The organism is Spartobacteria bacterium UBA695 (genome assembly GCA_002298145.1).
Taxonomy (GTDB): domain Bacteria; phylum Verrucomicrobiota; class Verrucomicrobiia; order Chthoniobacterales; family Chthoniobacteraceae; genus UBA695.
The window spans coordinates 168,107-278,532 of sequence record DBMP01000029.1 but is presented as its reverse complement, the minus strand read 5'-3'; the positions used below and the strand labels follow the sequence as shown (position 1 = coordinate 278,532).

Below are 110,426 nucleotides of genomic sequence, written 5' to 3'. Positions count from 1 at the left end.
GCCCGGAAACGGCAATAGAGTTTAGGCTATTGCCAGCCGTTTTACACGGGGTTATCAAGTCCCGGCTGGCTCTCGCCAACTGGTGGGAAAAATGCGCTTCCTGGAATTTTAAAGTAAAGGCGATTTCACCCGAGCCCGATCGGTTTCACCTCGTTACGAACGAGGCTCAATGCCCATTTCCTGTCTTTTTCCTGAGTTCCTCAAGTTCCTGATGAATTCTTTTGTATCAGGCCTCCGGGAATGGTTGAGGAGAGCCAAAAATGCCGGGGTGTTTTTACCGGAGCCAGTCGCGGGCCGGGCGGCGAAATGGTTTCTGAAAACAGAAACCGATTTATGGCCAAGATTGTCAAAGTCATTGAATTGCTCGCCCAGTCCGACAAGAGCTGGGAGGACGCGGCCCAAGCGGCCGTTGCCGAGGCGGCAAAAACACTCCGTCATATCAAGTCCGTCTACGTCAAGGAATTTGAAGCGGCGGTGGAGGATGGGAAAATCACGCAATACCGCGTGAACGTGAAAATCTCCTTCGATTTCGAGGGAGCGCCGTAGAAGCGATTGGGGAAAAAAGGGGTGCCGGGGCGCAAAGGAAGGGGCCTTTGCGCCCCGGCGTAATATCTGGCGCTCCTACTTCAGGAGCATCTTGGCCACCTGCTCCACGTCTTTGTCGCCGCGCCCGGAGACGTTGACGATGATGATCTCGTCCTTGCTCATGGTCGGGGCCACCTTGATGGCATGGGCCACGGCGTGCGAGGATTCCAGCGCCGGGATGATGCCCTCGGTTTCCGAAAGCGTCGTGAAGGCATTGAGCGCCTCGTCGTCGGTGGCGTAGGAGTATTCCGCGCGGCCGATGTCGCGCAGGTAGGCGTGTTCAGGCCCCACGGCGGCGTAGTCGAGCCCGGCGGAGACGGAGTGGGTGAGCTGGATTTGCCCGTCGGCGTCGGCCAGAATGTAGGTCTTGGTGCCCTGGAGCACTCCGAGGACGCCTCCCTGGAAGCGCGCGGCGTGCTGGCCTGCCGCGATGCCCCGGCCCCCGGCTTCAACGCCGATCATGCGTACGGTCTCGTCTTCGAGGAACGGGTGGAACAGCCCGATGGCGTTGCTGCCGCCGCCGACGCAGGCGATAAGGAGATTGGGCAGGCGCCCTTCTTTTTCGAGAATCTGGCGGCGGGCCTCCACGCCGATGACGCGCTGGAAATCGCGCACCATCATCGGGTAGGGGTGCGAGCCGTAGGCGGTGCCGAGGATGTAGTGGGTGGAGCGGACGTTGGTGACCCAGTCGCGCATGGCCTCGTTGATGGCCTCCTTGAGCGTGGCCTGGCCGACGTCGACGGGCACTACCTTCGCGCCCAGAAAGCGCATCCGGGCGACGTTGAGCGCCTGGCGCTCCATGTCCACGGAGCCCATGTAGACGACGCACTCGAATCCGAACCGGGCGGCGACGGTGGCCGTGGCCACGCCGTGCTGGCCCGCGCCGGTCTCGGCGATGACGCGGTGTTTGCCGAGCCGTTTGGTCAGGAGCGCCTGGCCTAGCGCGTTGTTGATCTTGTGCGCGCCGGTGTGGTTGAGGTCCTCGCGTTTGAGGTAAATCTTTGCGCCGCCAAGCTTTTGCGTGAGGCGCTCGGCAAAGTAGAGCGGCGAGGGGCGGCCCACGTAATTGGCCATCAGGTCGTCAAATTCGCGGAGAAACTCCGGGTCTTTGCGCGCCTTCTCATATTCAGCCGTCAGGTCGTTGAGGGCCGTCATGAGCGTTTCGGGGACAAACTTGCCGCCGAACGGGCCAAAGTGGCCGTGAGCATCGGGAAGCGTTTCGGGTTTCATGAGAATACAAAGAGGTTAACTGCAAAAAGGCGCAAAAGGCACCAAATAAAAACCGAAAGGGATTACAGACCCTTTTGGATGATCGGGAAAACGTCGGTGTTTTCCATGAAGCCGCCGATGCTCTCAGAGCCGGGACCGGTGCCGAGGAGGATCATGTCGCGCGCGGTGCTTACGGCTTTCGGGGTGTAGAAGGCTGCCGGTTCCTTGCTGGGGCCCTGCGTCACGGGGCTTGGGGCGGGAAGGGGAGTGGCCGCGGCGGTGGCTGCTGCGGCGTCCGCCGGGGTGGCGGTCGGGGCCGGGGTGGTGGCGGCGGCGGCATCGGTGCCGGAGGCTATCGCTGAGCCGGTGGTGGCAGCGGTTGCGCCTGCGGTGCGGGGGCCGTTGGGGCCGGTGCTCCAGGTGAGCGAGGGGTAGCCCGCCGCGTTGCTGCCCAGGAGGGCGACACCCCGGTCGGCCTTGAGCGGGTAGCCGTTGAGGCTCAGGCCCCCGACGTCGTTCTTGCCCACGCAGAGGATGAGCGCCTTTTCCCCCGCGTACTGGCGGGCGGTGGCCACGGCGCGGTCGAAGTCGGCCGTTTCGGTCAGCACGCGCTCGCCGTTGTTCTGCTCTGCCGCGCGGCCCACGAGCGCCGCGTCAACAACCAGCACGTACCCCTTCGGGTGCATTTGCAGAAATTCGATCGAACGCCGCACCATGTCGGAGAGCGAGGGCTGCTGGCTGCCGCTTTCCACCTGCGAGGAAAAGGCCAGCTCGGAGTTGGCGAAGATGCCCGTCAACGGTGCGGTGAGGAAGAGCGGGGTATTCTCCAGCTCGGCCTTGCTGCGCACGAGCTTGTGGTCCTTGGCCCGCAGTTCCAGCCAGAGGTCCTTGCCGTCCTTGCGCACGCCACCTTTGCTCTCGGGTGTGAAGTCGTTCATGCCGCCGCCGAGGGCGACGTCGAGGATGTTCGTCTGGACAAACTGCTGGGCGATGGAGGCCGTGTCGCGGCGGTCCGTTACGTGGGCGTAGAAGGCGGCGGGCGTCGGGTCGGTGAGGTTGCCCGTTGTCACGATGCCCGTGGCGCGGCCTACGTCGTGGGCCAGGGAGAGGATGGAGGGGAGCGGCTTGCCGCCCGCGTCGGTTGAGATGGCGCGCTGGTTGCCCTTGACGCCCGTGGCGAGCGAGGATGCGGCGGCGGCGGAGTCGGGGACGGCGTAGTCGTTCGCGCTGTTTCTCACGAGTGCGAGCCGGGGAAAGGATTCCAGCGCCAGGCGACCGTTGGCCCCGCTCTGATAGAGCCGCGTGGGCGTCAGCGTGTTGGTCGTCAGGCCGTCGGTGATGAATAGGATGATCCCGAAGGGCTTCTGCACCACCCAGGCGTGGAAGTAGAGAAAGCCAAACCCGATGAAGATCATCAGGCAGAAAAGCGCGAGGAGTCGGTTCCTAAGTTTCATTGGTCTGGTTTCCTAGAAAAGCAGGAATCGCAGCATTGAGAAGCGAGAATTGCGGATTTTTCGCGTGGTTGAAAGGTCAGAAGTGGGGTATGAGGGGAGGGTGCCCCTGAAAAGGACATCGGGGAATTGCTGGCACGAATATAGCTACAACTGTTAAACAGCAATGCGACACCTGATGAAACAACTGTTAACGCCATTACTACTAGTTCTCACCGCAGCCTTCGCGGTTGCCCGCCCCGACCTCTCCAATGGCCGGTCCGGAGCGACCCCGTACGACCCTTACAATGCTCCCGTGGATGCGGTGATGGGGCACTTGAACGGTTCCGCCCCCAGCTTCGAGGCGGTTCGCGCCCTGGTCCGGCAAGGCTACAACTTCCGTTATTCCTTCGATGCCCCCTACGTGGCGCAGATGCCCGCCGTGACGGCCGCCAAGCGCTCGGGTGATTGCAAGGCGAAGTCGCTCTGGCTGGCCAGCAAGATGAACGATGCCGCCAACCTCCGCTACGTCATCGGCAAGGCCCGGAGCACGTCCCGCATCAGCCACGCGTGGCTCATGTGGAAGCACGAGGGCCGCTGGTGGATCCTCGACCCGACTAACGTTCCCGAGCCGATCGCGGCGGATAGCGTGGGCGCGGGCGATTACGTCATCAATTACTCTTACGACCGCACCGGCTCCTATTGCCACACCCCGGCGGGCGGCAGCCGCCGCGTGGCCGGGCGCTAGTAGCAGCCAGCCATAAAATCCTTTGCGGTCCCCCGCCGCAAACCGTTCCCCCGAAAAGGACGGGACCGCTTTCCCCCGAGCGGTCCCGTCCTAAGTTTTTTTAGGGTGCTGATATCAAAAAAAATCCGGCATTCTAGGCCCCCTTGGATTTGACGCGGCCCCCGGCCCGGTGAAGCTTCTATTAATGGAGTCGTCGAAATCCCCAGATCATGAAATCCGCGAACTGGATGCGCTGAGGGAAAGCGAGCGGCGGTTTCGTGCCATCTACGAGCAAGCGCCCATCGGGATGACGCTCGTGGACATCCGCACGGGGCGCTTTATCGAGTTTAACGCCAAGTTTTGCGAAATCGCGGGCCGCCCCGACGAGGAGTTGCGGCAGATGGACTTTGTGACGCTGACCCATCCCGACGACCGCCCGGAAAATCTGCGGCTGATCGCGCAATTGCGGGCCGAGACTCTCGACACATTCACTTTTGAGAAACGCTACATCCGCCCCGATGGCTCCCTTGTTTGGATCTCGGCTACGGCGGTGCCGATGTGGCGCAAGGGGGCGGAGCCGGATTGTTACATGACGCTCATCGAGGATATCTCTGAGCGGAAAGCAACGGAGGCCGAGCGCCAGCGCCAGATTACCTTTGATCGGCTCATTACTGCCATTCTGGGGCGGTTTGCCTCGTGTACCGGGGCGGAGATCGACCACGAAATCCGCGAAAGCCTCCGGACCGTGGGGCAGTTCATCGGGGCCGAGGAGGCGTTTGTATCCCAGATCTCGGCGGATATGTCGACCTGGAGCGTGGTCTACTCGTGGTCGGCGGTGGGGGATGACCTCAAGGAAAAATACAAGGCGGTCCTGGTCGGCGAATTCCCCTGGGCAGAGCAGCAGCTTTTCACTGGCAAAAACGTGCAGATCATGGACGTCGACGACTGGCCCGGCGCCGGGAGCTACGACGCGGAGAAACACCAAATGCATGGGGTTCGCTCGGTTCTGGTCATGCCGCTGCGGGGCCGGGGGGGGCGGGTGCGCGGCGGGGTGGGGCTGCGTACGCTGACCCGGTCGGTTCATTGGTCCGAGGAAGATGTCCGGCGGCTGCGGATTTTCGCCGACTCCGTGGCCAATGTCCTTGAACGCAAGCAGATCGAGAACGCTCTTTACGATTCGCGCGGGACCCTTCAGCAGATCCTCGACACCGTTCCCCATCGCATTTTTTGGAAAGATCGCGCCTCCAACTACCTGGGGTGCAACATGGCTTTGGCTCGCGATCTGGATCTGAGCTCCCCGGAGGAGATTGTGGGGAAGAACGACTTTGAGCTTTTCACAAAGGAGGCCGCCGAGCGCTACCGGAGGGATGACTTGCAGATCATCGAGTCCGGCGAGGCGAAAATGGGCTATGAGGAGGCCGAAAATCTCCCCGATGGGACGGTGATTTGGATGCGGGTGAGCAAAATACCGCTGCGGGATTCGCAAAACCGGGTCTCCGGCCTCCTGGGCGTGGCCGAGGACATGCGGATGATGCGTCAGGCGCGCATAGCGCTGGAGGCGGCCAAGGAGGCGGCCGAGGCGGCCAACCAGGCCAAGGACCAATTTATTGCCGTGCTCAGCCACGAGCTGCGCACCCCGCTCACCCCCGTACTGGCCATGGTGACGGCCATGGAGGACTCGGGGCGGCTCCCGGAGGCCTGGCAGGCCGACATCGAGGCCATCCACCGCAATGTGGAGCTGGAGGCCCGGCTCATCGACGACCTGCTGGACGTCACGCGCATTTCCCAGGGCAAGCTGATCCTGCGGCCGGAGCCCCTGGACGTGCACGCCTCGCTGCAAGCCGCGCTGGAGATCTGCCGCTCTGACCTGGCGGCCAAGGGCCAGGAGCTAGTGCTCGGCCTGGAGGCGCGCCGCCACTGGGTGCGGGCCGACCCGGCGCGGCTCGGCCAGGTGTTCTGGAACTTGGTCAAAAACGCCGTCAAATTTACGCCGGAAGGGGGCCGCGTTGAGGTGCGTACGGTCGACGAACCGGGGGGCCGGGTGCGGATCACCGTGGCCGACAACGGCATTGGCATCGAACCCGACGTGCTTCCGCGTGTCTTCAACGCCTTTGAACAAGGGGAGGCTTCGCGCAAGCGTCGTTTTGGCGGCCTCGGCCTCGGGCTGAGCATTGCCAAAGCGCTCGTCGAGATGCACCACGGGACCCTCTCCGCCGCGAGCGAGGGCCGGGAGCATGGCGCCGTTTTTACCGTCGACCTGGGGACCGTCGAGCCGGGGCCCAAGCCCGCCGTGGAGAGCCCGGGAGCGGAGCCAGCGCCGGGACCCTCGCGGCGGATCCTGCTCGTGGAGGACCACGAGGATACGGCCCGCATCATGGCCCGGCTGCTGCGCCAGTGGGGCTATACGGTGGCGACCGCAGGGACCGTGGCGGACGCGCTGAAGCGGGCGGAGCAGGTGCAGTTTGATCTTCTTGTTAGCGACCTCGGCCTGCCCGACGGCAGCGGCCTGGAGATCGCCCGGCGGCTGCGCGGGCGTGTGCGGGCCGTCGCGCTCAGCGGCTACGGTACCGACGAGGACGTCCGGGCCAGCCTGGAGGCCGGGTTCTCCGAGCACCTGACCAAGCCCGTGAGCATCCAGACGCTCCGCGCGGCGGTCAATAAGCTGCTGGCTTAAGGGCACCTCTGGAAACCGGCGGCACGTCATCAAAAATCCTTCACGGCTGCCATACCCCGGTTTCCCGAGGGGGCCTTGATAACGTCTCGACTCCCGGCGGTCGTTTTGGGAAGATCGCCGCTCCCGAACCCTATGGAAATCACCCTTCACAATCGGCAGCGCAAGCTCCGCTTTAGCCTCGCCTGGCTGCGGCGGCTGGCCCCCGTGGCCGTCGAACGCTGCCTGCGCCACCCGGCCTGGCCCGGAGCGCCGCTGCAATCGCTGCCCGAGGTGGAGGTCACCTTCGTCTCCGACGCGACCATTGCCCGAGTCCATCGCGATTTCATGAACGTCCCCGGAGCCACCGACGTCATCACCTTCGATCATGGAGAGATTGTCATCAGCACCGAGACGGCCCGGGAGAACGGGGCCCTCTACGGGCGCACCCTCGACCAGGAGCTGGCGCTCTACGTCGTCCACGGCCTGCTGCACCTCAATGGCTACGCGGATAAGGAACCGGCGGATTTCGCCCGGATGCAGGCGTTGCAGGAACGCATTTTGGCCGAGTGCCTGGAGGCCGTGAAATGAAGGAGCAGACCGAGACCCTCAGCAAGACGGCCCTCGACGTTCCTTGGAACGTTGTCGTCCACAACGACCCGGTGAACCTGATGAGCTACGTCACCCTGGTCCTCCAGCGCGTCTTCGGGTATTCGAAGTCGAAGGCCGAGGGGTACATGCTGGAGGTCCACCACAAGGGGAAATCCATCGTCTGGACAGGGGGGCGCGAGCGGGCCGAGCTTTACGTGCAGCAGCTCCACTCCCATCTGCTCCTGGCGACCCTGGAGCGGGCGGGGGAATAACCACAAAGGAGACGCAAAACAGTGACGATTGTACGAGACGAAAACGGCGGGTTCATTTTTGAGGACGTAGAGCCCCAGTTAGTCCAGCTTTTCCTGGCAATTCCCCGGTCCACCCGGCCCGAGGATAACCCCCAGGTGCTCGACCGGCTCTACCCCCGGCCCACGGGTGCCTCGGACCCCGAGCTGCACGAGGAATGGGAGCAATTTGTCGTGCCCGAGCTGCGAGAGACCTTTGAGGAAGCCACGACGGTCGTCGAGCGGGACTTAAAGCCGCTCCAAGGCGGCGCGAGCGGCTGGGTGATCCCGCGCGAGCACATGGACGCCTGGCTCAATGCGCTCAACCAGGCCCGCCTGGCGCTGGCCGCCAAGTACGCCGTCACCGAGGAGGATATGGACGTCAGCGCGCCCTATCCCGTCGAAGACGAGCGCGGGCTGGCCGTGGCGCAGATCCACGTCTACGGGCTCTTGCAGGAGTGCCTCATCCGCTACATCGAGGAGTAGGCAAGGAGAATCAATTTCCCCTCGCACGCAAAGAGGCCGGTCTGTAGACTACGCAATAGCATGGCTTCTTTCGCGTACTTATTCGAGCGGTTCCCTTCGCTCACGCAAACGTTCTGCTATCGCGAGGTGGGCGAGATGGCCCGCCAGGGAGCCGCGCCGCCTGTTTTCTCTATCCGGCGGCCCGCCGATCCGCCCCGAGAATGCCCCGCGGCCATCGCCGAAGCCGTGACCTACCTGCCCGAGGCCGACGCGCTCGCCTCGGAAATGAAAACGATCCGCATGGTGGGCCGCTACCCGTGGCGGGTCCTGCAAACCATCCACCGCTGGGGCAAGCGCCCGGGCAAGGGTCGCCTGACCGCCGCCGCATGGCTCGGGCCGAAGCTCAAGGCCCGGGGCGTTACGCACGTCCACACGCACTTTGCCGGGATGGGCGCGCGCACGGCCTACTGGCTCAAGCAGTTTTACGGCATCACCTACAGCTTCACCGGTCATGCCAACGATCTTTTTTGCGAAGCCGATCAGCCCGTTGGCCTGGGCGACCTGGTGCGCGAGGCCTCGGCCGTCGTAACAGTGGCCGATTACAGCCTCGGCTGGCTGCAGCGGGAATTCCCCGCGCACGCCGCCAAAATGCACCGCGTTTACAACGGCATCGAAACGGCTGAGTTCGCCCCCCCCCGGCCCGATCCCGCCGCCCCGCCGCTCATCGTCTCCGTGGGCCGCTGTATTGAGAAAAAGGGCTACGCTGATTTGATCGACGCCTGTGCCCTGCTGCGTGAGGGCGGGGCCCGGTTTGAGTGCGTCATCGTCGGGGGCGGACCGCTGGAGGAAGCGCTGCGGGGGCGGATCGCCGAGCGCGGGCTGGAAGCGACCGTGCGCCTCACCGGCGCGCTGCCGCAGAGCGAAGTGCGCTGCTGGCTCTCGCGGGCAAGCCTCTTTGCGCTGGCCTGCGCCACGGAAGCCGACGGCGGCAAGGACAACCTGCCCACGGTGATCGCCGAGGCCATGGCCTGCGGCCTGCCCGTCGTCTCCACCCGGCTCGCCGGAGTGCCCGAGATGGTCGCCGAGGGGGCCACGGGGCTGCTGGTGGAGGAAAAGCGCCCCGAGGAGCTCGCCGGAGCCTTGCGGAAGCTCCTGGGCGACCCGGAACAGCGCCTGCGGCTGGGGCGGCGCGGCAAGGAGATCGCCGACGAGCGCTTTGCCTTGAGCGTCACGGCGCGCCAGCTCAGGGAATTGCTGGAAGCGCTCCCGTAGGGGCGTGGAGAGCGCGCCGCCCGTTCGCTCGCCCTCGGAACCGGCCCCCTCTTCGATATAGAATAGAGATGGAACCGCGAAAATTTGTCGCCCCGGAGTTCATCCTGGGGCGGGGGGCGCTCGACCTGGCGGGTCAATACGCAGCCAACCTTGGCGGCTATAAGGTCTTCGTCGTCTCCGATCCCGGCGTGGTGGCAGCCGGGTGGGTGGACCGCGTAGAGAAGTCGCTGCGGCGAGCCGGGCTGGAGCCGGTCGTGTTTACCGAAATCACCCCCAACCCCAAGGACAGCGAGGTCATGGCGGGGGCGGCGCTTTACGAGCGGGAAGCGTGCGACATGATCGTCGCCGTCGGCGGAGGCAGCCCGATGGATTGCGCCAAGGGCGTCGGCGTCGTCGTTTCCAATCACATTCCCATCCTGGCCGCCGGGGGCGTGGACCGCATCGAGCTGCCCTGCCCGCCGCTCATCTGCATCCCCACCACCGCCGGGAGCTCGGCGGATATTTCCCAGTTCGCCATCATTACCGACCACGAGCGCAAAATCAAAGTGGCCATTGTCAGCAAAATCGTCGTGCCCGACGTGGCCCTCATTGATCCGCTCGCCACGGTATCCCTGTCGCGTCCGCTGACGGCCGACAGCGGCATGGACGCGCTGGTTCACGCCGTGGAGGCCTACGTTTCCACGGCCAAATCGCCCATTACCGACCTCCACGCGCTGGAGGCCATCCGGCTCATCTCGCGGAACCTCAAAGGGGCCATTGAGGAACCGGGCAACCTGCGCTTTCGCGATGCCATGATGCTGGCGAGCCTGCTGGCGGGCCTGGCGTTTTCCAACGCAAGCCTCGGCCTGGCGCACGCCATGGCCCACAGCCTGGGCGGAACGCTCGACCTGCCTCACGGCGAATGCACGTCGCTTCTGCTGGAGCACGTGGTCCGGTTCAACTTCGATGCGGTGCCGGGGCGCTATCTCAAAATTGCCCGCACGTTCGGGCTCGAACTCGCCGGCCTGCCCCACGAGGAGCAAAAAGCGCGGGTCGTGGAGATGTTCCGCGAGTTCCGCGCCGGGGCGGGGCTCATCAATGGCATCAAAGAAAATGCTCTCGGGCCTGCCGAATTCCGCACCATGGCTCGCGCAGCCCTGAAAGATGCGTGTATTGTAACCAATCCGGTGCAGCCGACGGAAGAAGAGATCGTAGCCATCTATGAGCGAGCTTTCCGATGACCAGGCGCGGGAAATGAAAGCGCTTCGCGACCAAATCATCGGTTTGGGGGCGAAATCCGTTCGCAAGACCTATTACCCGCAGCTTCGTCAGCAGATCGAGGAACTCAAATCCGCCAAGGCCGAGCTGGAGGAGAAATCGGCCTCCTTGCAGCGCACCCTCTCGGACCTGAAGGATGCCCGGCGGCGGGCCGAAGAGAGCGAGCGGCAGTTCCGGACCTTTTTTGAGGAAATCACCGACGGCATCTTCGTGGGATTCCTGGCCACCTACCGCTTCCGTATGGTCAACCCCGCCTACTGCCGCATGTTGGGCTACCTGGAGCCCGAGCTGATGCGGCTCTCCGCCCACGAGATCCACCCCCGCGAAGAGCTTCCGCGCGTGGCAGAGCTGATCGACAAGCTCAAGCGCGGCGAGCACGTCGTGGTGCGGGATCTGCGCCACATCCGCAAGGACGGCTCGGAGTTTTTCGCCGACCTCCGCGCGACGACGCTCCAGATGCGCGACACGCGCTACTTTATCGCCGCGTGCACCGACATGACGGAGCGCAAGATGGCCGAGTGGGAGCTTCAGCGGCTCAACCGGCTCTACGCGTTTCTGGGCGAGGTAAACCAGGCCGTGGTTCACATCACCTCCAGCCAGGAATTGTTGGAGGTGGTATGCAAGGCGGCCACGCAGTTCGGCTCTTTTGAGCTGGTCTGGATCGGGAAAGTCGACCCCGCGACCCAGCGCATAGCCCCCCTGGCCACAGCTGGAAAGCGGGTGGATATCCTGAAGCGGGCACCGGTGTATACCAACGGCTACTCCGGCACCCGGAGCCTTCCGGGCAGTTGCGTCATAGAAGGGGTTACCAAGGTCTGCAATGATTACGAGGCCCTCCACGGCGACTATCCCCACGTGAACGTATTACTGGAGGCGGGGATCCGGGCCATTGCCGCCATTCCCATCCGCAACCAGGGGGTGGTCTACGGCGTGCTGGTGCTTTGCTCCTCGGAAGCCAACGTCTTTATGGACAAGGAGGTGACGCTCCTGGAGGAAGTGGCTGCCGATATTTCCTTTGCGCTCGACCACCTCGACCAGGAAGAGCGCCGTAGACAGGACGAAGCCGCGCTGAAAAAGGCCAAGGAAGACGCCGAGGCGGCCAACCAAGCCAAGGATCAATTCATCGCCGTTCTGAGCCACGAGCTGCGCACGCCGCTCACGCCGGTATTGACGGCGGCTTCGCTGCTGCAATCCATGGAGAACATTCCCGAGGAAATCCGCCCGGAGCTGGATATCATCCGCCGCAACGCCGAGCTGGAGGCGCGCCTCATCGACGATCTCCTGGATGTAACGCGTATCAGCCGCGGCCTCGTGCAGCTCCATCCGGAGGAGGTGGACGTCCACGCGGCGCTGCTCAAGACGCTGGAGATTTGCCGGGCCGAGATCGAGCAGAAGGCCATGGAGATTGTGCTCAAGCTGGAAGCCGGGGAGCATTATGTATCGGCGGATTCGGCGCGGCTCCAGCAGGTGTTCTGGAATTTGTTGAAAAACGCGCTCAAGTTCACGCCCCCGGAAGGGCGGATCTCCATTTGCACGGAGAACGTGGAAGATCGCATCCGGGTTGAAGTAGCCGATACCGGCATCGGCATTCCCGAGGAGGCGCTTTCGCGCATTTTCAACGCCTTTGAGCAAGCCGAGAAGACGTTGACGCGGCGTTTCGGCGGCCTCGGGCTGGGGCTGAGTATTGCCAAGGCGGTCGTCGAGCTGCACCAAGGCAGCATTTACGCCCGGAGCGAGGGGCTGGGGAAAGGGGCCCTCTTTACGGTGGAGCTGCGCACCATTGTGCCCGAGCCGGGCCGTGCCGTGGAGCGGGTGGCGCCGCCGGTCTTGAGGGAAAAACAGTGGCGGATTCTGCTGGTGGAGGACAATCTCGATACGCTGCGGATTTTATCCCGCCTGCTGGAGCGCTGGGGCTACGAAGTGTGGGGGGCGGACACGGTGGCCGGGGCGCTGGAGACTGCGAGCCGCGAGCCGTTTGATCTTTTGATTAGCGACATCGGCCTGCCCGACGGCAGCGGCCTGGAGGTGATGCGGGAGGTTCTGCGCAGCCGCCCCTACGTCCGGGGGGTGGCCATCAGCGGCTTTGGGACGGATGAGGATATCCGGCAAAGCCGCGAGGCGGGGTTCACCGAGCACTTGACGAAGCCCGTGGCCATCGAGGGGCTGCGCGCGGCCATTGACCGGCTGGTGGCCTTGAGTGATCAGCCCCGGGGGTGAAATTTCCGGTGGATGCTCCGGAGCTTCTGCTGGTCGACATGGGTGTAGATCTGCGTGGTGGAGATGTCGGAGTGGCCCAGCATTTCCTGGATCATGCGGAGATCCGCGCCGTTGCTCAGCAGATGCGTGGCAAAGGAGTGCCGCAGCAGGTGGGGGTAGATGTCTTTGTCGCCCAGGCCCGCCACATCGGCCCGGGCTTTGATGATTTGCCAGCAGCGCACCCGGGTCAGCTTGCCGCCGCGCGCGGAGAGGAAGAGTTCGCTGCCAGTCCGCCGCTTGACGAGCTTGGGCCGCTCCCGCTCCAGGTAGGCGGTGAGTGCATCGCATGCCTTTTGGCCCATCGGCACGAGGCGCGTTTTATTCCCTTTGCCGGTGACGCGGATGACCCGCTCCTCCATGACGAGGTTCTCCAGGCGCAGGTTGACGAGTTCCGAGACGCGCAGGCCGCTGGCGTAGAGCAGCTCCAGCATGGCGCGGTCGCGCAGGCCGTGGAGGGCGGTGAGGTCGATGCTTTCCAGCAGGCGCTCGACTTCCGATTCGTTGAGCGTCTCGGGCAGATGCTGCTCGATGCGGGGGAGGGGGAGGAACTCGGCGGCGTCGCGCGGGATGAGTTTGCGGATGTGCAGGAAGCGAAAGAAGACGCGGAAGACGACCACGACGAGCTTGACCGACGCGGCGGCCAGGCCCCGCTGTTTGCAGGCCCCGAGATACTCGGTAAGATGCTGTGGGGTGACGCTTGCCGGGGCGGTAACCTGCTTTTCCCCGGCCAGCCACTTGGCGAAGCTCTCCAGCGTGGTGCGCGCGATGTACTGATAGCTCTCCGACTGCCCCCGCTCGGTGGCCATGTAGAGGATGAACTCGTCGATCGCTTCGTCCATGGGGAGGAAAGGCTCGTCCCCCTTTGTACCGCGCGCGGAGCCGGGGGACGAGCAAAGAGGTGGGCGCTTTATAGCGTCCGGATGCGCCGGGCGACTTCCTCCACGTTCTCGCGGCTGTTAAAGGCCGAGATGCGGAAGTAGCCTTCGCCCTTTGCGCCGAAACCGCTGCCGGGGGTGATGACGACGTTGGCTCGGGTGAGCATTTCGTCGAAAAGTTCCCAACTGGTGAGGCCGCGCGGGGTGCCGACCCAGATGTACGGGGCGTTGACGCCGCCGAAGACTGGCAGACCGGCTTCCCGGGCCGCCGTGCGCAGGATGGCGGCGTTGCCCATGTAGTGGTCGATAAGGGCGCGCACTTGGGCCTTCCCCTCGGGTGAGTAGACGGCCTCGGCACCGCGCTGGACGATGTAGCTGACGCCGTTGAACTTGGTGCTCATGCGGCGGTTCCAGAGCGGGTGGAGCGGTTTGCATTCGCCGCTGGCGGTGGAGGCGAGCAGCGTCTTGGGGACGACGGTGAAGCCGCACCGGGTGCCGGTGAAGCCGCCGTTTTTGGAGAAGCTCCGGAACTCGATGGCGCAGTCGCGCGCGCCGGGGATCTCGTAAATGGAATGCGGCACGCCGGGCTCGGAGATGTAGGCCTCATAGGCGGCGTCAAAGAGGAGCAGCGACTTGTTTTTCAGCGCGTAGGCGACCCACGCTTCGAGCTGGGCCCGCGTGGCGGTGGCGCCGGTCGGGTTGTTCGGGAAGCAGAGGTAGACCACGTCGAGCGCTTCGGCGGGGACGTCCGGCACGAAGCCGTTGCCCGCGTCGCAGGGGAGGTAGTGGATGCCCTCGTAGGTGCCGTTTGCGTCGGCCTCGCCGGTGTGCCCGGCCATGACGTTGGTATCGACGTAGACGGGGTAGACGGGGTCGGTGATGCCGAGGCGGTTGCCCGCTCCGAGGATGTCCAGGATGTTGCCGCAGTCGCACTTGGAGCCGTCGGAGACGAAGATTTCGTCGTCGGCGACGTCGATGCCCCGGTCGCGGTAGTCATTCTGCGCGATGGCGTGGCGCAGGAATTCGTAGCCCTGCTCGGGGCCGTAGCCGCGGAAGGTCTCGCGGGCTGCCATTTCGTCCACCGCGTGGTGCATTGCGGCGATCACGGCGGGGGGCAGCGGCTCGGTGACGTCACCGATGCCGCAGCGGATCACGCGCCGGGCGGCCTCGGGGTTGGCTTCACAAAAGACTTTCACGCGCCGTCCAATCTCGGGAAAGAGATAGCCGGCCTTCAGTTTGAGGTAATTATCGTTGAGCTGAACCATCGCGATGCAATCGAGTAGCGGTTTTTTTTCTTTAGCGCAAGCCGGGAAGGGCCTTAGGCGCGCGGATCGGGCACCTGGACGGTGGCCATTCCGGCCGAGGAGGCGGATTGGATGCCGACGTCGGAATCCTCGAAAGCCAGGCAGCGCGTGGGTTCCACCCCGAGCTTGCAGGCGGCGGCGAGGAAGGGATCGGGAGCCGGTTTGCCGTTGACGTAGTCCTCTACGCCGACGATGGCGTCGAACCAGTCGAAGATGCCCAGCGCGGTGAGCGTGCCCCGGATGATGGCATGGTGGCCGCCGGAGGCGACGGCGATCGGTTTGCCCTCGTCGTGGAGTTTTTTAGCGAAATCGACCACGGGCTGGATCGGCGTGGCCTTGCCGAGCAGGCTGATGTAGGTGGCTTCCTTTTGCTCGACGATCTGGTCGGGGTCCAGGCTGAGGCCGTTGCGCTCGTTGAGGAGCCGGACGATCTCCACCGAGGGGACGCCGCCGAGTTCGTAGAAGTAGGGCTCGGGGAAGAGATCGACGCCGTGGGGCTTGAGCGTGGTAAGCCAGGCTTCGTAGTGGAGCGGCATGGTGTCGGCGAGGGTGCCGTCGCAGTCGAAGACGTAGCCTTCGAAGTTTCCTTCGGGAATTTGTAAGTTCATCAATTCGTAAGTGGGATGGCCCGGCAGGTTTTTTCCCAGCCGGGGGTGTTCCAGGTGTTGGGGAATCCGACACACTGGGCCGGTTTTGCGGCTTGAAGGCGGCAGGTGTTCCCTTCCAGGAAAAAACACTCGCCGCTGGGTTTGTCGATGAGCGCGAGGCCGCCGCGTTGGGGGGTGAGCCGTGTAAAGCGTTGGATGAAATCATCTTCCGCCAGCTCCAAATGCGCCGCGATGCGGGGAATCTCCGTTTCCGTTATCCGCACAAAGCCGGGGATGCGGCAGCAGGCTCCGCATTGTTGGCACTGGTATTGGATTCGCGCGCTCATCGTTTACAGAGAAGAGAGTCGCCCGAACCGGCCGCCCGCGCAAAGAAAAAACATTTATTAGGATGCGCTTTCGGCGGTAAGTCGCCAAGCGGCAGGAACTTCCGAGACCGCACAAAGAACGCTTGGCGATATCAAGGGTGCGGGGCCTGACCGGAAAGGGGAGAGCAGGGAGGCCGGTCGGGCTCCGCGCTATTTTTCTCTGAGGGGTGGGGGGATTTTCACAAAAGGAGACGGAGAGCGCGAAGGAGAGGGAAGCTGGGTTAGGAGGCTGCCCCGAGGACCTTCGGCGGGAAGAGGCAGAGCAGTTTCCCGCTTTCCAGATCGACCAGGGCCACGCCAGCTTTGGCTAGCTTTACCCTCGCGCCGGTGAGCGATTCGATCAAATGGCTGAAATCCGGTTCGTGCCCCACGAGCATGACGGTCTTCCCGGGGTGGCGCTCCAGCAGGTGTGCCAGTTTCTTGGGGGTGAAGCCGGGAGCGAGGTCTGGGTCGGTGGTTCGGTGCACGGCGAGCTCGTCTGCGACGATCCCGGCCGTCTGGAAGGCGCGCAGGAGGGGGCTGGTGAGGATCAGGTCCGGGATGACCCGTATCCGGCGCAGCCCGTCGGCCACGAGCCGGGTCTGCCGGGCTCCCTCCGCATTCAAGGGGCGGTCGTCGTCCGCGCCCGGCCAGTCCGGCCAATCGGCCGCGCCGTGCCTGAGAAAATAAATCCGCATGGAACTTGGATTCTAGATTACCCGGGAGCGTTCTCCCAGCTTGGCTGACATGAGCGCGTGGTAGCCTTCGGCGATTTCCTCGATCATCTTTGCGTTAAAGGCATCGAGGTCCGCCGGGTAGCGGCTGGTCACCAGGCCGCGGTCGACGACGACCGGCTCGTCCACCCATTCGCCGCCCGCGTTGCGAATATCGGTCTGGATGGCGGGCCAGGAGGTGAGCCGCCGCCCGTGGGCGATGCCCGCCTCGATCAAGAGCCAGGGGCCGTGGCAGATGGCCGCGATCGGCTTGCCCTGCTCGGCGAATCCGCGCACGAAATCGACGGCTCGGCGGGTCGCGCGCAGCGTATCCGGGTTGATCAGCCCGCCCGGAAGGACCAGCGCGTCGAAGTCCCCCACCTTGGCGTGGTCGAGGGTTTCGTTGACCTCGAATTCCTCCCCCTTTTCCGCATGGCGCATGCTCTGGATGACACCCGCGCGGAGCGACACGACCACGGGGATCGCCCCCGCGTCCTCCAGTGCTTCGAGCGGTTTCTCGATCTCAGACTGCTCCACGCCGTCCGTGGCCAGGATGGCCACCCGTTTGTTAAGAAGCTTTTCGTTCATTGCCGATGTTTCGGCCTGATGCCGGGCGATGGCTGTTCGCGCCTATCCCAGCCACTCCGGATGGGCCACGGTGGAGTCGAAATGGGGGGTGGTTTTGTACAGCTCAAAGCGGCCTTCCCCCGCGTACGGCCTCGTCCTTTCCAGGAGCGCGGCTCTTTCCCCCGCGCTGAGCGGCGCGAAGGTCCTGGCCGCCTCCAGCGCCTGATTGAGGATGGGGAGCTTGTCGCAGCCGGTGACGAGCGTGCTTACGGGCAGGCTCATCGTGTAACGCAGGCACTCCGGAGCTGTCACGGCTTGGCTCTCCAGAATAAACGGATCGCCCATGGCCTTCATCCCGAGCACGCCCACGCCGTCGTTGACCAGCTCCGGCAGCACGAGCTTCTCGAAGCTGTGAAAATGGGCGTCCATGACGTTGAGGGGTAGCTGAGCGGCATCGAAGCGGAAGCCGTTTTCCGCCGCCACTTTGAGCATTTGTAGGAGCACCTCGGGGCTCTTGTGGCCGGTGAAGCCGATGAAGCGCAGTTTCCCGGCCTGCTGGGCTTCCATCACCGCCTCCAGCGCTCCGCCGGGGGCGAAGATCCGCTCCGGGTCGTCCGGGTGGATCACTTCATGGAACTGGAGCAAGTCCACGCAATCGGTCTGGAGCCGCCGCAGCGATTCGTCGATCTGCGCCGCCGCGCTCGCCTTGGTGCGGCCGTCGATTTTGGTCATCAGGAAGGCCTTCGCGCGGTAGCCGTCGCGGAGCGCCTTGCCCATGCGGAGCTCGGATGTGCCGTTGTTGTAGTCCCAGGCGTTGTCGAGAAAGTTCAAGCCCGCGTCGAGCCCCTGGCGGATGATGCGGATGCTTTCCTCCTCGGTCGTCGCCTGCATGCCGAGGTGAAAGCCGCCGAGGCCGATGAGGGAGACTTGCTCGCCGGTGCGCCCGAGGGGGCGGTAGGGGATGCCGTTGCGGGTTTCGGCTGCGGGGGACGGGGAAAAATGGGGGCTCATGATGACGGGAGTTAATACCAAAGGGCCCCCAAGGATAAAAGCAAAGCGTTGCGCGGCCGGGTACAAGGCCCGACCGCGTCGAATCCACTGCGGAAAGCAGGGGGGAAAAAGCTACTCGGCCCGGTTCGGACCGGCGCGCAAGATGCGCTCGGCGATGCCGGTCAGCTTTTGGTCGGTTTTGGCCTCTTCGTCGAGCGTTTGCTCAAGGAGTTCGGCGGCGGAGGGGTTGTTGAGATGCAGCGCCAGGGCCCGCAGCGTTCCGTAGCCAGCGATCTCGTAGTGCTCCACCTTTTGCGCAATGGCGATGAGGCCCACGTCACGCGAGTCCGGGTCGCCCTCGGCGCCGATGTAGTCCTTGCCTTCGCTCACCAGGCCCTCCATGGCTTCGCAGCTCTCGCCGCCGGGATCAATGCCGAGGGCTTCGAAAATTCGCTCCAGGCGGGCCACGTGCTCCTTGGTCTGGTCCAGATGCGCCTCGAAGCCAGCCTTGAGTTCCAGGGAAGAAGCGGCGTCGGCCAGCTTTGGCAGCGCGTCCACGAGCTGGTTCTCGGCGCTGTAGATATCGCGCAACTCCTGGATGAACACATCGGAGAGCGAGTTGATTTTCAGTGACAGTAGTTTCATAGACGTTCTCTGGTTAACGCTTGCGATGAGGGATTCGGCCCTCGTATCCGGGCTGGACGGCCCCTTATTTTGCTCTATCATGGACGGGACAGGGGAGCCCCATGGGCTGAGAGTGTACGCAGGGCGCCGACCCCAAATAGGCGCCCCGCGGCAGACCCTTTGAACCTGATGCGGATCATGCCGCCGAAGGGAGCAAAGTTAAGCACGCTCAGCCATGTCGCCTCGCCGACGTGGTTTTTTTTGTTATGACCGAATCCCAATCCTCGCCCCACAGCAGCGACCCCATGGCACAGAGCCGTCGCGTTTACGTTGCGGGCACCCTTTTCCCCGAAGTGCGCGTCCCGATGCGCGAAATCACCCTCCACCCCACCCAAAAGCTCGACGGCTCGCAGGAGGCCAACGCCTCCGTGCGCGTTTACGACTGCTCCGGCCCCTGGGGGGACCCCGATTTTTGCGGCAACGTGGAGGCGGGCCTGCCCCGGCTGCGCGAGGCGTGGATTCGCGCCCGTGGCGATGTGGAGGAGTACGAAGGCCGCGCCGTCGCCCCGAGCGATAACGGCTACCTTTCCGATAAACATGCCGAATACGCCAGCCAGGCCGAGAAGAACCGGCTCACCGAATTCCCCGGCCAGCGCCGCAAGCCGCTGCGGGGTAAGGCCGGGCACCCGGTCACGCAAATGTGGTATGCCCAGCAGGGGATCATCACCCCGGAGATGGAATACATCGCCATTCGCGAGAACCAAGGTTTGGAAGCGTTGCGGGATAAAATTTCTGAGAAAATCCCGCGCAACAACCCCTTTTACCAGCACGCCGGAACCGACGGCCGCACCGACGCCCCGAAAGTCTTCGCCGGGTTCCCGCAGGCGATCCCCCGGGTCATCACGCCTGAGTTCGTTCGCGACGAAGTGGCCCGGGGCCGCGCCATCATCCCGGCGAACATCAACCACCCGGAGGTCGAGCCGATGATCATCGGGCGCAACTTCCTGGTGAAAATCAACGCCAACATCGGCAACTCCGCCGTCGCCTCCAGCATCGAGGAGGAAGTCGAAAAAATGCGCTGGGCCACCAAGTGGGGCGCGGATACCGTCATGGACCTCTCCACCGGCAAAAACATCCACGCCACGCGCGAGTGGATCTTGCGCAACTCGGCCGTGCCCATCGGCACCGTGCCGATCTACCAGGCGCTGGAAAAAGTCAACGGCCGCGCCGAGGACCTCACCTGGGAGATCTTCCGCGACACCTTGATCGAGCAATGCGAGCAGGGCGTCGATTACTTCACCATCCACGCAGGCGTATTGCTGCAATTTATCCCGCTTACCGCGCGGCGTACCACCGGCATCGTCAGTCGGGGCGGCAGCATCCTGGCCAAGTGGTGCCTGGCCCATCACCAGGAGAACTTCCTCTACACCCACTGGGATGACATTTGCGATATCCTGGCCGCCTACGACGTCGCCTTCTCCATCGGCGACGGCCTGCGCCCCGGCTCCGTGGCCGACGCCAACGACGCCGCGCAGTTCGGCGAACTGCAAACGCAGGGCGAACTGACCGAACGCGCCTGGAAAAAAGGCGTGCAGGTCATCAACGAAGGCCCGGGCCACGTTCCCATGCACATGATCCACGAGAACATGATGGCCCAGCTCGAATGGTGCCACGAAGCCCCCTTCTACACCCTCGGGCCGCTGGTCACGGACATTGCGCCCGGCTACGACCACATCACCAGCGCCATCGGGGCCGCGATGATCGGCTGGTACGGCACGGCGATGCTCTGTTACGTCACGCCCAAGGAGCACCTCGGCCTGCCGAACAAAAAGGACGTCAAAGACGGCGTCATCACCTACAAAATTGCCGCCCACGCCGCCGACTTGGCCAAGGGCCACCCCGGCGCGCAGTACCGCGACAACGCCCTTTCCAAAGCCCGGTTCGAATTCCGCTGGGAGGACCAATTCGCCCTCGGGCTCGACCCGGAAACCGCCGTTGCCTTCCACGACGAAACCCTGCCGCAGGACGGCGCGAAAACCGCCCACTTCTGCTCCATGTGCGGCCCGCATTTCTGTTCCATGAAGATCACCGACGACGTGCGCCAGTACGCGGCGAAGCAGGGGCTCGACCCGGATAGCGCACTCAACGTGGGCATGGAGGAAAAGTCGCGCGAATTTCTGGCCCAGGGGGCGGAAGTTTACCGGCGGGAATAGCTGGAAAAACGCTGCGGCGGTTGTTTTAATCCGCCGCTATGCGTTGCTGGAAGCTCCTCGGAACCCTCGTCTGCGCCTGGCCCTTGGCCGGAGCGTTTGGCGAACCGTTGGTGCCGCCCGCGTCCACGCCCCTGAGCACCGGTTCGTGTGTCCCGATTTCCATTCCCGGGGATGACGCCGCACCCCGGCCCGCCGCGCCGCGCTCCATGGAAGTCGAAAAGGTTCTCACGCGCGCAGACAACGGCGATGCCCAGGCGCAATTTATGGCGGGGCTGTATTACTGGGAGGGCAAGCAGGTCCCGCAAAATTCAAGCTTGGCCGTCCGCTACATGGAGCGGGCCATCGCCGGGGGAAACGCGGATGCCAAGGGGGCACTGGGAACATGGCTTGTGGAGGGGAAGCTCATTCCGCGCGACCTTGAAAAAGGTGAACCCTTGCTGCGCGAGGCAGCGGAGGCCGGGATGCCGATCGCCCAGAACAGCCTGGGCTGCTTTTTGCTTATCCGTAATCCCCGGGAGGCGGTCGAATGGTTTCGCAAAGCGGCGGAAAAAGGGGTGCCTGATGCTGAGTTGAATCTCGCTGTTGTTTATCGCTTCGGGAATGGGGTGGAAAAAGACGAGCTTGAGGAAGTGAAGTGGCTGGAGCGGGCGGCGAAGCACGGCAAAGTTCAGGCCATGCAGACGCTGGCCGATTACTACACCGCTGGCCATGGCGCGGTCCCCAAAAACATGGAGCTGGCCGTGGCCTGGACGCGCAAGGCTACAGCGGGAGGGGCCTTGCCCGCTCAGACCAACCTGGGGGTCCGCTACTGGATGGGCGAGGGCGTGCTGACGGACAAGGAGTTGGCGGTGAAGTATTTTCGCGAATCAGCGGAGAAGGGAGATGCCATCGCCCAGGATTACCTGGCCCGGGCCTACCAGGAGGGCTTGGGTGTGGACAAAGACCTGGCCCAGGCGGCCCTCTGGTATGCCAAGGCCGCCGAGCGAGGTCATACCCATGCGCAGGTGATCCTGGGGATCATGTATCTCAATGGCGTGGGGGTGAAAAAGGACGTGGCCGCGAGCATTGAATGGCTCCGCAAGGCGGCGGATCTGGGCAACCACCGGGCCGAAGCCTGCCTGGGGGAGATTTTCTGGCTCGGCAAAGAGGTGCCACGCGATCCCATCCGGGCGGTTGGGTACATCCGCAAGGCGGCGGAGGCCGGGGAAGCGGTGTCGCAGTATTTTTTAGCGGCCGCGTACTTTGAAGGGGCTGGTGTGGAGAAGGACGAAACGGCGGCCTTCAACTGGTGTGCCAAATCCGCCGAGAATGGATGTTTGCGGGCCCAGTCGCAGCACGCGATGAATTTGCTCAAATATTTCACGGACCCTCAAAAAATAGCGGAGGCGGTGGAGTGGATGCTCAAGGCTGCCGAACGGGGCGAACCGTTGGCGCAGGCCCAGTGGGGAATTTGGCGGATGCGGGGCGATCACGGGGTCGAGATCAACAAGAAAGAGGCGGCGGATTGGATGCGTTTCTCCGCGCTTCAAGGGTGTTCGCGGGGCGAAAATGCCTATGGCTACGCGCTGGATACCGGAGAGGGCGTTGAGCGCGACTTGGTGGAAGCCTGCAAATGGTACACGTTGGCGATCAAGCAAGACGCGGACCCCGAATCAAAGCAGCGGGCGGAGGTCAACCTGCGCGGGCTGCTCCCCCGGTTGACGCCGGAGCAGATCGAGGACGGTCGGCGGCGAGCCGAGACGTTTAGGCCCATTGAAGAAAAGAAAGGAGTGGACGACCCCTTCGCGGTGGGTGTGAGTTAGTGAGGCAGGGAGCATATGGGCTGCCCCCCTCCGGCGGGAAAAGCTGGAAAGAATTCGTCGTCGTTGCTTTAATCCGCCGCCATGCGTTGCTGGAAGCTATTGGTAGTTCTCATTTGCGCCTGGCCCTGGGCCGGAGCGTTTGGCGAGCCGTTGGTGCCGTCCGCGTCCCCGTCATCATCCCCGTCCTCAGGAGCCGGTCCCAGTAGCCCCGTTTCACCCCTTCCCGTTGCCGGGGATTCGCGTTCTGACGGGCTGGAGCGAGTGCTTGCCCGGGCGGCCAAGGGCGATGCCGAGGCGCAACTCCAGGCGGCCCAGTATTATTACGATGGCAAACAGACGAACCCGGAGCTGGCCGTTCGCTACCTGAAGCAGGCGGCCGAAGCGGGCAATGGCGAGGCCATTGGGGTGCTGGGATGTTGGACCATCGAAGGCAAAGTGGTGCCCCGCGATGTGGAGAACGGGGAGCGGCTCTTGCGACGCGCCGCGGCGATGGGCGGGGCGAGAGCCCAGAATAACCTGGGGAGGACCCTGGCCGAGCGCGGCGTTGAAAAGGAGGCGCTGGAGTGGTTCCGCAAAGCGGCCGGACAAGATTTTGCCTTAGCGGAGATGAACATGGCGCGCGCTTATGAAACAGGCTTCGGCGTGGAAAAGGACGAGACCGAGAGGATCAAGTGGCTGGAGCGGGCGGGCAACCATGGCGTTCCCTTGGCAATGCAATGGGTTGCCGAATATTACACCGCCCCAGTCGGAGGGGTGCCTCGGGACACAGTCAAGGCGGTGGAATGGACGCGCAAGGCGGCTGCCGCCGGGGTGGCCTGTGCGCAGACGAATCTCGGGATGCGTTGCTTTCGCGGCGATGGCCTCTTGAGGGATACCCGGGAAGCCCTTCGCTGGTTCCGGGTGGCCGCCGAGCATGGGGATGCCTTTGGACAGCATTGTTTGGCGGGCGCTTACTTTGAAGGCATGGAAGTGGAAAAAGATCTCTCCCTGGCCGCCTATTGGTTCCGCAAGGCGGCCGATTCCGGCTATGCCGAGGCGCAGTTTTCGTTCGGGGTCCTCTGTTTTTTTGGAATGGGAGTGCCCAAGGACGTCAACAAGGGGTTGGAGTGGATCGCCAAGGCGGCGGATGGCGGCAGTCACCGGGCGGAGCTATGCCTGGGGGAGACCTATTGGAAGGGGATCGAGGTCCCGCGCGACATGCCCCGGGGCATGGTCTACCTCCGCAAGGCAGCGGAAGCCGGGGATGCCCTGGCGCAGTATTTCCTCTCGACCGCTTATAACCGGGGGGATGTCGTGGAAAAAAATCCCGACCTTGCCATGGAATGGTGCCGGAGGTCGGCTCAGCGAGGGTTCCCAGCCGCGCAGCGGCAATATGCGCTCTTCCTGAACGAAGCCTCCTTTGATACCAAAGGGAAGGCCGAGGCGGCAGAGTGGATGCGCAAAGCGGCTGAAAACGGGGACCCCGTGGCGCAGTTCCAGTATGGAATTTGGTGTGTGCAGGGAGATTGCGGGCTGGAGGCCGATCCGACCGAAGGGGTGCGCTGGCTGCGCTTTTCCGCCCTCCAGGGGTTTGCCAACGCCGAGGCATTTTATGGCCACTCGTTGGACTCCGCCACGGGCTGCGAGCGCGATTACGTCGAGGCTTACAAGTGGTACACGCTGGCCATCCAGCATGCCGACGACCCCGGGTTGAAGCGAGCCACGGGGGTCAACCTCCAAACCCTGCTGCTGCGGCTCACCCCGGAACAAATCGAGGAGGGGAAAAAGCGGGTGGAGAAGTTCGTTCCCGTTCGAGATAAGCGGAATAACGATGACCCGTTTGCGATTGGCCTGGGCTAAGGCTTGCGGTTGTGCGGATTCTGGCTTCCCGCCACCGTGGCCCGCGCCGTAGAATCGCCCCGTGCTCTCCGCCCTCAAACTTCGCGATTTTCGCTGCTTCCAGGCGCTCGAAACCGAGTTCGCCCCGGGAGTCAACGTCATCGTGGGCCCTAATGCCCAGGGAAAAACCTCGCTGCTTGAAGCCGCGTGCGTGCTCCTGCGGCTCCAGTCGCCCCGGACCAGCACCCTGGGGCCGCTGGTGCGGATCGGGTCCGTCGGGCTGGTGCTGGACGGGTTCTATGCGGGCAATCACCTGCAATTTTACTACTCCTCGCGCCGTAAAAAGCTGGCGCTCGACTCCGTGGAGCAGCGTTCCGCCGCCGATTACCTGAAAATCGGCCGCGTGGTCTGGTTTTCCAATGCCGACATGGCGCTCGTCCAGGGCGGAGCGGAGGAGCGGCGGCGCTACCTCGATTTCGTGGCCGTTCAGCTCGACGCCTCCTACCGCCGCCACCTGCGCGATTACGAAACGGCCCTGCGCTCCCGCAACCGGCTCCTTAAGCAACCGGGGGCGGCCTGGCGGCAGATCGCGGCCTTCGACGCTCCGCTCATTACCGCCGGAACGGCCCTTACCGAGGCGCGCGCCCGGCTGGTGGAAGAACTTTCGCCCCACGCCGCCGCCGCCCAGTTGGCCATCGGCGGCGCGGCGGGTGAGGCGCTGGCGCTGCGCTACGTGCCCGGGGTGGGGGACAACTTTGCCGTCAACCTGGAAGCCAGCCGCGACGAGGATTGGCGGCTGCGGCAGACCCGGGTGGGCCCGCACCGCGACGAACTGGCGCTCGAACTGGGCGGCCTCCCCTCCGCGCTCGCCAGCGAGGGCCAGCAGCGCACGCTCGCCCTGGCGCTGCGGCTCGCTCAGGCCCGGCTCATCGAAGCCCGCCACGAAGCTCTCCCCCTGCTCCTCCTGGATGATATTTTCGGCGAACTCGACCTGAACCGCCGCAACGCGCTCCTGGCCCACCTCCCCTCCGGCGCACAGCAAATCATCACCACCACGCACTTCGACTGGGCCGATACCGCCGCCGCCCGCGTCTTCAAGTTGGAGAACCGCCTCTTAACGACCGCTTGACCGCGCCGCCCTAAGACGCTACTTCTCCCGTTCCCATGGCTCAGCCCGGTTCCGCCAGTCTCATCACCGCCCAAGACCTTTGCGTTCAGTATAACGACCAGGTCGTCCTCGATCATGCCTCGCTCTCGATCCACGAAGGCGACCGCCTCGGCTTGGTAGGCCGCAACGGTTCGGGCAAATCGACCTTCCTGCGCATCCTCGCCGAGACCCTGGAGCCCGATAGCGGCAATGTGGCCCGCCGCCGCGGCATGGTCGTCGGCTATCTGCCGCAGGAGTTCGCCCTCGACCCGGAGAAAACCGTGGAGGAGAACATCCGCGACGGGGCGCGCCATGTGCTCGATCTCATTGCGGAATTTGAGGCGCTCCCGGGCGATTCCGGGCGGCATCACGAGCTGGAGGAGCGCATCAACGTGCTCGACGGCTGGACGCTCGACAACCGCGTCGCCACGGCCATTTCCAAGCTGAGCTGCCCGCCCGCCGATGCCCGAATTCCCAATCTCTCTGGCGGCGAAAAACGGCGTGTGGCCCTCTGCCGAGCCGTCGTCTCGCGGCCCGATCTGCTGATCCTGGACGAGCCGACCAACCATCTCGATGCCGAGTCGATCGAATGGCTCGCCGAGTTCCTCAAAGGCTACCGCGGGGCGTTCCTTGTCGTCACGCACGACCGGTATTTCCTCGACAGCGTTTGCAACCAGATCGTGGAACTGCGCGGGGGTGTTTTTGAGTCCTACGAGGGGAACTACACCGATTACCTCGTCACCCGGGCCGAGCGGATGGCGGCTGCTGAGCTGGTCGAGCACAAGCGCCAGATGTTCCTTGCGCGCGAGCTGGAGTGGGTGCGCCGCACGCCGGAGGCCCGCCGCACCAAGTCGAGAGCCCGCATCGACGCCTATTTCGACGCCGCCGCGCAGGAAGCTCCTGAGCTGGATCGCGACGTGGACTTGGTCATCCCGCCCGCGCCGCAGCTGGGCAACCGTGTCGTCGAGCTGACCCAGGTGGGGATGTCCATGGGCGGGCGGCGGCTATTTTCCGGGATCGACTTTCAGTTCCAGGGCGGGCAGCGCATCGGGATTACCGGACGCAACGGCCTGGGTAAGACGACGCTCTTAAAAATCATCCTGGGCCAGCTCGCGCCGGAGACGGGCGAGGTGCGCGTGGGGCAGCTCACACGGTTTAATTACGTCGACCAGGCCCGGCTGCTCCTCAACGACGACGACACCGTGCTCCAAGCCGTCAGCGACGAGAGCGAGTACGTGACCTATGGCGAAGTGCGCGTGCCCGTGCGCGGTTTTTTGAAGCGCTTCCTCTTCACCGATGACCGGATCATGACCAAGGTGCGCTTCCTGAGCGGCGGGGAGCGGAGCCGGCTCTTGCTCGCGCGCATCCTCAAGAACGGTGGCAATTTCCTGATCCTTGACGAGCCGACGAACGACCTCGACCTGGCCACGCTACGCATCCTGGAGGAGGCGCTTATCGCATTCGAGGGAGTGGTGCTCGTGGTCAGCCACGACCGCTATTTTTTAAACCGCGTTTGCACCGGCATCCTGGCCTTCGAGGGCGAGGGGCAGGTGAATTACAGTGTTGGCAACTACGATTACTACTGGGAAAAACGCCAGCGGATGCTGCGACAGGTCGGGCCCGATCCCGGCCCGGCGGAAGCCAAGGCGAGGCCGCGCCGCGCGGGAGCCGACAAGCCCCGCAAGCTCACCTACAAGGAGGGCAAGGAGCTGGAAGGGATGGAGGAGACCATCCTGGGTGTGGAAGGACGTATTGAGGAGATCGAGGGGATGTTTGCCGACTCGGAGTTTCACCAGAAATTTGGCTCCCAGGCGGTGGAGCTCAACGAGGAGCTGGAAGCGGCCCGCAAACGGCTGGAAGCGCTCTACGCCCGTTGGGAGGAGTTGGAGGCGATCCGCATCGCGGCGGAAGGGTAGCGCGGAGCGGGGGCTTCTCACGCAAAGCCGCCCACGGGGCAAAGGCAGGGGGAGAAAGCGTTGACCCCTTTGTCGTATAATATATTCTTTAAATAATATGTTAAAGGACTTGGCTTGTGTTTTGCTCCTGTTTTGTGGTTTGGGAGGCAATCACAGTAATGCTTCGGCAGGAGCGCCGCCCCCTTCTACGATCTCCAAGGTGACGTCTGTACTAGAGAAGAACACCTTCAAAAACCTTTGTTTCGATTTCTCCACCGTTGAAACCAGAAAAACAGCGGGGCAAGATCATTTTGCGGTAACCGCATGGGAAAGCGGAAGGATGTGTGTGAATGGAGAGCCTAACTCACTAATTAAAGTAACCTATGCTCCCTCCACGACAGCTTGGATAGACGGCAAAGCTCCCTATTATCAGGAAAACAAAACCGTTGCCTATAACGGTAAATACTGGATATCTGCAATCACTGATTGTGGCGCTATCAATGAAATGATTAGGTATCCAACGGCCATTATTACCGAAAAATGCCCTAACGACTGGGAACCTACGGGATGGGAGACTGGGGAGATTTTTTTCTTAACCCACGCTCCAGTTTATTACCATCTTACTGTTGCACAGGCAGTGAAGCAGTATTCAAAGCACCTCTTACTATTTCCTGCGCCGTATCTTCGGATTGAAGAGGAGAACGATGTGCTCAAAATTTCGATGGCTCCGTCTGCGTCCTCCGATTGGGAGACACAAGTTTGGTTGGAGATGCAAAAAGGGGGAGCTTTAAAGAAGATCATTACCAAAGGCCAAATACTTTCTGAAGAAATCACGGTTGATAGTTTCCAAGAGGCCGGTGGAATCTGGTTCCCCGCTAAAGGGACGCGGGTTGCCACCATTGAAGGGGGTAAAAAGGTGATAAAGCTGGAGTTTAGTGCAAACAACTTTTCGTTGATCGACATGCCGGGGGATCTGTACGGCGTAAAGCTTGATCCCGGGTGCCGCGTGGAGGATCGGCGAAGCCATACCTCGTATGTCGTGGGCCGGGAAATCAAGTAGCTTCTCACGCAAAGCCGCCCAAGGTACCTCTCGTTCTGAATCAGCGGATGGCGAACGAGGAGCCGTAGCGCAGACCATCTTTTTTTCTCCCTTTCAGGGTGATCAAATCATCCCATTGAGGAAAAAAGATTGACCCCGTTTTGCCCCTCTGAGACCTTCAAATCCTAAATTTTAACTGCGAAAGCAGGGTGTTTGGCATCACGAACGTAGGAAATTCGACCCCCCAAACACATCGTGGCAACACCGAAAAATCGGTGCGGCCCGGTCGTGTTGTTTGGGGGGCTTCCTACGGCCCGTGATGCACGCGGCTCGGGCCGCACCTTGTTTCGGCCCAAGCCATGACATCAAGGATGAAAGACAGCGATTCTCTCCCGACCAACGGGAAGCCCTTTGCCGTGCATCATAACGATTACGGTATCTTTTCGGAGCTCTGTATCACCAATATTGGCGGTGAGGCGGTGATTGCGGGGATTACTGTAAACGGTAGGTTCGCGCCCTCGGTGGAGGTCGGCGGCACGGTCCGTTTCTGCCCGCTGGAGCTTCCCCGCAAGCTTCCGGGCGGTGCGTCGATCGCGGTGCTTCTCCAGGGGCCCTCCCAATGGGTGCGGCCCGTGGAATGCTTTGTCGGTTATCCCGAGGAGGTCGTGCTTTGCCTGGAAGAAGGCGGCGCGATTCGGTTTGGCTCCTGGGATATTGTCCGCCGGAAGGTGAATTAATGCTTCGTTGCCGCGGCGAGCGGGCGGACGAACTCGGCGACGCGCTCGGCGAGGTCCGGTTGGCCGCCAAACTCGGCGATGTGCTTTACGATCGCGCTACCCACGACGACGCCATCGGCTTTCCCGGCGACTTCGCGGGCCTGGTCCGGGGTCGAGATGCCGAAGCCGACGACCACGGGCAGTTGGGTTGCGGCGCGGATGGAGGCGACGCCTGCCTCCAGGGTGCTGGCGATGGTGCTCCGCTCGCCGGTGACGCCTTCACGCGAGACGTAGTAGACGAAACCTTCCGCACGCCGGGCTAGCTCGATGACGCGCTCTGGCGGCGTGGTCGGGGCGATGAGGCGGATGCGCCGGACGTTGCTTGCTACGTTGAATTCGCCGAAGTCTTCGTCTGGCGGCAGATCCAGGAGCAGCACGCCGTCGACGCCCGCGTCTTCGGCAGCGGCGAGGAATTCGCGGAACCCGAAGCGGTAAACCGGGTTCATGTAGGTGTAGAGGACGATGGGGAGCTGGGACTGGGTGCGGATGGTGCGAACGGTGTCGAGCACGCCTTGCAGCGTGGTGCCGCTGGCCAGGCCGCGCTGGGCGGCGAGCTGGTTGACGATGCCGTCGGCGACGGGGTCGGAAAACGGGACGCCCAGCTCCAGGATGTCCACGCCCGCTTTTTCCAGGGCTAGGGCGAGGGTGGCCGTGGCGGCGAGGGTGGGATCGCCCGCGCCGATGTAGGCGATAAACGCGCTCTGGTGGCTGGTGCGAAGGCGTTCGAAGGTCTGGTCAATCCGGTTCTGCATGGTTCGCCCATTGTGCACAAGAATGCCCCGGGGTGTCCATGCGAGTTTTTCCCACGTGCGTGAGCGAACGGATCAGGCTCTTGGATAAAACAAATCAGGAACTCCGGAAGTCAGGAAAATACAGAGATCCTTTTCCTGAGTTCCTGATTAAGCCCGAAGTAACTGTAAAAATGAGATAGAGGGCCCGGCCCTATACTTCGAGGATCTGAAAGCTGGCTTTCTGGCCGTGCCGGGCGGCGGTGGTGGAAAGCAGGTTGCGGATGGCCTCGATGGTGCGGCCTTGTTTGCCGACCATTTTGCCGATTTCCTGCCGGGGCAGGCGGAGCCGGAAGACGGTCTTGTTGCCGGAGCGGTGCTCGGTGAGCTCCAGCCCCTCGGGTGTCCCCACTAGGTTGATAATGAGGTAGCGCAGGAATTCTTCCATTTTTTTTGGTGAGCCCTAGGATAAGCCCAAAACGGGGCTTCTGGCAAAACGAAACAAGACCGAAAGGGGAATGGACCCCTTCGGTCTTAAAGGTTCGCTTGGGTGCTTGGCCTTTTTCGGCGCCTTAGGCGGCGACGACGGCTTTGCGGGCGTTCTTGATCAGCGAGCGGACGGTCTCGGTGGGCTGAGCGCCGACGCCAACCCAGTAATCAACGCGGGAAAGGTCGATCTTGACGTTGTTGGCGGCTTTCTTCGGATCGTAGTTGCCGATGTGCTCGATGAACTTGCCGTCGCGCGGGCCACGGGAATCGGCCACGACGATGCGGTAATACGGGCTGTTGAGTGCGCCTTCGCGCCGGAGTCGGATGGATACTGCCATAAATGTTTAGGGTTGGTTCGCTGTTGTTGGTGTTTGTTCGGGCCGGGGCCTTTGAGAGCCCCTAACGCATCCCGGGGATGCGCGGCCCGCCGGAGCGAGCCATCATTTTTTTGAACTTCCCCATGTTTTTCATCATTTTTCGCATCTGATTAAAACGCAGGATAAGGTCGTTTACTTCCGTAACTGAGGTGCCACTGCCGCGGGCGATGCGCTGACGCCGCCGGGCATTGAGGATGTCCGGTTTGTCGCGCTCTTGTTTGGTCATCGATAGGACGATGGCTTCCACCCGCCGCATTTGCTTCTCATCTACGGAAAAGCCTTTCATGTTACTCATGCCGGGCAACATGCCAAGCAGATTCTCTAGGGGCCCGAGTTTGCGGATCATTTTGAACTGATCCAGGAAGTCGTTGAGGTCGAAGGAGGCGGTGCGGAGTTTTTCCTCCATGCGGCGCGCGTCCTCTTCGTTAATGGCTTGGGCGGCTTTTTCGACCAGGCCGACGATGTCGCCCATGCCGAGGATGCGCCCGGCGAGGCGGTCGGGGACGAAGGGCTCGAATTGGTCGATTTTTTCCCCCACGCCCGCGAATTTGATGGGCCGCTGGGTGACTTGCCTCATGGAGAGGGCTGCGCCGCCTCGGGCGTCGCCGTCGAGCTTGGTGAGGATGAGGCCGGACAGCCCAAGGGCTTCGTGAAAGTGGGTGGCGACGCTGACGGCTTGCTGGCCGGTGGCGGCGTCGGCGACGAGGAGGATCTCCTGGGGGGCGAGGTAGTCCCGCAGGCGCTTGAGCTCCTGGACGAGGGGTTCGTCGATTTCCTGGCGGCCTGCGGTGTCAAAAAGGTGGATGTTGGCGGCGGGGTACTGGGCGGCCCATTCCAGACCGGCCTTGGCGGCGCGTAGGACGTCGGTCTCGCCCGGCTCTGGGCGGAAGACGGGGACGTCGATCTGGTCGCCGAGGGTGGCCAGCTGTTCGATGGCGGCGGGGCGGTAGAGGTCGAGCGCGTAAAGGAGCGGGGTGCGGCCCTGGCCTTTGAGCCAGCGGGCGAGCTTGGCTGCGGAGGTGGTTTTGCCTGCGCCGTTGAGGCCAACTAGGAGGATGCGGCCGGGGGCTGCGGTGTTGAGCGGGGCGGCGTCGCCTCCGAGGAGGGTGGTCAGCTCGTCGTGGAAGATTTTGACGATCTGCTGGCCGGGCGTGACGCTGCGCAGGACTTCCTCGCCGAGCGCCTTTTCTTTGACGCGGGCGATGAAGTCCTTGGCCACTTGGTAGTGGACGTCGGCTTCCAGGAGGGCCATGCGCACGGTGCGCATTGCATCGGTCACGTTCGATTCGGAAATCGCTCCGTGGCCCCGCAAGTCTTTGAAGACGTCCTGGAGTTTGTCGGCTAGCTGGCTGAACATTGTGCTAAAGGGTCCTTAGGATGCAGGAAAACCGCCTCCTGCGTCGAGGGAGAAGTTTAGCACAAATTCCAGGGACTGTTCAACTCGGCTTGAGATTTCCGGGGCGCTCAAAAACAATAAGATTGGGTGGGAAATTCCAGTTTGTCTACGCCGGGGAAAATCAGAGAAAGCGCCATGAACAAGGGGTTTTGGTTCCAGCAGCACCAGTAAGGGAATGCCGCGTATCCATTGATGACCACGGAGAGGACGGCAAGGGTCCAGAAAATCGTTTTTTGCCAGATTGCAGTCGAGTTTTCTAGCACATGGGCCAGGGGCACGAGGAGTAAGGGGATGACGGGAAGCAGGAGACGGGTGCCATAGCAATAGCCGCCGTTCCAGCCGAACCAGAGGGTCATTAATAGGAAATAAACGCTGAAGCCTGAGAAAATCACGGTGGAGTCCTCCTGGTGGTTACGCCAGAAAGCAGGCCATGCGGCGAAGGCTACCAAGGCAACCGGAATCACTGGAAGGATGCCGTGGTTGGGGGAAAGCAACAGGGCGGCAAATCCATTAAAAATGTTGCCTGATATCCACGCCTGGGCAGTGTGAAATGGGTGCCCGAACATGAACTGGTTGAGCCACAAGACGGTCAGGCAGCTTGCGCCGATGGGTACGGACAATTTTACCAATCCGGGAAAATTCCGATTTTTCAACTGGAGGGCTAAAAGCGGCAGCGCCAAGAGTAAAAAGGGCGGTTTCGTCAGAATGCCGATGCCGAGGAAAAGCCCGGCCAGCAGCAAATGTTTGTGCCGGAGCACAAGCGAATAGGCACCCATAACGCAGAGAATGAGCAGCGGTTCCGAGAAAAGGCTTCGGCCATAGACCCATGCCGGTGTGCCCAGGAAGACAATAGCCGTGACGATATAGGCAGATTCGGGGGTTTTTACATACCGGCGAATGAGTTGCCAAAAGAAAAAGGAGGCCCAAATAATTTCTCCGCTTGAGCAGAGGATTGCGACCGATTCGATGAGGTCCGGTCGGTTTAGCCAAGCTAAGACGGGTTTTGCTACAAAGAGTATAGGCAGAATGGCCAGAACCGATCCGGATGGATGAATTGAGTAATCAGGTTGGCTAGGGGCCGGTTCCACTCCAGGAACTAAAGGGATCGGCATGATTCGATGGTCTTGTGTTATCCCCCAGCGTGGTTTTTCTCCCTGCCCGTAGTAGGCCCACCAGCCGCTGCGTTTTGATCCTTCGAACCAACAGGAATGGTGGCCAATGGGTCTGCCCGCAAAATTTTTGCCCGCCTGGTTGCCTCCTGCCAGCGCCTCGTCGTAGCTCTTGCGCATGTTGAGGCTGCCGTCTTCAAGGAGGCTGCTGATGAGCAGCATGTAATAGGGCTCATCTCCTCCCGTTAATCTGGGAGCACCAAACATGACATTACCGTAACGGTCGCATCTCGACCAGATATTCGGCAGCAGGAGTACGCTTCCGAGGAGGAGAAAGAAAAGCCAGGGTGGTAGTTTCATTGAGGAAAGGAGCCGGAAATTCCATGAAAGAATGGCAATTTCCCCAATCCCGGCAATGAAAAAAAACAAACGGCGTCAAAAATACGACACAGTGAATAATATTAGATAAATGCGCTCCTAGATATCCAGGAACTTCTTTACCTCGGCTTCGCTGGATTCGAAGGGGTCGGGGAGCGGGAGTGGCGGCTCGCCATTGATGCTCATGGAGTCCCAGTTGATGAGGTAGTTGACTTTCGGGTGCTCCAGAAACCAGCCGACCGCCAGGCCCCGGCCATGGGCTCGGGTGTTGCGCGGCGGGATGTTGAGGGTCGCGGGCCGGAGCGCCTGGCGGTTCCACTCGGCGATGCGCGGTTCGGCTTTCAGGCCAAAGAAGAGGCCGCGCTCGGGGTCGATGTTGTGGTATTCGAGGTCCAGGCTTTGCAGCCAGGGGTCGTCCCAGGCGAGGTGTTCGCTGGTCCGGAATAGATCGAGGAGCCAGCGCTTGGAGATCCAGTCGACGCCGCCAACGAGCCGTTCCTGGTCGTTTTCCAGGCATTCGAGGACAAATTGCCAGCTCTCCAGGAGCCAGTCGGTCTCTTCGTCGCGCCCGGTGAAGTAGCGCTGGGCGTGGGCCAGGAATTCGGCCTGGATGTCGAGGGCGTCGCGTGTGCGGCCGTCGGCTAGCTTGACCGCCCCCCGGCCGGTGCCGATGTGCGAGATTTCCCGCGTGGCGACCACGGCGTCGTGCAGGACGACGTGCCGGGGCAGGCACTCCTGCTCCATGAGGGTCAGGATGAGCGAGGTGAGGCCGACTTTCAGGCCGGTGGCAAAGGGGCTCATGTTTGAGTCGCCTACGAGCAGGTGGAGGCGGCGGAAGCGGTGGTGGTCGGCCAGGGGCTCGTCCCGCGCGTTGATGATGGCGCGGTTAAACTGCACCCACTGGTAGATGTCGTTGACGATGTGGTCGGCCCGCTGGGAGAGCTGGAAATCGACGGGGCCGCCTGGCTTGGGCTCGTATTCGAAGGAAAGCGGGTTGGTCTGCCCGACGCGGCCCGCGCCGGTGTAGATCTGCCGGGTGGCCAGGAATGAGAGGAGGGTGCCCAGGGCGGCGGGGGTGAACTGCATTTCGCGCCGCACGAGGTAGTTCTCGTGGCAGCCGAAGGTGGCGCCGGTCTGGTGATCGACGTTGTTTTTGATCATGGAGACGCGACTTTCGGCGCGCAGGCCGCTGACGGCCCCCTGGACGAGGGTGTCTCCGGCGACGTCGTAGGCGCAGAGGTCTTTGAGGTCGAGGCATTCGGGCGAGGCGTACTCTAGGTGGCCCATGTCGACGTAGAGGCGGCCTCCGTTGCGCAAGAAGCCGCCGTTGCCGGGCGGTTCCTCGTAGTCGCGGTAGTGGAGGTCGACGGCCCCGATGTGCTCCTTTTTAAAGAGATGGTTTTTCAGCCTTACGGGCCACGAGTCGGAGGCGTTTTGGGGCGTTTCGTCGGCGACGAGGCAGCCGTACTCGGTTTCGATGCCTGTGATGCGGTTCACGCCAGGAGTTTCGGGACAGGGGCGGTTTCCGGTGGTGGCGGCAAGATCGGCCGCGAAGCTTGGTTTGATCGGGGTTCCCAAAAAAATCGGGATATTAAAAATAATCGGTTTTCCTGTTGCTTTCGGTCGCTGCTTATAGGATGAGTATTTCCATCGGCATGCGGGTTGGAATCCTGATTTGAAGCGGGTCGGGCGCTAAAAACGCCTTAAAAACGTTCAAAAAAGGGATTCCTCTACGCAAGAGTGCGGATTTTCATTAGTTTAAAAAACCGCTAATATCTCACCAGCTTTTGAAATCAGGGGTAGGCGCGTCGGCAGAAGGGGTTAATCTGCTGGCGCGCCTCTTGATTTTCACGGATCGGAGGCCAAGCGGTCTCCGATGGTTTTTTGGGGATCGGCTTTTCTCCACGCGGCGGGCATGCGTCCACGCTGGGGATGGAATCAGAGATTCCCAGATACTTGCGTTACGAACCTGGAGATTCGTAACGAGGGGAGGAGCTAAATTTTTGACGGGGAGAATAGCTGCCGAGTGCTACCGGCCAGCCTTTCGAGGCTTCCTGCTTCCAGTTGAAGTGTGGCCTGCAATTTCCAGTCTGCGTGGGTGCCAAACTTTTGTAAGGTAACCCTGAGGCAGACATGTCCGGTTGCATCGGAAGCGGCTGTCAATTTCAGTTCCTCTTCGAGAGCAATCCAACTTTTTTCGCCCGGCCAGCCTCTCCATTCTTCTCCCATCTGTTCGAAGAGCAAGGATGGAGGACCACTGATAAATGAGGACGCGGTGATCTGTCCCTCGAAATCCGGACCTTTGAGTAAAACCGAAAAAAATTCTCCGTTTACTCTGGAAAAGGTGAGCGATGTACCATCGATTGCAGACATGATGGTGAAGGACTCCGCCATGAGTAAATGAATTCTGTGGCTACGCGGCGCGGAAGGCTTCCAGGAAGGCGACTTCGACGGCGAGTTGTTCCTGGACGTTGCGGCCGAAGTTTTCGCGCAGGCCTTCCAGGGCGGCGATGCGCCGGAGCACGTCGGGGGTGCTGAATTTCGCTGCGAGCGTTTCGGTTTGCGCCGCGTGGGTGGGGAAGTCGAGGGCGTTGCCTTCGGTGGCGTGGTGCTGCTGGCGTAGGATGTCGCCCCACCACTGGAGCAGGGTTTCGATGAAAAGGGTGCGGGCTTGCAGGTAGCGGGATTCGGCCAGCGCTTTGTAGTATTCCTCGCGTTCGCCGAGCCATTTCCCGTCGGTGGTCTGTTTGTAAAGGCCTTCTTCGTGCTTGAGCTCGGCGGCGCCTTCGTCGGCGATGGCGCTTTTGGCCTGGGCTAGGAGCAGGGTGAATTCGCGCACGAGGGCGAAGATGCTGGCGATTTCGCTTTCGCCTGGCTTGCCGCCACGGGTGAGGAAGCGGTTGACGGCATCCAGGAGGCGGCGCTGGGTCTCGGGGAGGTCTTTGCGGGCCGGGGCGGTCAGCGAGACGAGGATGCAGCGCGAGAGGATGGTTTCCAGCAGCATCTCGGGGTGCGCGCTGACCAGGATGAGGAGCGAGTTGGCGGGGGGTTCCTCCAGGGTTTTGAGGAATGAGTTGGAGGCCGCGGCGTTCATCCGGTCGGCGTCGAAGATGATGGCGACTTTGCGCCCGCTCTGGGAGGCGCGCATTTGCAGCTCTTTTTCCAGGTCCCGCGTTTGCTCGACGCGGATGAGGCGCGATTTGGACTCGGGCTCGATCGCGTGGACGTCGGCGTGCTTGAGGGGATCGCTGTTCGCGCCGGTGACGAGGCCCGCCAAGCGCAGGGCCAGGGCCCGTTTGCCGCTGCCGGGGTCTCCGGTGATCAGGTACGCGTGGGCGAGCCTGCCCGTTTCATGGGCCCGGCGGAGGAAGTCAAATGCGGCATCGGGTGCGAAAGCCATCGGGGGTTCTGCTCTACTGCTTCCCGCTGGCCACGCGCTCGGTGGTGCGCCGCGCGTTCATGACGAAGGTGTTGTTGTCGCCGAAGCGGGCCCAGGGGCCGTTGGGGACTTCCGAGAAGTCGACGAACTTCCAGTCGCACACGTCGGTGATGCCGTTGATGCCGAGGTAATCGCGCACGGCGGGCGAGATGTCGAGGCCCGCGCCATTGTTGATGTTCGGCTTGGGCAGTTCTTTGCCGAAGACGTACTGCCAATGGTCGGTGCGGAAGGGGCCGCAATCTTCCCACTGGGCGTAGGCGACGCGGTTGCCGTGGCGGATGGCCAGCCAGCGGCCTTTGCAGACGGACTGGCCGGGCCGCTGAAACTCCTGGCGGAACCAGGGGATGACGAATGAGGCTTCCGGTTTGGTGGTGCCGCGGGTGACGTCGTTATAGGGCAGCGCGCAGTAGAAGGGGTTCTGGCCGGGGATGAAGCCGACGGGCAGGAAGCCGTCGCGGCGCTCGGGGGTGTCGACGCCGCCGTATTTGCCCATCCAGTTGGGGTCCCAGGAGCTGGAGCGGTTGGGCGTGGGGTTGCGGGCGGTGGTGCCTTCGCCGATCCAGAAAACGGTGGTGACGATGTTGAGCTTCCAGGGGTAGCGGCTGCCGAGGCCGAAGAACGAGCCGACGCGGCTGATGGTGCTGGTTCCCATGGGCTGGACCTGGGCCTGCTGCGAGGAGGTGGAGGTCTGGACCTGGACGGTCGGCTCCATCTTTAGGAGGGCGTTTTCCCGGAGTTTCTGGGCGTACTTATTAAAGTCGCCGTTGGCGGATTGAGAATGCCCCAGCGGCGCGGTGAGCGCCACAAGGCAAAACCCAAACAGGATATGGAGACGGCGGGCGCTCATGGGGTGAATTCGTGATGTTTTAGTCAAAAGAGAGTTCTGGGTAAAGTCCTTTCCCGATTTCGGTCTTCCAATGGGGTGAACCTTATCGAGCAGCCTCCGTGCCAGGGTGGCGAAACTTGCCGAGCTTCCTTCGGAGCATTTCCATGACGTCGGCGATTTCTTCCACCTTCAGGAGGGCAACCCCGGCGCCGAACACGGCAGCGCCGACGGCGATCGTCAGCCCCACCCCGATGAGCTTGGGGAGAAAGGCCATGGCCCCGAGGTTGGGGAAAACCCAGTGCTGGGCAGCCATGCAGACGAGTGCGAGGGGGGCGCTGGCTGCCGCGAGCTTGGCGAAGCTGCGCAGGAGGGCCTTGGTCTCCAGGCCCTCGATGTGGCGGGCCATGAGGACGTAGAGGATGGCAAAGTTGAGGATGGCGACGAGGCTCGTGGAGAGGGCCAGGCCCCGGTGACCGAGGTGGAGGCTGAAGGTGAAGAACTGGTTGAAGACGTAATTGGTCAAAATCGAGAAAAAGCTGACCAGCATGGGCATATTCTTTTTATCCAGGGCGTAGAAGCAGGGGGCGATGACCTTGATACCCGAGTAGGCGACAAGGCCCAGGGCGTAGTAGCGCAGCGCCTCGGCGGTTTGGAGGGTGTCGCTGTAATGGAAGCGGCCTCTCTCAAATATCAGAGAGATGATCGGCTCGGCGAAGAAAACGAGGCCGATGGCACAGGGGATTGTCAGGAAAAAGGCCAGCCGCAGGCCGTGCCCGAGGGTGGAGCGGACGCCGCCCAGGTCGCGGGTGGCGGCGAAGCGGGAGATGACGGGCAGGGTGACGGTGCCGACGGCCACGCCGAAGATCCCCAGAGGGAGCTGCATGAGGCGAAAGGAGGCGTTGAGCCAGCTCACGGGGCCGTCGCCCGCAATGTAGGAGGCGAACTTGGTGTTGACCATTACGTTGACCTGGACCGCGCTGGCGGCGATGACGGCGGGGCCCATCAGCGTTAGAATTTGCCGCACCCCGTCGTCGCGCCAGGAGAAGTCGGGCCGGAAGCGGAAGCCGACGTGGCGTAGGGAGGGGAACTGGACGATGAGCTGCAAGAGGCCGCCGATCAAGGTGCCGATGGCGAGGCCGACCAGGGCCCGGGGGCCGAAGTGGGGGTCGAGCCACCAGCCGATGGTCACGCCGCCGATGATCGAGCCGAGGTTAAAGAAGCTCGATGCCATGGCGGGCATCCCGAAGATGTTTTTGGCGTTGAGCATCCCCATGACCAGCGCCGCCAGGGAGACGAGCAGGATGAAGGGGAACATGATCTGCGTGAGCTGGAGGATGGCTGCCGTCTTTTCCGGCTTGTAGCCTCCGGCGATGAGGTTGACGAGTTGCGGCGCAAAGAGAATGCCCAGAAGCGTCACCAAGCTCATGAAGATGGCCGTGAGGGTGGCGATTTTGTTGGCCAGCGCCCAGGCGGAGTGGTCGCCCTCGGTGGCGATTTTTTTTGAGAATACGGTGATGAAGGCGGTGGAAAGGGCCCCTTCGGCGAAGAGATCGCGCAGGAGATTGGGAATACGGAACGACGTGACGAAGACGTCCATCAGGTACCCGGCGCCGAAGAGTTTGGCGAAAACCAGCTCGCGCACGAGCCCGAGGACGCGGCTGCACGCCACGGCGAGCCCGACGACGCCCGCGGCCTTGCGGCTGAGCTGGTTTTGGGATTTAGAGGAGGCGGTCGGGGAATCGGGTGTCATCGGCGGAAGGGGAAGAGTTCACGCAAAGCGGCGGGGTGGCAAATTTTTTGCCGCGAAAAGGCGCGAAAGATGGGAGAGCTGCAATGGAGTTGCGGGCGCCCAAATAGAGTTTGGGCCCGAGGCGAGAGGAATGGAGCTTTTTGAGGAAATTCGGGCGGCATTTCCTTTTAGCTGTTGTTGTGCGCGGCTTTGCGCAGGCGGTCCATGATGGCCGCGCCGAGGCCGGTTTCGGGCAGCGGCTCGGCTAGGATCAGGTCCAGGCCCGCTTCGTCCAGGCGGCGCATGGCGGCGAAAAGGTGTGAGGCGGCTTCGCGCAGGTCGCCCCGCTCGGGGGCCAGCAGCTCGACTTTCTCAAATCCGGGAAGCGCCGCCTTCCACGCCATGAGGCCGCAGCGTTTGCCCGCGACGGGCTCGGGGTGTTCGCTGAGGCGCAGGGGGGTGCGCGGGGCGTAGTGGCTTTTCAATTGCCCCGGGGCGACGGGCTTGGAGACGGCTCCGGCGGCGGTGACTTCGGCAAAAGCGGCGAGTTCCTCCCGGGTGACGGGGCCGTTGCGCAGGATCTCGATTTTCCCCCCGGCCACGGCGATGATGGTGGATTCCACGCCGTGGGTGGTGGGGCCGCCGTCAACGACGAGCGGGATGCGGCCCGAAAGCTCGCTTACCACATGGGCGGCGGCGGTGGGGCTGATGCGGCCAAAGCGGTTGGCGCTTGGGGCGGCAAGCGGCCTGCCAAAGGCGCGCGTGATGGCCTGGAAGACCGGGTGGGAGGGCATCCGCAGGGCCACGGTGGGCAGGCCGCTGGCGGCGATGTCGGGGACGATTTCGCGCCGGGGCAGCACGATCGTCAGCGGGCCGGGCCAGAAGCGGGCGGTCAGGGCGTCGATGAGCGGGCAGTCGGAGGCGGGCGGGGCGGTGAGGCGATCCCGCCAGGCGAGGTCCGGCAGGTGCAGGATCATCGGGTCGAAAAAGGGGCGTTCCTTGGCTTCGTAGATTTTGAGGACTGCCTCGGGGCAGAGGCCGTCGGCGGCGAGCCCGTAGACGGTTTCCGTGGGCAGGCCGACCGGGTCCCCCGCGGCGAGGCAGCGCGAGGCCTCGGCCACGGCGTGTGCGAGCTGCTCGGGGGTGTCGGTTGGAAGTAGGAGCGTATTCAAAGGAACGGTGACCCTACTCTCTGTGGGGCTCTTTTTGAAGCGGAATTGACGAGGGGGGGGCGAGGACCTACGCTTCGCCCCCTTCTGAATGAGTGATTTACCCAATAACCCTGCTCTGCCTCCCGCGCCCGCCGTCAATATTGTCCTGATCGGTTTCATGGGCAGCGGTAAGTCGTCGATTGGCCGGATCCTGGCTACGAAGCTCGGTTTCCAACTGCTGGATACCGATGCGCTGGTGGTGGAGGCGGCGGGGATGCAGATCACGGAGATTTTCGCGCAAAAGGGGGAGGGGGCGTTCCGGGATTACGAGTCGCGCACGCTGGAGTTCCTCCGCGATCGGCGGGCCAGCCGTGCGGTGATCGCGACGGGCGGGGGGATTGTGACGCAGCCCCGGAATGTGCCGCTGCTGCACGAACTCGGGTTTGTGGTGCTCCTTTCGGCCTCCGAAGAGGTGATTTACGAGCGGGTTTCGCGCAATCGGGCGCGGCCGCTCCTGCATACGGAGAATCCGCGCGAGACGGTGACGCAGCTCCTGGCCTCGCGTGCGCCGCTCTACGACGCGACGGCTGATTTCACGGTGGATACCACCTACAAGACCCATACGCAGGCCGCCGATGCGATTATCGCCGAGGCTTGCAAGCGGTATGGGTGCTCTTAGGGCCGTTGCCGTTTGATTTGACGGATGATCTTCTCGCTCTCGTTACGAATCTCCAGATTCGTAACGTCGGTGTCTGGGAATCTCTGATTCCATAACCGTACTGAACGAATCAGAGATTCGCGGATAGAAGACGTTCCCAATCTGGAGATTGTGAACGAGGGGGGCCTGATGCCTGGAGCCTGTTAGCCCGTTAGTCGATGCCGTATTTCTTGTGGAATAAGGTCTTTACGAAGTGCGTGAGCACGGAGTAGGCGATCAGGAACCCGGCGATCCACGCCCAGTAGATGCCCGGCAGCGGGACGAGCCCTAGGTATTCGCCCAGCCTCAGGTACGGCAGCGAGCCGCCCGCGACCATGACGGCCAGGGTGGTCAGCAGCAGGGCCGGGCTGGCGATGCTCTGGAAGAACGGGATCTTGTTCGTCCGGATGATGTGCACGATCAAGGTCTGCGTGAGGATCGACTCCACGAACCAGCCGGTGTGGAAGAGTTTCTCGTAGTAGTCCTTCATTTCCTGCGAGGTGCCCGGGTCGCTAAAGAGCCAGCAGTTGAAGAAGTAGAGCATTAGGAAAAAGGTCGCGTAGTCAAAGATGGAGCTCATCGGCCCGATCCAGATCATGAAACGGCGGATGTTTTCGATGTTCCACTGGCGCGGCGTTTTTAGGTACTCGGGGTCCACCGAGTCCGCCGGGATGCCAACCTGCGAGGCGTCGTAGAGGAGGTTGTTGACGAGCACCTGGATGGGCGCCATTGGCAGGAAGGGCAGGAAGATCGCGCCGCCCAGGACGCTGAACATGTTGCCAAAGTTCGAGCTGGCCCCCATGCGGATGTACTTGATGATGTTCCCGAAGACTTTGCGGCCTTCGAGGATGCCGTCTTCGAGGACGAGGAGGCTTTTTTCCAGCAGGATGATGTCGGCCGATTCCTTGGCGACGTCCACCGCCGTATCCACCGAGATGCCGACGTCGGCGGCGCGCATGGAGGGGGCGTCGTTGATGCCGTCGCCCATGTAGCCGATGACGTGGCCGCGCTTTTGCAGCGCCACGATGATGGATTCTTTCTGCGAAGGGGAGAGGCGGGCGAAGACGGTCGTTTTTTCAGCCAGTTCGCCGAGCGCTTCCTCGTCGAGGCCGATGAGGAGGTCGCCGGTGACGATTTCCCCGGCGGCGAGGTCCACGTCTTTGCAGATCTTGCGGGTGACGAGTGCGTTGTCGCCGGTGAGGATCTTGGTGGAGACGCCGACTTCCTTAAGCTGGGCGATGGCCGTGGCCGCGGAGCCCTTGGGCGGGTCGAGGAAGGCGATGTAGCCTAGGAGGATGAGGTCGCTTTCGTCGGTGACGGAGAAGGTGGTTTTGGTTTGCGGAAATTCCCGGTAGGCGATGCCCAGGACGCGGTAGCCGTCGCGGCTAAGGTCTTCGTATTCCTCCAGCAGATCGTTCTTGATGAGGTCGATCATGAGGTGGACTTCGTCGTCCACCTGGTAGTGCGTACAGCTCTTGTAGATGTCCTCGACGGCCCCTTTGCAAATCAAGACGTGGTCGCCCTCGTAGTCCACCACCACGCTCATGCGCTTGCGCTGGAAGTCGAAGGGGATTTCGTCCACCTTGCGGCAGTTGCGCTCGACGTCGAGTTCCGTGTGGGAGAGTACCGAACGGTCCAGCAGGTTGCGCAGGCCGGTCTGGTAGTAGCTGTTCATGTACGCGTAGCGCAGGACGTCCTCGCTGTCGCGGTTGGTCACGTCGACGGCTTTCTCCAGGATGACGCGGTCTTGCGTGAGCGTGCCGGTCTTGTCGGTGCAGAGAATGTCGATGGCCCCGAAGTTCTGGATGGCGTTGAGGCGCTTGACGATCACCTTCTTGCGCGACATCGCCATGGCTCCCTTGGAAAGGTTCACCGTGACGATCATGGGGAGCATTTCCGGCGTGAGGCCGACGGCCACTGAGAGGCCAAAGAGCAGGGCTTCCGTCCAGTTGTGCTTGGTGATGCCGATGATCAGGAAGACCACGCTGACCATGACGACCATGAACTGGATCATCAGCCAGGTGAACCCGGCGATGCCCCGGTCGAAGCTGGTCTGAACACGGTCCCCGCCGAGTTTCTCGGCGATCGCGCCGAAGTGCGTTTTGCTGCCGGTGTTGACGACGACGCCGCGCGCCGAGCCGCTCAATACGTTGCTGCCCTGGAAGCAGGCGTTCTGGAGTTCGATGAGGCCGCGCCCGGTGACTTCCGCGGCTTCGGCGGATTTTTCCACGGGCATGGATTCGCCAGTCAGCGAGGACTGGCTCACGAAGAAGTCTTTCGCGGTGAGAAGCCGCAAATCCGCCGGGATGATGGCCCCGGCATTGAGGATGACAATGTCGCCCGGGACAATATCGGCGATGGCGATGTCGGTTTCCACGCCTTCGCGCACCACAGTGCAGTCGGCCTGGACCATGGCTTGCAGCTCTTCGACCGCCTTGCTGGAGCGCTTTTCCTGGACGTAGGCCAGAACGACGGAGAGGAAGATCATCCCGCCAACGATGGAGGCCGATACGGGGTCATACGTCCACGGCAGAAGGCAGACGATGCAGATCACCAGCAACTGGATGACGAGCGGGTTTTTACACCGCTGGAAGAGTTCGCCGATGACGCCTTTCTCGATCTTGTGGCTCAGCAGGTTCGGGCCATAATGGTCGCGCGCTTCCTCCACCGCTTCGGGCGAAAGGCCGTGTTCCGTGACTCCCAGGCGGGCAACGGCTTCCTCCGGAGTGCAGCGGCATAACTCCACGAGCCGGCTTTCGTCTTCGGAAACGGTACCCGAGGCCGCCTTGGCAGCCTTCAGGAATACGGTGGGATGGATTTTGCCGATTAAAGTGCGAAACATAGATCAACGCGCGAAAAGAGCCCCTGAGCCGTATTAGGGAAACGACTCGCGCCGTTTCGTTAACCGAGTTGCGCTGACTTTTCAAGAAGTGAAAACCACAATTCGTTGAATTGCCGTTTTTCTTACTGAAAATATCGGCAACGCCTACAGTCCCGTATTGAGGCGTAGGGGGAATAGATGATAATCTTGGCTATGGTGAAAGTGAGCCAGACAAAACCATTGCCCATCCAACGAATCGCCCAAGAGAAAAAGATTCGGTATTTTTTGCCAAATATTCCGCAAGGCGCTCGAGTTCTTGAGATTGGTTCTGCAAGCCGATGGTTCAAAGAAGCCGCCGAAAGCATCCCTGGTGTTAAATACACTGACATCGATCTTTTTCCTCCAGCTGATGTCGTGGGCAGCATCCTTGACTGGCAGAAGCTTGAACTCCAACCCGATTCCTTTGACGTCATTATTGCATTTGAAGTGGTGGAGCACGTTAATTGTTTCGATGCCTGCCACGCCCTCTTACGTCCCGGCGGCAAATTGTTTTTGACCACCCCGGTGCCGCACTTCGACTGGGCCGTAAAATTATTGGAAATGGTTCATTTGAACCAAAAGCGGACCAGCCCCCACAATCATCTTATTTATTTGGATCAAGTCCAATTTCTCGGGAAAAAGGACATCCAGATTATGCATTTCCTCGCCCAATGGGCGATTTTTACAAAAGAGTCGGCTCCGAAAATGGTGGCGGTTTAGTGAGTGGAATGTTGGAACATCGGGGAGTTCTTGCCATTCTGAGTCTCGGACTTTTCTCTTTCTGCTTGCCGGGCGTCCCCGTGCCGATCATTCTGGGCGTTTCTTTCCTATGGAAGTCCCAAAAGTTCTCGTAGCCGATCCCATTTCCGAACGTGGTGTAGCCGAACTCGCCGCGGGGGGAGCCCTCGATGTTACCGTGAAGACTGGCCTCAAAGAGGACCAGCTCATCGAAATCATCGGTGAATTCTCCGGTCTCGTCGTTCGCAGCCAGACGAAGGCGACCGCCAAGCTTCTCGCCGCCGCTTCCAAGCTCCGCGCGATTGGTCGCGCGGGCGTCGGGGTGGATAATGTGGATGTCGAAGCCGCCACCAAGCACGGCATCATCGTCATGAACACGCCGGGCGGAAACACCGTTTCCACCGCTGAGCATGCCTTCTCGCTCATGATGTCCTTGGCCCGCAACATTCCGCAGGCCTGTGCCAAGGTTAAATCCGGCGGCTGGGACCGCAAAAAATTTGAAGGCATCGAGCTTCGCGGCAAGACCCTCGCCATTATCGGCATGGGCCGTATCGGCACCGAGGTCGCCAAGCGCGCCCTCGCCTTTGGCATGACGGTGCTCGCTTACGACCCGTACCTCTCCGCCAGCCGCGCCACCGCCCTTCAGGTGGAGCTCGTCGAGAGCCTCGATGACATTCTTCCCCGCGCCGATTTCGTGACGCTGCACATGCCCTCCACCGAGGAGACGCATCACATGCTCAACGCCGAGCGCATCGCCAAGCTTAAGAAGGGCGTCCGCGTCATCAACGCCGCCCGTGGCGACCTGATCGACGTCAACGCGCTCGCCGAAGCCCTCAAGAGCGGGCAGGTGGCCGGAGCTGCCATCGACGTCTATGATTCGGAGCCGCCCGCAGCCGATTACCCGCTGCGCGATCTCCCAAACGTCGTCCTTACCCCGCACCTTGGCGCTTCCACCTTCGAAGCCCAGGAAAACGTCGGGATCGAAGTGGCGCAATCCATCCGCGCCGCGCTACTCGAAGGGGAAATCCGCAACGCCGTCAACATGCCGAGCATCGACGCCAAGACGCTGGCCTCCATCGGGGGCTTGATCGAGCTGGGCGACAAGCTGGGCCGGTTCCTCTCGCAGATCGCCCCGAAGCGGAGCGAAAAACTGACCATCGCCTACAGCGCCGACATGGCCGACGTCAATACGACGCCGGTGAGCCGCTCGGTGCTGACCGGTTTCCTCAAAGCCGCCGGTGGCAACGAGGTCAACATCGTCAACGCCCCTTCCTTCGCGCAGACCCTCGGCCTCAAGACCTCCGAGACGCGCCTCTCCAATAAGAGCGACTTCAGCGAAGTCATCGAAGTGACCGCCAGCACCAACGGGACCAGCGTCTCGGTGGCTGGCACGATCTTTGGTAACAAGGCCCGCATCGTGACGATCAACGGCCGGTTCGTGGAAGTGAAGCCGCTCGGCGTGATCCTCCTTCTGGAGAACCGCGACGTGCCCGGCATCGTGGGCCACTTCGGCTCGGTGCTCGCGGAGCACAAGATCAACATCGCGGGCATGTCGCTTTCCCGTAACCAGGCCGGTGGCGAAGCTCTCACGGTGCTCAACCTCGACTCGCTCCCGAACAAGGAGGTCCTCGACGCGCTCCTCGCGCTGCCGGACATCAAGTCGGCCAAGGCGGTTATGCTCTAAAGAGAGCCGTTACTGACTGCTAAAAAATTCAAGGGGGATTCCGGGTTGCCGGAGTCCCCTTTTTTTATGGGGAAAAAGGGTTTGCTGCAATGGAGTTGCGGGTTCAAGAGCGTGCCCAAATAGAGTTTGGGCACGAGAGGGGGCGGAGAACTTACGGTAACCTGTAAATCCTGCTACTCCATCCGCCAGAGGCCGGTGTACCAGGTGATCAGTTCCGGTCCGGCGGCGATCCAGAGCACCGCGCCCAAGGCGAGGTAGGGGCCGAAGGGAATCCGGCCCGAGGCGTTGCGCTGGCCCAGGAGCATGAGGCTGATCCCGGCCACGGCTCCAATCGCCGATGCCGCTCCGATGGTGAAAAGGACCGCCTTCCAGCCGAGGAACGCCCCGATGCAGGCGATGAATTTGACGTCGCCAAAGCCCATGGCCTCGCGCGGAATAATGACGGCGCGCACTTTGCCCGAAATGGTTGAAAGCGTATCCAGAAGGAGTTCGCGGCCCGGGAGGACCAAGCGGTTGTAGAAAAAGCGAAGCGTGCCCGCTTCCTCCGGGGGCAGTGGCGCGCCGTCCACTTCGGCGGTGTCGGTTTCGAGGATGAGCTGGTCGGTTTCGCGGGAGAAAATCTCGCTCCAGAGGATTTTTTCCTCGCCCACCACGAATTCGGCGTCCTCTCCCTGGCGGGTCCACTTGAAGTCGGCAGCCGGGCTGTAGAGATGCTTTTTTTTGCCAAAGGCGAGCTTCCCGGCTTCCACGACGCCCCAGAGGATGAGATAGCCCGAGGCGGCTCCGGCGGCCGACCAGAGGAGCGCTTTCCAGAAAACGGTCTCGCCCATCAAGCCCGGGAAAATCGCGCTCAGGAGCAAGCCCGCGGCCGTGCCCCCCAGCGTGATCTCGTCGGGGATAATAAAATGGTCAAAGTCAATAAAGGTGGCCGAGATTAAGAGGGCCAGAAAGATCCAAAGAGGTAGGGCAAGGGCGTATTCGCCCGTGCCGAGCGCCCGGTTCCAGACCCAGAGGAAGAGGAGGCCCGTGAGCAGCTCGACGGCGAAGTAGCGGAACGAAATGGGGGCTTTGCACCGGGCGCACTTGCCCCGCAGCAGGAGCCAGGAAAAGAGGGGAATATTTTGGTGCCAGGGGATCTGCGTTTTGCAATGCGGACAGAAGGAGCGGCGCGGCTCATTTACGCTTAATCCCAGGGGGAGGCGGTAGATGACGACATTGAGGAACGAGCCGACGATGGCGCCAAAAATGAACGCAAAGACTTGAAAAACAACAGCGAAGGGTTGCAAGAGGGGCTGCACAGTGAGAGATGAACGGCGGAAGTGGCCCGCAAGTCAACTGCGATCAACATCGACGCGGCGGATTTTACCGCTTTTGATAAAAAGAATGCTGGCTCTGCACAAATTCTTTGCGAAATCGCAAAAACCGTCCTAACTAAACCGTATGCCCGACAAGAACGAGCCCGAAAAGATGTGGGACGAGTATGATTGGGAGCGCTTTCTCCAGCAACAGGACCGAAAGACGGAGCGGTATATGGAGTTGCTGGAGCAGTACATCGACGACCCGGATCGCGATCAGATCATCGCGCGGGAGATGGGCTGGCCGACCCCGGTCGAGACGGGCGATTTTGACATGGAGGAGGTGGCTTTCGGGCCCTCGGACTTCCAGGATGGAGATGATGAGGAGGAGGACGATGACGATGAGGAGAACGGGGATGCCGCGATTCCCGAGAGCTTCGAGCTGCACCCGCTCTACCAAGCCAGCTTTGCCCTGACGGTGTGGATCGACCAGATTTTCGACGAGCTGGGCGAGGTGCAGAATCACCCCGCTTCGGTGAAGCTCGCTACCAATGCCGCCGTGGCCAGTGCCAAGCTGGCCGCTGCGCTCAGCGACGACGACGTGGAGGAGATCGGCATGACGATCGCCTACCTGAAGCGCGCGCTGAAGGCGATCACGGCGGCGCTCGATGCCAGCCCGGCGTTTTCCGACGAGGCGGCGCTTAGCTCGCACCGCCGCCGCCAGCTCCACTCGCGCCTCTTCCAGGTGCGGGACGGGATCATCGAGCTGATGGGCGATTACCGCTGCGAATGGCGCAAGCGCTTCGGGGCGTAGGGGCGGTTTTCTAAGCATGCTGGGAATCCAAAGGTTGCGCCGGGGGCTCGGATGACGCAAAGTCATGCCGAATTTCCCTTCTTTTTGTTTGAATAAACCCGCTCCCGATCCGTCTGATCCGTTGCAACCGGATTGCGTTAACGACGACGCACGACTGGTGGCGTTGTGCCAGAAGGGTGACCTCGCCGCGTTCGATTGCCTGATCACCAAATACCGCAACCAAGTGTACGCGACGATTTACAATCTGGCCCGCAACGAGGAGGAAGCCTGGGATCTCGCGCAAGAGACCTTTCTGAAGGCTTGGCGGCATATCGGGCAGTTTCGCGGGCAGTCGAAGTTCTCGACTTGGCTGCACCGGATTGCGACGAATCTGACGATCGACTGGGCCCGGAAAAAACAGGTGGAGTGCGGCGTGGAGTTTGACGAAAACCAGCACGCCCACGGCATCGAACCGGCCTCGGTGACGACGCCCAACGCGGGCCCGGGCCCCCGCTCGCGGATGGAGGGGGCGGAAATCCAGACCCGTATTGATACGGCTCTGCTGGCGCTGAGCCCCGAACACCGGGCGGCGATTGTGCTGCGCGAGATCGAGGGCCTGAGCTATGAGGAAATCGCCGCCTCGGTGGGCTGCACGGTGGGCACGGTGATGTCGCGCCTGTTCTACGCCCGCAAGAAACTTCAAACCCTGCTTCGCGATCTCTATGAAACGCTCTGATTTTCCCGCTGACGACGGAAGGGCCGACGAACGCTTTACAGCCTGGCTGGATGGCCGCTTGACGGAGGCGGAGCGCGCGGAATTTGAGGCCGCACTGGATGCCGGGGCCCGCGATCGGGCTGAGGCGGAGCGCTCCGAGGCGCTCAAGCTGGGCGATCTGCTCCGGCGGCACGCGATGGGGCCGGTGCGCGGCTGCGAGGGGCTCAATGCCCAGGTGCTCGCGCGCATTCAGGCCGAGACGGCGGCGGTGGACGCGGCCTCGGAAACGCCTGCCGAAGTGGCGCCGATGGCCGTGGCGGGAGGTTCCAAGCCGCTCGGGAGGCTGGTTTGGGGCGGCTTTGGGGGGCTGGCGGCGGCGGCGGTGTTGTTTTTCGCGTTCGTTCAGCCGGTGTTGAATCGGCCCGGCCCGCCGCCGGAATACTATGCGCAGGCTTTCAAGGCCACTACGGCCGATCCCACGATTTCCGCCGTTGCGGTCCACTCCGAAGCCGACCAGGCGACGGTGATTTGGATCGACGGGCTCGATTACGTTCCTGCACAGAAGAATTAACCCACATCGATGCGTTTCCTCCGGGGCCCCCTCTTTTTCCTGCTGCTGCTGCTGACGCCACTTTTTGCCAAGGCGGCGGGGAGCGACGTGGTCTGGAGCGGGCTGGTCTATGCCTCCACGGTGCCGAACCCGACTCCGCCGCCGCTGGAGCTGGTATCGTTCACGGCGAAGCTTCAGCATATTTTCGGCTACAACCAGTTGCAGATCGTGGGCCAGCATTCGCAGGAGATGGGCGCGGCGGTGGAGCAGTGGCTGCTGCCCGCCAACCAGATTTCGCTGCTGGTGAATTCGCGCCGGGCGCAGGGGAATTATCAGCTCGATCTCCAGCTTTTCCAGGGGAGCCGCCCCGCGGTGCACTCCGTGGTGATGCTCTCCCGCCAAAGCCCGATTTTCCTGAAAGGGCCGCTCTACGGCGAGGGGCAGCTCATTATCATTCTGTCGCTGAAGTAGGGCGGGGCTTCAAGCCAGCAGCGCCATAGAGACTGCGTAGCCGTGGACGAAGTTGGAGGGGCCGATGGGGGCGATTTCGCCGTTGCAAAAACAGCCTGCGCTCGGGTGGCCGCCCATGATTTGCTTCAAGGCATGGGCGTCGTGGTTGGGTTCGCCGAAGAGTTCCTGGCCCCGGCCATTGCAGGCGAAGACCAGGGAGGCGAAGGGCTGGGGGCGGCGTGATTTTTCCCGTAGCAGGGTGGTGCGCAGGTCGTCGTCGGCGGCCAGGCGGTCCCGGACTTGCCACTGGAGCGTCTGGCCCACGCGAGGGAAGGCTCCGAGGGCGACCGCACCGGATTGGGCGTCGGCTCCCAGGATGGCCCGGATCAGGAAGTCGCCTCGCTTGAATTCCTGGATGTATTCCGAGCTGGCCAGCCCGGCGAAGAGGTTGCCCTGGGCGAGGGATTTTTCCCGGTCGTCGAGGGACTCGAAGGCTTCGGCCAGGGAGGTGTAGGCCGGTTTGCCGCCAAGGGCTAGGACGAGGTTGCCGTCGGTGCCGGTGACGGTGAAGGGTTCGCCGATGGGGCGGCAGCCCTGGGAGAGTAGCGGGCGTACTGTCAGGCCGCCCTTGAGGCCCACCAGGACGATGCTCCCGGGGGAAAGGGTTTTGCGGTTGTGAAAGACGAAGACTTCCTCCTCTTCGTTGCCGGGAGGGGCGCTGCTCAGGCCGCCGATGACGGGAATCCCCGGGTAGGCTTGGTTCCAGTTTGTCAGCCACGGTTCGACGGGGAAGCCGAAGGGATCGCAGAAGGCGAGCCAGGCGTCGACTTCGCCAGGGGGGACTCCGGCGAGGTGGCGCAGGACGGCGGGCGGGGACTCGGCGGCGTCGGCGGAGAGTTCCGCTACGTGGAGCTGAGTCTCGGGGATGTTGAGCAGCATCAGCGAAAAGCCGGGGTCTTGCTCGGCCTCGCGGTTGGTGCCGATCAAGCCAGAGCCGCTGCATCCGGCGAGGATCGGGATGTGGGCATGGAGGGTGAGCAGCTCCAGAAAATCGGGCAGGAAGGGCTGGTAATGCCCGGAGGCGAACGCAAAGCCGATGGAGACCCTTCCCCCAACTTCAGCAAGGGCCGACCGGGCGGCTTCCACCACGGCGGCCTCGGAATATGGCTTAAGCGTTAAACGCGATGCGGCTCGATTGAGCATGTCCCCCCTCTCCCATGGCTTCGGAGAGGGGGGTGAATTCGCGCCTGAAACGGAAAACTCTTCAGGCGCAGAGAGTTCCCGCTACTAAAAGCCGCATTGGGAATAGCCGCAAAAAGCCGCAAAAAGCGCAAAATAAAAGACAGGCTGTGTTGGCATGACCTTCTGTTTCTGCGCCTCTTGTGCTTTTTTGAGGCTATCCTTGTTCCCTATTTTGGGCTGGCCGTGGCGCTGGGGGCCGCGCTCGGGGCGGGCGTGGGCGTGGCGCTCGGGGCCGGGGTGGCGGAGGGCTTGGGCGCGGGTGTGGGCTGCGCCAGGGGCCAGTTGTCGGTGCGGAAGGGCACGGCGGGCAGACCCGCTTCGTTGACCAGGTTGACCGGCGGGTTGATGGCCCAGGCGTAGCGAATGGCCACGGGTTTGTCGACGCCGGGGGCGCTTAGGACCAGGATCGGCTCGGCCGGGGCGGCTGCTTGGGCTTCTGCTTTCTTTTTGCCCTTGGCTTTCTCGGCCGGGGCCGGGGTCTCGATCTTGGCTTCGGCCCAGACGAATTTTTTGTCCTCACCGGCGATGGCGAAGCTCTTTACCGGGGTGCCGTCGGTGGTCTTGAGGCCTGCGGCGGTGCCGGGTTTGAAGCTGATCTTGGCGGTGTTGCCTTCAAACTGGACTTTGGCGAACGCGGGGCCGGAGTAGACGATCTTTTTGCCATAGGTCTGGGCTTCGGCGGCAAGGGCGAGGCGGATGCCGACGTCCTGCTTGTTTGCGGGGTGGATGCTCTTTTCCTCGCCGATGTCGATGGTGACGGCCAGGCCGGTGTGGGGCAGGGTCTCGGCGACGAGGCGCTGGGACTCGCGCAGGTGGGCCCAGCTGTTGTCGACGGGATCGGGCGTCGGGGCCTGGAAGTTGGCGAGCTGAACGATGTAGAAGGGGAAGTCGGGCTGGTTCCACGCTTTGCGCCAGGAGGTGATCATGGCCGGGAGCAGGCGGCTGTAGCGGTCGGCGTCGAGGCCGCCGGCGTTGGCTTCGCCCTGGTACCAGATGGCGCCTTTGATGCCGTAAGGCGTGGCGCCGTGGATCATTTTATTGTAAAGCGCGCTGACGGTGGGGCCTTCGTTGGGGCCGTAAGGGGGGCGCGGTCTGCCAGGGACGGGGAGGCCCGCGGCTTTGGCTTGGTCGGCCTTGGCCTGCCAGGCGGGGAGGGTCTCGTTGTTATACTTGGCCTTGAGCTCGACGATGTTGGAGAGTTCTTTTTGGCGAGGTTCCCAGTAGACGGTCTTGAATTCGGGATCGGCCTGGATGACATCGGAGGGCGTCCAGGACTGGGCGGGGGTGCCGCCCCAGGAGGTGTGGATCAAGCCGATGGGGAGCTTGAGGTCCTGGTTCAGTTTGCGGCCAAAGAAGTAGCCGACGGCGGACCATTTCGCGACGACATCCGGGGTGCAGACTTCCCACTTGCCTTCAAGATCCTCCACGGGGGTCTCGCTGGCTTTCTTGGGCACGGTGAACATGCGGATGTCGGGATGGTTCGCGGCGGCGATTTCCTGGTCGAAGTTGGCGACGCCGCCCGAGGGGTGGTGACCGCACTTGAGGGTCATTTCCATGTTCGACTGTCCGGAGCAGACCCAGACGTCGCCCACGGCTACGTTTTTGACGGTGAGGTTATTTTTGCCGCTGACGGTGAGTTCGCCAGGGGTGCCCGGCTGGAGGCCGAGAAGTTTGACGCTCCAGCGGCCGTCTTTATCGGCGGTGGCATGGGCTTCGCTTTTGCCGAGTTTGACGGTGACTTTTTCACCGGGGTCGGCTTTGCCCCAGACAACGGCTTTGGTGCTCTCAAGCAGCATGTTGTCGGAGATGAGCGGAGGCAGAGTGACATCCCCGCGAGCCCCGGAGAGCGCCAGGGCGAGGGGAACAACCAGCAGAATGGTTTTTTTCATTGGGAGGCCGCCCAGCTAAACGGATTTCTACCCGGGGATCAATCACAACGTGGCGTTTGTCGGTAGGATTACCGACGGCGGTAAAGCTCCAGCGCGACGGCGCGTTCGCGGGCGTGGTCGACGATGGGGCGGGGGTAGCCGGGGACGAGGGGGGCTGAGGGGGGCATGTGGAGCAGGGCGGGGGGGAGGCCGCGCAGCTCGGGGACCCAGGCGCGGATGTAGAGGCCCTCGGGATCGAACCGGGCGCTCTGGCTCCAGGGGTTCTGGATGCGGAAGTAGGGGGCGGCGTCGGCTCCGGTGCTGGCGCTCCACTGCCAGCCGCCGTTGTTGGAGGCGGCTTCGCCATCGGCTAGGCTTTGCAGGAAGTGCGCCTCGCCTTCGCGCCAGTCGATGTGCAGGTCTTTGGTGAGGAACATGGCGACGATCATGCGCACGCGGTTGTGCATCCAGCCGGTGGCGGCGAGCTGGCGCATCCCGGCGTCGACGATGGGGAAGCCGGTGGCGCCTGCTTTCCAGCGTTCGAGGGCGGCGGGGTTGGGCTGCCATTGCAGATGCCGGTATTCGGCCTGGAACTCCTCCTCCAGGACGTTCGGCCAGCGCCAGAGGAGGGCCATGTAGAATTCGCGCCAGATCAGTTCGTCCAGGAATTTCTGGACGCCGGTGCGGGCCTCGGCGCTGCGGGCGGCGGCGAGGGCTTCGCGGCAGCGCTGGACGGCCAGCCGGATGGAGAGGGTGCCCCAGCGCAGGTCGACGGAAAGGCGGGAGGTGGCTTCGAGGGAGGGGATGTCTCGTTCGGCGGCGTAGCGGGAGACGGGGCCGGAGAGGAAGGTCTCCAGGCGGCGGAGCGCGGCGGGTTCGCCGGTGAGCGCAACGACGGGCGGGGCGGGGAGGTCCCAGTCGGCCAAGGTGGGAAGGGGGAGGGTGCGGAGGCGCGGCGGTGGCGGGGCGAAGCGGCCCGGGGCGGGAAGTGGGGCGGGGATCTCGTGCTTGAGCCACGCCCGGGCGAACGGGGTAAAGACGCGGAAGGCCTCGCCGGAGCCGGTGCGAACGGTCTCGGGCGGCAGCGCGGTGACTTCGTGGAAGGGGTGGACTTGCGCCCCGATCTGGCGGGCCATTGCCTCCACGCGTTCCTCCAGCTCGCGGCCCCACGGGTCGGGGCTGCGGTTGAAATAAAGCTCTCGGGCGCCGGTTTCCTCCAGCAGCCGCCGAAGCTCCTCCACCGCGCCGCCCCGGCGGATGGTGAGGCGGGTTCCGGCGGCTTGGAGGCTTTGCTCTAACGCGGCGAGGCTGGCGCAAAGGGCGGCTTGGCGGGCGGGGCCGGTCCACGGGTGGCTGCCGCGCCATGCGCTCTGGATGTAGACCGGGAGCATGCGGCCTTCATGGCGGCGGTGGGCGCTCTGGAGGGCCGGGTTGTCGTGGAGACGCAGGTCGCGCCGGAACCAGTGTAGGACGGGAGGGTTGTTTAAGCCGCGCATTTGGACCTCTTTTTCAAGTTTGCCATGGATAATGCCCCCCGTATACTGGGATTTTTCTTCCCGTGACCCACCCGACCTCCAATTCCATCGATTCCCTCGGCCTTATTGCCGGAAACGGCGTGTATCCTTTCGCCATGGTCAAGGCCGCGCGGGCCGCCGGGGTGCGCCGCATCGTGGCCGCCGCGTTCGAGGGGGAGACCAACCCGGACCTGGCCCGCGAGGTGGATGAGATCGAGTGGATGCGCGTGGGGCAGCTCGGGCGGATGATTAAGACGTTCGCTTCGCGCGGCATCGGGCACGCTGTGATGGCCGGGCAGATCGCGCCGAGCAATCTCTTTAGCCTGCGGCCGGATTTGAAGGCCTTCCTGGTGCTGGCGCGGCTCAAGGAGCGCAACGCGGAGACGATTTTCGGTGCGATCGGCGATGAACTGGCCAAGGCGGGGGTGGAGCTTCTGCTGGCTACGACGTTCATGGACGAGCACCTGGCCGGGAGCGGGGTTTTCGCCGGGCCGAGGCTCGCGCGCAAGGAGGAGGGGGATGTGCATTTCGGCTTCAAGATCGCCAAGGACGTGAGCCGCCTCGACATTGGGCAGACGGTGGTGGTCAAGGGCGGTACGGTGTTGGCGGTGGAGGGGTTCGACGGCACGAATGCCACGATCCGGCGCGGTGGCGAGCTGGGCAAGGGCGGCAGCGTGGTCGTGAAGGTTTCCAAGCCAAACCAGGATTTTCGCTTCGACGTGCCGGTGATCGGCCCCGCCACGCTGGAGACCGCCGCGGAGGCACACATCCGGGTCATCGCGGTCGAGGCCGGGCGCACGCTCGTAATGGAGCGCGAACGCGTGCGGGAAATGGCCGCGCAACATCAAATCACGCTCTTCGGGTTCGATCCCGAGAAGTTCTAGTTTTTCTATTTTCCAAAGTATTATTCCATGACGCCTAAATTCAGAGTCGGAGTTGTCGGTACCGGGTCCATCGGTAAAAACCATGCGCGAATTGTTTCGGAGCTTCCCGATGTTGAGTTCGCGGCGATTTACGATGCCAACCCGGCCACAGCCGCCGAGATTGGTGCGAAGCTGGGCGTGCGCGCGGTGAGTTCGCTCGACGAATTCGCAACGCTGGTGGACGCGGCGACGATCGCCACGCCGACGCCAACGCATTTCCCCGTCGCCAAGACGCTGCTCGAAGCGGGCAAGCACTGCCTGGTGGAAAAGCCGATCACAGACAAGACCGCCGACGCCAAAGCGCTCTCCGAGCTGGCCAAACGGACGGGGCTCGTCCTGCAAGTGGGCCACATCGAGCGGTTCAACCCGGTGCTGAGCGCGCTGGAGGCCCGGCTCACGGATGCCCGGTTTATCGAGTCCCACCGCCTTTCGCCTTACCCGAACCGGAGCATTGAAATCGGCGTGGTGCTCGATCTGATGATTCACGATCTCGAAATCGTGCTCCATCTCGTGCGCTCGAAGGTCGTTTCCGTGGACGCGGTGGGTATCCCGGTATTGAGCAAAGGGGAGGACATCGCCAATGCGCGCATCCGGTTTGAAAACGGCTGTGTGGCGAACCTCACGGCGAGCCGGATCAGCCCGGAAAAGATGCGCAAGATCCGCGTTTTTCAGCACAATGCCTATCTTTCGCTCGATTACCAAAACCAGACGGGCGAGATGCAGCGCCTGGAGGGCGGGCGGATCATTCGCGAGGAAGTGGAGATCGAAAAAGATGAGCCGCTCAAGCGCGAGATTGCGTCGTTCGTGCAGTGTGCCCAGGCCGGGGTTGCGCCAAAAGTAACCGGGGCCGAGGGAGCCGCCGCGCTGGAACTGGCGATCCAGATCACGCACCAGATTGAAGCGGCTGGGGTCAAGGCGTAGGTTTTTTTAACCGCAATACGGCGCAAATAAGCGCAAACCGGATGAAACTCTACCTGATAGCGGGCGAAGCGAGCGGCGACGCGCGGGCGGCGGAGGTGATGAAATGCCTCTCCGCGCTGGCGTTGGAAAAGGGCGGCGCGGTGGAGTATCTCGGCGCGGGCGGTCCGAAGATGCAGGCGCTCGCCCCGGTGATCGAGGACTGGAGCGGCGAGGCGGTGCTCGGGATATGGGATGTGATTAAGAAATATCCATATTTCCGGCGCAAACTGGATCAGATGCTCGCGGAGATCGACGAGCGCAAGCCCGACGCGGTGCTGTTTATCGACTACCCAGGCTTTAATCTGCGCTTGGCCAAGGCGATCCGGAAGCGCAACCCGGCGGTGAAGCTGTTCTACTACGTTAGCCCGCAGGTCTGGGCGTGGAACCGGCGGCGCATTCCGGAAATGGCGCGCGATCTCGATTTGATGCTTTGCCTTTTCCCGTTCGAGAAGGCGCTATACGAAAAATCGGGGCTCAAGACGGTGTTCGTGGGGCATCCGCTGTTGGATGCGCTGGCGGCTGACAAGGGGCGCGAGCCGCGTGAGGAAAATCTGGTGGGGCTTTTTCCCGGAAGCCGGAAGAAGGAAGTGACGCGGATTTTCCCGATCATGCTGCAAACGCTGGAGCATCTGCGCCAGGCGCGGCCGGAGCTGCGCTTCGAAGCCGCTGCTGCGAGCGAGCCGCTGGCGGCGATGATGCGCGAGATGGGGGGTGGCGCCGATGTGAGGATTACCGTGGCCACGGCGCATTCGCTGATGAACCGGGCGACGGTCGGGGTCGTGACCTCCGGCACGGCGACGCTGGAGGCGACTTATTTTGAATTGCCGTTTGTGCTGGTTTATAGCGTGGCGGCCTTTACTTGGATTATTGGCAAGTGGCTGGTGCGCGTGCCGTTCCTGGGGATCTCGAATATCCTCGCGGGGCGGGAGATTGTGCGGGAATTTCTCCAGCACGATGCCCGGCCCGCGGTGATTGCCGATGAGCTGCTCAGTTTCCTGAACCTCCCGGAAAAACGGGCGGCGCAGCAGGCGGAATTTCGCGAGGTGATCCGTGGCCTCGGCTCTGGCGGAGCGGCCCACCGGGCGGCTGATGCGATCTGGGCGGCGTTGGGGCTCTAGTAATCCTTTGCGCCCGGCTCGGGGACGGCGTCGATCAGCATTTGGACGATCTTGTCGGTGTTGACGCCTTCGGAGTCGGCGGTGAAGTTGGTGAACATGCGGTGGCGCAGGACGGGCCGGGCAGCGGCGCGCACGTCGTCGGCGTTGACCAGGAGACGCCCGTCGATGACGGCACGAGCCTTGGCGGCGAGGACGAGGTATTGGCTGGCGCGCGGGCCCGCTCCGACGTGGACCCATTTTTTGATGAAGTCGGGCGCGCGCTCGTCGCCAGGCCGCGTGGCGCGCACGAGCCGGGTGGCGTATTTCACGACGTGATCGGAGATGGGGAGGTTGCGCACGGCGTTTTGCAGCTCCAGGATTTGCTCGCCGTTGAGGACTTTTTGCAGGTCGAGCTTGCGTTCGCGCGTGGTCACTTTGGCGATGGTCTCCTCGTCGGCCTCGCTCGGGTAGTCGATGTAGACCGAGAACATGAAGCGGTCGAGCTGCGCCTCGGGGAGCGGGTAGGTGCCCTCTTGTTCCAGCGGGTTCTGCGTGGCCAGCACGAAGAAGGGCGGGTTGAGCGTGTAGGTTTCGCCCGCCGCCGTGACGCGGTGCTCCTGCATGGCTTCCAGGAGCGCGGCCTGGGTCTTGGGCGGGGTGCGGTTGATCTCGTCGGCGAGGAGGATGTTGGTGAAGACGGGGCCTTTGATAAAGCGGTATTCCTTACGCCCGGTGGTCTCGTCGCTCTCCAGGATGTCGGTGCCGGTAATATCCGATGGCATCAAGTCCGGTGTGAACTGGATGCGGCGGAAGCCGAGGTCGAGCACTTCGGCGACGGTGCGGATCATGAGCGTTTTGGCGAGGCCGGGGAGGCCGATCATGAGGACGTGGCCGTTGGAGATGAGCGCGGTGAGGAGCTGGCGCACGATCTCCTGCTGGCCGATGATGGCCTTGCCGATTTCCGCCTCGATTTGCTTGGTCTTGACGCTCATCCGGTCTATGAGGTCGCGGATAGCCTCTTGCTCGGGCGCGGTGTTCCCGGTCGGGGTCTTGGGGGCTGCGGCCTTGTCGTCGAGGTATTCGAAGATGGAGTCGCCCACGAGGATGCGGTCGCCGGAGTGAAGGACGGCGTCTTTGATTTTCTCTTTGTTGACCTTGGTGCCATTGAGGCTGCCGAGGTCTTTGATGCACCACCGGCCGCTGGAGGGGTAAATTTCGGCGTGGTAGCGCGAGGCGGGGCCTTCGATGTCCACGCGCAGGTCGCAATCGGGCGCGCGGCCGATGGTCATTTTCTTGTCAATGAGCGGAAGGGTGTTTCCGCACTGGAACCCGGCGTGAATTCGAATGGTGGGCATAACAACTAGTCTATTTTGGAAGGGCGATGTCGCCCAAGTCTTTGAGGTTGGTAATGACGCGCACCCCGCCAAGCGCGGGGAGTGGGACGGTTTTGCGAAAATCGGGCTGCTCGGGGATTGGTTCGCCCTCGCGGTAAAGGTGGCGCGTGGTGGTGAGCTGCCAATCGTCCTCGGCGCGGGTGAATTCGATGATTTCAAAGCGCCGCACGAGCTGCCCCAGGGCGTCGCCGGATTGTTTCAGGACGTTGTTGGCCCGGTAGCGTTCCACGAGTGCGAGCACGGTGTCGCCGTCTTCGGAGAGGCCCAGGCGGTGGACGGTGGCTTGATTGAAGAAGCTGTCGGCGGCGTTGACGCGCTCGGCGAGGTGCTTGGTGGAGGCTTCGGGGAGCGTGGCGGGCGCGCCGAGCGCGAGGCCTTCGGCGATGGGACCGGTTTTTGAAAATAATACCAGATCATACCTTCCGACGGGGAGGTGCTCGAAGCGGAAGGCGCGGCCACTGTCTGAAAGGGTGGCGAGGTAGACGCGCTCGCGGTCGTGCTCGACGGCGACGGCGTGAGTCAGTTCGCCGGAGGTTTTTCCGGCGATGGCCCCGGTGTCGGACGGGCTGGGCTGGGTGTAGATGCGGCCTGCCTGGGCCAGGGCGCAACCAGCGGTGACGAGGTAGGCGCAGAGGGTGAGGATGAGGGTTTTCATGGTTTGGCGGCCCATTTTTTTGCCTCACCTGCGAGGGGGTGGCGCGGGTAGGCGGCGGCGAAGGCGGTCCAGGTTTTTCGCGCTTCGTCCTTTTGGCCTTGCTCGAAGAGGATGCGGGCGAGGTAGAACTGGGCATCGAGCTGGAAGGGGTGGTCGGGCTGGAGTTTCTGGAAGGATTCGAGCTCGGTTTTCGCCTCGGCCCAGCGGCCCATCTCGATCCAGACGCGGGCGCGCAGGAGGAGGAAGTCGCTGTCATATTTGCTCATCGGCCGCCGCCGTTCCCATTCGAGGAGCTTGGTCTGGGCCTCGCGGATGAAGCCGGTTGCGAGGAGGTCGCGGATGGCGAGCGAGGCGGCGCTGTCTTTGACGGCGAGGGCGGGGTCTTTTTTCGGCGGCGTGAGGGTCTGGTATTGGTCAATGGCTTCCTTGGTATGACCCAGTAGGCGGTGGAGATCGCCGATGCGGATTTTCACGGTGCGGGTGAGGTCGGCGTCGGCGCGGTTGATGAAGGCGAGCTGGTCGAGGCGGCCGAAGGCGTTGGGATCGCGCAGGACGTACACGAGGAGATCCATTTCCGTGGCGGCGATTTGCGCGCCGAATAGCGTGACGGTGGCGGGCTGGAGGGTTTGCAGCAGGGTGCCGAGGGCTTGACGGGCTCCGGGGGCGTCGGTCTCGGCCTGGGTGCGGATGCGGGCGAGCTGGGCCGAGAACCAGAGCGGGTCGGCTTCGCCTTCGCGCGGGACTTGCTCGGCGTAGCGGGCGATCTCGGCGTCCGTGCCGAAGTCGGCGAGGAAGGCGAGGCGCGGGCGGGCGGCTTCGGGCTTGATTTTGTAGGCGGCCTCTTCGTTGATGCGGTCGAGGTAGCGGCGCAGCTCGGGCGCGCTGTTGATGGAGGCGCGCTGGAGGCGCTCGGGGATGTCGATGCGCAGGGGGAGGCTCAACGTCGCGCCGTCGGCGGTCCATTTGCAGCGTACGGTCTGCGAATCAGCGCCGACGAGCAGTCGGGAAAAAGCGGTGCCGGTGACGGTCGCGCCGTCGGGAAATTCCCACGTGGCGGTGCCGGTCTTGATGGCCTGCGGGATGGTCAGGGCGAATTTGGTTTCGTAGAACCACAGGCCGTTGTTTGCGCAGAAGGTTTCCACGCTGGCCCGGGGGGTGGGGATGAAGCGGTTCTCGCGGGTTTGAAGCGCGCCGGGGCTGCTGGTGCCGGGGTGGACCCAGGTGTCCTGCGGGATGGCTTCGAAGGTGGCGTCGGGTTTTTGCCAGCCGAGGACGGTGGCCGCGCCGAGGCGGGCCTCGCTGTCGTTGGGGCCTTTGGCGGCGTAATACTCAATCTTAACGAGGCCCTGCGGGCAGGAGACAGTTTTCTTAACGACGTTCTTGGGTTCGGCGTAAGCGCCGTGCTGGCCGGGCCAGCCGAAGTCAGCCTGGCCGTTGACGACGACAAACGAGCAGTCCGAGGAGAGGGTGTAGAAGGTGATGTCGCGGGCGGCGGGGAGATTGAGGTAGCCGGTGTAGCGGGTGAGGTAGTTGGCGTTGGGGCCGAAGGGGTTGCCGCCGTGGTAGATGACGGGGACGAATCCGGCCCCGGGGGGCTCGGGGGATTGCGCCCAGGCGGTTTTGAGGCTTTGGAGGGAATCGAATTTCAGGTCCTTCGGCGCGGGGCGCGTTTCCATGAGCAGGCTGACCTTGGGGGACCACGAGGGGGAGGTGCGGGGCTGGGTGCCGCCGAAGTAGAGGTAATACTGGGTATCCGGGGTGAGGGTCTGGGCCAGGAGGAGGATGCGGCCGCCGGGGCGCAGGCCGAGCCGGGCGAGGGGCTGGGGCTTGCCGTCTTTGTCGATGAGGACGACGTCGGCGAGGTCGGGCCGGGTGAGGCCGAGTTCCGGGAGGTTGATTTCGACGCCTGCTTCGGGGAGCTGCGGCGCGGCTTTGAGCTTGAGGCCGATGCGGTAGGGGGCGTCGTAGACGGTCCAGTTTGGGGCCGCCGGGGCGGGAAGGGGTGTCGGTGTGGCCGAGGGCTCGGGGGTGGCGCTGGCGGCGGGCTCGGGCGTTGGCGAGGGATCCGCGAAAGCCGGTAGCGCGAGGAAAAGGAGCGGGTAAATCAGCTGGAAGAGGGTTCTCATTTTTCGTCCTGGATGGAACGGTAATAGTCGATGACGGCTTTCTGGTAGGGGGGCGGAGCCTGGCCTTCGTCGCCGCCGAGGAGGGCTTTTTCGCGGGATTGCACGCGGTCGCCTCCGGTGAGGGGCGAGGCGTTGCCGGAGACGACGGCTCCCTGCACTTCTTTGAGCTGTGTGACGATGCGCTGGTGCAGGTTGCGAAAGTCCTCCAGGCGGCCTTCTTTCAGCGCGGCCTGGGATTCGTCCATGAGCCGGGCGACGCCGGGCAGGCCCCGGGCCTTGAGGTAGAGCAGGCTGGCTTGGGCGTACATTTTAGAGGTTTTTTCCGAGAGGAGCGCTTCTTTTACTGCGAGCGCGTCGTTGGCGGCCATGCGCGGGGCGTTGGTGGCGCGCAGGGGGGCGTTGCCGTCCATGCCGTTGCGGTCGCTGAAGCCGCCGGACTTGCCGCCGCCGGTGGCGCGCGCGGGCTGGATGCCTCCGTTGTCCTCGATGTGGCCCTGGCCCATGGGGTCGTTGGTGCGGCGGGTTTTGGTTTTGGAGCCTTCAAGGTTGCTGGCGGTGGTGCCGACCATTTCGCCGTTGCTCATCCCCTCGCGGCCGCCGCTGGAACGGCCATTTTGCTCGTTCTGGTTGGGGCGGGTGTTGCCGGATTTGCCCTGGGCGCTGAAGCCGGGCATGGGGCCGTCGGCCACCCCCCAGCCTTGCTGCGCCTGGGCGAGCGCCTGGTTGGAGGCGGCGTCCATGGCTTCCTGCTCCAGGCCCTGTTGCTCGGTGAGGAGGTCGCCCACGAGGTCTTCGAAGGCGTCGGGGAGGGGGAGGTTGGGGATGTCGGGCATCTCAGTTTTGTCGAAGTTCTCGCAGAGCCATTTCTCGGCGTCGTTTTTGTTCGGGAGCCACATTTCGAGGTCTTCGGCGATTTGCTTGGTTTTTTCGATGTCCTTGAGGAGGCTTTCTTCTTTTTGTACGGCGATTTCGGTGGCTTTGAGCTTGCCGGCCATGGCCTCTTCTTTGTCTTGCTGAATCACATCCTCGTAGATTTGCGTCAGCTCGCCGCGCAGTTCGTTGTAGGGCTTGATGTCGGGGAAGAGGTGGGCGTCGGTGAGCATTTGCTCGACGGTTTGGGCGACTTGGTCGCGGGCTTTTTTCAGGGCGTCGGCGGTGGCGGCGTCCTCGGGGCGGGCGTCGCCTTTGCGGGAAAGTTCTTTGCTTTTTTCGATGACGCCTTTTTGAAGCTCAGCGAGCGCTTTTAGTTTATCGGTGAGGTCCCGCGCTTGTGCTTTGAGCGCCTCGGCTTCGTGCTTGGCGGCGGCGATTTGCCATTGGTTGAGCGATTCGGCGAGCTTGGCGAGGCGGGCGACGACTTCCTGCTGGATCGGGACGGCGGCGGGGAAAGCCTGGGCCTGAAGCTGCTCGGAGGCGGTGAGCATTTTTTCGTAAATGGCGGCTTCCTTGAAGGCCGCGGCGGCTTTGGCGAGGCGGTCGCGGAAATCGGCGTCGCCCGAGGTGGCGTCCTGGGAACCGCGCTCCAGGTTTTTGCGAACGCTGGAGGCTTTTTCGGCCAGGGCGTCCTGGCGCTGCGAAAGTGGGACGGCGTCGGCGGGACGGGCCTGGCCGGTGGCGCGGAGGAGTTCGCGCTGGCGGCGCAGGAGGTCCTCGACGCCGGAAATGAGGTCCTGGATTTTCGCCTTCACGGCTTCGGCGGCGGCGGCTTTAAGGAGGCCCTGGAGCTTGGCGAGGATGACGGATTCTTGCGCGATGGCTTGCGTGAGGGCGAGGGCGGCCGGTTGCGGGCCGGGGGCGGTGGCGGCGTCGCGCAGGGCGAGGATGGCGGCGGGGAATTCCGTGGCGGTGAGCGAGCGGAGAGCGGTCTGCGGCTCGGCGGTGAGGTCTGCGGCGAGCTTCTCGGCGGTCTCGGCGAGCTGTGATTGACGGTCGAGCAGCGGGCGCAGGGCGGGGATTCCCGGCGGGGTGGCTGCGAGGGCTTTGAACGCGGCCTGGGTTTGCGCGAGGAGATCGGTCTGCGCTTTGATGAGGGCTTCGAGGCCGCTGAAGGTTTGGCGGGCGGTCTCGGCTCCGGCTTTGTCGACCTGGTCTTGATTACGGAGTGTGACGACCAGCGGGCGCGACCAGGTGACGCCCGGGCCGGTGACGTTGTTCTTGTCCTTGGCGACCAGCGCGAAGGTGACGCGGCCTTCTTTGGCGTACTTGGCGAGGGGGATTTTGCAGGTGGCGGAGAAGGCTTTTTGGTTCGCGGCTTCTTTCCATTCGGCGAGGCGCTCGGCTTCGGGGTTCTCGTCGGTGGAGCGGTAGAGGGCGACGGTGGCGAGGCCGAAGTTGTCGGTGGCCTGGAAGGTGACGGGGAGCGCGTCCTGGGCGGTGGCGACGATTTCTTTGCCTTCGGGCGGCGTGGTGACGGTGAGGCGCGGCGGTTCGTCGGGCGCGACGGCCAGTTGGATGACTTCGCTGTCGGCGAGGGCGTCGGTGTCGTGCCATTGCAGGCGCAGCGGGGTGTTGGTCTTGAGCACGCCCGAGGCGGTCCATTGCGTGGGGGTGAGGCGGGTGAGCGCGAATGGGGCGTCGGTGCGGAGTTCTTCCAGCGGGGCGTTGAACTCGAAGGTGAGCGTGACGCGGCTGCCGGGCAGGAGGTTCTGCAAGGCGGCGAAGTCTTTGCGCGTTTCGTGGGGAAGGGCGGTGTAGGCGGGGGCCTGGATGTCCGCGCGGCGGTGGATGAGAGCGGTGCGCGGGCGAACGGCGGCTTGGTGGACGGGCGAGACGGCGTCGCCCGCGATGACGCGGTAGGCGAGCGGGTCGTGGAGTTCCTTCCACTCGAAGGTGAAGAGGTCGGAGCCGACCTCGCGGTCCATGACGGCTTTCTGCCACGGGCCGCCTGCTTCGCGCGAGGCGATCCAGACGGCGGCGGGGATTTCGCCTTCGAGCCGGGCGGCGACGCGCAGGGGGCGGCCGTTGATGATGCGGGTGTCGCCCGGGGTGAGCGTGGCGATGCGGGTGTGGGTGAGCGGCGGGATGGCGCGGGCGGGGAAGAGGATGCGGGCGGCGGAATTGGCGAAGTAATGGGGGCGCAGCGCGGCGTAGAGGCCCAGGATGAGGAGGCCCGCGACGAGGGCGGCGGCGAGGCGCTTGAAGAGGCGCAGGTCGAAGACGAGGGACCATTTTACGCGCGGGAACGGGTCGGTCATTTCCTGGAAGATGGCTTCGCGGAAGGCAGAGCCGAGGGGCAGCTCGCGGTCGAACTGGACGGCGGAAATCAGCGTGTTGCGCGAGCCGTCGGCGGCGGCTTCGACGCGCCGGGCCATGCTGGCCTCGGAGATGCGCGGCAGGGCGGTGTAAAGGCCGTAGGCGATGCCCGCGAGAACGGGGAGGATGACTGCCAGAAAGGCGATCCAGCGGGCCGTTCCGCCGAAGTGGAAGCGCGAATCGGCCAGCAGCAGGACGGTCATGAGCGCTAGGCCGCAGGCGACCCCGGAGAGGGTATGCCGCAGCGCGCCAAGCCAGCGGTAGCGCCGCGCGGCCTGCCGCAGACGTTCATGGATATGGTCGGAGGAGAGGGGCATGGGATATAAACACTAGCGCTCTTGTGTCCAATCTCCAGATTGGGCGCGCGGGTGCCCGCGAAACTCTGTTTCGTGAAGCGGGGTTATGGAATCTGGAGATTCCCAGACAGCGGCGTTACGAATCTGGAGATTCGTAACGAGGAGAGGGAAGGCAAGGTCTTGAAAGTCCATTGGAATCAGGGTTGCGTGGGCTTGATTTTGATCAAGCGAAAGTTGGTGAAGTACGACTTTCCGTCCTCGCGGGTCCCGGCGTAGGTGTAGGCCTTTAGCGTGAGGAATTGCGGAGCGTAATCCTTGCCGCCGACGCGGAAGGTCGCTGGTAGGGTGAAATCGCGCGAGATGGTTTCCCATGATTTGCTCTTGGCCTTGGGATCGGGCAGCTGGGCGCGGTAGACGGTCAGGAGCGGCGGGTGGCCGTCCATGGCGGGGATGCGGAATTTGTCGCGCTGGGGGATGGGGGCCGGGTCTTCGATCCAGGCTTCGACGAAGGCTTTGGCGGCGAAGTCCCACGTGAGGCAGTCGATCTCGACGTGGTAGGTGGCTCCCGGTTCGGCGGGGATGAAGGCGCTTTCGATTTTACCTCCCTCGTTGCCCGCCACGCCCGGCGGCAGATCAAGGAGGGCGCATTTGCCCGGGCGGATTGGGGAGGCGGTGACTTTGACGTAATCCTTGTTTTTCGCATACGGCCCGGCGTAGGGGAAGTCGATGCGCCAGGTCTCCAGCGGGTTGGAGGCGCTGAAGTCGGCGTTGGGGACGAGGTTCGGCTCTCCGGCGTAGACGGCGGTGGTGGCGAGGATGAGGGCGGCGAGAAAGGTTAATGTGCGGTTCATATTCAATGCTACGGAAGGTTCCAGGCTTTGCGGGCGGTCCAGTCGGCGGCCAGCAGGAGCAGGAGGAGGGCGATCAGGGCCGGGTGGTTCCAGCGGTCGTTGAGCTCGATTTTCGAGGTGTGCGTTTCGGTGACGTGCAGGTCGCGGCGCCATTGGGTCCAGTGGGCGCGGTCGTAGTATTGGCCGCCGCTGCCTTGCGCGATCTTTTTGAGCGCGTTGCGGTCGATGGGTTTGCCGGTGAGCTCGGTGGGCGGCTCGGCGACGGTGAAGCGCGTCTCGCCCTCCATCGCCGCGCCTGCGACGGTCGCCGTGGCCTTGGCACGGAAGAGGCCGGGGACGTTCGGCTCGACGGTGGCGCGGAAGCCGTTGACTTTCTTTCCGTCGCGGCCGGTGAACTGCGCGGGCTTGAGCGTGTAGTCGAAGGTCTTGCCGTCGGGGGTGCGGAGCTGGAGCGGGAGTGTGGCGGGGGGCTGGGCGGCGGGGTCGCGGGTGCGCAGGATGGCGCGGATCTCGGGCTGCTCGCCGGAGAGGTACTGGGCGCGTTCGGTGAAGAGTTCCAGGCGGTTGCTGTTTTCCTTTTGCTGCTCCTTGGGGATGAGCCAGTCCATCAGCTGCGTCCAAAAGGTGTCGTAGGGAGAGCGCTCGGAGGACCAGCCTTTGGCGGCGAGGCGCCAGCGCCAGAGGGTGTCGCTCAGGATGACGATGACGCGGCCCTGGCCGTGGCGCATGCTGACAATCGCGGGGGCGGGACGGGGTGAGGCGGGCGTTTCGACGAGGACTTCGGCGGTGGGGGCGACGGTTGTGGCGGCGTTGAGGGTGAGGAGCGGCGGGAAGTCGCCAATCGACGTGAAGAGGGAGCCGAAGACCGGGTGATGCAGGCCGGTGTCGGTGATCTTCATCGGGAAATTCCCTTCGCGGTATTCCGCCGGGAGCTTGACGGGCAGGAGCGGCGCGAGCGCGCTCGTGGCGAAGCCGGGGGCGGCGAGAGAGTGGGGGCCACCGAGTAATACCAGGCCGCCGCCGTGGTCGACGAAGGCGGCGAGCGCCTGGCATTGCTCGGGCGTGAAGGAGTCCGGGGCGATGTCGCCCAGGATGACGACGGCGGTGCCCGCGAGCGCCTGGGGCGAGAGGTCGAGCGCGGGGGCCTGCGCGCCGCCGCCAGCGGCGATGTTGACGAGACGGCCGTCGGCCCAGCGAACGAAGGCGGCGAGCTGCAAATTGCGGTCGCCGAGGATGGCTTTGCGCAGGAATTTGAAGTCGAAACCGAGGGTGTTCTGGATGTAGAGGATGCGGTTGCCGGGCTCCATGGCCTCGATGACGAAGGGGGATTTTTTGGCGTCGGCGTCGGCGGCCGGGTCGGCGACGCGCAGTTCGTAATGGACCGCGCCGGGGCTGCTCTGCGAGACGGGGAAGGCGACTTGGCGCGTTTGTTCGTCCTGGTTGAAGGCGACGGCGGTGTCGGCGGCTTTCACGCCCTCGCGCCAGAGTTCGACGTGGACGGTCTGGCCGTTTAGGCCGCGCGCGGCGATGGCGGCGCGCACTTCGGTGTCCCAGCCGATGACGATGCGCGGCGGGTAGTCGAGGTTGGCGAGCGAGACTTTTTTTGGCTTCGGCTTGGGGGCGAAGGGCGTCTCCAGCTCGAAGGTGAAGACGGGGATGGCCGCTTCGGTGCCGGAGGCGAGGGGGGCGGCGGTGGCGTCGGCGGCGCTTTCGGCGTGGCTCGCGTCGGCGCGGTCGAGGCCGTCGGAAAGGAGCAGGATGGCGGCGAGCGGCTGGCCCCGGAAGTGTTCTTTAAGCCGGGCCACGGATGCCGAGATGCGCGACTGGCCGCCGTCGAATTTCAGGCTTTCCCAGGCCGGTTCTTCGCTGGGCGCGGCGTCGAAACCGAAGAGGCGCACGTCGAAGTCCTTGGCTTGCGGCGCGAGCGCTTTCATCCATTCGGCGGCGCGGGTGGCACGCGTGGGCTGGGCGGCGTCGACGCGCTCGGTCATGCTTTGGGTGTTATCGACGAGGACGGCGAGCTGCGGGCGCAGGGTGGTGATCTCCTCCCGGCGAAGCTGCGGCTGGGCCAGCATGAGGAGCAGGACCGCGAGCGCCAGCGTGCGCAAGAGGCCCAGGGTGACGGCTCGCCCGCGCGAACGCACGCCCCGGCGCAAGCTCCAGAAAATGAGCGCCAGCGCGAAGGCTGCCGCGGCGATGAGCCAGGGAATGCTCCAGATGGGATGGAAAACGAGGTCGTTCACGGGAGCTTCAAGGGTTACACGGTGCGGCGGCGGGTGAGGCGGCCCGTGGCGATGGTGATGGCTTCGCCTTGGGCGCGGCGGCGGGCGACGAGGTTGGCCAGGACGGCTTCAAGGATGAACACGGCCAGGGCCGCGCCGAGCAGGAAGGGCCAGAAGGGGACGAGGCCTTTGCTCTTTTGCAGCCACTGGGTCAGGGCGTCGCGGCCGGTGAGCTGGGTGAGCGCTAGGGGCGCGGTGGCTTTTTCCAGCGCCTCGGGGGGGGCTGCTTTCAGGTCGGACTCGGCGCGGTCGACGTTGACGGGAAAAATCGCCGTCTCCTCCCCGGCGCTGGCGCTGTAGAAGCCGGAGGCGTCGGCGCGCTCCAGGAGCACGGTGCGGGAGTCGGCGGCGGCGTCGGCGGGGCGGGTGCGCGCTTCGCCGCTGGGCAGGGTGAGGGCGAGGGGCTTGTTGCGCGGGAGGTTCGGGGGGAGCGTGAGGGGATCGCCCACGCTCAAGCGGGTGGCGCGGCCCGGCTGGGTGGCGGAGTAGCGGGCGATCTGCTGGACGAGCGGCAGGAAGGCCGGGGAGAGGGGAAAATCGCCCCAGGTGCGGTCGGCGGAGGCGTTGACGATGAGGACGCGCCCGGGGCCGCGTTCGCCCTGGATCAGGAAGGGCGCGCCGCCTTCGGCTCCCTCGCCCGCGCCGAGGGTCAGCAGCACGGCGGCCTGGGGGGTGAGCTTCCAGTCCAGGAGGCGTTTTTGCGGCAGGGCCGGGAAGGGGGTGCCGTTGTCCCAGGCGTCGGCGAAGAGGGGGTGGGCGCTGTCGGCGATGCGCACGGGCTGGCGGCCAGGCGGGAGGTCGCGCGGGGCCGTGGGCCGGGCGGGGAGGAAGGCCGGGGCGTCGGCGGGCCGCGTCTGGTCGCCGGGGAAGAGGGCGACGGTGCCGCCGGATTCCAGGAAACGCTCCAGACGGGCGATGGCGCGGTCGCTCAAGCGGCCCGGGTCGGCCAGGAAGACGGCGCTCTGGCCTTCGAGCCCGGTGTCGTCGAGGGCGGCGGCGGAAATCGTCCGGACGCGGATGGCTCCGCCTGCTTCGAGGGCCTTGCGCAGGAAGAAGGAAGGGCGCAGGCGCTCGGGGCCGAGCTGGGTGCCCTCGGCGAGGGTCACGCGCGGGGGGCGGTAGACGGGGATGCTGAAATAATACGCGTCGTCGGCGGGGAGGTCGTCGCCGGAGAGCCGGGCGGTGCCGCGCGCCCAGCTGCCTTCGACGCCCGGGGCCTCGAATTCGAAGGGGACCTCGACGGTCGCCCCGGGAGCGGCGTCAACGGGGCGCTGGCCCGCGCGTTCGTTGCCGATGGTGATCTGCACCAGGTCGTGCAGCGGGGCGCTGGAGAGGTTCTCGACCGTGGCCACGCCCCGGAAGGTCGAGCCGCCCACCAGGAAGGGGGAAAGGAGGCGCAGCTCTTTAATACAGGCGTTGCGTGGGGAGAGGTCGTCGGGGCGCACGACGACGAGCTGCGGCGTCTCTTGTTTCCACGGGAGGTCGAAGACGGCTTCGGGGTGCGCGAGGGTGGGCCGCCAGCCGGTTTCCTGGCTGTCGGTGAAGAGGAAGACCTGGCGCAGGCCGCGCTCGGCTTTGGCGGTGATTTTCCCCGCTTCGCGCAGCGCCGGGGCGAAGTCGCCGCGCGTCTCGGTGAGCCGGATGCCCGCGACGGCTTTGCGGGCGACGTCGCGGTCGATGGTCGGCTCGGCGACCAGCAACCCCGCGCGGTCGGATGCGGCGATGACGGCCACGCGGTCGCCTTGTTTGAGGTCGTCGAAGACGGAGAGCGCGCAGGCTTTCGCGGCCTCCAGGCGGGTTTGGCCCCCTGCCCGGGCCCCCATGCTGGCGGAGTGGTCGATAATGAGGATGACCGTGCGGGGGACCTCGCCGCCGAAAAGCTGGGCGCTGCGGGCGAGCATCACGGGGCGCGCGGCGGCGGCCACGATCAGGGCGAAAAGCAGGCAGCGCAGGAAAAGTAAGAGCAGGTTCTCCACGCGCGAGCTGCGGCGCGTGCGCGAGGCGATGGCTTTGAGGAAACGCAGCGAGCCAAACGGGATCGCCTGGATCTGCCGCCGCCGCCAGAGGTGGATCGCGATGGGCGCGGCGATGGCGGCGAGGCCGTAGAGCATCCAGGGCGCGAGGAAGTTCATAGCGACATGCGGCGGCGCTCGGCCAGGTAGTGGTGAATGAAGTCCTCGAAGCTCTCCGCCGTGGAGACGAGCCGGTAATCAACGTTCATCACCGCGCATTTCTCCCGGCAGCCGTCGATGAATTCCTGCAATTCCTTCTGATAGGCGAGGCGGGCCAGCGAGGGATCGATCTCCAGCTTTTCGCCCGTTTCCATATCAACGAACTGCGCCACGCGCTCGAAGGGGAGGGTCAACTCCGCCGGGTCGAGGAGCTGGATCAAGATGACGTCGTGGAGCTTTTTCCGAAAGTGGGCGACGGCTTTGAAGATGGCTTCGGGATCGTCGAGCAGGTCGGACATCAGGACGATCAAGCCGCGCCGGAAGGTCCGTTCGGCCAGGGCATGGAGGGCTTTGCCGGTGTCGGTGCGGCCCTCGGGGCGGTGGGCGGCGAGGCGCTCCAGGATGAGCCGAAAATGGCGCATGCCGCCTCGGGCGGGGATCTCCTCGCGCACTTTGTCGTCGTAGATGGTCAGGCCGAGGGAGTCCTGCTGTTTGCCGACGATGTAGCCGAGGCTGGCGGCGATGCGGCAGGCGTAGTCGTACTTGGAGAGATGCTCGCCGGAGCGGAACCCCATGGAGCCGGAGCCGTCGATCATGACGTAGACGCGCAGGTTGGTCTCTTCCTCGAACTGCTTGATGAAGTAGCGCTCGGTGCGGCCAAAAACTTTCCAGTCAAGGTTGCGGAGGTTGTCGCCTTTGACGTACTGGCGGTGGTCGGCGAATTCGATGCTGGCCCCCTTGAGCGGGCTGGCGTGGGAACCGGCGCGAAAGCCTTCCACAAGGGTCCGGGAGCGGAGCGTGAGCGCTTCGAGTTTGCGCATCCCCTCGGGAGTCAGGAAATCGGAGATGCTCTGCATTAGCGGGGGAAATTCACCGTTCTTTTTTGGGATTCAAACAGGTGGGAAGGCGGAAATTACTGGAGCAGATCCCGTGCCCTTCGTTCCTGCGATTTCACCTAGTGCGTTACCGCGTAATAGAGGACGTTCACGCCCAGGGCGGTGGCGTCCTTGGCTTCGTAGCCCAGGGCGTAGGGCGCGGGGGCTTGTTCCCAACCGGCGCTCAGGTCGTTGGGGGTGTAGATGACCGACAGGGTGCCGTTCAACTCGACGCCGTAGAGCTCCGGCGGCAGCTCGAGCTTGTTCTCGCGCTTGACGGCCAGGGCGGCGCGGGCCTTGACCACGCTGGCGTTGAGCGGCTTGGTGTAGATTTCGTGCCCGGCGGGCAGCGGGGTGAGCGCTTTGCCGGGGAGGACTTTGGCGATCAGGCTCCGGAAGGCGGCGTCGAAGGTGGCGCGGCCTTCCCCAGCCTCCACCAGGAGCACGCCGCCGTTGTTGAGGAAGCGGCGCAGGGCGTTGATCTCGGCTTCCGTCAGCGAAAAATCGGTGGTGCCGGTCATGAACAGGAAGGGCATTTCAAAGATCGCCGGATCGGTGAGGGCGACGTCGCGCAGGTCGAAGGAGACGGGCGTGCCGGTGGCGGTGTGGAACTGGTTGAGGAGCATCGGGAAGGCGGCGGCGCGCGTTTTCCAGGGGCCTTCGTGGATGACCTGCCCGACTCGGAATTTCCCTGCCGTTTTCTTATCTGCATCGGCGAGCTGCACGCTTTTGCCAACCGAGCACCCGGCGTCCCGCATGGCCGTGGCGTAGCTCACGAGGTTGGAGCCGATTTTGCGCGCGTCGGCGTCGGCGTAACCCCAGCTGTCGCACGGGTTGCCCTCCCAGCCGAGGGAAAAGTCCCACCGGGAGATGAAGATGGCGGTGCGGTTGTCGAGGTCCACGCCGTCGATCCATGGGTACGGGTCGGCGGCCAGTCCGTCGCGAACCATCCGGGGGCGGTAGGCGACTTTGTCGATCTCGTAGAAGGAATGGAACGCCGGGTGGTCCATCCGCAGGCGGTAGAGCGGGTACTCGGGTAGGACGGCGGCGGCGGCCTCGCGGGCGGATTTGTAGAAGTCCGGGTTGCCGACCAGGGCGTTGAAAATGATCGTGCCCCCGCCCAGGAGGTACTCGCGCAGGGTCTTGATCTCCGCCGCGCCGAGCTTGAAGGGCTTGTAGCCGGAGCGGTAAAGGATCGGGTTGCGCTGGGCGTCGAGCGAGATTTCCCTAAAAGCCTTGGTGTTGGAGCTGAAATTGACCTTCATTTCCTGGCTCATCCACTGGAGCAGGCCCTTGAGGTCGTTGGGCGTGCGGGTCCAGTCCTCGGCGTCGGGGGTGGAGATTTTGGTCAGCAGCACCGGGGGCTGCGGCGGGTTCTTGCGCTCCTGGCGCTTCTGGAACACCGCCGGGTAGGGCAGCGGCGGCATCCCCTCGGAGGAGGAGATTTGCGAAGGAGGCGGCTTCGGTTTTTCGAGCGGCGGCGGCTCGGGGGGGCGCAGATCCGCGAAACCCTGGCTCACAAAGGCGAGCAGGCCGATGAAAAGAAGGCAACGGCGCATAGGGGGAAGTAGAATAGGTTTGAGTTTGGGCCGAATTGGCGGGTTTTTCAACCGGGAATGGCGACGATCTTAAACCTGGATTGTTAATCTCCCATCCCTCTTATTGTTAAGAGTTTGTTAAGCCCCCGGCTACGGTGTTTCCCTATTGACGGCGGCTTGGCGGCAGGGAAAGATACGTCAGTAATGGATCTGCTGCGCAAAACATTCTGGATCGTGCTCTTTCTCTTCGCAACGCTCTGCTTTGTGGTGCTGTTCGAGAAGGGATCGGACCATTTTATTCCCAACGTCAAAAAGCAGGTCACCGAGTTCAGCGATTTCCTGGTGAAAACCTTCAACGAGCAGGTTCACCCCCAGAAGAAATAGATTCGCGGGTTGCAATGCGCTCGGGTGCGGTGCTAGAGTTTCGGTCTTTCTCCCCGAGGTATGCCCCTTAAGACTGAACAAGATCTATCAGACAACTCCCGCACGAATTGGTTGAAAGCCAAGAGCGCGGTCGAAATTCGCAACTATGGCTACGCCGTGGCGCTTCTGGCCGCCGTGCTGAAGGAATCTCCGGAATTCCTGGAGGGCCGCAAGCTCCTCCGCCGAGCCCAAATCCTGGCCCATCATGGCAAAAAGAACCTCTTCGGAGGCCTTTCGTCCATTGCGCTGAAGGGAAAGGGGCCGCAACTGCTTAAAAAAGACCCGGCGGCCGCTCTGGAGCTGGCCGAGGAGACGCTGGCCAACGACCCGCTTAACAACGCGGCCAACCACCTTCTCCGCGACGCAGCCCTGGCTCTAGACCAGTTTGAACTGGCGGTATTCGCGCTGGAAACCTTGCTGGAGGCGGATGCGAAGGACGTCAAAATCTGGATGGAGATCGGCGAGCTTTACATGGAACACACCCAGCCCGACAAGGCGCTGGAGGCGTTCAACCGGGCGCTGGCCCTTGCGCCCAACGACATGATCGCCAACAAGCGGGCGAAAGACGCCGCCGCGGCCAACACCATGAAGGCCGGTGGCTGGAACACGGCCAAGGACTACCGCGATTTGATCAAAAACAAGGATGAGGCCGTCGCGCTGGAGCAGAAGAACCGCGTGGTCAAAGACGACGCCTCCATCGACGCCCTCCTACAGGAGCTTCACCAGCAGGTGCAAGAGCACCCGGAGAGCATCGACGACGCCCGCAAGATCGCTTCCCTTTACGAGCAGAAGAACGATTTCACAAACGCCCAAGCCTGGTACAACTACGCCAGCGAACTTTCGAAAGGGACCGATACCTGGCTCATTCGCAAAGTGGCCGACATGCAGCTCAAGCAGGTCGACGAAGCGGTCAAAGCCCGCGAAGAATGGCTGGCCGAGGCTGGCCCGGATCACCCCGAGAGCGCCCGCGTCCGCGAGGAACTCGAAGGCCTGATCAAGCAGAAGGGCGTTTCGCAACTCGACGAAGCCCGCAAGAGCGTTGAGCGCAACCCGACGGATTTGCTTTTCCGCTTCGAACTGGGCCAACAGCTCATCGAGAACGGCATGTTCAACGAGGCGATCCCCGAGCTTCAAAAAGCCCGCAACAACCCGAACGTCCGTTTGCGCGCCATCAACCTGCTCGGCAAGTGTTACGTCCAGAAGGGCATGCTCGACCTCGCCGTCAAGCAGTTCACCGATGCCGTCAACGAGATGCTCGTCATGGACTCCACCAAGAAGGACATCCTTTACCAACTCGGCCAGGTCTACGAGACGATGGGCGACAAGGAAAAGGCCCTCGGGTGCTTCAAGCAGATCTACGAAGTCGACTACGGCTACGAGGACGTGGCCAAGCGTGTGGAAAGCAGCTACACGGCCTAGTCAGCATCAAGAATTTCGGAGTTGATTTGCCTCGTTCCCGGGCGTGCCTGGGGACGAGGCTTTTTTATGCCTGCAAGCGGAGGTGGCGGTCAAAAAAAGGGGCAACTCTTGAAACTTGACAATATGGAATAAAAAAGAAAAAGAGTGGGTGCGACAAGTTTCAAGAGTTGACGCCTTTTCATAAAATGAAAATGTTTAAGTACATAATTGTATTTTTATTTACATTCATTGTTTTTACAAAAGCTGATGAAGGAATTCCAATGAATGCCCAGTTTTTGTTGTCAAAGAGCGAGGAAAAGAAATTAATTTCTAAAGCAAAAAAAGGGGATTCGGAGGCAGCTTTAAAGCTGTATCTCTACTACGAGGCCGGTCAATTCGATCAGCTCGAGGCGTTCTTTTGGCTTCGTACTGCGGCGGGACTGAAAAATCCAAAAGCAGAATACAGTTTGGCATTATATTATGCGGAAGATAGGCCGATAAATATTTTTCATTTATCAAGTGCGAAAATGTGGCTTGCGAGAGCCCAAAAGGATGGTTCTCCGGAAGCGGAAAAGAAATTGAAGGAACTTGAGGCGAAAGAGAAAAAATGAACCTAGCCGCGTCTTTTTATGGGTCAACTCGTGAAGCTTGACAGAAGAAAAAAGAGTGGATATGGCAAGTTCAAGAGTTGCCCTGTTATCTTACAAATCGGGCGGAGTTTTTTTCGGCCTATGATACAGGGCGAAGGCGTAAGCTCTGTAAATATCCCTGCCTACCCGCCCGTAAAAACGCATTCGGCTTCGAGGTTCAGAAAGGTAAATGGCGGTACACTTTCGAAACCAGAAGCTCTCTTGACGGCACTCTGCCACAGCATTCCACGGGATAAGTAGTCGCGGGGACAACAATTTGAATGGAAGAAATATCGAAATTTCGATTCCATCCGTACCAATACGAACAAATAAGCACCCGTTATAATTTACGGGGAAAATGCCGTTTCCCATGCTCATGGAAGCGAATGAGAAAAGTTTCCCCTTAATGCGCCGAGTGCTCCGATATTGCTTCCCCAAACGATGCCACCCGCCTGCGAGGGAAAGGAAAACGGAAATCCCCAGCCACATCGTGACGAATAGCAGAATAAACCAGTGCAAATCCAACCCAGTCTGTGGTGCTTGACCTAACATTTTGTAAAATCAGTTTAGCTGAGTGAGCGGGAATGGGGCAGGCGACATTTATTGACTGGACTCTCTTGGCTGTAAAGATTTGTCGTCATTCTTTGGCTTCGTAAAATATCCGCGAATTTCGGAGTTGATTTGCCTTGTTCCTGGGACTGCCTGGGAAGGAGGCTTTTTTGGCCCCGCTTCGTGCGCGTGGAATCCCTATTTCCTTTTCACCCAACGGGCGGGCCGCTAGACTCGCGCAAAAGCCATGAACATTTTTCTCCAAAGCAGTGAAGCGGGCGGGGGACGGATTCCAGCGCGTAACGAGGTGCCTCTCGAAGATACCTGGGACCTGACGGTTCTTTACCCAAATGACGAGGCGTGGCAGGCCGATTTTGCCGAGCTCCAGGCTCGCTGGCCCGCAGTTTCGGGTTTCAAGGGGCGGGTCGGGGAATCGGCTCAGACGCTTCGCGAGCTTCTTGAGTTCGATAAGGTCCTGAATCAGAAGATCGAACACCTCGGCCACTACGCGATGCTCCGTTGCGCGGAGGATGCCTCGGATTTTGCCAATCTGGAGCGCGAGGGGGTGCTGCAAAATTTGCTGACGCTGATCGGCGAGGGGACGGCGTTCGTTCTGCCTGAGATCCAGGCGCTCGATGACGCTACTTTCGAGCGTTACGTGGCCGATCCGCTGCTGGCCGAATGGCAGATTCCGCTTCGCAAGCTGCGTCGGCTGAAGCCGCACACGCTTTCCAGTGCCGAAGAGCGCCTCCTTGCGCTTGGGTCCTCGGCGCTCCATGGCCACCGCGACACCTTTGACCAGCTCACCAATGTCGACATGAAGTTCGGCTCGCTCGTCGACGACCAGGGCGAGGAGCGGGAGCTGAGCCAAAGCTCGTTCTCGTCGTTCCTCGTGCAGCGCGACCCGGAGGTGCGCAAGGCGGCTTTCCACCGGTTTTACGAGGAGTTTGGCGATCATCAGTACACGCTGGCTTCGACGTATTCCAACTCCGTGAAGGCGGATGTCTTTTCCGCCCGGGCGCGCAATTTCAGCTCGGCCCGCGAGGCGGCGCTTTTCTACGACGATGTGCCGGTGTCGGTTTACGATAACCTGATTTCCACCGTTCGCGCCAACTTCGAGCCGCTCTTCCGCTACTACGAGCTGCGTCGCAAGGTGCTGGGGCTTAATGAGATTCACCACTACGATACCTATGTGCCGATGGTGGGCGACATCGCCACGCACATTCCCTACGACGAGGCCATCGACAAGGTGATCGCCGGGCTCGCGCCGTTGGGGGGCGACTACTGCAAGGTGCTCGAAGAGGGGCTGCGCCATGGCCGCTGGAGCGACCGTTACGAGAACAAGGGCAAGCGCTCGGGGGCATTTTCGTCGAGCAGCTACGGGAACCCGCCCTTCATCATGATGAACTACAAGGCGGACGTTTTCTCGGACGTCTACACGCTGGCGCACGAAGGCGGGCACTCGATGCACACCTGGTACTCGCAACAAAACCAGCCTTTCCAGACCTACGATTACCCGATCTTCCTGGCCGAGGTGGCGTCCACTTTTAACGAGGACCTGCTCACGCACCATTTCCTGAATACGACGGATGACCCGAAGATGCGGGCCTACATCATCAATCGGCAGATCGACGACATTCGCGGGACGGTCTACCGGCAGACGATGTTCGCCGAGTTCGAGAAAATCGTCCACGAAATGGAGGAGCGCGGTGAGGCCCTTACGCTCGACTCGATCAAGGCGGTTTACCATGGGTTGCTGATGGATTACTTTGGGCCCGGCTTTACGCTCGATCCGCAGCTCGATCTGGAGTGCCTGCGCATTCCCCATTTCTACGGCGCGTTCTACGTCTACAAGTATGCCACGGGGCTTTCGGCGGCGGTCAGCCTGGCCGAGAACGTTCTCACCACGGGCGAGACGGGGCCCTACCTCGGGTTCCTCAAGAGCGGCGGCTCGAAGTTCCCGCTGCCCACGCTGGCGGCAGCCGGGGTCGATATGTCGAGCCCCAAGCCGGTCCAGAAGACGCTCGATCTCTTCGCGCGGCGCGTGGCCGAGCTTGAGGAGCTGCTGGGGGCGTAAGGAGGGAATGAAGGCGGAAAATTTCGCGCGGATCGAAGCCCGGTTTCGGGAGAATTTCGAGCGCCGGGGGGAGCTCGGCGCTTCGCTCTCGGTCTGGGAACATGGGCGCGAGGTGATCTCGCTCGCCGGGGGCTATGCCGACCGCAAGCGCGTCAAATCTTGGACGGCGCAGACTCCTGTGCTCGTCTGGTCGTGCACGAAGCCGCTGGCGGCCTCCTGCATCCTCCACGTGATGGCGCGCGACCAGGTGCCGCTTTCAACGCCCGTGGCGGAGTTCTGGCCGGAGTTCGCGCAGTCGGGCAAGGCGCGTATTACCATCGGCGAGGCGCTTTCCCATCAGGCCGGGCTGGCGGCGCTCGACCGGCCCGCGCCAGTGCTCGACCATGCGGCGGTGGTCAAGTCGATCGAATTGCAGGTGCCCAACTGGACGCCGGGGCTGGAGCACGGCTACCATCCGCGCACGTTCGGCTCGCTGCTGGAGGAGCTGTTTCGGCGCATTGAGGGGACGCCTGGAGTGACGCTCGGGCACTATTGGCAGACGCATTTTGCGGTGCCTATGGGGCTCGATTTCTGGATCGGCCTGCCTCGGGAGAAGGTCGAGAGCGTGGCGTCGGTGTTCGCGCCGAAAATCAGCACTCCGAAGCGGAATCCGGATTTTTACAACGCGCTGGCGACCAAGGGGACTCTTACGGAGCGGGCTTTTATCTCGCCCAAGGGGCTGCACGGCCCGGCGGCGATGAACACGGCGGAGGCGCGCATGGCTTCGCTCCCGGCTTTTGGGGGGATCGGCACGGCGCATTCGATTGCGAAGTTCTACGCGATGCTGGCGAGCGGCGGCGAACTGGAGGGGGTGCGCTATTTCGAGAATATCGAGCCGATGCTGAACGTGCTGACGAATGGCAATGACCGCGTGTTGCTGCGCCCCACGGCTTTTGCGGCCGGGTTTATGCACGATCCGGTGGACGCATCCGGCAAGAAGTTGCGGAATCTTTTTGGCCCCTCAACGCGGGCCTTTGGGCAGCCCGGGGCGGGCGGTAGCCATGCTTTTGGCGATCCGGAGAACGGGATTGCCTTTGCCTACGTGATGAACCAGATGGACGTGGGCGTGATGCCGACGGAGAAGGCGCTCGGGCTGGTTGAGGCGGTTTATGCCTAGAAAATAGGTTTCAGCACCAGAATATTGAGAGCCTGGCGTAAGAAGGCCACGCCGAGGCCACAAAGAATCCAGCCTCGCGCGGCCGGGAAAAAGATGCGCCAGAAGCTGCCGCACAAGCCCAAGCCCTGAAGTCGGACGGCATCCAAGGTTTCCCGATCCACTTTGGAGAATCCGATCACGGCGCAGACGTAGAAGATGGGAAAGATGGCCACTTGTTCGAAAATAGCAAGGTATGCAAGGTTGGGCGCGCTGGCTAAAACATTAGGCAGCGCCAGGAGGAGCAATACGAGCGCGTCCAGAGCGAGCTTGAGGTTGCGCGGCGCGGAAAAACGGGCCCGTGCGCAGGCCGTGGCGATGAGAAAAGTGACTGCGGCGGGGCCGAATGTGTAAACGAGCGGGTTCGTCCAAAACGGATGCGTCATAGGTCCTGGGAGAATTCGGTTTGAATACGCCGCTGTCAACCCCGTTTCGCACGGCGGGCCTGCCACTGGTTCCATTTGTCGGTGACGAACATGCACCAGAGCTGCTTGGCCAGTTGCGCGTTGGTCATGTCGGGGCTGACCGGTTTGACGCAGTGGTTGCGGATGGCCTCGAAAATGCCTTCCACGCCCGCGTCGGGATCGGCCTCAATGAGGGTGTAATGCCGACCGAATCCGTGGAAGCGATGGGCGTCGGAGGTGGCGACGAGCGGCTTTTTGAACGCTTCGGCTATTTCGATGGCGCGGCGGTTTCGGTTGAACCAGGCTGTGTGAAAGTGGCAGACCTCCACGGCGTCGAAAACGTCGATGTACTCTAGTAGGCGCTCGCCCATGGAACCGCCGAGGACGTAAAAGGGGTGGGGAGCGATGATGAGGGCTGATTTTCCCCGGCGCTGGCGGAAGGCGGCCAGGTCGCTCAATTTGTGGATTTCCGCTGCTTCCTTCTTGCTGAGGTTTAAAACGACCACGTCGGCCCCTTCCAGGCGCAATTCCGCGCCAGGAATGAGCCGGATGCCGAGGTTGATGGCGGTTTCGGAAAGGGAGGAGTCCTCCAGCACCGCGTCGTGTAGGGTAATGGCGAGCGCGTGGAAGCCGAGGGTGTGGGCCCGGTGGAGGAGGTCGCGGGCGGAGTAGGTGATGAGGTCCTTGGGGTCTTCGGCGGTGTGAAGGTGGAAGTCGGCCTTGATCCAACCCTTTTCAGGAGAGGGGGATGGACGAGCGTCTTCTTCGTGGCCGCGGGAAATCATTCGGGGGTAGTCTGGTGTGAAAGGGGATTTTTCTCAAGAGGGGAAAAAAAAGAAAAAACGCGCTTGCACCAAGGGAAATGCATGATAGAAATACCGGCCCACCAATTAACGGTGAAGCTCGGGTGGTGAAATGGCAGACACGTACGTTTGAGGGGCGTATGCCGCAAGGCATGCGGGTTCAAGTCCCGCCCCGAGCACCACTTTTTATCAGCCCTCGCGGGTTTTAAGCCAAAATCTGCGACAAATCTGCGACAAATTCGAATCAATGTCTTGGAAAGCCGCTCAGGAAGAGGCTTCGCGCTGGTTGGATCAGCTACAACTCGAAACCGGCAAAATCCGTGGAACAGTCATCGACCTTCGGCCCTACGTGCACTTGATAAAAGCCGAAGGTCTGATCCGGGTGATGGTCTTTGACGCCGCCAAACGTGCCCTCAAAAAGCGGGGGGCGGATTGCATTCTCCCGGAGGTGGAACGGAAAGATCCTTGGGCCGAATAATCAGCTCCCGGTATTTCCGGCTCTTAGGGTTCCGATTGTTGATTCCCTTGGCTCGCTCCACCGGGGTTAGGTCACACCCTTCAAAAATCGCCCGGACGGTAGGCGAGTCGTTTAGCGTTACCACCCACTTGCCTTTGAGCTGAGCGAGCCGTGCCTTAAGCCGTTTCACGTCTTCGGGCTTCCATGCGGCATAACTGGTGTCACAGCACTCAATGTACGGCGGATCGAAAAAGAAGAATGTCCCTGTTCGGTCGTAGAGATCCACACACTTTTCCCAATCCACGTGCTCGATGCACGTGCGATCCAAGCGCACATTGAGGGCTCGTATGGTCTCCATTCGAGCCGCTCGGGATCCCAGCGCCGCGCCGCCGCCCGAGACCGCAGAGGTGCCAAAGGAACGCATATCGCAGCCTCCAAAGCACGTCTTGTTGCGATAAAACCAGCGCGCTGCGCGTTGAATATCCGTCAGGCCGAGCTGTGTCCTGAAATCGTAGAATTCTTCCCTGCTATTTAGGACAAACTCTATTTCGGTGAGCAAGGTTTCGGAGTGGAACCGAACGCACCTGTAAAAATTGACCAAGTCCCCGTTGAGATCGTTGATTACTTCAAGGGGAGATCTCTTTTTGGCGAGGAATACGGCGAGGCCCCCTCCAAAGGGCTCCACGTAGCATTGATGCTCGGGAATAAGGGGAATAATATGTTTGAGCAACCGGGACTTTCCTCCCGGCCAGCTCACCGCGGGTTTGATTCGGATTTCGGCTTCTATTGGAGAGGCATAAGCTCCTCCGGCGCTGGGTTGGTGTTCATAAAAACTTTTGCGGCGCGCTCCAGCAGCTCGGCTTCGGCGTCGCGGCGAAGGCGCGCTTGCACGCCTCTTGGTAGCGGAAAATGGCCTTTCATGCACCGGACCAGGTGGGCCGCGATATGACACCTGGTCCCGTAACCGATGCCATGTGTCTTCGCGCATTTTTCGATCTCGTCACGGATCTCCCGCATCTCTTCGCGGCGGGCGCCGTCCAGGCGCGTGCCCCGGCTCTGCACCAGGGAGACCAGGGCGCCCCGGGCAAGGTCCGGGAAATATTCCACGCCGGGAAAAACGGCCGCGACGGCGCGCTCGAGCTGGGTCAGCTCGGTCAGGACCCAGACGACCTGGGCGGATTCGGCCTGGATCTCGATATCCTTGAGGAGCGGTGCGGCCTCCGCGGCTCGCGTGCCGCATACGCCGACAACGGCCAATAGCCGGCCAAGCTGGGTTGCGGTCAGCAGCCCATTCCAGTCTCTCACGAACTGGTGGGCCGTTTTGGTGCCCAGGTCGTAGCCGTAGCCGATCGTAATCCCATGGATTCCCCCGAGCCAGTTGCCCGGCTGGCAGAGTGGTTCAAAGCGGAAAATCAACTCGAGGGCGTCGCGGGGGAACATAATTTTGGGCTAGGCATTGAGGTATTTCGCGCCGCCGATGACGCGATAACTCACCAGGGCGACTCCGGAGCGGAGAGGAACCCCCAGGGCGCGGAAGGCGGCCTGGGTGAGGTCGATGCCGTGTCCGGAGCTTTTCGTGGGGCCGTTGTCGATCAGGGGGACGGTGATGGAGACGCCGGCGCGCGTCACTTTCACCTGGGTTTTCCACGGGATGTGGGGCTCGACGGCCAGCGGGGAATCATAGGTCGAGACCATGAGCTTCCCCTCCGCGTCCCGGACGATTACGGGTAGCGCGCAGCCCATACATTGCGGGTTCCCAGCGGTGTGAACGCCCGAGGCCGTGAGGCCGTTGTCCTGGGAATCGTTGTCGCCGCCAAACCACGTGGCCGCGGTATTGTTGACGACCAAGTCATCTCCGTCGATGAGGACTTCAAAATTCCATCCGGGCTTGCTCACGGTTTTCTGGAAGAGGTTGCGGATTGCGGTCCACCAGCTCATGGCTTATTGACGGGCTGGGCCTCGACGGCGGTATTACTGATCTCGGGTTTGCCGGTTTCCTCGATGCCCTCGATGACCGGGTTGATGTAGTCGCCGGTCTGCGGGTACGAATCACGGAGCCAGTGCAGGCCCTCGAGGAGCGCCGCCCATGCTGCCCCCGCCAACGCGTCGGGCGGGATCTGGAAGAGAAGGCAGATGTGGGCGAACCACGGAATATGAGCCAGGGCCAGGAAGACCAGCAGGATGATGAGCCGGTTTACCTTGGCTGCGATCCTGCCTCGGAAGTATTTCAGGATCTTGGTGATGAAAAACTGTTTCATGGTTCAGAACTCGGTTGAAAATTTGATCCAGAATGTGCGCTCGGGTTTTCCCTCCGGATCAAGCCGCTCGGGGTTAGAATCCACCGAGATGCTGAAATCGCCGAGGATCCCGAGCCAGGTTACTTTCCCGACGTCGAGAGCGCCGTGGTGGTGGAAGAGGTGGCCGCTGTGGCGGTCTTGCCCTCGATGGCCTGGGCGATGCCTTCCAGCGCGCCCGAGGCGTCGGCTCCGGAATTCGATGCGGCCGTGAGGCCAGAGATTACGGCGGTCTTGACGGTTTCGGCCGCGGCAGAATCGCCGGTGGCTTGCGCTACGGCGTTGGCGACCGTGACGGCCGCTTTGGTGGTATCGGAGGCGGTGCTGGTCAGCTCGATGCTTCGGGCGGCGTTGGCGGCGGCCGCTTTGGCGACGGCGGTCCAATGGACGTTGCCGTCATCAAGGTAATCCGGCCCCGCCGTTTCGGCGGCGGCCACCAGGGCGGATTCCGCGGCCTTAAGACCGATTTGGAGACCCTTTTGCGTGGCCTCGCTTTTCCACCAGGTTTCCACGGCCGTGGCGGCTTTGGTGGCGGCGGATTTAATATTAGCGCATGCGCCGAACGAGGCGATGAGCGCGGCAATGGCGGCGATGGGGAAAAGGCGTTTGATATTCATGGCGGTTGATTGGCTTATGTGGCTTACACCGCCGACGCTGTGTCAAAGCCACTTCCGGACCTGAGCAACCGCTTTTGGGATTTGCAAAATCAGCACGGTGATGCCCACCAGCAGCGCGACGAAGCCACCGGCCACGCGAATCACGAGATCCAATTGCTGCAAAAAGGAAATGGCGCTGGCCGAGAGGCCACCGCCAATTCCAATCATCCCCATTCCAAAAGGGTGCCGGTCACAAAGGTCCAAAATCAGCTTCACGGTTCCGGCGGGCTGTCAATTATTCCGGCTTCGGATACCTGTTCTTAACAGCCAAAATTTCCGAATAAAAAGGTTCGACCTTAGCCAGCGCGCCGCCGTCCATTGCGTGCCACAACGCATCAAGCTGATCTCCGAGAGGGGGGTATGCGTTCCGGCGTTCGATTTTATAATTCGCGGCGACTCGCGCGTCGGCATCCGCATCCTCAAATGGGTATGCACCAGGCGTGTCGCTAGTGACCTCCGTTGCAACCCCGTAGGCGTCAATCTGTAAATATTTCATAATTTTATTGGTTAAAGGCCGTCTGTTACAAACTCCCATTGCGACCTCACTAGGTTGGTTGTACCTGTCACCAACAGTCGCCAATAGCCATTGGTCGTATCCATCCAAATCAGAACTTTGGACGTAGATACCTGCCCAAACCGGGATGACGAAACCGATAGACCCGTGGAGGTGCCATTAAGTAGTACGTTGGTGTCCGCAGATGACAATATAGCGCCCGTTGATCCCGTGGACATGGTGGATATTGCGCCTAACCCAGTGCCAGCGGCAGCTATGACGACCCTGCCACCTGTAACGTTGCCTGTAATTACGTCACCAGCATTCACGGTGAGGCTGCCGCTCAGGTTGTAGTAATTATTACTGGAACAAAACACAACATTGCCAGTGTCTAACCCTAGCGAGTTAGCATAATAACCAACGTATCCCATTGCACTGAACGTCGCATATGTGGACGAAATAGCGCCGAAACGGAAAAACCCGGTAGGATTGTTGACCATAGACCATGATCCGGGGTTGATAATATAAGTCGTACCACAGGTAAGTGCTTGCGCCCCCCGGAACCAGTATTGCACCACGTTTTTGTAGCCGCCAATGATAGAGTTGGTTGTGGATAACTGTGGATAACCGTACCGCAAATCCGACGATCCGGAGCTGTAGGCTCCTACGTCAGACGCAGTGATGCCCGTAGGGGAGTTGATCACGGGCCCTTGATAGACGCCGGCCGTGGTTGTGCCGCTGCGGATATAGTTGCCCGATATTGTCCCGCTGGCGTTAGTGACGCCGGTAAGAGTCAAGCCTGTTGCCGTGCCACCGTTGGCCGCCAGTGCTCCAGAAACCTTCTGGAGTGGAATAGTCCCGGAAATCGTCGATGCTGTACCAGAAGAGGAAATATACCCGGAGCCGTTGGTTAGCTGATTGGTATTGGTCGGGATCGTAGGCAGCCCGGTGAGCGCGCTGTATGCGCCCGTGTAGGCCACTGGTGCAAGGCCAGTGACCTGGGCCGACGTGATGGTCCCTGAGAGCATGGCGGCGGTGCCCGCACTTTGGGAATAGGGAACGTCGATTGCCGAAAGGGTGATCATATTGCCGTTGCGGGTAAACGACAACCAGGAGACTGCGCTCGTGGCGCTCGTGATCGAATTGGTATTGATCGTGAGGGGTGCCCCAAAAACCAATACTGGCAGAAGGAGGAGGATGGCTAAGAGATGCGGTTTCATTCGTAGGATTTGAGGATGCCGTTTTCGAAATGGAGGGTTCTGTCACCGTCGGCGTAGTCAGCGGTCAAACCGGTTTGAGCCACGGCGGTTACGGCCGCCGAAACAAAGGCGGTGGTGGCGAGCTGGGTTGAATTGGTGCCTAGAGCCGCTGTCGGTGCCGTCGGCGTTCCGGTGAGCGCTGCGCTGTCCAGTGGGGCCTTAGCTGACAGGGAAGCCGTAAGCGCGGCGGCGATACTTTCGTCGCTGGTGAGCTGGTCGGCGATTTCCTTGAGGGTGTCGAGCTGCGCTGGAGCGCCGTTGACGAGACCCAGGATGGCCGCCTTGATCGCCCCGGCGAGCGTCGCTGGCGTGATAAGCTTGAGTCCATCCGTACCGGCATTGGCCTCGGCCTGGCTAGCGACGTCGACGCTCTTGCGGTAAAGATCCGCGGCTGGCGGGTAGAGGGACGGATCGGCCGAGGAGGCTACGCCGTCGGGGATCTCCGCTTTTTCGACGGTGACGGAAAACGTCTGGCTGCGGAATTGCCTGCCCTCGATAATCCAGGCGACCTCGGCGCTGAGTTTGCTCGGACTGCCGTTGGTCGCAGCCAGGAGGGTGACGAGCGAGTTTCCGGAGCAATCCAAAAACCCCGCGTAGTAATTGCTGGAACCGGGCGAAAAGGTGTTGGTATACGCCAGGGCTGTTCCGGAGCTGGTGATGGCAAACTCGATTTCCAGGGTTGAAATGAGCAGTGGAGAGCCGCCCGTATTGGAAAATCCAATCTGCACGGGCTCGAATGACGCCCCCTTGAATTTTAAGGTGGAGGGCGTCGTCGTGACTTCGTGCGTGTCGAGATTTACGAGGATCCGCATAATTCAGGGGCGACTGTCAAGGCTGCTGGGCTGTCACGGCCGGCTGGACCGCGAAGGTGAAGGTGTCGGTGGTGATCTGCACGCCGTCGGAGTTTTTCCAGCGCAGGTCGGACATGACGGTAAGCGTGACGGCGGAACCGCCGGCATCGATGAGGCTTTGCAGCTCGGCCATTAGGGCATCTGAATCAAGATTGATGCCGATCAGCAGGTAGGCCGGTTGATCGTTGGCGGCGGCTTTGAATTGCGGTGCGTCCGGGGTGAGGATTGGATCGGTGCCGAATTGGTTATTTGCCAAAACGGAGATTCCGACCTTTTCGGGAGGCGCGATCGTGACGCCTGCCTGCAAAAACACCACGGCCAGGAGAGCCTTGTCTCCAGCCTTATAGGGACGGGAGCGCCCGAAGGTGACGGCGCCGGTCTGCGTTTCGACGAGCACGCTGGTAAGTGTCGGATCGTCCAGCAGGAATTGGTAGGGAGCCGAAACGGAGGTGCTCGTGGAGGCGACTACAAACGAGGCGTTGAACGTGGATGATCCAGCGGAATTGGTGGCGGTGATGACAGTGTTGAAGGTTCCGGAAACGGTTGGCGTTCCGCTGACGCGCCCCGTTGTGGGGTTGATGGTGCAGCCCACGGGAAGGCTTGTGGCGCTCCATGTGACGGTTCCCGCGGTGGATTGGATCGAAAACTGGGCGGAAACGGCCGTGCCCGCGGTGACGTTTAGACTCGATGAATCTGCCAGCGAAATAACGGGAACGGCGGGGGAAACCGTCAGGGAGAGCAGATACTGCGCGTTCTGCGTCGTGCCGCCCGAGTAGGTAGTGTTGGTGCAGGTGGCGAGGATTGTATAGCTGCCCACGGCGAGGCTGCCGCTCACGGCCCCATAATTGGCGTTTATCGAAAGGCCGGTCGGAAATGATCCGGACCAACTCGCGCCCCCGTTGGTAGCTAAAAACTGGAGGTTTATGGTTCCGGCAGTCGTGGTGAGCGTGCCCCCATTTTCCGTTGCGGTGGCTCCCACGCATGAAATGACAGGTGCGCCGGTGGCGGCGGTGATGACGAAATCAACCTCCATCGTGCCCGAGCCCGTGGCATTGGTAGCCGTGACCTTTGTGGCGTAGAGCCCGGCCGTCGCCGGCGTCCCGGTAATCAACCCGCTAGCGGAGTTGATGCTCAGCCCGGGGGGAAGATTGATGGCGCTCCAGGTAACGGTGCCCGCGTTGGTCTGCACCGAGCATTGCGCCGAAATTGATTTTCCAACATAGCCGGAGGTTGTGGCGTTGGAGGACAGCGTGATAACCGGTAAGGCAGGCGTAACCGTCAGGGTAAGATTATACGCAGCCGATTGGACGGTCCCGTTTGAGAAGGCATGGTTGTAATAGGTTACAACCAGATTGTATATGCCCGCTGTCAGGGTACCCCCTACCGGGAATGGTGCGGAGGGACCGTTATTGGTTCCAGGATTAATCCCAGATGGAAGCGAATAGCCCCATGAACCGTACGCATCCTGATTGGTAACAGTAAACGACAGATTAATTGCTCCGGCGGGAGCCGAATAGGTTCCCCCGTTGGAGTTTGACGCTGCTCCTAAGCATGAAATCACCGGAGGCTGTAGCTTGGACGGGTCGTTGACGGTGACGGTAACGGGAATAGTGCCCTCCGCTTTGCTAGTATCGGTGGTCGCCTCGTGGATGAGAAAACTATAAACACCTCCTCCTTCCGTGGTCGGTGTGCCCGAGAGCACGGCATTCCACAATGAAAACGAAAGACTCATTCCGGGCGGAAGCTCGCCTGTATAGGAGACGCACTGATGAACGGAATCCTCCGGAGGAATCACGTTGTTGTAAGAAACCCCTTTGGTGACGTTAATATTCATAGGTTACGCGATGGTTGCCGTGGCGTCGCCGGTCGTCTTTGTGGTGTCTCCTACCGCGTAATATAGCCAGCCCATGGCGTTGTGGACGTTGTTACGCGTGTCGAACTGGATGAGCCGAGCCCGCAAGATGAAGTTAGGCGAGGCGGGGACGGAATCGGCTACGCTCGATGCACCGTAGCTGATCTTGTTTGCCGTGAGCCCGCTGGCCGACCGGTAAACGTTGCACCCGAAGGAGTGGATCATCTGCAGCGGCGTGACGAAGAGCCGCTGGGTGAGGAGCGGTTTATTCGCCCAGGCAATCGACTGGAGGTTAGCTCCCTGGGTTGCAGGGGTCGCCTGGTCCACGGGAACCCCGTGCTCGATCACCAGGACCCACTGGGCTTCGCAGCTCGCCCTGAGGAGTTGCAGCGCCAGGCCGAATTGGACGGTGAGGGTTTTGCCCGGAAGGAGTTGGTATTCGTCGATCTGGAATTCGAAGAGGGTGCGCTCAAATGCGGCGGGATAGTACGTATTGTCATTTGCCGCGTCTTTGTTGACGGGGTAGAGGATGCGCCCATCGTTGCCGATATAGCCGTTCGCCTCGACGTAGGAGGCCGGGATGCGACCGAATCCGGGAATAAGCCGGCGCGCTTCGGATAGCCATACGGTATCCATCCCGGTGGCGTCGGTGAGCGAGGTCGGAAGCGCCGTAGCGGCGGCAGCGCTGATCGCGGGCAAAAGCAGCGGCGGCCGGATGGGGAGCGCGGTGAGGTCGAGCTTCGTGGGGTTGTAGAAGAGCACCTCGGATTTTGCCGGGATGCCAATGTTCAGCGAAGTCTCGGAAGAGGAAGATGCGATCGTGGCTGTAGGAATATAGGACTCAAGGGTCGTCACGCGGTTTTCCAGCGCCTGGAGACGATCCTCCAGACCCTCGATTGACGCGATGGTTTGCGTGTGGGCCTTGAAAGCGTTGACGGTGAACGGGCTTATTAAGAGGACCGCGAGCGAGTTTTGCGCGGGGATATCGGCCGTAGCTGGCAGCGTGATTTCCGCCTGATTGGCGGTGGGGAAGGTAACAGTATATTCGTCGAGGTTGAGCAGGCGGCCACCGGAGGCATTCTGGCGCAGCGAAACGGCGAGCGCGTCGGAACCGAGATTGTGGTTTAAAACAAACGAGCGGTTGACCCCGTCGCCCAGGACCGCGATGTAATTCATGAGACCCTGGAAAATCTGATCGCGGGTAAAGGGGATGTAGTCTTTCGGCTGAGGCGGGTTCTCCCAGTTGATGTCGGGAACGGTGTTCAACTCCTCCCAGATCTGCTCCCGGGCGATGGTGACGTCCGCTGAGAATAGCGTGATGATGCGGCCCGTTATGGTTGCGTCCGAAATTTCGTCGGCGTTGTCGACCACCTCGGCCTCGACCTCGAATTTTAACGCGACCTGGGCTTGATTGCGCAGGGTATCGGCCAGGCGCGCATTGTTGAGATCCAGCGTGAACTGGATCTCGCCCTGGGAGAACGATTGCACGGAGATCGTCATCAGCTCCTGGGGCGCTTTGGCCAGCTTGCCGATGAATTCGACATAGGCGTTGTTGTCCTCAGGGTTGGTGACCGAGAACCGGGTGGCGCCGTCACTGTACATGCCATTGAGCGCCGTCGCGATGTCGTCGGTGGTCGCCTGGGTACCCAGGAGTGTCGAGCGTTTGAACCCGAATTGAACGTAATAGGTACCGGAAAATTCCTCGGGAACTTTGATGGCCTGGATTTCATTCTGGCCGCCGTCGGAGTCCTCGGGTGGCGCGCCTACGCCGGCGCGGATCCGGCGGATGCTCGGGGCCTCGGGTAGCACGCGCTCATGGGTCCCGGTGAAGACCAGGGGCGCGTTGATGAGCCGCAGCTCGTGGAACCAGGTATCGTTGTCCTGGAAGGCCCGCACGCGAACGAAGGCGACCGGCGAAAGCTTGTTGGTGATGGCGGCGATCGGCACTTCGCCCGCGAAATTGAATTGCAAAATCCAGCAGCCATTTTCCGAACCCGGTTTGGCGTCGAGGATCTGGTATTTGCCCCCCGGGGCGCATTCCGCAAGCGCGGCGATGGCGGTCTTGAGCGCGGCGACGGTAGAGGTGGGGCAGAGCTGGCCGGATTCGGAGCCATTGACAAACCCGAGCGTGAACGTGCCGGAGTCGGGGGCGGTCATCACCGTTCCGATTGAGGCGCGCAGCGTCCGAACGTTCAAATCCGCGACGGTGACGGTGTTGGACGAACTGCGGTCGAGGGCGTGCAGCGAGAAAAGGACCGTGTCGCCAAGGGTAAGCAAAGGCAGGCTTAGCGAGCTTCCATCGGCGCTGGCGAGCTGGCGTTTTTGGACGTCGGCATAGAGCGGGATTTTGGGTGTCATGTCGATGCCCCGTCCGTGCTGTCAATTTCAGGATCCAGGTTGAGGCCGAAGGCCGCGGGATCGAATGCGACGACGGTGAAAGGAAATGACGGGTTCAAGATTGCCTCGGCGGCATAAGCGGCGTTGGCGGTCGCCTCTTTTTCCCAGCGGTTTTGGAGCGTATCGAGACTCATTATGCGTTGTAAAATTTTCCCTTGAAGCTGGTGGCGTTGTAGAAGTTCTGTATTTCCTGGGCGGTATCGTTGTCGACGGACAACATCCCGTTGCCGATCTCATCGGCGAGCGGGATTCCGGTCTTCAATGTGATGTTGTTGTAATTAACTCGGTTGCGCGGTCGCTGGGTCGAGTAGACGAAATTCCAAAACGCAAAATATTTAGTGTAGAGAACCCAGGTAGAGTCCGGTTCCGCTCCATCCTCGGGATCAGGCGGCGAGACTGCGTAGACCGTGGCGAGCTTGATTTCATCGACGGTAGGCTCGACGTAGGTTCCGAGCATCCATTCCAGGGCCGTTGGCTCGGCTTGCTGAGTCCATTTTTCGCTCGAGTAGAGTTTGAACTCCTTGCCGATGTTGCTGGTATCGCCCCACGTGGCCGTGCCGCCGGTGATGGTGCTCCCGGAATCGGACGAGGAAATGGTAAGATCGACGATCGTCCCGACGCGCGGGGTGGATAGTATGATGTCGCAGGCTCGCAGTTCCCGGGTGCGCCAGGAGGCGCTGGGGTCATAGGTGGCACTTCGGCTGTCCTGGGCCGCCGTGCGCACGCCCAAGGTCTCGAAGAACTTTGGGTATCCCTCGCTCGTTGCGGTGTAGAACGCTCCATCGTCGGAAACCCCAATGGACCCTTCCAGCGGGTTGCGCCAATAGGCCGTGAGGACAGGCATGTCAGCGTCCGTGATGAACGTCCCATTGATCTTTGGCGGAAGGCCATCTACGAAGCCCGGGCGTACGACCATTTGCCATGCAGCGGTGGTGGTATCCCAACTGGTGGTGATTTTCCACGGGTGCAGAAACGTTGCGCCTGGGTTTGCGCGCACGATAGTACCCTCGGGCGTGACGAAGGTCTGCACGCCAAACCCCGGGAGCGCGCGGGCCTTCATCACTTTGCGTACCCAGTCATTCCACAAATCCGCTGGAGGCCGAAAGAGGTTCATGCGGGCCAGAAGAAATGCCGCGTGACTCCGGTGCCCCGATACGCGACGTGCTGAAGGTTGAAATAGGCGATCTGGAAAAAGGAGAAACCGCCGGAGTCTTGTCTCACGAGAAGCCCGATGGGATGCCGGGCGGCATATTGCCCGACGCCGCTAAGCGATGATACTTGTACCAGCTCGGCTGAAGTCTGCTTGTAGGTGGACGAATCGATCATTACCTCGATGGCTATCCAGCCCATGCCGTCTTCGTTGTATTTTGGCGAGGAGAGATCCAGGATTGGCTGGGGTTTAGAAGAGGTTCCGCTGATGGGAACGCCGCCCAAGGTCACCTCTGTTCCCCCCATGGTGCCTTTGCTTACCGTAGCGTCAGCCCCGGCGATCGCCACCTTGAAGGGATGCGGCCACGGGGACCAGTACGAGCAGGAAAGGAGGGTTCCGTCCGGGAGCCGTCGCCCACGGATGCCGTCGCCGAAGAGGATGCGCGCGCTGCGCACCGCGCGGGCCAGGCCGTCCCAAAGTTTGGGCGTGAGCTCGTCGCCTTCCTTGACCAGGAGTGAAGGGAGATCGTCCATTTAGGTTCCCTCGAGCTGGCCTTTCGCATAGACGTCGGCATTCCAGCCGCCGGGCCCCGACAACATCCATTCTTCGGTGACCTCGACCACCGATCCGCGGCGCCGCAACTTGGGTGACATCTTGAGCCAGTTCCGTTTTGTGGGAGCCGTGGGAAGCGCAAACTGCCCTATTGAAGGCGGTGCGCTAACAATGGAGCCAACACTCTCAAAAATATTCGATGGAATGGTTTTCGACGCGTAGGTCTTTCGAAAAACACAACCGAAGGCGAGGAAGCTCTGAACGCCGTAAAGAGGGTTGGTAGCCTTATCAAGCGAAGTGCCGTTTTTCAGGGCAACCGTGGTTTTCTGGGTGCCTGGCATGTTGATTTGAAACGCCTTTTCCGTGGCGTTCCAGCCATATTTGTCGGCAATCGCCGCGAAGTTTGGGTGAGACTCGATGGGGTCCTCCGACATCGTCGTATCGAGCTCGAAGGTAATATTGTCATCTGAGCCGATCGATGATCCCGGGCCTTCGAATTGGCAGGTCACCATGTAATTGCCATCCTCAGTCTGCTGGAATGGCGCGCCGATGCAGGGGAATGAAATGCCGAGTTGTTTGGCAATCGCGCCTGTGTTCAGGTTGATAACATCGGCGAGATTGGCGACGTAAACGGGAACGTTTATCCGGGTGATCCCATTTCGATCCCAGCCCCCGTTGGCCCCAATGGAAATGAAAGGAAGGATATTGGGCATATCCCTCCCCGGCCTTGTCAATAACCATACCCTGAGCCGAAGACGGGGTTTCGCTGGGACGGGGGGGCCGTTTTAAGCGACTCAAGCAGCGAATTGGTCCTGTTAATGGCAGTGAGCTGATCGCGCAGCGCTTGGCTTTGGCGCTGGGATTCCCGCAGGAGTGGATCGCTCGCGCCAAAGCCCACGCCACCGCCGCCGATCGAACGTAAATGGCCGACGGCATATTGAGGAGCGCTCTTTTCCTTATCGGCTTCCTTTTTTGCAGCGAGGGTATCGTCGGCCGTCGCCCTGGCCTCGGCCATTTTATGCGCCAGCGCTGGATCCTCGCCTACGTCGATGGCCTCTTTTTCATAGCGGTTCACACGCTGCTGATGCTCGATGCGCTTAACACCGGCGTCATCGCCGCGAATCTCGGCCTGGGTTTTGGCAACCTCAAGCTTCCAATCGCGCTCGAAATCGTTGTAGCGGGCATCCTGCTTTTGCTTTTTCTCCTTGGCGGCCTGGTCCTTTTGCTCCTGGTCCTCGCGTTCTTTTTTAATCGCCTTCTCGATGCCGATCAAAGCGCGCCGGGCCTCGATGAGCTTCATTTGCCGCTCAAGTTCGCGGTCGCTCTGCTTACCTTGCTCGTTGTTGAGCTCAATGACTTTGTCGAGCTGCTCCAACTCCTGCTCAATGTCCTCGGCGCTGCTGGCTCCGACGTCGGAGAGCGTTTTATCTTTTTGCTGTTGCGGGGTGAGTTCGTCGAATGAGGCCTTGGCTATGTCGGACTCCATCTGCTGGCGGCCCTTGGCGACTTCCTCCGTGAGCTGCTCGGCTTTTTTACGCGCCTCCTCGAGAGCCTCGGCCTCATGCTTAGCGGCGGCGCGGGCATCGAGCAACGCTTGTGGAATATGCCCAAGGGAACGCTCTTGCAGCTCTATCGCATGGGCCTGCGCTTCATATTCCTCGGTAATACGCGCCCGGCCCGCGTCGTCGAATCCCTTTTCGTCTGAGAAATCCTCATTGACCTGGCGGATCTTTTCGTGGACTTCTTCGAGCTGCTTGGCCAGCTTTTCGGCCATGGTGGCCCGCTCCCCTTCCGAAGAGACGTGGTTCATCTCCGCAAAATTCTGCCGCGCCTGGCTGGTTTTTTCCTCTCCGATTGATTTTACCGCACTCGAGGCGTTGTTAATCCTATCGGCGCGGCCATGGATGGCCTGCATTGCGGCGGTACCGAGCATGATGCCCCAGCCGATGGGGCCGAGGGCCGTATACAAAGCTTTCGCGCCGGCCGCAAGCGACGCAAAGGCTACCCGGCCCGTAAACGCGAGCTTGGCCATGGCCCCTTCCGATCGCACCAGGCAGGCCGAGAAGGTATTGACTGCGGCATTGAGGCCCCCGAAGCCGCCAATGGCCTCCCGGGTGGCATTCCGGACGATTTCGCCCCACCGAGAGCTTGCAATGGTATTGGCCGCCATGGCGGCGCCGATGCCGATCAGGATGGGCCGAATTTCCCAAAGCACTTTCGCGAGATGAAGCGCGTTGGTGATGACGCCGCCGATGCTTTCGCCAAGCTCGGATAGATCTGCGCTCCGGAGCGATTCCAAGGTTTCCTTGAGTTCACCGGCGGAACCCTGCGCGATCCCGGCCCAAAGCTGCTGGGCCTTGAGATTGAGCGCGCCCATCTCATCCTCGATCTCTTTGAACACCTTGGCGTTAGCCTCCATGGTTTCGCCCAAGCCGCCGATTTGGGTCGCGGCGATCGCGAAGGCCTCCGGCTCGCCGAAGATCTGCATCATGCGCTTCCCGGACTTGCCGAAGAGGTCGGCGGCCGCCCGGGCGCGATCGGCGGGGTTCTCGATGTTACGGAACGCCTCGCCCAGCATTTTCAACTGGTCGACGGTGGAGAGGCTCCGCAGGGCCTGGATGGAAAGGCCCAGTTTTTCAAAAACGCCCTTGGTCGGCTCCCCGGCCTCGTTCACGCCGGCGAGCGATTTATTAAGGTTGAAAATGGCCTGCTCGGCAAATTCTGCCCCCATGCCGGAATTTTCAAAGACCTGGCGCAGGAGCATCACGTCCGAAACCGTCTGGTTTGTGTTGAGGCTCACTTCCCTCAGGGTGGCCCCCAGTTCCAAGCTCTGTTTTAGGTGCTCGAACTGTGACTCGATCGCTTCCCCTGCGATTTGCAGGCCTTTGAACCCGGCCACGAAGCCGACGATATTGTGCTCCAGGTGCTCGACGGCGTTGTCGACCGTTCGGATGGCGGCGAGGAACTTATCGCAATTCAGGTTGAGATCGGCGCGGATTTGGCCCATAGTTCTTACGTGATGTCAGTCGCAATCAGAGGTTTTCTCATCGGATGCGCGCTGGCCGTGCTCGGCTGGCTGGCGCTTCCGTTTCTTGCCGCGCTCTTCATCAAGGGCCCCGGCGCTTTTCTGGCGGTGGTTGCGATCACGCTCATCGGCGGGTTAATGAAAGCCTGCGCTGCGCGCTGATTTCGCGAGGTAATAATCCACCCGGCGATCCAGATCCCGGCCCGTCCAGGCCAACGCCTGGTTGATCTGCGACTGGAGCCCTCGCACGCTGCCGTGGTAGTTGTTGACGACAACGATGCTCATGTTCCCGGTATCCAGGCGGATCCAGATCGCGCCGTATTTGTCGCCATGGCGGCGGATCCACGCGGGAACGCGCAGGCCGATTTTTGGGCTGAGCGCGGCGGGGTTCCACCCGGCGGCCAGCGCGCCGACGCGCTTGTAGAGCTTGCGCTTGTAGGATTCGAGGTTCTCTTTGGGCACCCACATGTAGTTGTCTGCCTTCCAGCGGCCGATATCCTGCGAGCGCCGCCCGGCCTGGGAAACCCGGCCGTGGCCCTCCGCGAGCCGCTTGGCTTTGTGGAAGGGCTCCATGGCCGATTCATTCAGCTCGATGATGTCGTAATCGACGAGCCAGACGGTGCCGTCCTTTTTCGTGAGAGCCCGGCGCACATGCTCCTTGCCGAAGATGTCGATCAGAGTCTCCAACTCGCTGCGCGGCTTGGCCACGAAAACGCTTTGGAGATCCCGGTCGATGGCCATTTCGCCACGCTTGCGCGATTCGGAATCCGATTTGCCATTGCTGGGTGGCGTCAGCGCGATCGCGCGGCGCAGGAAACTGCGTGTGGCATCGCAAAGGACCGTGGCGCCGTCCTTTTTCGAATAGAGGGCGAAGCGCTGGAGCGAGTGTTTGAAATCCGTGGTGTCGATCTTGAGCGTGACATCCATGGCTATTCCTCCGTTGTCCAATCCGCCGCCTCGATGGCGGCGAGCTGATCCGCAGGCGGGGCAAACTTGGGCTCTCCACAACCGACGGGCACCGTCCAGTTGTCATTGGCGCGCAGCTCGGCGTGGAGATAGTGCAGGTACCGCCAATAAGGGAGTTCCCAAAAGATATACCGCTCGGTCCAGTGGGTGGTCTTGGCCAGCGCGCGGATGCGAACCGCTTCCGCCGCTGGCTCTAGGAGTTTGGGGGCGGCTCGGGGGCGCTCGACGGGGGCGCACTCGGATCGTCCGGCTTTTCCTTTACCTCGACCTGGGCGGCGTGGATCAAGTCCAGCGCGAAGGCGATCTGCACTTTGGTTTCCGCGAGATCTTCGCTGGAGATACGCGGTTCGCCTTTTTCGTTCGGTTCGGAGGCCCATTTCAGGACCGATTCACGGAAGAGCGTTTCGTTCCAGATGGTGCGGCGCACTTCGTTTTCCGGCGCGCCCTGGATATAGAGCCAGGCGAGGGTGGCAAAGTCGGCGTTCTCCATCTCGTCAAGCGGAACGCGCTTGAGCCATTCGTTGCGCGTCTGGCGCATCATGGCCATGGTGGCAGCCGAAAAGGGCCGCAGCGTGAGTTTCCCCACTTCCGACGCATCCGGGGTGAGGAAGGCGAGGCTTGCCAAGCGGTCGTGCTCGGCCTGATCGATGGGAGTTGGGTCGCTCATTTTTCGAGGAGATCGAGGAGACGTTTCTTTTCCTCCGGACGCGCGTCATAGGGGATGAGCGCGATGTGCTTGCCCTTGCGCACCATGGCGATCGGGACGGAGGTCTTGATGTGCTCTACCATGCGGTGATGGTTTTCAAACGCCCGCTTGATATAGACCAAGGGATGGTCGGAATTCTCCGCGCACCATTTGGGGTCTTTCCAGTTCTCGATGAGCGTTGCGGTGTCGTAGGTTCCCTCCCGCGAGGTGGCCTCCAGCGTCCAGACGACGGTGCGCGTGGGTTTGCCATCGATGACCTCGCGGTAATCGCGGATGCCGAATTCGGGGTTTAACGGGATCCCGAGCGTCAGCAACGCCGAAACCATGTCGGAGTTCGGCGAGGAGAGCGGGTTCGCGTTGACGTCGATGATGGAGACGATTCGGTCGCCTTTTTTCATGAGTGATTTTGGGTGTGGATTTTAGGATCAGGCCGGGAATCGGCCGAAATTAGCTGGCGACCAGTGCGGTGCCGTTCGGGAAGTACTTGAAGTTGTAATCCCACCCGGCGAACTCTTCGTTGCCCTCGGTGTTTTTCACTTCTTCGATAACGGAAACGCCACCGGTGCCGAGACCGGACACGCCGGGATCGCCAATCCCCGGGGCCAGTGCGAGCGCGCCATGGCCCTTGACGCTTCCTGATGTGGTCGGGTCATAGGTGTTGATCAAGGCAGACTGGCCCTTGCTGTTTTTGAGGACCTTCGTCTCGATTTTCGCCGTGGTCTCGACGGACTGGATAAACGTGCCCGTGACGCGGGAAATACCAAAGGTGACGGAAGTGGCGGAGTCGGCCATATCTCCCGGGCCGCATGTCAACGATTCTCAGAGAGGAGGCCCACCCAAATCCGAAAATATTTTCGGATTGTTAGCCTGATTTTCAGACGCTTACGATGCGTAACCGATCTTGTATGCGAAAACGCCGCGCAACGCCCGGGCCTCGATATCGGGGTCAGACGACGTCGGCGCCGGGGGACCGAGGAGCTGGAGGCCCTCGGAGGCCAACGCGTCGGCGAGGGCGTTGCGATCGGCCATTCTCTCAACGACGAACGCCTGGCGCGGGTTGTGGACGGCGGCGCCGTCATCGTCGGCCTGGCTATCGACGATCACATTGACGGTGGCCATGGCTACGCTGGCCGAGCCGGTGAGCGGCGTGCTTTTCGCATCGATGAGGACGGCCGGGAACTCGATTTCCTCGGAGCCCTCGGGCTCCCCATCCACGATTTTTTCCAGGTGGCCGTAGACGTTCACACCCGCCAACTCGGGGGATGCGGCGAGCATTTTTGCGATGGCGCGGGCGAGGAGGGGGTCATTCATGGCAGTACCTCAATTCCGATGTACCATTGATCGTTGGCCGTGACGATCGCGTAATACTTGCCCGTCCTGCGGTGCCTGGCTTTTGCAAAATCGCCGTCCCGAATGATCGGCTCATACACGGAGCGGTCGAAACGGATGCGCTGACTGTCGTTTTTCACGTTGCCGAACATATACAGCGGCTTCAATGGTTCGGTGGCGATCATTTGTTGACGGAGTCGAGGATGAAGCGGTAGGTGAGGCCGTCGGCGTGGATCGGGCCGGTAATGCGGAAGACGGCGCCCGTTTTGAGGCGCGTGACGCGCTGGCCCTGCACCGGCGAATGCGGGAATTGATTGGCCGTGGCGTCGAGCGTGGCCGAGAAGCTGACGCGCTTGCCCTGCATGATGATCTGTTCCGTGCGGCCGAGGTCATTCCAGTCGACGGTGATCGGCGACGGGAAGCCCTCGATGGTCACCTGCTCGGTGCCGAAGGCTTTCTGGATCATACCAATCCCACGGCTGAGAAGATTAATACCGGCGGCCATGGCGGTTTACCATTTGACGTAGGGAGACGCCGGCGTTTCGCAAAGCGCGATGATCTTGCGGGCCTTGGCCTCGGTGAGGACAGCGGCGGCCACGTCGCGGAAACCTTTCACGGGCGCATAGCCGACGGTGCGGTCGAAGAGGGTCTTGAAATGCTCCTCGCCGAGCAGCTCGCGAACCTTGTCCACTGCGTCTTTGGGGAGTTTGATTGCCGCCGCGCCGATAATCACGGTGCACGAGGCACCGTTGTCGCCTTCATGTTTGCCCGCGCCCTGGCGGATGAGTTCGGCCTCGATTTCTTTGAGACGGGCCGCGTCTGCTTTCACCCGGGCCTTGATGGATGCGCCCTCGGCGATGAGTGTGGGGATGTTGATTTTTGGCATGTCGTTTGTGGTGAAAAATGGAAGAGCCCAGGCGATCCTTGCCCGGGCTCAAATTGGTTGCGGAGGCCGGATTTGAACCGGCGACCTTCGGGTTATGGGCCCGACGCGCTACCGCTGCGCCACTCCGCGATTAAGACTTTTTCTTGCCGCCGGACTTTTCCTTTTCCGGTTCGGCCTCGGGCTGGAGGATCCGCTTTTTGGCGATGCCCTCGTTGCTGACCCAGAGCTGCACCTCGGCAAACCGGGGATGCGTCCGGAGGCCCTGGAACTCACGGAACGCAACGATCTGCGCGGGGAGCGGGGCCTCAGGTCCCTTGATGGTTTCCCATTTCTGGGAGCCGTGCGGGCGGGCGAGGGTGATGGCGGAAGTCATAGTGCGATTGGATTCAGGTCAGACGTTTAGCCCTGAGCAGGAGCCGAAAGGGTGAGGCGTTTGATCTGGTTCGCGTCGCCGGGGGCATAGCCGTATCCGAATTCGATCGTTTTCTTCGCCGAATCCATGTCGGGATCGCCCCAGGCACGATAGACCAGGGTGAGGCCAGTTTGCGGGTCGGTGACGAGCCGGTAATCGCTAAGGCGTTCCTTGACCTCCTCGGTCGCTTCCATGGGAGCGTTGGCGACGAGGATGCCGTATTTAAACGCCGCAAATCCTTTGAGGGATTCGCCGTTGTCCGGAAGGTTGGGTACGGGAGTGACGTCGAAATTGCTAACGCGGCCGATGATTCCATCGCGTAGGGTAGCGGTGCTGCCAGATGCCTGGGCATTGCGCAGAGCAGGGTCTTTGAGGAGTTGGCGGCTCCAAACCTCATCGACAATCAGTTGGCGGTTGACGGTCGGCCAGTTTGCCGCGCCGCAATTGACAGAGAGATCGGCGGCGCTATCAGCATCGAAAACGCCGTCGGCATAGGATGCGATGGCGTCGCCAAATTTCGCGGCTTTGATGACGCTCAAAATGTCGGCGGTGACGTCGGCACCAAGCTTATCGGCCTTGGCGGCGAGAGATGTATCGAGAACTTCGACGGACAGTCCCAGCAAATCCTTCATCGTGAATTGCAGAACCTGGTATTTCCGCTTATTCACGGGTACCGGTCTGGTTTCCACATTGAAATCACCAGATTGGTAGCCCTTGGAGTAGTCGAAGTCGATGGAATCCATCTGTTCAAGGGGAATGAATGGTACCTGCAGATTGTGATCGCGGGGTACTTCGCGCGCCTCAAACTTGGTGGAAAATTGCGTGATTGGCGCCAGACGGCGCTTGAACGCGACGAGCATAAGGTTGAGAACCTTATCGAGTTTCAGACTGGCGGAAGCTGTGATAGCCATGGTGGTTTAGCGGTGGGTTGCTGGGTTGAAAAAGGGTGGTATTACTGGGTGAGAAACGGTTATTTGCCGGAGTGCTCGGCGTCCCACGCAGTGGCGGCGGCATCGAGCTTCTTGCCGTGTTCAGCGCGCATCTGCGCTTTCTCGGTCGGGGAAGCGTTCTGGTAGCGTTCCCAGAGAGCGGCGTCGGCCGCGGCGTTTTTGTTGAGGGCCTCGGGGGTATTCTTCGCGGCGGGGATCGTGATGCCGGAGGCGGCGAGCTCCTCACGCACGCGCTGATCGGCGGTTTTGTTGGAGGCTTTGAGATCGCCCAGCTCGGTCTCGACTTTGCTGAGCTTGCCTTTGGTGTCCTCAAGCTCGGTCTTGGTCTTGGTATGAGCCTCCTGCTCGGTCTTGAAATCCTTCTCGGCTTTTTCGGCCTTGGTTTTGAGATCAACGGCGGATTGTTCCGCGGTTACGAGTTTCGACTCCGTTTCGGAGAGTTTTTCGAGGGCTTCGTCGAGCGATTCTTTGAGCGTCGGCATATTGTTTGCCAACGGGTGTCAACGAAGGTATATAAACGGCGTCGCTTATTCCCTCGCGGACAGGGCCCGTCTTCGAAATGGTGCGGCGACCGCAACGGCAGGTTCCCGGGTTCAGTTCCATGACTGAACGCGTGGAGAATTGCGTGGCTCCGCAATGCCGCCAAGGGTCGGCGCGCCGACATGGAAAGCGACGCGCCGGCAAGAGCCTATTTAAACGGTCTGCTCGAATTCCTCGATCGCCGCCTCAATGCCCGGGAGCACCGCGTCGACCAGGCCGCATTCCTGCGCCTGTTTGCCCATGAACGACTGCCCTTGCATGGTATCATTCGATACCGACGGCCGCTTCGCATTGACGGCGCCGCGGAACATCTCGCCGATCTGGTTCACCTGGGCCTGGAAATGGGCCCGCTCGTCGTCGCTTAGTGGTTTCCAATAAGCGCCGGCGGCCTTGAGACGGCCGTCTTTGATGGTCTCGACTTTTTGCCCCATGGCTTCGAGCTGACGCGAGGCATCGAGGACGGCGAGGTAGACGCCGATGCTCCCGACCTGGGCGCTGGCGGTACAGAACATCTGGTCGCATTGGCTGGCCATCCAATAGGCGGCGCTGCAGCAGAGCCCATCGGTAAAGCCAAAGACGTTTTTCTGCTGGGCCAGGGCGGCAATTTTCGAGCCGCTCTCAGGTACGCCGGTGACGGTGCCACCGGGCGAGTTGAAATAGATGAGGACGTTATCGACCGACGGATCGGCGGCCGCCTGGCCAAGGGCGCGGTCGAAGTCGTTCAGGTCCGTGGCGTCGAAGCACGAGGCCTCAAATGTGCTGAGGTGTTTGTCGATGACGCCGTCGACGTGGAGGATGGCCGTCTTTCCGTCGCGGCCGAAACCGGGGTCGAGCAGCCAGGCTGCCCGCTTCTGAGCGGTGGCGGGGGCTTGCTTGCGGGCGTCAAAGCGCATCGGAAGATTGCGAGCCCTCACGGGCAGCCCGGGCGAAGTGGTGGGATCCATTGGCGATTCGCCAAGGATGGGCGGCTCCGGGATCTGGCCGCTCATCATGGCCCAGAGGGCGGCCTCGAACCCGGCGCGGGTGTTGGGCTCCAGCAAAAGGGGGGAGCGGAAGAGCTTCGTGAAGAGTCGATCGTATCGCATGATGCTGGTCTCCTATTTGTCACCTTGGGAGGAGCCGGGCTGGGCGTCCTCCAGCTTTTCCTCGAGGTCGTTGGGGTTTGCCTCGCCGCCTTTTGCGCCCGGGGTATTGGGCCGCCAGAGGGCGAGCGCCCAATCGACGCCATGCTTTTTGGCCTGCTTGGAGGCGTATGCCATTTCGCGGAACCACTGTTCCGTGATTTGCCGCCAGTTGCGGCCGCGCCGGTCGTTGATGGTGGCAAGGTTCTCGATGCCATTGGCAAGCTGGTTGATCTCCAACGCGCCGTCGCGGCCATTGTCGATGGTGACGCGCATGGGGAGCTGCCATGAAAGTTTGTTCATCCACTTCGGGTCCCTCGGCTCGGCGAGCGCGCCGATCTCGATGCGGTGCTGGAGGTAGCGAACGGCAGCGGGCTGGCAGAGACGGCCGACCAGGCCGTCTCCCAGCGTGGAAAAAAGGGCATCGGCGCGCATCAGGATGAAGCGGGAGCTGGAGCTATTGATGTGGCCTACCTCCCAGAAGAATTCCTGGGGAACTCCCCAGGAGCAGGCGGCGTCGCGGATGAGCACTTTGTTGATGAAGGGCTCGACCAAGGGCGAGGGGGAGTTGGGCGTCAGGAATTTGACGTCGCCGTCCTCATCGGTATAGATGATCGCACCGCCGCCGGTGAGGCGTTCGTATTTGGGATGGTCGGGATTGGGCTGGGCCGCCTGGCCTGGCTGGCCGTTGGGAGGGCCGCCCGCCTGGATGTGGCTGCGGATCTTGTCCAGCGCGCCGCGGCCCCCGGCTTTCACCAGTTTCTTAATGTGCAGGCCGATGGCGCTGTTTTGCTTGGCCGTCTTGGTGACGAGCTTGATGAGCTCGCGAGCATCCACGAGTGGTACGACGGCCTGGGCAAAATCGGAGACGCCTCGGACCTGGTTGGTCTGGTCCCCATCGAACCAGTGGACCATGTTTGCGGCGGGAATGTCGGAATGGCTTTCTTCGCCGGATCGTACGGTGAAGGCAATGGGGTTGTGATCGTGGTCGAGCTTGACGCCGTCGATGTTATATTCGTTGATCTCGTCGGGTGCGGATTCGATCTCCATCGCGTCGTAAAGCCGCAGGCACGGCTCATTATCCCATCGGGGATTGGGGACGAACGCGGCGAAGAATTCGCCCTGCTTGAGCCGCTGGCGCACGGCGTGCGTCTGGATCTCGTAGAAATTCCGGCGCCCGGAGCGGTCGCAACGCGCCGGCGCGAGGGCCCAGAGATCGAAATCGGCCTCGGCGGCCGCGTTGAAGTCCTCGTCATCGGAATTGACGGAAAGACAGATGCCCTTGCCTACCGTGTGGCGCGCGGTGCCCCGAATGGCCTCTTTGACGAGGCCGAAGGTCTGGTAGAGCCAATCGACCTTGCGGAGGATCTCCCGACGCGTCCAGGTGTCGAGGTAGAACCGGGAATCGGAGGGGAGGTAATAGAAAATGTTCTCGCGATCGGCAGAGGGCCGCGTGATTTCCGAATAGGGCTGGAGCCAGGCGCTGAAGCGCATTGCGGCTCCGGCAATAGTGCTGCGAACAATGCCGCCGATGCTCATAATATCATCCCGCTAAAGTCGACGTAAGTGACGGTGACCGTCTGGTCCCGGAAGAGCCGGAGGGCGGCCGTGACGGCAACGAGGAGTTCGGAGGCATCTAGGATGCATTCCGCCTGGGCAGTCTTGCCGTTCTGCCCGGCTTGCTTCATGAACGTGACCTCGCCGCCCCCTTCGGCGATTTTGGCCATGCAGGAATCCCGCAGCTCGACCAGGAAGGCTTCGGAGCCGCGCTCCTCGGCAATGTCGGCGAGCGATTGGACAAAGGCGTCATTCATCCCCCGCCCGCGCCTGTCAACGATCCTCCCGAAAACGAGCGAGGCCCGGGAACCCTTTCGGGTGCGGGCCTCGTCGCGGTGTTAGACAATGATGGGGGCGTGTCAAATGAGGTGTTCGAAAAATGGACTAGATTTTCGTATTTCGTAAAAACTCGCCCATTTACTCTGGTACTTCGACGCTCGAATTTGCGGGGAGAACCTCTGCAATCAATTTGACGAGATAGGCGGCCTGAAACTCGCCTGTGGTTTTATAATCGTTTGCAAGACGGTTCATCTCTGACTGAAATTCATCGGGTTTTTCACGGAACCTCCGTTCCCATTCGGCGAAAACCTGGGAAAGTTCCTCTTCGGAGACGACGATGTATGATTTGTTTTTTGGATCGCTCATGCCTCTTTCAACCAGTCAATTGACATCCACGCCCGGGGTAAGCGGATCCCCCCGGTGCTATGTCGCACGGGAAGAAGGGAGGCTGTAACATCCGGATGTCAGATGCCCGGGACCGCACGTTATTTTTTATCGGCGGCCGCCACTTCCGCCGCTGCTTCCTCGGCCAGCTTGCGCCGGAGCCGGATTTCATCGAGGACTTCCTCGACGGTTCCCGATAACACTTCCTGGAGCTTCCAGCAGTCGCCCAAGTGGTTGTTTTTCCGGCGGGCTTTCCAGATGAGACGGCCGTTCTCCATGACGGTATGCTCATCGGTGAGCTGATCGAAAAAATCCTGGTTGAGATCGACCGGGAGGTATCGGCACAACTTGCGGTCCTTGATGATCCGGCGGTAAACGGTCTGGCAAAAGACGTCGGACCAATACCAGATGAGCTGGAGCTTGTTATCGTAGACCGGCGTGAGCCGGATGAGCTGGCCGCGCAGATGGGCGCGGGAGCCGCCCTTTGATGGGCTGAAAATATCGCTGTTGGAGAGGCAGAACTCGTAGACGTTGGCCTCGCTCTGAGCCTGGTCGCCAGAGTCGACGAGGCCCGCTTCCACGCGGATCTTTTTCAGCTCCCCGGTGATGGGGTTTTTCCAGGCGTATTCGTTCCAGTGGCCCTTGGGGTCGGCGCGGATCCCGGCGATCTCCTCGATTTGTTCCCAGGACACTGCTGGGCCGTAATCGACCAGCGCGCCCCACGTGGGCCAGTCAGGCTTGCTCCAATCGACTCCCCATGCGAAGACGAGCCACCAGAATGGATTTGCGCTGCCCTGCTGCTGGACGTCGGTCGTCATGGTCATCATTTCCGGCTCGAGCGGAATCGTGCGCAGCAGGTAGTGCGGGGATGCTTTAACCAGGCGCTGGATGTCGCTTTCATCGACCTCCGTGGCCACGGCTTTGAATGGCAGGCCGAGATCGTTGTTGTAGAAATCGTGCATCGCCCCGAAGTCGCCGATTGCCAGTAGGTATTTTTTCGCGATTTCGCCCCAGTGCTCGAACGGGGAGTAGGCGGCCCAATAGTGGGGCGAAACGTGATCGCGCGGGGCTTTGCGGTTGTGTTGCACCCACTTGTAGCGCCGGAGCATTTTGTTGAGCTCGTGGTACTCGATGCGGCAGCCGTGGGCGCATTCGTAATAGGTCTCGGCCAGGACGCGATCGTAATCCCATCCGGTGGGGACGTCTTCGAATTTTCCAGGCTCGACTTCGCGCCGCTCGATGACGCGGCAATGATCGAAAAACATCTTGCCGGTTTTCTCGATGCGAACCTGGCCGGGGGGAAGCGGGTTGAGTTCCTCGTCGAAGGGGACCTCTTTTTCCTCCGGGAAGAAGGTGAGGCGCTGTTTCAGGCCGCAATGGGGGCAGGGAATGTAGCAATAATGCTGGCTGCCTTTGAGGAACCGGCGCCAGGTGGGGCCGAATTCATCGGTGGGCGTGGAATTTTCGATGATCTTCCGCGTGTGGCGGAATTGCTTGGAACGAACGATGGCCAGCTCGTGCGCCGGCGCTTCCCCTTTGGTGGTGTGGTGGACCTTGTCGCCTTCGTTGATGACGATGATCTCGGCCTGGAACCCGGCGGATTCATTCGGGGATCCGGCGCCGGCGACTTTCAAAAACGAGCCGCCACGGAAGAACATCATGGCGGCGGTCCAATGCTCGCGATCGACGATCGCCTGCTCAGCCACGGGCGGGCACTCCAGAAGGAACGGCTGGAGCTCACGGCGGGCGAGGGCGCGCGCTGAGGAACGAGAAGGGTCTAGCCAAAATATGGGGTGCGCGCCGGTGCCGATCTGGTGCAGCACGTAGCTGATGGCAAAGAGCGTGCCGCCGACGCGGGCTGATTTGGCCAGGGTGAAGTAGTGGACGTGCCGCTGCGCCAGGAGGTCAAAGAGGCCCTCAAAGGGAGGGTTCAATTTTGTGTCGAGCGGGCCCGGCATCAGCGCGCCGGTGATCTGCGGGATGGAGACGTATTTGCAGAGCCAATCCGCGATCCGCATTTTCGGCGGGATCTTGAAGGCGAGCGTGGCGCAAACGGCGATGACTCGGAAGGCTTTTAGGGCATTTAACATCAGGCTTCCGACGGGGTGTCATCACCGGGAGCCGCGGCGGCTTCCGCCTTGTCGACGGACTCCAGGGTAATATCGGTGAGGGTGCGTAAGAGTACCTCGACCTCGCGCTCGAGCACGTCGAGGATCTCGTCGCGTTCCGTGAGGCCGATCAGTTTGCCGGCGGCGCGCCCGGGTAGGTTGTTCGCGGCGGTGCGGAACGACTGGAAGATCTGCCCGACGGCTGTCTCCATTTCGGCGCGGTCGATGGTGAGCTCGTTGAGCTTGCGGATCTCCGGCGCGTCTTTTTCGACTTTGCGCAAAACCTCAATGAGGCCCGTCCATTCCTTGAAGCGGTTGGCGAGGATCTGTGGAGCCTGGCGGTTCAAGATGGCCTTGAAGTAGGCGGCAGCACGCTCGCGCTCGGCCTTTTTCAGACGCTCGATGGCGGCCAGAACGCCCGCGCCTTTGAAGAAATCCTCGCCGAGTTTAATGGGGATTTCCTCATCCACGGGAAACCCATTCTCATCGGGGGGAGGCGGCGGCGTGATTGAGGGGGATTCGAAGTCGGGAGCGTTGTCCGGCTTGCGGCCGCGCGGCGAGAGGTATTCGCCCATGGCGTCGGGATCGTCGAGCGGGCGGCCCGCTTTCCACCAGCGCTTGATGGTGGGAAGAGAAACGCCGTAAAGCGCGACGTATTCGCGCTGGGTTTTCTGGTACCGGCGCGCGGCGGCCGGATCCGGACGCGCAAGTTTAGCGGCCGCCGCCTTGACGGCAACAGGCTTGCGCGGCATGGGCAACTTTTTTGAGGCGACCTTCTTTCGCGCGGTTGCATTTGCTGATACCTTGGGTTTTTTCCCGCTCACACCCCTGCCCAGGGTGTCAAGGTATCAGGTATCAATTCATTTTCCGGGATGACGCGTGCGACAACGGCGTAGGTCGTTAGAACCGCACCCCTCCGGGGGGGTGGTAGGAGACTCCCTACCCGGGGGGTGGCTATTTTTGACCACCCCACCCCCGGGTACCCCCTCCGGGTCTGTCTTGGGCACGGGGATACCGTAGAGGCCGCAGAGCCAGTCAAATACAGGCTTGAGGTCACGCCGCGCCTCGGTCGGATCGAGGTCACACAGGCCCGTTTCCATGCGGCGGTGCAGGCGTCGCCAATCGTTGACCAGCGTGAGGTAGTGTGGCTGGCGGGCGAAGCTCTGATCCCCCTCCAGCTCGGGCCGCTCTTTGGCTGGAACGTAGCCAAGGCGGAACTTGCGCACCGAATCAGGGCTCAGGTCCTCGATAGTCTGGGCCTCCGGGTTCTCGCGGTCGAGGACCATGAACCGCTGCGCCGTGCGTTCGTGTAGCTCGGGCCAGTTCGCCTCCAGCCATAGTAGCCAGTTCCCTGTCCCCACCATCCCCTTGATCTGGTTGAGGACCTTGCCCAAGCGCCAGGCGCGATCGAGCGACTTGTCCAGACAGGAAAGGACCAGCCGGTTGATGGATTCCCCTTCCGTCCAGAGCCGCTTGGCCTCTGCCGTCAGTGTCTTGAGGTTCGCTGTAATTGTGCGCGTTTGCATCGTTTTCTATTTTCGTCCGGACGCATCGCCCGGCTTTTTACACCCCCGAAAGTATCGCGGAAATCCTGAACCAGCTTATCGACGGCCTGGCGCGTCTTGTTATTGTGCGCGCCGATCGCCGCGAGCGTTGGCGCGCCGACGAGCTGGGGACGTAGCACGTAGATCGCCGCCAGCACCCGCTGGCCCCATTGCGATAACGACGTCCCGCGGGAGAGCCATTCAAGGAATAATCCAGCCGCGCCGGTATCGTCCGCGAGATCCTCGCCCAGCTCCCGCGAAAAGTCCGCCGCGCGCTCCCGCTGGATTTCGATTTGCAACCCCCGCAGCAGCGCCGGTTTCCAGATGTGGAGAATGATGCCAAGCCGTTGACCAATCTGCACCAGCGTTTTCCCCTGGGTTGCCCAGGCCAGCGCTTTTGAAAACGCATCATCGATCTCGTGCTCCTCCTCCGGTTCGATCGCTCCCTCGATGGCGGCCGCCGGGTTTCCCCATTCGCTGGCCTCATTGCGCATTGCCGCATCTTCCAGCATCCCGACGTCGTTTCCCGCATGGTAACTGGCATCGGGCTTGTCCAGGCCGAGCTTTGCCAATCGCCTCCGCTGATCGGCTGGCAAAGAGTCAAACCACCGCCGATAGGCTTCGCAGTAGACAGAATCGCGGGCTGCATCGCGTTCGGAGGGATTTGCCATATTCCGTGGTTTTTACGCCCATCTGCTAAAAAATCAACATATTCGGATGCGTTGATGCTTTCTTACCCTTCCCAATCAGCCGCAACTGGGGATGGCGTCGCAGCCCGCATTTCATTCATGACTCGGTGAAGTTGGAGCTGAATTCCAAAACATTTTTGCCCTTTCTCGCCGCCCAGGTAGTTGCCGATTTCACTGATCTTTGCGAGCGTATCGAGCTCGCGGAAAGTGAGAGTATGCCCGTGGCCGTGTGCATTTTCCTCCGCGTTCTGGAGCGAGCGCAGAAAGTTTTGGTCATTCGATGCTGAGCGGCAAACCGCATCATAATGGAGCCGAGAGCATTCAATCAGGAGTTCGATTTCCTCACTTGAAATTGTGATAATAGCTTTCGGCGTAAATGTGATTACAGATAGCTTCATAGTTAAAATGAAAATGCCGCGCCAACCGCTCCGGTGCTACCGTCCCGCGCGATGAAGGTTTCACGCCTGCATCCAGCCTGATCGATGATGCCACGGATTTTAGCGGCAATTACCGGATGTACGATGACAATTCCTTTGGAAACCAATAGAAAGCATTCCTGGCGCGGCTTGAAGTTTCGTTTCCGTTTCGCCCACTTTTTGCGA

General features: G+C 62.1%; 107 protein-coding genes, 2 tRNA genes and 1 pseudogene (1 of these 110 cut by a window edge). 34 read left to right on the top strand and 76 right to left on the bottom strand.

Translation table 11 applies throughout. The features are described 5' to 3' along the window. Together B2828_RS17580 and B2828_RS17575 are read left to right on the top strand one after the other, a co-directional pair. Positions 1 to 212: hypothetical protein (locus tag B2828_RS17580; protein WP_479635081.1), on the top strand; the 212-nt coding region annotated here is incomplete at its 5' end. A 121-nt stretch (positions 213 to 333) separates the two neighbouring features. Next, a complete protein-coding gene (locus B2828_RS17575) occupies positions 334 to 546 on the top strand; it encodes a dodecin family protein (RefSeq protein ID WP_479635080.1) in 213 nt (70 codons plus the stop codon). A gap of 75 nt (positions 547 to 621) precedes the next feature. Here the strand turns inward: B2828_RS17575 and trpB are convergent, their stop codons facing one another. Together trpB and B2828_RS17565 are read right to left on the bottom strand one after the other, a co-directional pair. Further along, positions 622 to 1,815, bottom strand: a complete 1,194-nt coding sequence (trpB, locus tag B2828_RS17570) for a tryptophan synthase subunit beta (protein WP_479635079.1) — start codon at positions 1,813 to 1,815, stop codon at positions 622 to 624. 62 nt (positions 1,816 to 1,877) lie between these two features. Beyond that, positions 1,878 to 3,248, bottom strand: a complete 1,371-nt coding sequence (locus B2828_RS17565; protein WP_479635078.1) for an alkaline phosphatase — start codon at positions 3,246 to 3,248, stop codon at positions 1,878 to 1,880. A gap of 175 nt (positions 3,249 to 3,423) precedes the next feature. Here B2828_RS17565 and B2828_RS17560 point away from each other — a divergent pair, with 175 nt between their 5' ends. The 8 genes from B2828_RS17560 to B2828_RS17525 all read left to right on the top strand — a co-directional run bounded on the left by B2828_RS17560 (position 3,424) and on the right by B2828_RS17525 (position 12,690). Further along, positions 3,424 to 3,972 carry a transglutaminase-like domain-containing protein gene (locus B2828_RS17560; protein ID WP_479635077.1) on the top strand — a complete coding sequence of 183 codons (549 nt, stop codon included), beginning with the start codon at positions 3,424 to 3,426 and terminating at the stop codon, positions 3,970 to 3,972. Between the two features lie 169 nt (positions 3,973 to 4,141). Continuing rightward, positions 4,142 to 6,625, top strand: a complete 2,484-nt coding sequence (locus tag B2828_RS17555) for a hybrid sensor histidine kinase/response regulator (protein ID WP_479635076.1) — start codon at positions 4,142 to 4,144, stop codon at positions 6,623 to 6,625. Between the two features lie 132 nt (positions 6,626 to 6,757). Continuing rightward, positions 6,758 to 7,192: an rRNA maturation RNase YbeY gene (gene ybeY / locus B2828_RS17550; RefSeq protein ID WP_479635075.1), complete on the top strand. Its 435-nt coding sequence runs from the start codon at positions 6,758 to 6,760 to the stop codon at positions 7,190 to 7,192. Beyond that, a complete protein-coding gene (gene clpS / locus B2828_RS17545; RefSeq protein ID WP_479635074.1) occupies positions 7,189 to 7,464 on the top strand; it encodes an ATP-dependent Clp protease adapter ClpS in 276 nt (91 codons plus the stop codon). The genes ybeY and clpS overlap by 4 nt, the downstream gene beginning before the upstream one ends. A 21-nt stretch (positions 7,465 to 7,485) precedes the next feature. Next, positions 7,486 to 7,965 carry a DUF2017 family protein gene (locus tag B2828_RS17540; RefSeq protein WP_479635073.1) on the top strand — a complete coding sequence of 160 codons (480 nt, stop codon included), beginning with the start codon at positions 7,486 to 7,488 and terminating at the stop codon, positions 7,963 to 7,965. 60 nt (positions 7,966 to 8,025) lie between these two features. Beyond that, entirely contained in the window at positions 8,026 to 9,216 is a 1,191-nt protein-coding gene (locus tag B2828_RS17535) for a glycosyltransferase family 4 protein (protein ID WP_479635072.1), read from the top strand. Positions 9,217 to 9,284: 68 nt separating this feature from the next. After that, on the top strand, positions 9,285 to 10,436 hold the full coding sequence (ercA, locus tag B2828_RS17530) for an alcohol dehydrogenase-like regulatory protein ErcA (protein WP_479635071.1): 1,152 nt from the start codon (positions 9,285 to 9,287) through the stop codon (positions 10,434 to 10,436). Beyond that, positions 10,417 to 12,690 carry an ATP-binding protein gene (locus B2828_RS17525; protein WP_479635070.1) on the top strand — a complete coding sequence of 758 codons (2,274 nt, stop codon included), beginning with the start codon at positions 10,417 to 10,419 and terminating at the stop codon, positions 12,688 to 12,690. Before ercA ends, B2828_RS17525 begins: the two co-directional genes overlap by 20 nt. On the opposite strand, the gene xerD is transcribed toward B2828_RS17525, so the two are convergent. From xerD to B2828_RS17485, 8 genes are all read right to left on the bottom strand, one after another. After that, positions 12,675 to 13,568, bottom strand: coding sequence for a site-specific tyrosine recombinase XerD (gene xerD, locus B2828_RS17520; RefSeq protein WP_479635069.1), 894 nt, complete (start codon positions 13,566 to 13,568; stop codon positions 12,675 to 12,677). The genes B2828_RS17525 and xerD overlap by 16 nt on opposite strands. Before the next feature lie 68 nt (positions 13,569 to 13,636). Then, a complete protein-coding gene (locus B2828_RS17515; RefSeq protein WP_479635068.1) occupies positions 13,637 to 14,869 on the bottom strand; it encodes an LL-diaminopimelate aminotransferase in 1,233 nt (410 codons plus the stop codon). A gap of 53 nt (positions 14,870 to 14,922) precedes the next feature. Then, positions 14,923 to 15,516, bottom strand: a complete 594-nt coding sequence (locus B2828_RS17510; RefSeq protein ID WP_479635067.1) for an HAD family hydrolase — start codon at positions 15,514 to 15,516, stop codon at positions 14,923 to 14,925. Further along, positions 15,516 to 15,842 (bottom strand): YkgJ family cysteine cluster protein, encoded by a 327-nt coding sequence (locus B2828_RS17505; RefSeq protein ID WP_479635066.1) that lies wholly within the window; start codon positions 15,840 to 15,842, stop codon positions 15,516 to 15,518. The genes B2828_RS17510 and B2828_RS17505 overlap by 1 nt, the downstream gene beginning before the upstream one ends. 260 nt (positions 15,843 to 16,102) lie before the next feature. Next, positions 16,103 to 16,558: a phosphohistidine phosphatase SixA gene (gene sixA, locus B2828_RS17500; RefSeq protein ID WP_479635065.1), complete on the bottom strand. Its 456-nt coding sequence runs from the start codon at positions 16,556 to 16,558 to the stop codon at positions 16,103 to 16,105. 12 nt (positions 16,559 to 16,570) lie between these two features. Next, positions 16,571 to 17,161 carry a type 1 glutamine amidotransferase domain-containing protein gene (locus B2828_RS17495; protein ID WP_479635064.1) on the bottom strand — a complete coding sequence of 197 codons (591 nt, stop codon included), beginning with the start codon at positions 17,159 to 17,161 and terminating at the stop codon, positions 16,571 to 16,573. Positions 17,162 to 17,203: 42 nt separating this feature from the next. Next, entirely contained in the window at positions 17,204 to 18,151 is a 948-nt protein-coding gene (locus B2828_RS17490; protein WP_479635063.1) for an aldo/keto reductase, read from the bottom strand. Between the two features lie 111 nt (positions 18,152 to 18,262). Further along, on the bottom strand, positions 18,263 to 18,775 hold the full coding sequence (locus tag B2828_RS17485) for a ferritin-like domain-containing protein (RefSeq protein ID WP_479635062.1): 513 nt from the start codon (positions 18,773 to 18,775) through the stop codon (positions 18,263 to 18,265). A gap of 245 nt (positions 18,776 to 19,020) precedes the next feature. On the opposite strand from B2828_RS17485, the gene thiC reads away from it, so the two are divergent. The 7 genes from thiC to B2828_RS17450 all read left to right on the top strand — a co-directional run bounded on the left by thiC (position 19,021) and on the right by B2828_RS17450 (position 29,405). Then, entirely contained in the window at positions 19,021 to 20,967 is a 1,947-nt protein-coding gene (thiC, locus tag B2828_RS17480; RefSeq protein WP_479635061.1) for a phosphomethylpyrimidine synthase ThiC, read from the top strand. A 38-nt stretch (positions 20,968 to 21,005) separates the two neighbouring features. Continuing rightward, positions 21,006 to 22,769, top strand: a complete 1,764-nt coding sequence (locus tag B2828_RS17475) for an SEL1-like repeat protein (protein WP_479635060.1) — start codon at positions 21,006 to 21,008, stop codon at positions 22,767 to 22,769. Between the two features lie 81 nt (positions 22,770 to 22,850). Continuing rightward, complete coding sequence (locus B2828_RS17470) at positions 22,851 to 24,608, top strand: tetratricopeptide repeat protein (RefSeq protein WP_479635059.1); 1,758 nt, start codon at positions 22,851 to 22,853, stop codon at positions 24,606 to 24,608. A gap of 61 nt (positions 24,609 to 24,669) precedes the next feature. Further along, positions 24,670 to 25,716 carry a DNA replication/repair protein RecF gene (gene recF, locus B2828_RS17465; protein ID WP_479635058.1) on the top strand — a complete coding sequence of 349 codons (1,047 nt, stop codon included), beginning with the start codon at positions 24,670 to 24,672 and terminating at the stop codon, positions 25,714 to 25,716. A gap of 35 nt (positions 25,717 to 25,751) precedes the next feature. Continuing rightward, the gene (locus B2828_RS17460) at positions 25,752 to 27,650 is read left to right on the top strand and encodes an ABC-F family ATP-binding cassette domain-containing protein (protein WP_479635057.1); all 1,899 of its coding nucleotides are present in this window, start codon (positions 25,752 to 25,754) and stop codon (positions 27,648 to 27,650) included. 97 nt (positions 27,651 to 27,747) lie between these two features. Further along, a complete protein-coding gene (locus B2828_RS17455; protein WP_479635056.1) occupies positions 27,748 to 28,689 on the top strand; it encodes a hypothetical protein in 942 nt (313 codons plus the stop codon). A 350-nt stretch (positions 28,690 to 29,039) separates the two neighbouring features. Next, positions 29,040 to 29,405, top strand: coding sequence for a hypothetical protein (locus B2828_RS17450; protein WP_479635055.1), 366 nt, complete (start codon positions 29,040 to 29,042; stop codon positions 29,403 to 29,405). Here B2828_RS17450 and trpA read toward each other — a convergent pair. The 11 genes from trpA to B2828_RS17395 form a co-directional block, all read right to left on the bottom strand. Further along, positions 29,402 to 30,196: a tryptophan synthase subunit alpha gene (gene trpA, locus B2828_RS17445; protein ID WP_479635054.1), complete on the bottom strand. Its 795-nt coding sequence runs from the start codon at positions 30,194 to 30,196 to the stop codon at positions 29,402 to 29,404. The two genes, B2828_RS17450 and trpA, sit on opposite strands and share 4 nt — an antisense overlap. A gap of 190 nt (positions 30,197 to 30,386) precedes the next feature. After that, a complete protein-coding gene (locus B2828_RS17440) occupies positions 30,387 to 30,620 on the bottom strand; it encodes a KH domain-containing protein (RefSeq protein ID WP_479635053.1) in 234 nt (77 codons plus the stop codon). Positions 30,621 to 30,744: 124 nt separating this feature from the next. Beyond that, on the bottom strand, positions 30,745 to 30,999 hold the full coding sequence (gene rpsP, locus B2828_RS17435) for a 30S ribosomal protein S16 (RefSeq protein ID WP_479635052.1): 255 nt from the start codon (positions 30,997 to 30,999) through the stop codon (positions 30,745 to 30,747). Positions 31,000 to 31,060: 61 nt separating this feature from the next. After that, complete coding sequence (gene ffh / locus B2828_RS17430; RefSeq protein WP_479635051.1) at positions 31,061 to 32,395, bottom strand: signal recognition particle protein; 1,335 nt, start codon at positions 32,393 to 32,395, stop codon at positions 31,061 to 31,063. Positions 32,396 to 32,502: 107 nt separating this feature from the next. Further along, on the bottom strand, positions 32,503 to 33,765 hold the full coding sequence (locus B2828_RS17425; protein WP_479635050.1) for a hypothetical protein: 1,263 nt from the start codon (positions 33,763 to 33,765) through the stop codon (positions 32,503 to 32,505). Positions 33,766 to 34,020: 255 nt separating this feature from the next. Further along, positions 34,021 to 35,418, bottom strand: coding sequence for a proteasome accessory factor PafA2 family protein (locus tag B2828_RS17420; RefSeq protein WP_479635049.1), 1,398 nt, complete (start codon positions 35,416 to 35,418; stop codon positions 34,021 to 34,023). Positions 35,419 to 35,916: 498 nt separating this feature from the next. Then, positions 35,917 to 36,294 (bottom strand): DUF6228 family protein, encoded by a 378-nt coding sequence (locus tag B2828_RS17415; protein ID WP_479635048.1) that lies wholly within the window; start codon positions 36,292 to 36,294, stop codon positions 35,917 to 35,919. Between the two features lie 40 nt (positions 36,295 to 36,334). After that, positions 36,335 to 37,321, bottom strand: coding sequence for a DNA polymerase III subunit (locus B2828_RS17410; protein WP_479635047.1), 987 nt, complete (start codon positions 37,319 to 37,321; stop codon positions 36,335 to 36,337). 13 nt (positions 37,322 to 37,334) lie between these two features. Further along, entirely contained in the window at positions 37,335 to 38,207 is an 873-nt protein-coding gene (locus B2828_RS17405; RefSeq protein ID WP_479635046.1) for a hypothetical protein, read from the bottom strand. An 82-nt stretch (positions 38,208 to 38,289) separates the two neighbouring features. Further along, complete coding sequence (murJ, locus tag B2828_RS17400; RefSeq protein WP_479635045.1) at positions 38,290 to 39,936, bottom strand: murein biosynthesis integral membrane protein MurJ; 1,647 nt, start codon at positions 39,934 to 39,936, stop codon at positions 38,290 to 38,292. 167 nt (positions 39,937 to 40,103) lie between these two features. Then, positions 40,104 to 41,087 (bottom strand): L-threonylcarbamoyladenylate synthase, encoded by a 984-nt coding sequence (locus B2828_RS17395; RefSeq protein WP_479635044.1) that lies wholly within the window; start codon positions 41,085 to 41,087, stop codon positions 40,104 to 40,106. Between the two features lie 88 nt (positions 41,088 to 41,175). Here B2828_RS17395 and B2828_RS17390 point away from each other — a divergent pair, with 88 nt between their 5' ends. Next, positions 41,176 to 41,745 carry a shikimate kinase gene (locus tag B2828_RS17390; RefSeq protein ID WP_479635043.1) on the top strand — a complete coding sequence of 190 codons (570 nt, stop codon included), beginning with the start codon at positions 41,176 to 41,178 and terminating at the stop codon, positions 41,743 to 41,745. Between the two features lie 190 nt (positions 41,746 to 41,935). Here B2828_RS17390 and mgtA read toward each other — a convergent pair whose 3' ends face one another. Continuing rightward, the gene (mgtA, locus tag B2828_RS17385) at positions 41,936 to 44,605 is read right to left on the bottom strand and encodes a magnesium-translocating P-type ATPase (protein WP_479635042.1); all 2,670 of its coding nucleotides are present in this window, start codon (positions 44,603 to 44,605) and stop codon (positions 41,936 to 41,938) included. A gap of 201 nt (positions 44,606 to 44,806) precedes the next feature. Between mgtA and B2828_RS17380 the strand changes: the two genes are divergently transcribed. Both B2828_RS17380 and serA read left to right on the top strand, forming a co-directional pair. Further along, on the top strand, positions 44,807 to 45,343 hold the full coding sequence (locus tag B2828_RS17380; protein WP_479635041.1) for a class I SAM-dependent methyltransferase: 537 nt from the start codon (positions 44,807 to 44,809) through the stop codon (positions 45,341 to 45,343). Positions 45,344 to 45,452: 109 nt separating this feature from the next. Beyond that, complete coding sequence (serA, locus tag B2828_RS17375) at positions 45,453 to 47,045, top strand: phosphoglycerate dehydrogenase (RefSeq protein ID WP_479635040.1); 1,593 nt, start codon at positions 45,453 to 45,455, stop codon at positions 47,043 to 47,045. A gap of 173 nt (positions 47,046 to 47,218) precedes the next feature. Here serA and B2828_RS17370 read toward each other — a convergent pair whose 3' ends face one another. After that, positions 47,219 to 48,343, bottom strand: a complete 1,125-nt coding sequence (locus B2828_RS17370; protein WP_479635039.1) for a prepilin peptidase — start codon at positions 48,341 to 48,343, stop codon at positions 47,219 to 47,221. Between the two features lie 142 nt (positions 48,344 to 48,485). Here B2828_RS17370 and B2828_RS17365 point away from each other — a divergent pair, with 142 nt between their 5' ends. The 4 genes from B2828_RS17365 (at position 48,486) to B2828_RS17350 (ending at position 50,869) form a co-directional block, all read left to right on the top strand. Further along, positions 48,486 to 49,154 carry a hypothetical protein gene (locus tag B2828_RS17365; RefSeq protein WP_479635038.1) on the top strand — a complete coding sequence of 223 codons (669 nt, stop codon included), beginning with the start codon at positions 48,486 to 48,488 and terminating at the stop codon, positions 49,152 to 49,154. 88 nt (positions 49,155 to 49,242) lie between these two features. Continuing rightward, a complete protein-coding gene (locus B2828_RS17360; protein WP_479635037.1) occupies positions 49,243 to 49,869 on the top strand; it encodes a sigma-70 family RNA polymerase sigma factor in 627 nt (208 codons plus the stop codon). Beyond that, on the top strand, positions 49,856 to 50,419 hold the full coding sequence (locus B2828_RS17355) for a zf-HC2 domain-containing protein (protein ID WP_479635036.1): 564 nt from the start codon (positions 49,856 to 49,858) through the stop codon (positions 50,417 to 50,419). The genes B2828_RS17360 and B2828_RS17355 overlap by 14 nt, the downstream gene beginning before the upstream one ends. Positions 50,420 to 50,428: 9 nt before the next feature. After that, the gene (locus tag B2828_RS17350; protein ID WP_479635035.1) at positions 50,429 to 50,869 is read left to right on the top strand and encodes a hypothetical protein; all 441 of its coding nucleotides are present in this window, start codon (positions 50,429 to 50,431) and stop codon (positions 50,867 to 50,869) included. Between the two features lie 9 nt (positions 50,870 to 50,878). On the opposite strand, the gene B2828_RS17345 is transcribed toward B2828_RS17350, so the two are convergent. The 3 genes from B2828_RS17345 to B2828_RS17335 form a co-directional block, all read right to left on the bottom strand. Further along, on the bottom strand, positions 50,879 to 52,051 hold the full coding sequence (locus B2828_RS17345) for an FIST signal transduction protein (RefSeq protein WP_479635034.1): 1,173 nt from the start codon (positions 52,049 to 52,051) through the stop codon (positions 50,879 to 50,881). A gap of 206 nt (positions 52,052 to 52,257) precedes the next feature. Next, positions 52,258 to 53,979 (bottom strand): sialate O-acetylesterase, encoded by a 1,722-nt coding sequence (locus B2828_RS17340; RefSeq protein WP_479635033.1) that lies wholly within the window; start codon positions 53,977 to 53,979, stop codon positions 52,258 to 52,260. Between the two features lie 68 nt (positions 53,980 to 54,047). Beyond that, the gene (locus tag B2828_RS17335; protein ID WP_479635032.1) at positions 54,048 to 55,454 is read right to left on the bottom strand and encodes a cryptochrome/photolyase family protein; all 1,407 of its coding nucleotides are present in this window, start codon (positions 55,452 to 55,454) and stop codon (positions 54,048 to 54,050) included. Between the two features lie 62 nt (positions 55,455 to 55,516). On the opposite strand from B2828_RS17335, the gene B2828_RS17330 reads away from it, so the two are divergent. From B2828_RS17330 to lpxB, 3 genes are read left to right on the top strand one after another with little or no spacing between them, the layout of a single operon-like run. Then, positions 55,517 to 56,356, top strand: coding sequence for an LpxI family protein (locus tag B2828_RS17330; RefSeq protein WP_479635031.1), 840 nt, complete (start codon positions 55,517 to 55,519; stop codon positions 56,354 to 56,356). Between the two features lie 27 nt (positions 56,357 to 56,383). Then, positions 56,384 to 57,316: a Gfo/Idh/MocA family oxidoreductase gene (locus tag B2828_RS17325; RefSeq protein WP_479635030.1), complete on the top strand. Its 933-nt coding sequence runs from the start codon at positions 56,384 to 56,386 to the stop codon at positions 57,314 to 57,316. A gap of 41 nt (positions 57,317 to 57,357) precedes the next feature. Then, the gene (gene lpxB / locus B2828_RS17320; protein ID WP_479635029.1) at positions 57,358 to 58,473 is read left to right on the top strand and encodes a lipid-A-disaccharide synthase; all 1,116 of its coding nucleotides are present in this window, start codon (positions 57,358 to 57,360) and stop codon (positions 58,471 to 58,473) included. On the opposite strand, the gene B2828_RS17315 is transcribed toward lpxB, so the two are convergent. The 10 genes and pseudogenes from B2828_RS17315 to B2828_RS17270 all read right to left on the bottom strand — a co-directional run bounded on the left by B2828_RS17315 (position 58,470) and on the right by B2828_RS17270 (position 73,913). Then, positions 58,470 to 59,444 carry an AAA family ATPase gene (locus B2828_RS17315; RefSeq protein WP_479635084.1) on the bottom strand — a complete coding sequence of 325 codons (975 nt, stop codon included), beginning with the start codon at positions 59,442 to 59,444 and terminating at the stop codon, positions 58,470 to 58,472. The two genes, lpxB and B2828_RS17315, sit on opposite strands and share 4 nt — an antisense overlap. Positions 59,445 to 59,546: 102 nt before the next feature. Continuing rightward, positions 59,547 to 59,807, bottom strand: a pseudogene (locus B2828_RS17310) (FHA domain-containing protein); the annotation flags it as partial. 10 nt (positions 59,808 to 59,817) lie between these two features. Next, a complete protein-coding gene (locus tag B2828_RS17305; RefSeq protein WP_479635028.1) occupies positions 59,818 to 60,501 on the bottom strand; it encodes a hypothetical protein in 684 nt (227 codons plus the stop codon). Then, complete coding sequence (locus tag B2828_RS17300; RefSeq protein ID WP_479635027.1) at positions 60,498 to 62,627, bottom strand: tetratricopeptide repeat protein; 2,130 nt, start codon at positions 62,625 to 62,627, stop codon at positions 60,498 to 60,500. Before B2828_RS17300 ends, B2828_RS17305 begins: the two co-directional genes overlap by 4 nt. After that, positions 62,624 to 66,196: a hypothetical protein gene (locus B2828_RS17295; protein ID WP_479635026.1), complete on the bottom strand. Its 3,573-nt coding sequence runs from the start codon at positions 66,194 to 66,196 to the stop codon at positions 62,624 to 62,626. The genes B2828_RS17300 and B2828_RS17295 overlap by 4 nt, the downstream gene beginning before the upstream one ends. Positions 66,197 to 66,372: 176 nt before the next feature. Continuing rightward, positions 66,373 to 67,026 carry a hypothetical protein gene (locus tag B2828_RS17290; protein WP_479635025.1) on the bottom strand — a complete coding sequence of 218 codons (654 nt, stop codon included), beginning with the start codon at positions 67,024 to 67,026 and terminating at the stop codon, positions 66,373 to 66,375. Positions 67,027 to 67,034: 8 nt separating this feature from the next. Next, positions 67,035 to 69,269 carry a glutamine amidotransferase gene (locus B2828_RS17285; RefSeq protein WP_479635024.1) on the bottom strand — a complete coding sequence of 745 codons (2,235 nt, stop codon included), beginning with the start codon at positions 69,267 to 69,269 and terminating at the stop codon, positions 67,035 to 67,037. A gap of 14 nt (positions 69,270 to 69,283) precedes the next feature. Further along, on the bottom strand, positions 69,284 to 71,440 hold the full coding sequence (locus tag B2828_RS17280) for a vWA domain-containing protein (RefSeq protein ID WP_479635023.1): 2,157 nt from the start codon (positions 71,438 to 71,440) through the stop codon (positions 69,284 to 69,286). After that, the gene (locus B2828_RS17275) at positions 71,437 to 72,336 is read right to left on the bottom strand and encodes a DUF58 domain-containing protein (RefSeq protein ID WP_479635022.1); all 900 of its coding nucleotides are present in this window, start codon (positions 72,334 to 72,336) and stop codon (positions 71,437 to 71,439) included. The genes B2828_RS17280 and B2828_RS17275 overlap by 4 nt, the downstream gene beginning before the upstream one ends. Before the next feature lie 98 nt (positions 72,337 to 72,434). Then, on the bottom strand, positions 72,435 to 73,913 hold the full coding sequence (locus B2828_RS17270) for a DUF4159 domain-containing protein (RefSeq protein WP_479635021.1): 1,479 nt from the start codon (positions 73,911 to 73,913) through the stop codon (positions 72,435 to 72,437). Between the two features lie 183 nt (positions 73,914 to 74,096). Here B2828_RS17270 and B2828_RS17265 point away from each other — a divergent pair, with 183 nt between their 5' ends. The 5 genes from B2828_RS17265 to B2828_RS17245 all read left to right on the top strand — a co-directional run bounded on the left by B2828_RS17265 (position 74,097) and on the right by B2828_RS17245 (position 80,124). Beyond that, entirely contained in the window at positions 74,097 to 74,276 is a 180-nt protein-coding gene (locus B2828_RS17265; RefSeq protein ID WP_479635020.1) for a hypothetical protein, read from the top strand. A gap of 60 nt (positions 74,277 to 74,336) precedes the next feature. Then, entirely contained in the window at positions 74,337 to 75,734 is a 1,398-nt protein-coding gene (locus tag B2828_RS17260) for a tetratricopeptide repeat protein (RefSeq protein ID WP_479635019.1), read from the top strand. Positions 75,735 to 75,919: 185 nt separating this feature from the next. Further along, the gene (locus tag B2828_RS17255; protein WP_479635018.1) at positions 75,920 to 76,324 is read left to right on the top strand and encodes a hypothetical protein; all 405 of its coding nucleotides are present in this window, start codon (positions 75,920 to 75,922) and stop codon (positions 76,322 to 76,324) included. Positions 76,325 to 77,138: 814 nt separating this feature from the next. Continuing rightward, entirely contained in the window at positions 77,139 to 78,968 is a 1,830-nt protein-coding gene (pepF, locus tag B2828_RS17250; RefSeq protein ID WP_479635017.1) for an oligoendopeptidase F, read from the top strand. A gap of 7 nt (positions 78,969 to 78,975) precedes the next feature. Beyond that, positions 78,976 to 80,124: a serine hydrolase domain-containing protein gene (locus B2828_RS17245; protein ID WP_479635016.1), complete on the top strand. Its 1,149-nt coding sequence runs from the start codon at positions 78,976 to 78,978 to the stop codon at positions 80,122 to 80,124. On the opposite strand, the gene B2828_RS17240 is transcribed toward B2828_RS17245, so the two are convergent. Together B2828_RS17240 and B2828_RS17235 are read right to left on the bottom strand one after the other, a co-directional pair. Then, on the bottom strand, positions 80,121 to 80,546 hold the full coding sequence (locus B2828_RS17240) for a hypothetical protein (RefSeq protein ID WP_479635015.1): 426 nt from the start codon (positions 80,544 to 80,546) through the stop codon (positions 80,121 to 80,123). The two genes, B2828_RS17245 and B2828_RS17240, sit on opposite strands and share 4 nt — an antisense overlap. 35 nt (positions 80,547 to 80,581) lie before the next feature. Further along, positions 80,582 to 81,349 (bottom strand): PHP-associated domain-containing protein, encoded by a 768-nt coding sequence (locus tag B2828_RS17235; RefSeq protein ID WP_479635014.1) that lies wholly within the window; start codon positions 81,347 to 81,349, stop codon positions 80,582 to 80,584. 116 nt (positions 81,350 to 81,465) lie between these two features. Here B2828_RS17235 and B2828_RS17230 point away from each other — a divergent pair. Beyond that, positions 81,466 to 81,549 (top strand) — tRNA-Leu (locus B2828_RS17230). A 231-nt stretch (positions 81,550 to 81,780) separates the two neighbouring features. On the opposite strand, the gene B2828_RS17225 is transcribed toward B2828_RS17230, so the two are convergent. The 16 genes from B2828_RS17225 to B2828_RS17150 all read right to left on the bottom strand — a co-directional run bounded on the left by B2828_RS17225 (position 81,781) and on the right by B2828_RS17150 (position 96,335). After that, on the bottom strand, positions 81,781 to 82,581 hold the full coding sequence (locus B2828_RS17225; RefSeq protein WP_479635013.1) for a DNA adenine methylase: 801 nt from the start codon (positions 82,579 to 82,581) through the stop codon (positions 81,781 to 81,783). 26 nt (positions 82,582 to 82,607) lie between these two features. Then, positions 82,608 to 83,264 (bottom strand): lysozyme family protein, encoded by a 657-nt coding sequence (locus B2828_RS17220; RefSeq protein WP_479635012.1) that lies wholly within the window; start codon positions 83,262 to 83,264, stop codon positions 82,608 to 82,610. 9 nt (positions 83,265 to 83,273) lie between these two features. Next, the gene (locus B2828_RS17215) at positions 83,274 to 83,762 is read right to left on the bottom strand and encodes an RlpA-like double-psi beta-barrel domain-containing protein (RefSeq protein WP_479635011.1); all 489 of its coding nucleotides are present in this window, start codon (positions 83,760 to 83,762) and stop codon (positions 83,274 to 83,276) included. Next, positions 83,759 to 84,082 (bottom strand): hypothetical protein, encoded by a 324-nt coding sequence (locus B2828_RS17210; RefSeq protein WP_479635010.1) that lies wholly within the window; start codon positions 84,080 to 84,082, stop codon positions 83,759 to 83,761. The genes B2828_RS17215 and B2828_RS17210 overlap by 4 nt, the downstream gene beginning before the upstream one ends. 119 nt (positions 84,083 to 84,201) lie before the next feature. Beyond that, positions 84,202 to 84,735 carry a hypothetical protein gene (locus B2828_RS17205; protein WP_479635009.1) on the bottom strand — a complete coding sequence of 178 codons (534 nt, stop codon included), beginning with the start codon at positions 84,733 to 84,735 and terminating at the stop codon, positions 84,202 to 84,204. A gap of 42 nt (positions 84,736 to 84,777) precedes the next feature. Beyond that, on the bottom strand, positions 84,778 to 84,990 hold the full coding sequence (locus B2828_RS17200) for a hypothetical protein (RefSeq protein ID WP_479635008.1): 213 nt from the start codon (positions 84,988 to 84,990) through the stop codon (positions 84,778 to 84,780). A 19-nt stretch (positions 84,991 to 85,009) separates the two neighbouring features. Next, positions 85,010 to 85,270, bottom strand: a complete 261-nt coding sequence (locus tag B2828_RS17195) for a hypothetical protein (RefSeq protein ID WP_479635007.1) — start codon at positions 85,268 to 85,270, stop codon at positions 85,010 to 85,012. An 11-nt stretch (positions 85,271 to 85,281) separates the two neighbouring features. Beyond that, positions 85,282 to 86,487: a hypothetical protein gene (locus B2828_RS17190; protein ID WP_479635006.1), complete on the bottom strand. Its 1,206-nt coding sequence runs from the start codon at positions 86,485 to 86,487 to the stop codon at positions 85,282 to 85,284. Then, a complete protein-coding gene (locus B2828_RS17185) occupies positions 86,484 to 87,338 on the bottom strand; it encodes a hypothetical protein (protein WP_479635005.1) in 855 nt (284 codons plus the stop codon). The genes B2828_RS17190 and B2828_RS17185 overlap by 4 nt, the downstream gene beginning before the upstream one ends. Positions 87,339 to 87,354: 16 nt before the next feature. Beyond that, positions 87,355 to 89,211: a putative Ig domain-containing protein gene (locus B2828_RS17180; RefSeq protein WP_479635004.1), complete on the bottom strand. Its 1,857-nt coding sequence runs from the start codon at positions 89,209 to 89,211 to the stop codon at positions 87,355 to 87,357. Positions 89,212 to 89,214: 3 nt separating this feature from the next. Next, positions 89,215 to 91,587 carry a hypothetical protein gene (locus B2828_RS17175; RefSeq protein ID WP_479635003.1) on the bottom strand — a complete coding sequence of 791 codons (2,373 nt, stop codon included), beginning with the start codon at positions 91,585 to 91,587 and terminating at the stop codon, positions 89,215 to 89,217. Then, positions 91,584 to 91,760, bottom strand: a complete 177-nt coding sequence (locus B2828_RS17170; RefSeq protein WP_479635002.1) for a hypothetical protein — start codon at positions 91,758 to 91,760, stop codon at positions 91,584 to 91,586. Before B2828_RS17170 ends, B2828_RS17175 begins: the two co-directional genes overlap by 4 nt. Continuing rightward, positions 91,760 to 92,740 (bottom strand): hypothetical protein, encoded by a 981-nt coding sequence (locus B2828_RS17165; RefSeq protein WP_479635001.1) that lies wholly within the window; start codon positions 92,738 to 92,740, stop codon positions 91,760 to 91,762. Before B2828_RS17165 ends, B2828_RS17170 begins: the two co-directional genes overlap by 1 nt. Beyond that, positions 92,737 to 93,309 carry a hypothetical protein gene (locus B2828_RS17160; protein ID WP_479635000.1) on the bottom strand — a complete coding sequence of 191 codons (573 nt, stop codon included), beginning with the start codon at positions 93,307 to 93,309 and terminating at the stop codon, positions 92,737 to 92,739. The genes B2828_RS17165 and B2828_RS17160 overlap by 4 nt, the downstream gene beginning before the upstream one ends. Continuing rightward, positions 93,310 to 94,041 (bottom strand): hypothetical protein, encoded by a 732-nt coding sequence (locus B2828_RS17155; RefSeq protein WP_479634999.1) that lies wholly within the window; start codon positions 94,039 to 94,041, stop codon positions 93,310 to 93,312. A gap of 17 nt (positions 94,042 to 94,058) precedes the next feature. Further along, positions 94,059 to 96,335 carry a hypothetical protein gene (locus B2828_RS17150; RefSeq protein ID WP_479634998.1) on the bottom strand — a complete coding sequence of 759 codons (2,277 nt, stop codon included), beginning with the start codon at positions 96,333 to 96,335 and terminating at the stop codon, positions 94,059 to 94,061. Between the two features lie 12 nt (positions 96,336 to 96,347). On the opposite strand from B2828_RS17150, the gene B2828_RS17145 reads away from it, so the two are divergent. Next, complete coding sequence (locus B2828_RS17145; protein ID WP_479634997.1) at positions 96,348 to 96,515, top strand: hypothetical protein; 168 nt, start codon at positions 96,348 to 96,350, stop codon at positions 96,513 to 96,515. Here the strand turns inward: B2828_RS17145 and B2828_RS17140 are convergent. The 22 genes from B2828_RS17140 to B2828_RS17035 form a co-directional block, all read right to left on the bottom strand. Continuing rightward, a complete protein-coding gene (locus B2828_RS17140; RefSeq protein ID WP_479634996.1) occupies positions 96,489 to 97,280 on the bottom strand; it encodes a hypothetical protein in 792 nt (263 codons plus the stop codon). The genes B2828_RS17145 and B2828_RS17140 overlap by 27 nt on opposite strands. A 232-nt stretch (positions 97,281 to 97,512) precedes the next feature. Continuing rightward, on the bottom strand, positions 97,513 to 97,986 hold the full coding sequence (locus B2828_RS17135) for a hypothetical protein (RefSeq protein WP_479634995.1): 474 nt from the start codon (positions 97,984 to 97,986) through the stop codon (positions 97,513 to 97,515). Beyond that, complete coding sequence (locus tag B2828_RS17130) at positions 97,983 to 98,423, bottom strand: hypothetical protein (protein WP_479634994.1); 441 nt, start codon at positions 98,421 to 98,423, stop codon at positions 97,983 to 97,985. The genes B2828_RS17135 and B2828_RS17130 overlap by 4 nt, the downstream gene beginning before the upstream one ends. A 49-nt stretch (positions 98,424 to 98,472) precedes the next feature. Then, positions 98,473 to 98,817 carry a hypothetical protein gene (locus B2828_RS17125; RefSeq protein WP_479634993.1) on the bottom strand — a complete coding sequence of 115 codons (345 nt, stop codon included), beginning with the start codon at positions 98,815 to 98,817 and terminating at the stop codon, positions 98,473 to 98,475. A gap of 90 nt (positions 98,818 to 98,907) precedes the next feature. After that, the gene (locus tag B2828_RS17120) at positions 98,908 to 99,336 is read right to left on the bottom strand and encodes a hypothetical protein (protein ID WP_479634992.1); all 429 of its coding nucleotides are present in this window, start codon (positions 99,334 to 99,336) and stop codon (positions 98,908 to 98,910) included. Continuing rightward, a complete protein-coding gene (locus tag B2828_RS17115; RefSeq protein WP_479634991.1) occupies positions 99,333 to 99,539 on the bottom strand; it encodes a hypothetical protein in 207 nt (68 codons plus the stop codon). Before B2828_RS17115 ends, B2828_RS17120 begins: the two co-directional genes overlap by 4 nt. Further along, positions 99,536 to 99,820: a hypothetical protein gene (locus B2828_RS17110; protein ID WP_479634990.1), complete on the bottom strand. Its 285-nt coding sequence runs from the start codon at positions 99,818 to 99,820 to the stop codon at positions 99,536 to 99,538. Before B2828_RS17110 ends, B2828_RS17115 begins: the two co-directional genes overlap by 4 nt. A 45-nt stretch (positions 99,821 to 99,865) precedes the next feature. Then, positions 99,866 to 100,240 (bottom strand): hypothetical protein, encoded by a 375-nt coding sequence (locus B2828_RS17105; RefSeq protein ID WP_479634989.1) that lies wholly within the window; start codon positions 100,238 to 100,240, stop codon positions 99,866 to 99,868. 54 nt (positions 100,241 to 100,294) lie between these two features. After that, a tRNA-Met gene (locus B2828_RS17100) sits at positions 100,295 to 100,369 on the bottom strand. Between the two features lies 1 nt (position 100,370). Continuing rightward, positions 100,371 to 100,613, bottom strand: coding sequence for a hypothetical protein (locus B2828_RS17095; RefSeq protein WP_479634988.1), 243 nt, complete (start codon positions 100,611 to 100,613; stop codon positions 100,371 to 100,373). A 26-nt stretch (positions 100,614 to 100,639) separates the two neighbouring features. Continuing rightward, on the bottom strand, positions 100,640 to 101,563 hold the full coding sequence (locus tag B2828_RS17090; protein ID WP_479634987.1) for a hypothetical protein: 924 nt from the start codon (positions 101,561 to 101,563) through the stop codon (positions 100,640 to 100,642). 59 nt (positions 101,564 to 101,622) lie between these two features. Then, complete coding sequence (locus B2828_RS17085) at positions 101,623 to 102,084, bottom strand: hypothetical protein (protein WP_479634986.1); 462 nt, start codon at positions 102,082 to 102,084, stop codon at positions 101,623 to 101,625. Between the two features lie 210 nt (positions 102,085 to 102,294). After that, positions 102,295 to 103,227, bottom strand: a complete 933-nt coding sequence (locus B2828_RS17080) for a S49 family peptidase (RefSeq protein WP_479634985.1) — start codon at positions 103,225 to 103,227, stop codon at positions 102,295 to 102,297. Between the two features lie 12 nt (positions 103,228 to 103,239). Continuing rightward, positions 103,240 to 104,802 carry a phage portal protein gene (locus tag B2828_RS17075; RefSeq protein WP_479634984.1) on the bottom strand — a complete coding sequence of 521 codons (1,563 nt, stop codon included), beginning with the start codon at positions 104,800 to 104,802 and terminating at the stop codon, positions 103,240 to 103,242. Further along, entirely contained in the window at positions 104,799 to 105,077 is a 279-nt protein-coding gene (locus B2828_RS17070; protein ID WP_479634983.1) for a hypothetical protein, read from the bottom strand. The genes B2828_RS17075 and B2828_RS17070 overlap by 4 nt, the downstream gene beginning before the upstream one ends. Before the next feature lie 160 nt (positions 105,078 to 105,237). Then, positions 105,238 to 105,465, bottom strand: coding sequence for a hypothetical protein (locus tag B2828_RS17065; RefSeq protein WP_479634982.1), 228 nt, complete (start codon positions 105,463 to 105,465; stop codon positions 105,238 to 105,240). A 119-nt stretch (positions 105,466 to 105,584) separates the two neighbouring features. Then, the gene (locus B2828_RS17060) at positions 105,585 to 107,573 is read right to left on the bottom strand and encodes a terminase gpA endonuclease subunit (RefSeq protein WP_479634981.1); all 1,989 of its coding nucleotides are present in this window, start codon (positions 107,571 to 107,573) and stop codon (positions 105,585 to 105,587) included. After that, entirely contained in the window at positions 107,573 to 108,343 is a 771-nt protein-coding gene (locus B2828_RS17055; RefSeq protein ID WP_479634980.1) for a hypothetical protein, read from the bottom strand. The genes B2828_RS17060 and B2828_RS17055 overlap by 1 nt, the downstream gene beginning before the upstream one ends. Before the next feature lie 108 nt (positions 108,344 to 108,451). Next, the gene (locus tag B2828_RS17050) at positions 108,452 to 109,117 is read right to left on the bottom strand and encodes a hypothetical protein (RefSeq protein ID WP_479634979.1); all 666 of its coding nucleotides are present in this window, start codon (positions 109,115 to 109,117) and stop codon (positions 108,452 to 108,454) included. After that, on the bottom strand, positions 109,078 to 109,806 hold the full coding sequence (locus B2828_RS17045; RefSeq protein ID WP_479634978.1) for a hypothetical protein: 729 nt from the start codon (positions 109,804 to 109,806) through the stop codon (positions 109,078 to 109,080). The genes B2828_RS17050 and B2828_RS17045 overlap by 40 nt, the downstream gene beginning before the upstream one ends. Positions 109,807 to 109,868: 62 nt before the next feature. Next, positions 109,869 to 110,222: a hypothetical protein gene (locus B2828_RS17040; protein WP_479634977.1), complete on the bottom strand. Its 354-nt coding sequence runs from the start codon at positions 110,220 to 110,222 to the stop codon at positions 109,869 to 109,871. Between the two features lie 2 nt (positions 110,223 to 110,224). After that, a protein-coding gene (locus B2828_RS17035) for a hypothetical protein (RefSeq protein ID WP_479634976.1) crosses the window boundary here: on the bottom strand, positions 110,225 to 110,426 show its 3' portion. 146 nt of this gene lie beyond the right edge of the window; 202 of the gene's 348 nt are visible here — the last part of the coding sequence; its start codon lies off the right edge, out of view; it ends in the stop codon at positions 110,225 to 110,227.

Bases quoted from the DNA above. Each gene is read 5' to 3' on its own strand.
- B2828_RS17470 (WP_479635059.1), top strand. From the start codon at position 22,851: ATGCGTTGCTGGAAGCTATTGGTAGTTCTCATTTGCGCCTGGCCCTGG.
- B2828_RS17280 (WP_479635023.1), bottom strand. From the start codon at position 71,440: ATGAACTTCCTCGCGCCCTGGATGCTCTACGGCCTCGCCGCCATCGCC.
- B2828_RS17535 (WP_479635072.1), top strand. From the start codon at position 8,026: ATGGCTTCTTTCGCGTACTTATTCGAGCGGTTCCCTTCGCTCACGCAA.
- B2828_RS17155 (WP_479634999.1), bottom strand. From the start codon at position 94,041: ATGCCCAATATCCTTCCTTTCATTTCCATTGGGGCCAACGGGGGCTGG.
- B2828_RS17090 (WP_479634987.1), bottom strand. From the start codon at position 101,563: ATGGCTATCACAGCTTCCGCCAGTCTGAAACTCGATAAGGTTCTCAAC.
- B2828_RS17410 (WP_479635047.1), bottom strand. From the start codon at position 37,321: ATGGCTTTCGCACCCGATGCCGCATTTGACTTCCTCCGCCGGGCCCAT.
- ercA (WP_479635071.1), top strand. From the start codon at position 9,285: ATGGAACCGCGAAAATTTGTCGCCCCGGAGTTCATCCTGGGGCGGGGG.
- B2828_RS17560 (WP_479635077.1), top strand. From the start codon at position 3,424: ATGAAACAACTGTTAACGCCATTACTACTAGTTCTCACCGCAGCCTTC.
- B2828_RS17095 (WP_479634988.1), bottom strand. From the start codon at position 100,613: ATGACTTCCGCCATCACCCTCGCCCGCCCGCACGGCTCCCAGAAATGG.
- rpsP (WP_479635052.1), bottom strand. From the start codon at position 30,999: ATGGCAGTATCCATCCGACTCCGGCGCGAAGGCGCACTCAACAGCCCG.
- B2828_RS17270 (WP_479635021.1), bottom strand. From the start codon at position 73,913: ATGCGCCGTTGCCTTCTTTTCATCGGCCTGCTCGCCTTTGTGAGCCAG.
- B2828_RS17255 (WP_479635018.1), top strand. From the start codon at position 75,920: ATGAAAATGTTTAAGTACATAATTGTATTTTTATTTACATTCATTGTT.
- B2828_RS17390 (WP_479635043.1), top strand. From the start codon at position 41,176: ATGAGTGATTTACCCAATAACCCTGCTCTGCCTCCCGCGCCCGCCGTC.
- B2828_RS17440 (WP_479635053.1), bottom strand. From the start codon at position 30,620: ATGGAAGAATTCCTGCGCTACCTCATTATCAACCTAGTGGGGACACCC.
- pepF (WP_479635017.1), top strand. From the start codon at position 77,139: ATGAACATTTTTCTCCAAAGCAGTGAAGCGGGCGGGGGACGGATTCCA.
- B2828_RS17505 (WP_479635066.1), bottom strand. From the start codon at position 15,842: ATGAGCGCGCGAATCCAATACCAGTGCCAACAATGCGGAGCCTGCTGC.
- B2828_RS17240 (WP_479635015.1), bottom strand. From the start codon at position 80,546: ATGACGCATCCGTTTTGGACGAACCCGCTCGTTTACACATTCGGCCCC.
- B2828_RS17195 (WP_479635007.1), bottom strand. From the start codon at position 85,270: ATGAAATATTTACAGATTGACGCCTACGGGGTTGCAACGGAGGTCACT.
- B2828_RS17485 (WP_479635062.1), bottom strand. From the start codon at position 18,775: ATGAAACTACTGTCACTGAAAATCAACTCGCTCTCCGATGTGTTCATC.
- B2828_RS17565 (WP_479635078.1), bottom strand. From the start codon at position 3,248: ATGAAACTTAGGAACCGACTCCTCGCGCTTTTCTGCCTGATGATCTTC.
- B2828_RS17260 (WP_479635019.1), top strand. From the start codon at position 74,337: ATGCCCCTTAAGACTGAACAAGATCTATCAGACAACTCCCGCACGAAT.
- B2828_RS17105 (WP_479634989.1), bottom strand. From the start codon at position 100,240: ATGCCAAAAATCAACATCCCCACACTCATCGCCGAGGGCGCATCCATC.
- B2828_RS17340 (WP_479635033.1), bottom strand. From the start codon at position 53,979: ATGAAAAAAACCATTCTGCTGGTTGTTCCCCTCGCCCTGGCGCTCTCC.
- sixA (WP_479635065.1), bottom strand. From the start codon at position 16,558: ATGCGGATTTATTTTCTCAGGCACGGCGCGGCCGATTGGCCGGACTGG.
- B2828_RS17130 (WP_479634994.1), bottom strand. From the start codon at position 98,423: ATGAAAAAAGGCGACCGAATCGTCTCCATCATCGACGTCAACGCGAAC.
- B2828_RS17245 (WP_479635016.1), top strand. From the start codon at position 78,976: ATGAAGGCGGAAAATTTCGCGCGGATCGAAGCCCGGTTTCGGGAGAAT.
- B2828_RS17085 (WP_479634986.1), bottom strand. From the start codon at position 102,084: ATGCCGACGCTCAAAGAATCGCTCGACGAAGCCCTCGAAAAACTCTCC.
- thiC (WP_479635061.1), top strand. From the start codon at position 19,021: ATGACCGAATCCCAATCCTCGCCCCACAGCAGCGACCCCATGGCACAG.
- B2828_RS17355 (WP_479635036.1), top strand. From the start codon at position 49,856: ATGAAACGCTCTGATTTTCCCGCTGACGACGGAAGGGCCGACGAACGC.
- B2828_RS17140 (WP_479634996.1), bottom strand. From the start codon at position 97,280: ATGGATGTCACGCTCAAGATCGACACCACGGATTTCAAACACTCGCTC.
- B2828_RS17075 (WP_479634984.1), bottom strand. From the start codon at position 104,802: ATGAGCATCGGCGGCATTGTTCGCAGCACTATTGCCGGAGCCGCAATG.
- B2828_RS17365 (WP_479635038.1), top strand. From the start codon at position 48,486: ATGCCCGACAAGAACGAGCCCGAAAAGATGTGGGACGAGTATGATTGG.
- B2828_RS17295 (WP_479635026.1), bottom strand. From the start codon at position 66,196: ATGCCCCTCTCCTCCGACCATATCCATGAACGTCTGCGGCAGGCCGCG.
- B2828_RS17190 (WP_479635006.1), bottom strand. From the start codon at position 86,487: ATGAAACCGCATCTCTTAGCCATCCTCCTCCTTCTGCCAGTATTGGTT.
- clpS (WP_479635074.1), top strand. From the start codon at position 7,189: ATGAAGGAGCAGACCGAGACCCTCAGCAAGACGGCCCTCGACGTTCCT.
- B2828_RS17300 (WP_479635027.1), bottom strand. From the start codon at position 62,627: ATGAGAACCCTCTTCCAGCTGATTTACCCGCTCCTTTTCCTCGCGCTA.
- B2828_RS17115 (WP_479634991.1), bottom strand. From the start codon at position 99,539: ATGATCGCCACCGAACCATTGAAGCCGCTGTATATGTTCGGCAACGTG.
- B2828_RS17065 (WP_479634982.1), bottom strand. From the start codon at position 105,465: ATGAGCGATCCAAAAAACAAATCATACATCGTCGTCTCCGAAGAGGAA.
- B2828_RS17110 (WP_479634990.1), bottom strand. From the start codon at position 99,820: ATGATCCAGAAAGCCTTCGGCACCGAGCAGGTGACCATCGAGGGCTTC.
- B2828_RS17515 (WP_479635068.1), bottom strand. From the start codon at position 14,869: ATGGTTCAGCTCAACGATAATTACCTCAAACTGAAGGCCGGCTATCTC.
- trpB (WP_479635079.1), bottom strand. From the start codon at position 1,815: ATGAAACCCGAAACGCTTCCCGATGCTCACGGCCACTTTGGCCCGTTC.
- B2828_RS17455 (WP_479635056.1), top strand. From the start codon at position 27,748: ATGTTAAAGGACTTGGCTTGTGTTTTGCTCCTGTTTTGTGGTTTGGGA.
- B2828_RS17175 (WP_479635003.1), bottom strand. From the start codon at position 91,587: ATGACACCCAAAATCCCGCTCTATGCCGACGTCCAAAAACGCCAGCTC.
- B2828_RS17490 (WP_479635063.1), bottom strand. From the start codon at position 18,151: ATGAGCCCCCATTTTTCCCCGTCCCCCGCAGCCGAAACCCGCAACGGC.
- B2828_RS17150 (WP_479634998.1), bottom strand. From the start codon at position 96,335: ATGGGCCAAATCCGCGCCGATCTCAACCTGAATTGCGATAAGTTCCTC.
- B2828_RS17510 (WP_479635067.1), bottom strand. From the start codon at position 15,516: ATGAACTTACAAATTCCCGAAGGAAACTTCGAAGGCTACGTCTTCGAC.
- B2828_RS17210 (WP_479635010.1), bottom strand. From the start codon at position 84,082: ATGAAACAGTTTTTCATCACCAAGATCCTGAAATACTTCCGAGGCAGG.
- B2828_RS17350 (WP_479635035.1), top strand. From the start codon at position 50,429: ATGCGTTTCCTCCGGGGCCCCCTCTTTTTCCTGCTGCTGCTGCTGACG.
- B2828_RS17135 (WP_479634995.1), bottom strand. From the start codon at position 97,986: ATGAGCGACCCAACTCCCATCGATCAGGCCGAGCACGACCGCTTGGCA.
- B2828_RS17055 (WP_479634980.1), bottom strand. From the start codon at position 108,343: ATGCCGCGCAAGCCTGTTGCCGTCAAGGCGGCGGCCGCTAAACTTGCG.
- B2828_RS17165 (WP_479635001.1), bottom strand. From the start codon at position 92,740: ATGAACCTCTTTCGGCCTCCAGCGGATTTGTGGAATGACTGGGTACGC.
- B2828_RS17450 (WP_479635055.1), top strand. From the start codon at position 29,040: ATGAAAGACAGCGATTCTCTCCCGACCAACGGGAAGCCCTTTGCCGTG.
- serA (WP_479635040.1), top strand. From the start codon at position 45,453: ATGGAAGTCCCAAAAGTTCTCGTAGCCGATCCCATTTCCGAACGTGGT.
- B2828_RS17215 (WP_479635011.1), bottom strand. From the start codon at position 83,762: ATGAGCTGGTGGACCGCAATCCGCAACCTCTTCCAGAAAACCGTGAGC.
- B2828_RS17415 (WP_479635048.1), bottom strand. From the start codon at position 36,294: ATGTCTGCAATCGATGGTACATCGCTCACCTTTTCCAGAGTAAACGGA.
- B2828_RS17080 (WP_479634985.1), bottom strand. From the start codon at position 103,227: ATGCGATACGATCGACTCTTCACGAAGCTCTTCCGCTCCCCCCTTTTG.
- murJ (WP_479635045.1), bottom strand. From the start codon at position 39,936: ATGACACCCGATTCCCCGACCGCCTCCTCTAAATCCCAAAACCAGCTC.
- lpxB (WP_479635029.1), top strand. From the start codon at position 57,358: ATGAAACTCTACCTGATAGCGGGCGAAGCGAGCGGCGACGCGCGGGCG.
- B2828_RS17425 (WP_479635050.1), bottom strand. From the start codon at position 33,765: ATGCTGCTCATCAGCAGCCTCCTTGAAGACGGCAGCCTCAACATGCGC.
- B2828_RS17050 (WP_479634979.1), bottom strand. From the start codon at position 109,117: ATGCAAACGCGCACAATTACAGCGAACCTCAAGACACTGACGGCAGAG.
- trpA (WP_479635054.1), bottom strand. From the start codon at position 30,196: ATGCAGAACCGGATTGACCAGACCTTCGAACGCCTTCGCACCAGCCAC.
- B2828_RS17275 (WP_479635022.1), bottom strand. From the start codon at position 72,336: ATGCAGAGCATCTCCGATTTCCTGACTCCCGAGGGGATGCGCAAACTC.
- mgtA (WP_479635042.1), bottom strand. From the start codon at position 44,605: ATGTTTCGCACTTTAATCGGCAAAATCCATCCCACCGTATTCCTGAAG.
- B2828_RS17305 (WP_479635028.1), bottom strand. From the start codon at position 60,501: ATGAAAACCCTCATCCTCACCCTCTGCGCCTACCTCGTCACCGCTGGT.
- ybeY (WP_479635075.1), top strand. From the start codon at position 6,758: ATGGAAATCACCCTTCACAATCGGCAGCGCAAGCTCCGCTTTAGCCTC.
- B2828_RS17170 (WP_479635002.1), bottom strand. From the start codon at position 91,760: ATGAGTCTCGATACGCTCCAAAACCGCTGGGAAAAAGAGGCGACCGCC.
- B2828_RS17575 (WP_479635080.1), top strand. From the start codon at position 334: ATGGCCAAGATTGTCAAAGTCATTGAATTGCTCGCCCAGTCCGACAAG.
- B2828_RS17235 (WP_479635014.1), bottom strand. From the start codon at position 81,349: ATGATTTCCCGCGGCCACGAAGAAGACGCTCGTCCATCCCCCTCTCCT.
- B2828_RS17205 (WP_479635009.1), bottom strand. From the start codon at position 84,735: ATGAATATCAAACGCCTTTTCCCCATCGCCGCCATTGCCGCGCTCATC.
- B2828_RS17060 (WP_479634981.1), bottom strand. From the start codon at position 107,573: ATGTTAAATGCCCTAAAAGCCTTCCGAGTCATCGCCGTTTGCGCCACG.
- B2828_RS17475 (WP_479635060.1), top strand. From the start codon at position 21,006: ATGCGTTGCTGGAAGCTCCTCGGAACCCTCGTCTGCGCCTGGCCCTTG.
- B2828_RS17325 (WP_479635030.1), top strand. From the start codon at position 56,384: ATGACGCCTAAATTCAGAGTCGGAGTTGTCGGTACCGGGTCCATCGGT.
- B2828_RS17040 (WP_479634977.1), bottom strand. From the start codon at position 110,222: ATGAAGCTATCTGTAATCACATTTACGCCGAAAGCTATTATCACAATT.
- B2828_RS17335 (WP_479635032.1), bottom strand. From the start codon at position 55,454: ATGCGCGGCTTAAACAACCCTCCCGTCCTACACTGGTTCCGGCGCGAC.
- B2828_RS17160 (WP_479635000.1), bottom strand. From the start codon at position 93,309: ATGGACGATCTCCCTTCACTCCTGGTCAAGGAAGGCGACGAGCTCACG.
- B2828_RS17345 (WP_479635034.1), bottom strand. From the start codon at position 52,051: ATGCTCAATCGAGCCGCATCGCGTTTAACGCTTAAGCCATATTCCGAG.
- B2828_RS17120 (WP_479634992.1), bottom strand. From the start codon at position 99,336: ATGAATGACCCCCTCCTCGCCCGCGCCATCGCAAAAATGCTCGCCGCA.
- B2828_RS17145 (WP_479634997.1), top strand. From the start codon at position 96,348: ATGTCAGTCGCAATCAGAGGTTTTCTCATCGGATGCGCGCTGGCCGTG.
- B2828_RS17315 (WP_479635084.1), bottom strand. From the start codon at position 59,444: ATGAGCGTCAAGACCAAGCAAATCGAGGCGGAAATCGGCAAGGCCATC.
- B2828_RS17125 (WP_479634993.1), bottom strand. From the start codon at position 98,817: ATGGCCGACTCCGCCACTTCCGTCACCTTTGGTATTTCCCGCGTCACG.
- B2828_RS17460 (WP_479635057.1), top strand. From the start codon at position 25,752: ATGGCTCAGCCCGGTTCCGCCAGTCTCATCACCGCCCAAGACCTTTGC.
- B2828_RS17220 (WP_479635012.1), bottom strand. From the start codon at position 83,264: ATGTTCCCCCGCGACGCCCTCGAGTTGATTTTCCGCTTTGAACCACTC.
- B2828_RS17290 (WP_479635025.1), bottom strand. From the start codon at position 67,026: ATGAACCGCACATTAACCTTTCTCGCCGCCCTCATCCTCGCCACCACC.
- ffh (WP_479635051.1), bottom strand. From the start codon at position 32,395: ATGTTCAGCCAGCTAGCCGACAAACTCCAGGACGTCTTCAAAGACTTG.
- xerD (WP_479635069.1), bottom strand. From the start codon at position 13,568: ATGGACGAAGCGATCGACGAGTTCATCCTCTACATGGCCACCGAGCGG.
- B2828_RS17180 (WP_479635004.1), bottom strand. From the start codon at position 89,211: ATGAATATTAACGTCACCAAAGGGGTTTCTTACAACAACGTGATTCCT.
- B2828_RS17405 (WP_479635046.1), bottom strand. From the start codon at position 38,207: ATGAGCGCCCGCCGTCTCCATATCCTGTTTGGGTTTTGCCTTGTGGCG.
- B2828_RS17265 (WP_479635020.1), top strand. From the start codon at position 74,097: ATGGATCTGCTGCGCAAAACATTCTGGATCGTGCTCTTTCTCTTCGCA.
- B2828_RS17070 (WP_479634983.1), bottom strand. From the start codon at position 105,077: ATGAATGACGCCTTTGTCCAATCGCTCGCCGACATTGCCGAGGAGCGC.
- B2828_RS17045 (WP_479634978.1), bottom strand. From the start codon at position 109,806: ATGGCAAATCCCTCCGAACGCGATGCAGCCCGCGATTCTGTCTACTGC.
- B2828_RS17495 (WP_479635064.1), bottom strand. From the start codon at position 17,161: ATGAACGAAAAGCTTCTTAACAAACGGGTGGCCATCCTGGCCACGGAC.
- B2828_RS17185 (WP_479635005.1), bottom strand. From the start codon at position 87,338: ATGCGGATCCTCGTAAATCTCGACACGCACGAAGTCACGACGACGCCC.
- B2828_RS17525 (WP_479635070.1), top strand. From the start codon at position 10,417: ATGAGCGAGCTTTCCGATGACCAGGCGCGGGAAATGAAAGCGCTTCGC.